At 68.2% G+C, this 90,417-nt stretch carries 61 protein-coding genes, 7 pseudogenes and 1 riboswitch (1 of these 69 cut by a window edge); of the genes and pseudogenes, 45 read left to right on the top strand and 23 right to left on the bottom strand.

The window, feature by feature from the left end; genetic code table 11:
- A pseudogene (locus tag ACWDZ6_RS20455) lies at positions 1-532 on the top strand (rRNA cytosine-C5-methyltransferase); the annotation flags it as partial.
- A 254-nt stretch (positions 533-786) separates the two neighbouring features.
- On the top strand, positions 787-2,901 hold the full coding sequence (locus tag ACWDZ6_RS20450; protein ID WP_451503981.1) for a TnsA-like heteromeric transposase endonuclease subunit: 2,115 nt from the start codon (positions 787-789) through the stop codon (positions 2,899-2,901).
- Here ACWDZ6_RS20450 and ACWDZ6_RS20445 read toward each other — a convergent pair.
- From ACWDZ6_RS20445 to ACWDZ6_RS20435, 3 genes are all read right to left on the bottom strand, one after another.
- Positions 2,878-4,974: a recombinase family protein gene (locus tag ACWDZ6_RS20445; protein WP_451503980.1), complete on the bottom strand. Its 2,097-nt coding sequence runs from the start codon at positions 4,972-4,974 to the stop codon at positions 2,878-2,880. The two genes, ACWDZ6_RS20450 and ACWDZ6_RS20445, sit on opposite strands and share 24 nt — an antisense overlap.
- A gap of 279 nt (positions 4,975-5,253) precedes the next feature.
- Entirely contained in the window at positions 5,254-5,760 is a 507-nt protein-coding gene (locus tag ACWDZ6_RS20440; RefSeq protein WP_451503979.1) for a helix-turn-helix domain-containing protein, read from the bottom strand.
- 186 nt (positions 5,761-5,946) lie between these two features.
- Positions 5,947-6,201 carry a DUF5372 family protein gene (locus ACWDZ6_RS20435; protein WP_451503978.1) on the bottom strand — a complete coding sequence of 85 codons (255 nt, stop codon included), beginning with the start codon at positions 6,199-6,201 and terminating at the stop codon, positions 5,947-5,949.
- Between the two features lie 32 nt (positions 6,202-6,233).
- Here ACWDZ6_RS20435 and ACWDZ6_RS20430 point away from each other — a divergent pair, with 32 nt between their 5' ends.
- The 4 genes and pseudogenes from ACWDZ6_RS20430 (at position 6,234) to ACWDZ6_RS20415 (ending at position 10,659) form a co-directional block, all read left to right on the top strand.
- Positions 6,234-7,202, top strand: coding sequence for a hypothetical protein (locus tag ACWDZ6_RS20430; RefSeq protein WP_451503977.1), 969 nt, complete (start codon positions 6,234-6,236; stop codon positions 7,200-7,202).
- Positions 7,199-8,347: an AAA family ATPase gene (locus ACWDZ6_RS20425; protein ID WP_451503976.1), complete on the top strand. Its 1,149-nt coding sequence runs from the start codon at positions 7,199-7,201 to the stop codon at positions 8,345-8,347. The genes ACWDZ6_RS20430 and ACWDZ6_RS20425 overlap by 4 nt, the downstream gene beginning before the upstream one ends.
- Positions 8,344-8,772: pseudogene (locus ACWDZ6_RS20420) on the top strand (TniQ family protein); the annotation flags it as partial. The gene ACWDZ6_RS20425 and the pseudogene ACWDZ6_RS20420, both read left to right, overlap by 4 nt.
- Before the next feature lie 147 nt (positions 8,773-8,919).
- Positions 8,920-10,659, top strand: coding sequence for a hypothetical protein (locus ACWDZ6_RS20415; protein ID WP_451503988.1), 1,740 nt, complete (start codon positions 8,920-8,922; stop codon positions 10,657-10,659).
- 294 nt (positions 10,660-10,953) lie between these two features.
- Here the strand turns inward: ACWDZ6_RS20415 and ACWDZ6_RS20410 are convergent, their stop codons facing one another.
- The 7 genes and pseudogenes from ACWDZ6_RS20410 to ACWDZ6_RS20380 all read right to left on the bottom strand — a co-directional run bounded on the left by ACWDZ6_RS20410 (position 10,954) and on the right by ACWDZ6_RS20380 (position 15,251).
- Positions 10,954-12,432 (bottom strand): UvrD-helicase domain-containing protein, encoded by a 1,479-nt coding sequence (locus ACWDZ6_RS20410; protein ID WP_451503975.1) that lies wholly within the window; start codon positions 12,430-12,432, stop codon positions 10,954-10,956.
- Between the two features lie 9 nt (positions 12,433-12,441).
- Positions 12,442-12,942 (bottom strand): hypothetical protein, encoded by a 501-nt coding sequence (locus tag ACWDZ6_RS20405; RefSeq protein ID WP_451503974.1) that lies wholly within the window; start codon positions 12,940-12,942, stop codon positions 12,442-12,444.
- Complete coding sequence (locus tag ACWDZ6_RS20400) at positions 12,939-13,346, bottom strand: hypothetical protein (RefSeq protein ID WP_451503987.1); 408 nt, start codon at positions 13,344-13,346, stop codon at positions 12,939-12,941. Before ACWDZ6_RS20400 ends, ACWDZ6_RS20405 begins: the two co-directional genes overlap by 4 nt.
- A 96-nt stretch (positions 13,347-13,442) precedes the next feature.
- A pseudogene (locus tag ACWDZ6_RS20395) lies at positions 13,443-13,823 on the bottom strand (DUF6083 domain-containing protein); the annotation flags it as partial.
- A gap of 158 nt (positions 13,824-13,981) precedes the next feature.
- Positions 13,982-14,245, bottom strand: a complete 264-nt coding sequence (locus ACWDZ6_RS20390; protein WP_451503973.1) for a helix-turn-helix transcriptional regulator — start codon at positions 14,243-14,245, stop codon at positions 13,982-13,984.
- 217 nt (positions 14,246-14,462) lie between these two features.
- Positions 14,463-14,645 carry a hypothetical protein gene (locus tag ACWDZ6_RS20385; protein WP_451503972.1) on the bottom strand — a complete coding sequence of 61 codons (183 nt, stop codon included), beginning with the start codon at positions 14,643-14,645 and terminating at the stop codon, positions 14,463-14,465.
- A gap of 348 nt (positions 14,646-14,993) precedes the next feature.
- Entirely contained in the window at positions 14,994-15,251 is a 258-nt protein-coding gene (locus ACWDZ6_RS20380) for a hypothetical protein (protein WP_451503971.1), read from the bottom strand.
- 808 nt (positions 15,252-16,059) lie between these two features.
- On the opposite strand from ACWDZ6_RS20380, the gene ACWDZ6_RS20375 reads away from it, so the two are divergent.
- From ACWDZ6_RS20375 to ACWDZ6_RS20360, 4 genes are all read left to right on the top strand, one after another.
- Positions 16,060-21,978: a DEAD/DEAH box helicase gene (locus tag ACWDZ6_RS20375; RefSeq protein ID WP_451503970.1), complete on the top strand. Its 5,919-nt coding sequence runs from the start codon at positions 16,060-16,062 to the stop codon at positions 21,976-21,978.
- Positions 21,975-24,347, top strand: a complete 2,373-nt coding sequence (locus tag ACWDZ6_RS20370; RefSeq protein WP_451503969.1) for a hypothetical protein — start codon at positions 21,975-21,977, stop codon at positions 24,345-24,347. The genes ACWDZ6_RS20375 and ACWDZ6_RS20370 overlap by 4 nt, the downstream gene beginning before the upstream one ends.
- A gap of 41 nt (positions 24,348-24,388) precedes the next feature.
- On the top strand, positions 24,389-30,526 hold the full coding sequence (locus ACWDZ6_RS20365; protein ID WP_451503968.1) for a hypothetical protein: 6,138 nt from the start codon (positions 24,389-24,391) through the stop codon (positions 30,524-30,526).
- Between the two features lie 256 nt (positions 30,527-30,782).
- The gene (locus ACWDZ6_RS20360; protein ID WP_451503967.1) at positions 30,783-30,914 is read left to right on the top strand and encodes a hypothetical protein; all 132 of its coding nucleotides are present in this window, start codon (positions 30,783-30,785) and stop codon (positions 30,912-30,914) included.
- Between the two features lie 387 nt (positions 30,915-31,301).
- On the opposite strand, the gene ACWDZ6_RS20355 is transcribed toward ACWDZ6_RS20360, so the two are convergent.
- The gene (locus tag ACWDZ6_RS20355; protein ID WP_451503966.1) at positions 31,302-31,526 is read right to left on the bottom strand and encodes a hypothetical protein; all 225 of its coding nucleotides are present in this window, start codon (positions 31,524-31,526) and stop codon (positions 31,302-31,304) included.
- Between the two features lie 129 nt (positions 31,527-31,655).
- Between ACWDZ6_RS20355 and ACWDZ6_RS20350 the strand changes: the two genes are divergently transcribed.
- The gene (locus ACWDZ6_RS20350) at positions 31,656-32,690 is read left to right on the top strand and encodes a trypsin-like peptidase domain-containing protein (protein ID WP_451503965.1); all 1,035 of its coding nucleotides are present in this window, start codon (positions 31,656-31,658) and stop codon (positions 32,688-32,690) included.
- Between the two features lie 7 nt (positions 32,691-32,697).
- Positions 32,698-36,573, top strand: coding sequence for a P-loop NTPase (locus ACWDZ6_RS20345; RefSeq protein ID WP_451503964.1), 3,876 nt, complete (start codon positions 32,698-32,700; stop codon positions 36,571-36,573).
- Positions 36,574-37,112: 539 nt separating this feature from the next.
- Here the strand turns inward: ACWDZ6_RS20345 and ACWDZ6_RS20340 are convergent.
- Positions 37,113-38,372, bottom strand: a pseudogene (locus ACWDZ6_RS20340) (IS256 family transposase).
- An 898-nt stretch (positions 38,373-39,270) separates the two neighbouring features.
- Here ACWDZ6_RS20340 and ACWDZ6_RS20335 point away from each other — a divergent pair.
- Entirely contained in the window at positions 39,271-39,924 is a 654-nt protein-coding gene (locus tag ACWDZ6_RS20335) for a hypothetical protein (RefSeq protein WP_451503963.1), read from the top strand.
- A gap of 122 nt (positions 39,925-40,046) precedes the next feature.
- On the opposite strand, the pseudogene ACWDZ6_RS20330 reads toward ACWDZ6_RS20335, so the two are convergent.
- Both ACWDZ6_RS20330 and ACWDZ6_RS20325 read right to left on the bottom strand, forming a co-directional pair.
- A pseudogene (locus ACWDZ6_RS20330) lies at positions 40,047-40,151 on the bottom strand (fic family toxin-antitoxin system, toxin component); the annotation flags it as partial.
- 199 nt (positions 40,152-40,350) lie between these two features.
- The gene (locus ACWDZ6_RS20325; protein ID WP_451503962.1) at positions 40,351-43,269 is read right to left on the bottom strand and encodes a CHAT domain-containing protein; all 2,919 of its coding nucleotides are present in this window, start codon (positions 43,267-43,269) and stop codon (positions 40,351-40,353) included.
- Between the two features lie 487 nt (positions 43,270-43,756).
- Between ACWDZ6_RS20325 and ACWDZ6_RS20320 the strand changes: the two genes are divergently transcribed.
- Together ACWDZ6_RS20320 and ACWDZ6_RS20315 are read left to right on the top strand one after the other, a co-directional pair.
- Positions 43,757-44,668, top strand: coding sequence for a hypothetical protein (locus ACWDZ6_RS20320; protein ID WP_451503961.1), 912 nt, complete (start codon positions 43,757-43,759; stop codon positions 44,666-44,668).
- A gap of 562 nt (positions 44,669-45,230) precedes the next feature.
- Positions 45,231-45,412 (top strand): annotated as a pseudogene (locus ACWDZ6_RS20315) (IS481 family transposase); the annotation flags it as partial.
- 22 nt (positions 45,413-45,434) lie between these two features.
- Here the strand turns inward: ACWDZ6_RS20315 and ACWDZ6_RS20310 are convergent.
- Positions 45,435-46,322: a hypothetical protein gene (locus tag ACWDZ6_RS20310; RefSeq protein WP_451503960.1), complete on the bottom strand. Its 888-nt coding sequence runs from the start codon at positions 46,320-46,322 to the stop codon at positions 45,435-45,437.
- Positions 46,323-46,926: 604 nt separating this feature from the next.
- On the opposite strand from ACWDZ6_RS20310, the gene ACWDZ6_RS20305 reads away from it, so the two are divergent.
- From ACWDZ6_RS20305 to ACWDZ6_RS20280, 6 genes are all read left to right on the top strand, one after another.
- Entirely contained in the window at positions 46,927-50,958 is a 4,032-nt protein-coding gene (locus tag ACWDZ6_RS20305) for a CHAT domain-containing protein (protein WP_451503959.1), read from the top strand.
- Between the two features lie 1,149 nt (positions 50,959-52,107).
- Positions 52,108-52,788 (top strand): DUF4230 domain-containing protein, encoded by a 681-nt coding sequence (locus ACWDZ6_RS20300; RefSeq protein WP_389182798.1) that lies wholly within the window; start codon positions 52,108-52,110, stop codon positions 52,786-52,788.
- 443 nt (positions 52,789-53,231) lie between these two features.
- Positions 53,232-53,918, top strand: coding sequence for a ribulose-phosphate 3-epimerase (gene rpe, locus ACWDZ6_RS20295; protein ID WP_326648560.1), 687 nt, complete (start codon positions 53,232-53,234; stop codon positions 53,916-53,918).
- 75 nt (positions 53,919-53,993) lie between these two features.
- Positions 53,994-55,028 carry a sugar-binding transcriptional regulator gene (locus tag ACWDZ6_RS20290; RefSeq protein WP_326648559.1) on the top strand — a complete coding sequence of 345 codons (1,035 nt, stop codon included), beginning with the start codon at positions 53,994-53,996 and terminating at the stop codon, positions 55,026-55,028.
- Between the two features lie 473 nt (positions 55,029-55,501).
- Positions 55,502-56,944, top strand: a complete 1,443-nt coding sequence (locus ACWDZ6_RS20285) for a GuaB1 family IMP dehydrogenase-related protein (RefSeq protein WP_389182794.1) — start codon at positions 55,502-55,504, stop codon at positions 56,942-56,944.
- Positions 56,945-57,086: 142 nt separating this feature from the next.
- Positions 57,087-57,962, top strand: coding sequence for an RNA polymerase sigma factor SigF (locus ACWDZ6_RS20280; RefSeq protein WP_451503958.1), 876 nt, complete (start codon positions 57,087-57,089; stop codon positions 57,960-57,962).
- Between the two features lie 140 nt (positions 57,963-58,102).
- Here the strand turns inward: ACWDZ6_RS20280 and ACWDZ6_RS20275 are convergent, their stop codons facing one another.
- Positions 58,103-58,501, bottom strand: a complete 399-nt coding sequence (locus ACWDZ6_RS20275; protein WP_389182788.1) for an ATP-binding protein — start codon at positions 58,499-58,501, stop codon at positions 58,103-58,105.
- Between the two features lie 47 nt (positions 58,502-58,548).
- The gene (locus ACWDZ6_RS20270) at positions 58,549-59,562 is read right to left on the bottom strand and encodes a GDSL-type esterase/lipase family protein (protein ID WP_451503957.1); all 1,014 of its coding nucleotides are present in this window, start codon (positions 59,560-59,562) and stop codon (positions 58,549-58,551) included.
- 258 nt (positions 59,563-59,820) lie between these two features.
- Between ACWDZ6_RS20270 and ACWDZ6_RS20265 the strand changes: the two genes are divergently transcribed.
- The 7 genes from ACWDZ6_RS20265 to ACWDZ6_RS20235 all read left to right on the top strand — a co-directional run bounded on the left by ACWDZ6_RS20265 (position 59,821) and on the right by ACWDZ6_RS20235 (position 68,018).
- A complete protein-coding gene (locus ACWDZ6_RS20265) occupies positions 59,821-62,175 on the top strand; it encodes a nitrate- and nitrite sensing domain-containing protein (protein ID WP_451503956.1) in 2,355 nt (784 codons plus the stop codon).
- Positions 62,168-62,590, top strand: coding sequence for a roadblock/LC7 domain-containing protein (locus ACWDZ6_RS20260; RefSeq protein ID WP_366732535.1), 423 nt, complete (start codon positions 62,168-62,170; stop codon positions 62,588-62,590). Before ACWDZ6_RS20265 ends, ACWDZ6_RS20260 begins: the two co-directional genes overlap by 8 nt.
- A 3-nt stretch (positions 62,591-62,593) precedes the next feature.
- Positions 62,594-62,962 carry a DUF742 domain-containing protein gene (locus ACWDZ6_RS20255; protein ID WP_389182779.1) on the top strand — a complete coding sequence of 123 codons (369 nt, stop codon included), beginning with the start codon at positions 62,594-62,596 and terminating at the stop codon, positions 62,960-62,962.
- Positions 62,963-63,209: 247 nt separating this feature from the next.
- Positions 63,210-64,688, top strand: a complete 1,479-nt coding sequence (locus ACWDZ6_RS20250; RefSeq protein ID WP_451503955.1) for an amino acid permease — start codon at positions 63,210-63,212, stop codon at positions 64,686-64,688.
- A 10-nt stretch (positions 64,689-64,698) separates the two neighbouring features.
- Positions 64,699-65,154 (top strand): Lrp/AsnC family transcriptional regulator, encoded by a 456-nt coding sequence (locus ACWDZ6_RS20245; RefSeq protein WP_326648552.1) that lies wholly within the window; start codon positions 64,699-64,701, stop codon positions 65,152-65,154.
- Positions 65,155-65,460: 306 nt separating this feature from the next.
- A complete protein-coding gene (locus ACWDZ6_RS20240) occupies positions 65,461-66,252 on the top strand; it encodes a carbon-nitrogen hydrolase family protein (RefSeq protein ID WP_451503954.1) in 792 nt (263 codons plus the stop codon).
- Positions 66,253-66,308: 56 nt separating this feature from the next.
- Positions 66,309-68,018: a flavin monoamine oxidase family protein gene (locus tag ACWDZ6_RS20235; RefSeq protein ID WP_451503953.1), complete on the top strand. Its 1,710-nt coding sequence runs from the start codon at positions 66,309-66,311 to the stop codon at positions 68,016-68,018.
- Positions 68,019-68,167: 149 nt separating this feature from the next.
- Here the strand turns inward: ACWDZ6_RS20235 and ACWDZ6_RS20230 are convergent, their stop codons facing one another.
- Positions 68,168-68,872 carry a DUF5995 family protein gene (locus ACWDZ6_RS20230; protein ID WP_451503952.1) on the bottom strand — a complete coding sequence of 235 codons (705 nt, stop codon included), beginning with the start codon at positions 68,870-68,872 and terminating at the stop codon, positions 68,168-68,170.
- Positions 68,873-69,045: 173 nt separating this feature from the next.
- On the opposite strand from ACWDZ6_RS20230, the gene ACWDZ6_RS20225 reads away from it, so the two are divergent.
- Positions 69,046-70,155, top strand: a complete 1,110-nt coding sequence (locus ACWDZ6_RS20225; protein ID WP_451503986.1) for a glycoside hydrolase family 6 protein — start codon at positions 69,046-69,048, stop codon at positions 70,153-70,155.
- Here the strand turns inward: ACWDZ6_RS20225 and ACWDZ6_RS20220 are convergent.
- Positions 70,134-70,454: a hypothetical protein gene (locus tag ACWDZ6_RS20220; RefSeq protein WP_451503951.1), complete on the bottom strand. Its 321-nt coding sequence runs from the start codon at positions 70,452-70,454 to the stop codon at positions 70,134-70,136. The genes ACWDZ6_RS20225 and ACWDZ6_RS20220 overlap by 22 nt on opposite strands.
- On the opposite strand from ACWDZ6_RS20220, the pseudogene ACWDZ6_RS20215 reads away from it, so the two are divergent.
- A pseudogene (locus tag ACWDZ6_RS20215) lies at positions 70,413-70,661 on the top strand (alginate lyase family protein); the annotation flags it as partial. The gene ACWDZ6_RS20220 and the pseudogene ACWDZ6_RS20215 sit on opposite strands and share 42 nt — an antisense overlap.
- Positions 70,662-70,693: 32 nt before the next feature.
- Here ACWDZ6_RS20215 and ACWDZ6_RS20210 read toward each other — a convergent pair.
- On the bottom strand, positions 70,694-71,917 hold the full coding sequence (locus tag ACWDZ6_RS20210) for an MFS transporter (RefSeq protein ID WP_451503950.1): 1,224 nt from the start codon (positions 71,915-71,917) through the stop codon (positions 70,694-70,696).
- A 90-nt stretch (positions 71,918-72,007) separates the two neighbouring features.
- Between ACWDZ6_RS20210 and ACWDZ6_RS20205 the strand changes: the two genes are divergently transcribed.
- The 11 genes from ACWDZ6_RS20205 to ACWDZ6_RS20155 all read left to right on the top strand — a co-directional run bounded on the left by ACWDZ6_RS20205 (position 72,008) and on the right by ACWDZ6_RS20155 (position 82,300).
- A complete protein-coding gene (locus ACWDZ6_RS20205; RefSeq protein ID WP_451503949.1) occupies positions 72,008-73,177 on the top strand; it encodes an ROK family transcriptional regulator in 1,170 nt (389 codons plus the stop codon).
- Positions 73,178-73,468: 291 nt separating this feature from the next.
- A riboswitch (FMN riboswitch) is annotated at positions 73,469-73,599 on the top strand.
- 152 nt (positions 73,600-73,751) lie between these two features.
- Positions 73,752-74,837 (top strand): bifunctional diaminohydroxyphosphoribosylaminopyrimidine deaminase/5-amino-6-(5-phosphoribosylamino)uracil reductase RibD, encoded by a 1,086-nt coding sequence (ribD, locus tag ACWDZ6_RS20200; protein ID WP_451503948.1) that lies wholly within the window; start codon positions 73,752-73,754, stop codon positions 74,835-74,837.
- On the top strand, positions 74,838-75,446 hold the full coding sequence (locus ACWDZ6_RS20195; RefSeq protein ID WP_451503947.1) for a riboflavin synthase: 609 nt from the start codon (positions 74,838-74,840) through the stop codon (positions 75,444-75,446).
- A gap of 5 nt (positions 75,447-75,451) precedes the next feature.
- Complete coding sequence (locus tag ACWDZ6_RS20190) at positions 75,452-76,096, top strand: nicotinamide mononucleotide transporter family protein (RefSeq protein WP_451503985.1); 645 nt, start codon at positions 75,452-75,454, stop codon at positions 76,094-76,096.
- A complete protein-coding gene (locus ACWDZ6_RS20185; RefSeq protein WP_351456109.1) occupies positions 76,093-77,430 on the top strand; it encodes a bifunctional 3,4-dihydroxy-2-butanone-4-phosphate synthase/GTP cyclohydrolase II in 1,338 nt (445 codons plus the stop codon). The genes ACWDZ6_RS20190 and ACWDZ6_RS20185 overlap by 4 nt, the downstream gene beginning before the upstream one ends.
- A 24-nt stretch (positions 77,431-77,454) precedes the next feature.
- Complete coding sequence (gene ribH, locus ACWDZ6_RS20180; RefSeq protein ID WP_451503946.1) at positions 77,455-77,940, top strand: 6,7-dimethyl-8-ribityllumazine synthase; 486 nt, start codon at positions 77,455-77,457, stop codon at positions 77,938-77,940.
- A gap of 83 nt (positions 77,941-78,023) precedes the next feature.
- Positions 78,024-78,296: a phosphoribosyl-ATP diphosphatase gene (locus ACWDZ6_RS20175; protein WP_142215995.1), complete on the top strand. Its 273-nt coding sequence runs from the start codon at positions 78,024-78,026 to the stop codon at positions 78,294-78,296.
- A gap of 71 nt (positions 78,297-78,367) precedes the next feature.
- Positions 78,368-79,216, top strand: a complete 849-nt coding sequence (gene hisG / locus ACWDZ6_RS20170; RefSeq protein WP_451503945.1) for an ATP phosphoribosyltransferase — start codon at positions 78,368-78,370, stop codon at positions 79,214-79,216.
- A gap of 15 nt (positions 79,217-79,231) precedes the next feature.
- On the top strand, positions 79,232-79,690 hold the full coding sequence (locus ACWDZ6_RS20165; RefSeq protein WP_366732546.1) for a PH domain-containing protein: 459 nt from the start codon (positions 79,232-79,234) through the stop codon (positions 79,688-79,690).
- 190 nt (positions 79,691-79,880) lie between these two features.
- Entirely contained in the window at positions 79,881-81,221 is a 1,341-nt protein-coding gene (locus ACWDZ6_RS20160; protein WP_451503944.1) for a hemolysin family protein, read from the top strand.
- The gene (locus ACWDZ6_RS20155; RefSeq protein ID WP_451503943.1) at positions 81,218-82,300 is read left to right on the top strand and encodes a hemolysin family protein; all 1,083 of its coding nucleotides are present in this window, start codon (positions 81,218-81,220) and stop codon (positions 82,298-82,300) included. Before ACWDZ6_RS20160 ends, ACWDZ6_RS20155 begins: the two co-directional genes overlap by 4 nt.
- Before the next feature lie 15 nt (positions 82,301-82,315).
- On the opposite strand, the gene ACWDZ6_RS20150 is transcribed toward ACWDZ6_RS20155, so the two are convergent.
- Positions 82,316-84,208, bottom strand: coding sequence for an AAA family ATPase (locus ACWDZ6_RS20150; RefSeq protein ID WP_451503984.1), 1,893 nt, complete (start codon positions 84,206-84,208; stop codon positions 82,316-82,318).
- A 409-nt stretch (positions 84,209-84,617) separates the two neighbouring features.
- On the bottom strand, positions 84,618-85,202 hold the full coding sequence (locus ACWDZ6_RS20145; RefSeq protein ID WP_451503942.1) for a uridine kinase family protein: 585 nt from the start codon (positions 85,200-85,202) through the stop codon (positions 84,618-84,620).
- Between the two features lie 185 nt (positions 85,203-85,387).
- Here ACWDZ6_RS20145 and ACWDZ6_RS20140 point away from each other — a divergent pair, with 185 nt between their 5' ends.
- The 3 genes from ACWDZ6_RS20140 (at position 85,388) to ACWDZ6_RS20130 (ending at position 87,821) form a co-directional block, all read left to right on the top strand.
- Positions 85,388-86,740 (top strand): peptidase C39 family protein, encoded by a 1,353-nt coding sequence (locus ACWDZ6_RS20140; RefSeq protein ID WP_451503941.1) that lies wholly within the window; start codon positions 85,388-85,390, stop codon positions 86,738-86,740.
- 118 nt (positions 86,741-86,858) lie between these two features.
- On the top strand, positions 86,859-87,008 hold the full coding sequence (locus ACWDZ6_RS20135) for an SCO1431 family membrane protein (protein WP_366732552.1): 150 nt from the start codon (positions 86,859-86,861) through the stop codon (positions 87,006-87,008).
- Between the two features lie 120 nt (positions 87,009-87,128).
- Positions 87,129-87,821, top strand: coding sequence for a TetR/AcrR family transcriptional regulator (locus ACWDZ6_RS20130; protein ID WP_451503940.1), 693 nt, complete (start codon positions 87,129-87,131; stop codon positions 87,819-87,821).
- 135 nt (positions 87,822-87,956) lie between these two features.
- On the opposite strand, the gene ACWDZ6_RS20125 is transcribed toward ACWDZ6_RS20130, so the two are convergent.
- Positions 87,957-89,219, bottom strand: coding sequence for a glycoside hydrolase family 18 protein (locus ACWDZ6_RS20125; protein ID WP_451503983.1), 1,263 nt, complete (start codon positions 89,217-89,219; stop codon positions 87,957-87,959).
- Positions 89,220-89,561: 342 nt separating this feature from the next.
- Here ACWDZ6_RS20125 and ACWDZ6_RS20120 point away from each other — a divergent pair, with 342 nt between their 5' ends.
- On the top strand, positions 89,562-90,417 hold the 5' portion of the coding sequence (locus ACWDZ6_RS20120) for an acyl-CoA dehydrogenase family protein (protein ID WP_326648534.1). Its footprint extends 317 nt past the window's final position; 856 of the gene's 1,173 nt are visible here — the first part of the coding sequence; the start codon lies at positions 89,562-89,564; the stop codon falls past the right edge of the window.

Genomic DNA, 90,417 nt, shown 5'->3' with positions numbered 1-90,417 from the left:
GCTGGCCGCGGGGCGTGGCGCGTCGCTGCTGGCTTCCGAGAAGCAGCCGCACCGGGCCCGGCTGGTGGAGCGGACGCTGGCCGGCAACCCCGGCCCCTACCAGGTCATCGCCGCCGACGGCACCCGGCCGCCGTGGCTGCCCGGCTCGTTCGACCGCGTGCTGATGGACGTGCCGTGCACCGGGCTCGGGGCACTGCGACGCAGGCCCGAAGCCCGCTGGCGGCGGCGCCCCGAGGACCTGGAGAGCTTCGCTCCGCTCCAACGCGGCCTGTTGCGTGAGGCGTTGAGTGCCGTACGGGTCGGGGGCGTGGTCGGATACGCGACCTGCTCGCCGCATCTTGCCGAGACCCGGGTGGTCGTGGAGGACGTACTCAAGGGGCGCGGCGGGCCGGCCGTCGAGGCCGAGTGGCTGGACGCGAGGCCGCTGATGCCGGGCGTCGCGGGGCTGGGCGACGGGCCGGACGTTCAGCTCTGGCCGCATCTGCACGGCACGGACGCGATGTACCTGGCGCTGCTGCGGCGTACGGCCTGAGGGGCACGCCGCGTGTAGGTTCTCAAAATGAGTGACCAATTCTCATTCCAGTTGGCCACTGTCTGGCCAACCGGACAATAAATTGAGACGGACGCTCGTTCGAGTCTTCGCTCGTAGGTGTGAGATCCGAGGCTGCCTCTGTGCGCCTGCGCGCTCCCATGCAACCGTCGATTGGACAGCCTGACGGAACCGGCCTTCAGGTCAGCGCTCAGTTTGCTGGGGGTCACGTGCGACCTGCCATTGGCTCGGTCTCGGTGACGGTCCGCCAGAGTGACGGCGCGCTTGAAGTGGCGCCCTGGCCGTACAAGGGTATTGAAAGAATGGAATCGCTGATTCCATGGCGCACGTTCCGCTGGTATTACGGCCAAAAGCATTACTCGGGTTTCTACTGGTCCTCGACCATGCGTGCTCACGTGATCTATGAATCGCGGTTGGAGCTCACGCGTCTAATCTATGCAGATTTTGCACCCGAAGTCACGGCGATCTATGCACAGCCATTCTTGATTACGGCGGAGATCAATGGGGCCCAGCGGCGGCATGTTCCTGATTTCCTGCTACTACGTGATGGATCGGTGCCTCTGGTCGTGGATGTCAAGCCGCGTGAACTGCTGACGCGACCGAAAGTGGCTTTTTCGCTGGAGTGGTCTCGAGAGGCAGTCGAGTCCTGTGGTTGGGAGTATCAAGTATGGTGCGAACCGCCGGACGAAGAGCGGGCCAATCTGAGATTCTTGGCCGGGTATAGGCGCGATTGGCTGTTCAATGCCGACCTTCTGCAAGAAATGCGCACCCGGGACCTTGTCGGAGCGACCCTGGGTGACGCATTTCGATCATTCCCAAACTGGCCCAAAGAAGTTGTACGTGCCGCCGTCTTTCACCTCCTTTGGGTGCAGGATCTCTCCACTGACCTCGATGAGATATTGGCCGAGCGGAATGTGCTGAGCAGGAAAGCGGCAACCGTTTTAGGCGCAGGGGTGACTGTGATGCCTGATCCAATCGATGATCCGGAACAGGGTGACCGGGAAGCTGCCGCAACCAACCACATCGATGGCTTGGATGGGAGACGGAGGAGTGGGCAAGGCGCAGCACGTGTCGGAGTAGGGACACGGTTTCACTACGACGGTGAAGTCGTCACGGTCGAGGAGATGTTCGGCTCTGCCAGTGGCAATGAGATCCTGGTCAAGGACGGACGCGGCCGCAGGTTCCGGCTCTCTCTGAGGGAGGTGCTGTCCTCGGGCCGTGCCCGTGTATGCGCGGAAACCCCGGGGCCCTCCTCAGCAGATGCGGGTGAAACCGCCTCAGTGACTCTTTCCCTGCTCGAGGAATTTGAGCTGGAGACGATTCGTGAGCGGGCCGCTCATGTCAACGAGGTGCTCTACGGCTACCGCTCAGGAACGCCGGAGTTGGCGGCTCCGGGGGAACCACGGCCACAGTACGTGCCGGGGACGCCCAAGATGGATCGATACAGAGCCAAGGCGGAGGAACTCGGGGTTGGCCAGCGCACGATCAGACGCTGGGTCAGCGACTTCCAGGCCGAACGAGAAGCCGCATTGGCGCGTGACTTGCCAGAGCGGTCTGCCGACTCGGCAGGAGTGGGGCGGGCTGATCCCCGGTGGGTGGAAATGGCTTTGGAGATCATGGCGGAGCACACCGATGCAGCGACGCCAACCCAGGCGAAGATCATCCGAAGCGTCGGCCCTCGTCTCGAGGCCCGCTACGGGAAGGGCGAGGTGCGGCTTCCTGGCAGGGCGACGGCGTATCGATGGATTTCCGAGCTCGAGAGACGTCGGCCAACTTTTCGCCTAAGCGCACAGAGGAACCGTGACATTGCTTCCCGGCCAGCTGGCGTCTACGGAAAGCTGCGGCCGACGAGGCCGGGTGAGTTCCTGCTGCTCGACACGAACAGGCTGGATGTCTTCGCTCTTGACCCGTTGACCCTGCAGTGGGTACAGCCGGAGCTGACCGCGGCCATGGACTGGTACGACCGCTGTATCACTGGCCTGCGGCTGACTCCGGCGTCCACCAAGTCCGTTGACGTAGCCGCGACGCTCTTTCAGACCTATCGTCCCCGCCCAGCGGGCAAGGACTGGCCGCGCTACGCGGTCTGGCCCGACCATGGCATTCCTCGGACAGTCCTGCTGGATCGGGATGCCATCGAGGGGCCCATGGCGGACGCCGCAGCACACGTCACCGGGCAGGGTTCTGCAGGGCCGGCCCTCGTTCCTGAGACGATCGTGGTGGACCACGGCAAGATCTACGTGTCCGAGCACATCACCAGCGTCTGCCAGCGGTTGGGTATCTCCATCCAGCCGGCCCGTTTGCGCACAGGACGGGACAAACCTCGTGCTTCATACTGCGCCTCCTTGGGCTGATTCGGTGGGTGTTCCAGCTGGTGCTGGTCGTGGTCCCGGTGGCCGTCCGATCCTGGGCCGGGCGAGGTCGGGTGGTGGCGGGAAGTAGAAGTACTCGCCTTTGTCGTTGGCGACGCGGCCGGTCAGCAGGCCGTTGTTCCGCCAGATCTGGACGGTGTTCAGGCCGATGCCGAGCCGTCGGGCGATCTCGCGCAGGCTCAACATGCCCTGGTCCGCGAGTCGTTGAGGGTGGCTGCGCAGTCCGTACCTGTCCCGGATCCGGCGCACGATGGTGGCTTTCAGGGGTTGTCCGGTGCCACTGACGTGACCGCGTTCGGTGAGGATGGCGGCGATCTGGCCGTCGGTATGGTCGTCGAGGAGTTCGTCGATGGCGGCGACGACGTCGGGCGGGGTCTGGCGGATCTGCCAGGACGCGAGGGGAACGGGCATGGTCAGGGTGTGTTCCTGGCCGCCGGTGAGGCGGACGTGAGCGGTGATCTGGTCGGCCCGGACCAGGGTGACATCCGTGACAAGCAGTCTGACCAGGCGTTTTCGTTCCCGCATCGGGGTGTCGGGGTCATTCCAGAGGGTGGGGAAATCGCTGGCCAGGGCAGTGATCCGGGCCCGTTGCGCGTCGTCGAGGACGCCGTGGCCGTCGTTCTTGGCGCTCTCGTATGTGTCGCGGGCGGTGGCGAGTTCGCGCAGGGCTGCGTTCCAGTCGGCTTCCAGGCTGCCCGCGACGAGCCGGTTGTCCGGATCGACGGCGAGGTAGCGGCGGCGGGCCAAGTCGGTCTGGTACTGGGCCCGTTCGACGGCGGCGGCCCGCAGCTGCTCGGCCTCGTCCGCGCGGGCGGTGAGTTCGTCGGCGACCGCGAGGGCGGCGGTGATCGCGTGCGGAGTCAGGGCCTTGATGAGGAGCCGGCCGACGGCGTGATCGACGACGGCGCCGTGCACGCGCTGGCAGATGGGACTGCCGTACTCGATGCCCTTGGCCTGGCAGACGTACTCCGGCTCCAGGCCGTGCTTGCGGTGGTGGTAGCGCACGGTCATGCGGCGCCCGCACAGGCCGCACATGGTCATGCCCTGCAGCAGGGCCGGGCCCTCACGGGCGGGCCCGTGGCGGCGGTCCTTGCCATAGGCGGTGGCATTCGAGGCGAGTCGTGTCTGGTTGGCCTCGTACTTGGCGAAGGAGATATAGCCGACGTGGGCGTCGGGGAACAGGGCGATCCACTGCTCACGGGGCTGCAGTGCCGGCCCGCTCTTCCCGCTCACGCCGATTTTGTGCTGGTGACGGCCGTAGACGAAGGCCCCGGCATAGCGCGGATTGTGCAGGATCTGCAGCACCCGCGAGTGCGCGATCGCCGCCCAGACGACCTTTCCCTTGTCCGGGCCGGACTGGATCCGCCGCGGCAGCAGCAGCGACTGCCGGTTGAACTCCTTGACCACGCCGACGGCCGAGCCGGTGGTGTCGAACAGTGTGAACACGGTCCGGATCGCCTGCTGGATCGCGGCATCCGGGTCGAGGACGACTTTCCCGGCGCCGTCGTAGCCCAGACCGATCGGCAGCGGCTGGATCAGCTCCCCGCGTCGGGCCTTGGACAGCTGCCCGCCCCGAAGGCGGGCCTTGAGCAGGTGCAACTCCGCCTCGGACATGGTCCCTTTGAGACCGAGAAGGAGGCGATCGTTGAAGTCGCAGGGGTCGTAAAGGCCGTCCTCGTCCAGGATCAGTGTCCCTGACATCGCACAGATCTCCAGCAGCCGGTGCCAGTCGGCGCTGTTCCGCGCCAGGCGGCTCACCTCCAGACCCAGCACGATTCCGGCGTGTCCCATGCCGACCTCGGTGACCAGCTTCTGGAAGCCCTCCCGGTCGGCGGCCGTGGCGCCGGACTGGCCCTGGTCGGTGTCGATGACGTGGATCCGGTCAGCCGGCCAGCCCAGCGCGACGGCCCGTTCCTTCAGGCCGTACTGCCGCACCGTCGACTCGGTGTTGTTCAGTACCTGCTTGAGCGAGCTCTGCCGGACATACAAGTACGCGTCCCGGGCGAGGTGGGCGGCCGTCACCTTGGCGGCCGGGCCGAACAGCTGGTCGTTCATGAGGCTCCCGTGCACCTTCATGTCACTGCGGATCAGGGCGAGTTGGCGTGAGCCAGGACCATCCGGGACCACACCCGGATGACCTCCTCATCCAACGTGGCGGCCGCCGAAACGGCGGCCGGCGGGGCCGGGTGCCTCCGCGCTGCCGCGACGGCCAGACAGGCGGCCACCCGGAGGAAGGCGACCATGCCCCGGGCCACGAGCACCCCCATCCCGTTGCGACGGCCGCCGCGGCCCGCGCTCTCGCGCAGCTGCTCGTACTCGGCGACGGCCGTGGCGTTACCGCCTTGGGCGGCAGCGGGATATGGGCTTGTCTTCAGGGACGCTCTCCGGCTCGCGCCGCCGGGCGAGTGCGCGCTCGACGGACCGCGGGTGGACGGTGAAGCCGAACTCCTCGGCGACCTTCTGGCTGATGTCCTTCGAGGTCAGCGCACCATCGACGGCCAGCCAGGCGTCGATGCGGTCCATGACCGGTGCGGTCAGCTTGACGGGCCCCTTCGGTCCCGGTTTGCCGGGAACCAGAGCCGACGGGCCGCCGGCGTCCAGGGCGGCGGCGATCTCATAGAACGCCTGGCGGCAGTAGCCGAAGGCGCGGGCCGCCCGCGCGACGGGCACCTTGTCGACGCGGACGCGCCGCACCATCTCGTACTTGACCTGCACCAGGTCGCGCGGGTCGCAGAACGGCGAGGACAGGAACACCTCGTCAGTCACCTTCTCCGGATACGGATTCAGCGATCTCGACGCCGCGAGCGCGGCCACCTTCGGGTCCTTCGCCGTCACCGTCATCACGTCCGCCTCCCCAGTGACTCGGTCGTGTCACCAGGTTCGCGCCACCACTCGGCGCGGCCAAGACCGCAAAGCAGGCGCGCGGAGGCAAACCAGCAGATCAGAAGTGCTCCCGCTGGCCGCCTCCGCGCGCCGTCGATCAACCCCGCCGACCGGCCGGGCGTGGATCAGACGACGGTTACGGCATCATCCTCCCGACGCCCGTACGCGGAGAGCGTCGATGAGATCGACGGCGGCCAGGAGGTCGGCCACCCGAAAGGGGCAGCGGCCCGCGGCCATCGTGATGGACGGATCGACAGGGTCGATGTCCGTCCAGGCCGCAGGCAGCGAGACCACCTCCCCGTTCTCGTCAGCGAGGGCGACCCGGTCCTCGTCCCAGGCCACACGCCGGTCGACGAAGGCGAACTCCCGCCCGGCCCACGGGTGGAACGGGTGCGTCACCCGCACAACTCCGGGCTGAGCGTCCTGATCGGGTGCAGTCGACGACTCGCGACAAGGGCCCCCTTGAGCGGTTCTTCCGAACGATTCGCGAGGAGCTGCTTGAGAACCTCCCCGGATACAAGGGACCAGACGTTCACGGGCGGGGGGTAAACCCGGCGGGTGAGGCCTACTTCTTCCTCAACGAGCTGGAAGCGATCATCCGGGAGTGGGTGGCCTTGGTCTACCACCACAGTCCCCACGACGGCCTGGTCGATCCCCGGGTTCCGGGACTGGAGTTGTCTCCTGCCGCAATGTTCGATCATGGGATTGCCCGTGCCGGCTACATCGAGGTTCCACGCGATCCGGACTTGGGATTCGAATTTCTCAAGACCGACTGGAGGTCATTCCAGCACTATGGCGTCGAAATCCGCGGCTGCCGCTACAACGGACCGGGCCTGAACGGCCTCCGCAACCGGACGAGTCCCTACACCTCATCGCGTGCCAAAGGGCGTTGGCCGATTCAGGTCGACCCCGATGACATCACCCGCGTCTACTTCCGCCGCCCTGATAGCCGTAAGTGGCACACGCTGGAGTGGGAGCATGCTCCGGCCGAGAAATTCCCGGTGAGTGAGGATGCCTTGGAGCTTGCCCGGAAGATGGCCCGGCACAAGTACCGCTACCCGGATGACGGGAACGCGCTGGCTGAGCTGCTGGAGCGATGGAATCTCGGCTTGGGCATGACTATGTCCGAACGGCGCGTTGCTTTGCGTATGGCGCGCGCCCAGTCGGCTATCGACCTGCCGGCTGCTAACAGCCAGGTCGCTATGTTGCCCTCCGTCGCCAAGGTACTGGCCGCCGATCCGGAAACAGCGGAGGACGAACAGGACCCAGAGCCTGAGCCGTACGAGGGCTCACTGCCGGGGGACGACGACGAGTACGACGAACTGGACGCTTCTCCCTGCCAGTTGGACGACCCTGACGGCGAAGGCGATTACTACTCGGATGCTCTGGAGGACGCATGACCGACGTAACGCCGCATGCAGCACGCCTGCCGCTGGACAACCTGACGCTGTCCCGGAAGGAAGGATTTCGCCAACTGGCGGAGGCGCCGAAACGTATCCAGCCCGACCTGCTGACCGTCGCGCAGCTCGCTCTGCTCGGCGATTCTGCACGCGCCGTTCACAACCGGCTGCGGCGAGATTGGCACGCCAATCTCGGACCGATCAAGACCCCGCAACTCATTGCACTGCAGGACGACTTGTGGGACATCATCGACAGTAATGTGCAGGATGGTGACAAGTCCAAGGGTGCGGTCGCAGTGGATGCCTTCCCGGGTCTCGGAAAGACCACCGCCGTACTGCATTTTGCTCAGAAATTCCATCGTCGGGAAATCGCAGAACTGGGGCGGCTAACCCGGGACGGCAATGAACGGTGGCCGGTGTGTCGGATAGGTCTCACCAGCAACATCGGCATGAAGGACTTCAATCGTTCCATCCTGGATTTCTTTGCGCATCCGGCCCGCTTCCGGGGCACCTCCGCGCAGTTCCTGCAGCGGGCCCTTGACTGCGTTCTGGACTGCGAGACGCGAATCCTGATCATTGACGACCTTCATTTTCTTAAGTGGTCGGATCAAAATGGTCGAGCGGTCAGCAATCACTTCAAGCACATTGCCAATGAGTTTCCCGTCACCTTGATCTTCGTGGGTGTTGAGCTCGAGGCACGAGGTCTGTACTCGGAGACTGACATGTGTGGGGATGTGACGCTCGCTCAGACCGCTCGTCGCACCACGCCCCTGTCGATGGCGCCGTTCTCGGTGAACGACGACAAGTCGCGGAAGGCATGGCGAGGCCTGCTGCTCTGGCTGGAGAAACGCCTTGTGCTCGCGAACAAGTTTCCGGGCATGCTGGCCGATGGGCTGTCGGACTACTTCTATGCCCGCACGACGGGGCACATCGGCTCGCTCATGACGCTGATCAACCGCGGTTGTCAGCGGGCCGTCCGGACCGGCGCGGAGCGGCTGGATGCCGACCTGCTCAACAGCGTCAAGATTGATGCCGCGTCAGAGCAGGCACGAAAGCAGCTCGAGGCTGGTCTGCGCGCCCGCCGCTGGACCTCGAAGATCACGTCGGCCCGGTCTGACACCGCCGCGAAGCAGGTAAGCCGTTGAGCCTGGCACGTACGCTGCCGCTCCGGGTCCAGCCCGTGGGAGGTGAGGCGCTCGACAGTTGGCTCGAGGCCATCGCCCGCCGCAGCAGAGCACCCCTGACGCACATCACCGAGGCCCTCGGGCTGAGTGGTCCGGCGAGACGTCACTCGCCAGTGAGGCCGCCGTGGACCGTCGCACTGGCTGATGAGGAGGCAGAGCATCTCGTTCTGACCGCCGGAATCGACCGGGACCTTCTGTTGGGCATGACGCTGGCTCGATGGCACGGGAGGGCGCTCTTCATCGATTCGGGTCGCCGCCGCATTGACAAGAGGCGGCTCTGGGGCCGTGCATGCGGGTCCCGCTACTGCCCAGAGTGCCTGAAGGAATCTGGTGGACGCTGGCAGTTGTCGTGGCGCCTGGGCTTCGCTTTTGCCTGCACACGCCATCATTTGCTGCTTGCGGATGCCTGCCCCTCGTGCGGCGAGATTCCGCGCAGCAGAAGCATCTACTCTGGGACTCCGCCCGTACCAGGAATCTGCCCGACTAAATCGAAGAATGCCCCATCAGGGCGGTGCGGACAGAGCCTGTGTGAGGTGGCTACTCCGCAACTGCAGGCCAACGGGCCGATGCTTCTGGCGCAACAGCAACTCACCAGACTCATTGATGGGGAAGCGGAAAACACGACGGACTTCGCAGGCGTCTATGGCAGCAAGCCTGTCGCGATCGCACGTGCGTTGGCGGACTTGAGGACTTTCGCCTCACGCGTGCTGGCATTTGCGCAGGACGACGACCTGTCTCGTTGGGGCGCCAGCGACTTGGTGCGCCGCTGCAATGCCTACCGTGAAGCCCCGCTCACCACCTACCGCGGCCGTCGGGAAGCACACACCCGCGGATCGTGGGTAGCGCCCACGGATGCCGCAGCAACCGGTCTTGCACTGACGGCGGCGCTCGACACCCTGAGTGGTGCGGAGTCCGAGACTGTCATCGAACGGATTGCCTGGCTCACTGATCGACTACAGGAGCGGGGAGAGAGCGCTGCGCACTGCGACATTGACAAATGGAGTGCGGAAATCTCCCCAGACCTTGTCACCCTTGTTCTGGGCGCCGTGCACCGCAGTCACGGGCGCAGGGCGGTACGACTGCACTACCGGACGACGACAGGCCGGCCACAGCGGCCAGCCAAGGGACTCGACCTGCCGCGCGCACGGGCACAGAGGGTGCCCGCCAGCCTGTGGGACAACTGGACGCTGCGGATGATGCCCCTCAAAGCCAGCGGAAACCTCCGTTGGGCCACCGTTCAGCAGGCCCTCGCGGTCAGCGTTCTCCAGGTCGGGGCATGGATCAATCTGCCCCAGGCCCAGAAGCTACTCGGTACTAATCTTGGCCCCAAGACTCTGTCCCGCACGCTGGAAACCCTTCACGCCCACGAGGCCGGCGTGGACATCCTGCGGGCCGTGACCATGCTGGCCGACCTCCTCGATCAAACAGGCTCCCCGATCGACTACACACGCCGACGCGAAGTCTTCGGACAGATGGCGCAGTTCATCAATCCTGAAGACTGGGCTGAGATCCGAAGACAGTCGCGACCCACACACCATGCCCAGGCATACATCCAGCACGCGAATCGATGGATCTATCAACGGCTCACCGGAAATCCCATCCGGCAGTTTCCTGCACCGCCGTGCTCAGATCCACATGACTCACCAAAGAAATACCCACACTTCACATTTGAACTAGATACAGCCGAGATCGATGGGTTGAACAGGATTGGCCAACGACTGCTGTCCGCCGAGAGGATTGCAGAGCCCTTGACATGGGAGCCAGCCATTCCGGATGCTTTGGCCCTTGACATCAAACTCCCCGGCGTTGCACGTGAAAGCATCCATCATTCGAAGGTTCACGATCTGATCCTTGACGGAGCCTTGAGCGCATCGGCAGTCGCCAGAACGCTCAACACAACCCCAGCCCACGTGCGTTGCATTCTGGACAGACAACCGCTCAACAGGAGCAGTACAGTCGCACAACGCAACGAGAAATGGCGCCAGTTGTATCTCGACGGGCTCTCCGCCACCCAAATCAGCCAGGTGGCAGGCGGAAGTAGTACAACCATCCTCAAAGAGCTCAGACGTATGGGGGTTGAGATCCGTTCGAGAGCTCCGGAACACGTGTATGGGCACCTGATTCAAGAGGTAATCCATCGGTACCGCCACCTCGGCGAGTCCCTTCAAAGCATCGCCGATAGAACGGGAATGTGTCGTGCCACGGTGCGCAACATCCTGAAGCGTGAAGGTGTACCGCGTCGACCGTGCGGACGGCGACCTCAGCCGAGCTAAGAGCTGCACCCGTATTCCACCCAGCAGGCCGTGCGTGACGCGGACGCGCAGCAGCACGTGACCATCACCCAGGCCTGGGCGCCGATCGGCGACGTGAACATCTACTGGCCCACGGGAACAGGGCACAACGTGCTGACCCGATCCAGTCGTTCTCGACCTGGCTAGAGCCACGGCAAGACCCCGGTACAGTCGTGCTGCGCTGGCTCCTGCAGCACGGCCTGTCCGCCATTACCGTTTCAGGGTGTGAGTCATACCAGCGCAGGTACGGCCAACGCTTCCACGTTGCTACTTGGGTCAGGGACACGGTGAAGCTTCACTCGTCGTGGGATGGCTGTCGATCCATGACAGTCCCCCAAGGTCGAGTTGCTGTCGTGCGCGCGTGACCGCGACGTATGCGAGCCGGGCGTCTGTGTCGCTGACAGATTCCGGGATTGGACGGCCCTCGGCGTCCTGTTGTTCGCTGTCTTTGGGCGGTGGGAAGTCGTCACCGATCCGGACAGTTGGCCATTCGCGTCCTTTGGCTTTGTGAGCGGTGGACACGGTGACGTCGGCATGGCCCTCGTTGGTGAGGTCGTCGACCGCGGCGAGGATGGCGTCGGGACCGTGCGTGTCGACGAGGTCGACGAAAGGCTGGAGGTCGCCGCCGGCGGGGTCGTACGCCGCATAGTCCTGCACTTCACCCCATGAGGAGAAGAGCACGAGTTCCGGGTGGTTGGTTCGGCGGCCGTCCTTGAGATCGCGTGCCGCCAGCGCCAGTGCGGCGAGCGTGTATCCGCCGCGGGTCAGAGCGACGCGGCGGCCCTCGGAGAGGAGACGCATGACCTCGGCCATGGCACCGATGTTGGTACGACACAGCACCGCGTCCGGGGTGGCGACGGCTCCGACCTCGGTGGGAATCGACTCGCTTCCGGTCAGGCGGATAGGTGCCTCGGCGAGCTCGAGCCAGCGGTTGGCTTGCTCGGCGAGGCGAGGGCCGAAGCGGAAGGAGCGGGTCAGAGTGAGCGCCGTGGCGTGGAAGCCGGTCATCACGTCGCGGGCGCCGCGCCAGCCGTAGATGGCCTGCGCCGAGTCGCCCACCATGACGAGCTGGGCGTGGTCGCGCTGGGCGTTGAAGACCTGCTCCAGGACGGGGTTGGTGTCTTGGGCTTCGTCGAGGAAGAGGAAGTCCGCCTCGATCTTGGGTTCGGTCAGGGCCCACATCTTCAGGTAGTGGTCGTGTTCAAAGCGGACCACGCCCTGGTCGCAGTTTTGCAGGTCGGCCCAAGCCTTGGCTGCGAACGGCAGGACGGCGTCGGCGAGTTGGGCTTGCTCCGCGTGTGTCCCAAGGCGGCGTAGGCGCGGTACGTGGTGGTGAGCCATTGCGCGGTCGGCGGAGTAGCAGAAGCGGTTCACGGCGCGTAGCGCTGTGTGGGAGAGCATCTTTTGGCTGATGTCGTGATGGCCGATGCGGATAGATCGGGTGATGCCGAGGGCCTGGCCAGTTTTCCAGGCTGGCTGCCGGGGGCCGTTGAGTCGGTCGGCGTATCGGTGGCCGAGGGCTGCGTACGCAGTTGCGTGGGCGGTCTTGCACGTCACCGTACGGGGGAAGCGCTTGGCGGCGTCGCGAGCGATGTCCTTGTTGAAGGCGAGGTAACGACCGCGTCGTTTGGTAGTGGCAGCGAGCATCGCGAGGGTCGTGGTCTTGCCGGTACCGGCTCCCGCTTGCAGGACGAGGTGGTCTCCTCCTCGGAAGGCGTCAGCGGCTTGGACCTGCTCGTCGGTCGAGGTGGGCACATCGGCTCCTCAAGAGGGAGTGGAGTAGGGCTCGCTGCTTGGCAGTCGGCTGTGCTCGAGGAGAGTGCTCGCCGCGCAGACCAGCAGCTCCTCCGGGCTGTGCTGGGCCAGCAGCCCTTCCAACTGGCTCGTCAGACGGCGGGCACGCTCTTCCTGGTGCTGGGCGACAGCAGCGGTCACGGTCTGTCCGAGGAAGTCGCGGGACCGCTGACCGCGGGCTGCCGCGGCCTGCCGGAGGGCGGTGCGGGCGGCGTGGCTGAGGGCGACGTTCAGCAGAACACAGCCCTTCTGGTCCGGGTAATGGGTGGTCAGGACATCGAGGGGCAGTAGGGCATCGAGTCGATGCCGAAGAACTCGCAACGCCCGCCCAGGTGTCTTGGCGCGCTGCAGGGCTAGCAGCCGGGTGCGGTCGGTGTTGGCGCCCAGGGGCACGGCATGGCGCGCACGTCGCAGTTCACAAGGGGTGGCGGGCCGCGTCAGGATGATCTCAATCGCGTGGTGGGTGGTCACGACTGCGCCGCTTTCCTGCCCCGGCCGGCAGGTCCCTGACGCCTGGTCACCGTTGGAAGCCGGGTGTAGACGACTTGGTGGTGGATGAGCGGGTCGAACGGCTCCCACTCGGTCATCGCCACGTCGGCGGCCGTGGGACTCGCGGGGTGCTCGGGGCAGCGTTGAGCCCTCCACCGAAGTTGCTCGGCGTAAGGCAGGCCGGTGAGCGCGTAGACGGCCATGACCTCGCCAGGCAAGGGAAGCTGGCCGCGTGCCGTGGTGACGGGCACAAGAGTCCAGGTGCCTGCCAGGGCCTCCGCTGTGAGCAGGGGGCTTGTGCAGCGGTGGCGGCGTCGGGTCTGGGCGACGCACTGGATTTCGTCCACCGGGCGGTTGGCGAGGTAGCGGATGTGCAGGAGTTGCACGACTGGCCGAGCCGGCCGACAGGCGGCCCTCGGTGAGGCTTCGGTGTCCGGCGGAGCTGAGGGGGGAACGACAGTGCCAGTGCCGATCAGACGTCGGGTTTTGACCGCCAGAGCGCGGCGTAGTCCTGCCAGCTCAGGCACAGCCGGTTGACCTTCGCGTGCGGGGCACAGCATGGCGTGCGGCAGCCGACACCATCCGTTACCGTCGCCCGCCGGATGGGCGACTCCGGAGCTGACGTGCCAGTGGCAGGAGGCGGGCACCATATGGGCGGGGAGCTCGTGAGGATACAGGCGGATGGGCCGCTTGTTGGTGCAGTGGTACCACTCGATTCGGTTGCCGCAGTCCCGGCAGCGGTCGCTCTGGCCGCATCGCAGCAGGCGGCTGGTGCTGTCACTACTTACGCGTAGGGATTGCCTCGCGCGGACATGGGCGAGGCTGCCGTCCCAATGACGTGGAGAAGAGGGTGTGGAGCGCATGTGGGCGAACCTGCCAGCCGACGCGCCGCTCCATCGGTGTCGCTACCGCAGATGTCCCCCGAACTGCCGCATTGAGTGAGACGGGCTTTCGATCATGCGATTGCGCGTTCGTATCGAGTCACCGATTCGGGCGGTTGGTGATTGCCGTCCCAGGGCGGTCAGTCGTCGGCCTTTTCGGGGGGCTCATGGCCGTTGCACAGGGTGGCGAAGAGCTCGTCGAGCGGGGTGTTCAGCGCGTGTGCGAGGGCGTGCCAAGTCTTCACGGTCCCGATCGTGCGGCCCTGCTCGATCTCGATCAGGGTCCGCCTGGCGAGGCCGCTTCGGGCGGCGAGCTCGTCGTAGGTCCATCCCCTGGCCGCCCTCAGGCGTGCGAGCTCCAGATGGAGCGCCTCGAAGTCTGGATCGGGCGGAAAGATCGTCACGTGACCATCCGACGGGGCAGGCACCTGCCCTGTCAGTGCAGACCTCTGCCCTATTTCCGCAGGTGGCGGGGCAAGGCGACAGGGCAGGGGTCTGCACTACCGTGTGCGCCCGCCGCACTTCTTGGTGGACTGCGGCGCGGGACGGCATCGGGAGGAGCGCGCGCCCATGAGGCTCTGCACAACACGCCCAACAGTGCTGCGTGCCTGGACTGTGGAGCTACGGCCTGGTGCTGACGGGCCGCAGCTCGTGTGCCAGCAGTGCGGTCACCGAGGCGTTCTGCTCGCTGCCGTATCCGCGCGCTCCGCGGTGCTCGAGCATCTGGCCGGTCACGCTCGGAGCGACGTTCTGCCGTCGTACATGCGCACCTGCCAGTGCCACGAACGAGGCTGCCGCTGGCACCCCCGTCACCGCGGCTGCGCCGGCCCCATCCGCCTGCTTCTCGCGCGCGAGCGGGGTGGACGGCTCTGGCGCCTTGCAGACGCATGTACCGCCTGTGCGTCGGCGACGGAGCAGGCAGCCGTGGTTCCGGAAACCTTCTTGCGTGCGGCCGCGACGTCGTCGGATGGGGCCTCGCGCCGGCGCGGACGACGACCCAAGGGTCCGGGCGAACAGGTTCGGGTGCGAGAGATGCTCAGCTATTTGGCTGCGGCCCTGCCAAGTCATGTCGGGGCTGCGGCCCGGCTCCTCGCTGTGCAGTGCGCGCTGCGAATGGACTCCGAAGGGCGCGTGCGGTTGCCGGTCGGGGTCCTACGCAGTCTTCGCCTCGATCGCGATCCGCGGCCGTGGAGGGAGCTGGAGCAGGCGCGGTGGCTCCACCGAACGCCGACTGGCCAGGGCTCTAGGGGCGGGGCGGTGGTTGCCCGGGTCCTTGACGATGTGCTGCTCGCGCCCGCACGTCCAGACCGCAGACGCGCTGCGGACTGGGCGCTGCGCGTGGCGGGAGGCGGCGGTGTGGGTGTCGGTGACCCGTGTCTGCGGCTGGTCGCCCTCTGCCTTGCGGCGCACGGGGATTCCTTGACTGGTCGCGGCTGTGTCGAGATGGACCGCATCGCACATGAGTGTGGGCTTGTCCCTGCTGCTCTGTCTCCCGCGCTCGATCGGTTGGCAGCATCCCTCGTCTCCTGGAGGGTGGCTCTTGCCTCTGGGGATCTTTGCTGGGAGCTGCTGTCGAAGGGTGATCAACGTCAGCGGGCAGTCGGCCGACCTGGCGGCGTCGCTGACCCCGAGAGCTGACAGTGGCCGGACAGAGGAGTCTTCCGATATGGAAAGTGACCTTCGTTCTGCAAGTCGCTGCTAGTCCGCCTGCCTTGAGTCGCTGAATCCACGCGTCGTGGAGGCGTCTTCTTCCAACTACTCCGCCCTGTTGGGGAGCTGACGGGGTGTTTTGGAGCTTCTAGCTAGCCCGACGTCCTTCTGGGTTGTTCAACGACCTCAGGAACGGCCTCAGTTACTTCGATCACGGTGATCCTTCTCCGCCAGGCTCTCGCCCGGCCGGTCGGGATCACGCCGTCCTACGCAAACTTCCTGACAGACCCGAGACAGCCCATGGGGCGGGCGAGTGGCCACCCAGTCCCGGGACGTTGATAGCTCCGATGGTGGAGTGCCTGGCGTCTGCGAGGGAGCACCGCCGAGCTCATTGCCGGGGGCAATGCGCCAGCTGTTGCGCATGAGAGATGTGGGGCCTTCGTTGCCACTGTGTTGGCGGCTTGCAGAAAGAATATGTTCAAAGCATGTCCGTCTGTGAGGCGGCGAGCGTAACCTGCGGAGATCACCGTCTGTGAGCGGGCATACCCGCATGGCGGAGGAGGTGATCATGGGTGGGGAAGCGCGGGTTCCGGCCGCGGTCCGGAAGATCGTAGAGCTGGTTGGTGAGTTCTCAGAGGGTGTTGGTCATGCGAAGCTGGCCGCTGCGGCGCGCGACCGGTACGCCGGGCTGCCCGACGCCCGACTGGCGAAGCTGGTCGGGCAGGCTGTCGCCGCCGGACTGATCGAGGAGAGGGGTGGGCGGTACGCCTTACCCGTCAGGTCGGTCTCGGCGGAAGCCGGGCCGAGGGACGAGGGCTCCCAGCGGCGTGGACTGCGGGCTGTCGCGATCGACCTGGAGAGTGTCGTACGCACCGTGCCGACGGAGCCCTACCTGGAGCGGCATGTGTACGAAGCCGCAGCCGTGCGGTTTGGGATGGACCAGGCATGGACCGCGGAGGCGCCGCGTTGGCAGCGGTATCTGCGCCTTGGGTGTGGTGAAGAGGAGATCCGTGACGCGGCCATACGCCAGCGGGTTCGTGACGCGGGAATGAAGCCAGAGGAAGTCTGGGGGGAGTTCGCCGCCTACGTCTCGGGGGCGGATGTGGTGGTGGCGTACAACGGAACCGGACTGGACTTCCCACTGGTGCTCGAGGCTGCCACGCTGGCCGGACGTGACGATCCGCTGGCTGGGTGCAAGCTGGTCGATGCGCTGTATCTCGCCCATGCGGTGTGGCCAGCCGGTGGCTCCCACCGGCTTCACACGCTCGCCGAGTTAGGTGGGGTGCCTCGGTTCGATCTGAGGGCGCACACCGCTGCAGACGACGCTGAGCTGCTGGTCCGGCTGTTGGGTGCGGCATCCGACGTAGTAGCGGGCTGGGAACCAGAATTGACCCGGCTGGTGGCAGACGTATGCGCGGACTCTTCCGGCTGGCGGCTGTTGCTGGAGCTCGCACGGGGGACGGAGGGATCTGCTCATGGGGCGGAGGTGTGGGACCAGCAGTGTGTGGCACGGGTCCTGGGCAGTGAACTGCGGCAGCACCAGCCCCGGCGTGGGTCAGGAGGAACGGTGCCTGGCCGGGCAGTTGTAGGGATACCCGGCGAACTGCGTTGTGTCGACGGCAGAGTGGACCCCGTTGCGCTCGCCGACGCCGTGCACGGGCCCAAAGCCGAGCCCCGTCCCGCTCAGCAGCGGATGGCAACCGCCCTGCACGCTTGGATCGATCAAGGCAGCGGCGGGCTGCTGGAGGCACCGACCGGTACGGGCAAGAGCTACGCGGTACTCGCGGCCGCCCTCGACTGGCTTGCGGTCGCTCCAGGCCGCACCGCCATCGTCGCCACTTTCACCAAACAGCTTCAGAGCCAGATGGCCCGGGATCTGAAAGACCTGGAACGTGCCCTTCCCGGTATCCTTGACGTCGCGGACCTGGTCAAGGGCCGGACCAACCGGCTCTCACTCGCCGCCCTGACAGCCCTCCTCGCCGAGGCGACCCGGGCCCGAACGGCCGCCCGTGGTCGGGCGCGAATCGTGGAACAGCCGCGCTTCCGCGAGCTTGCCATTTACCTGTTGCTACGTCTGAGAGCCTGCACCGAAGCACCTGAGTCGTGGGCCGCCAGGTCCGTCGACTCCGTGGACCTTCCCGCCTTTTTCGCCGACTACGTGGGTCGGGCACTGCCGCTCTGGCTGGAGGCCCTGTCCCAGCGCGACGGCGACTACCAGCAGGGAGACGACACCCCACTGACCCCGCACACCGACACCGTGCGCGAGGCGATCGCGGGACACCGACTCGTCCTTGCTAATCACGCGCTCGCACTCTCCCATCTCGATGACCTGCGCGCGCTCGGCGCCGAAACCCTGCTCATCGTCGACGAGGCGCATGAACTGGAGAACGCCGCTACCTCCGCACTCACAGTCACCGCCGACTATCGGGACATGGAGGACCTGCTGGCAGAGTGCCAGGTCTGGCTCGCCGACGCGCGAGAGGGAGCTGCTCGGGACCGGGCGGCGGCCGCGGTCGGTGAACTGGAGCACCTATTTGACGACGAGCGGCTGCCTCGACTCGCCGCTCGTTCATTCGACGCCTGTTCCAAGGGCGTTGGAGCACGAGTGGGTAGTCGCACCGCTGTGCTGGCCAGTCCATACGCGGGAACCTCCGGCAGCCAGGACACGCGCCACATTCAGCGACTCCTGGTCCAGGTATCCCGAGCTGTCGGCGCTGTCGCCGCCGCACTCGATCGGTACACCGCCGAACACGCGGCACTCGACGTGCACGTACGGGAGCGGATCCTTCGCCTTGCCCGCCGCGCTGAGGACACAGCGGCCGCCCTCGACCGCATCACCGCTGACATCGACGCCTTGCTCAACCCGGCCACCCCTCTCGACGGGACAAACTCCGATACGGCACTTTCCCGCGTGCTTTACCTGCAGGAACTAGCTGAGCCCGAACCGGGGCTGCGCGCCTACCGGTTCCGGGTCGCCTCGAGCCCCATCGATCTACCGGCCGACCCCGCGTGGCGGAACTACCTGGAGTCCTTCACCTCCGTCCACTACGTCTCCGCGACACTGCGGGTCGCTGGCGAGTGGACCTTCGTAAGAGACCGTCTTGGACTTCCGCAGGACCTCCCCGCACTCGCCCTGCCCTCGCCGTTCGACCTGGCGCGCCAAGCCGAACTGATCTGTTTCACGGACTTCCCGTCCTGGGCGGAGCAGGAGGAGGGCGCCGTGCGGACCATTGCCCACCAACTCGCCGGATATGCGCGGGAGATCACCTCTGCGCGGTTGGACGGGAACGGATACGACGGCGGTGCCATGGTGCTCACCACCGCCAGAGCCACCGCTGCGGGCATCGGTGATCTGCTGGAGCGTGAGCTTCGTGCGCGCGAGCTGACCACTCCCGTTGTGGGAGCGATCGCTCTCGGAAACGGCCGTGCTGTCGCAGAGTTCACCGACCGGCAGCAGGGCGGGGGGTTCCTGGTAGGTACGAAAGGGCTGTGGCAGGGTGTCGACGTATCCGACGAACACCGGCTACGGCTGGTATGGATCAACAAACTGCCCTTCGCGCCGTTCGCCGACCCCATCATCGAGGCCCGCCGGGCCGCCGTACGGGAACGTGCCGAGGAGGCCGGACACCCAGACCCCGACGGGGCAGCCACCGAGGAGTACTACCTGCCGCTGGCCGCACTCCAGCTGCGCCAGGCAGTGGGCCGACTAATCCGCTCCGACCGGCACCGCGGCGTCGTCGTCCTCAGCGACCGCAAGCTCGGTGGGCACACCACCTTGCGGCGCGTCTACCGCCGCGCCTTCCTCGGCAGCCTCGACGAGGGGCTGCTGCAGCCCGATCCAGCGACCGGAGAGATCGGCGGTGGCAATGTGGCGACCATGACCGACGGCTGGCGGCGCATCTGGAAGTTCTTGGCGCGAGAGGGGCTTCTGCACGGTGACCGGGCCGCCGAACTTTGCGCCGACGAGGCGCTCGAAGGCCATACCCTGCTGCCCCACACCCGCCGCATTCGCGACCTCGCTCTAACCCCCAACGAGACCAAGCGACTGCGGGACGAAGGGCGCCTCACGCACACGGTCTTGGAGCGTGCCTCCATTATTGGCGGGCTGCTCGGCCTTTCCGACGAGCCCGTGGTTCTTAAGCCGGCCCAGCGAATAGTGATCAGCGCTGTCGCTGAGGGTCGAAACACGCTTGGTCTTCTCCCTACCGGCTTCGGCAAGAGCTACACCTTCCAGCTGCCCGCGCTCGTCCTGCCCGGGACGACCATCGTCGTCAGCCCGCTTGTCGCGCTCATGCACGATCAGGCACTCGAGCTCAACCGCTCCATCGGAGGCGCTGTACGCGCGCTGATCTCTCCGCTGCGCGAGTCCAGCAGCCGTGCAGGGAAGACCGAAGTCGCCGACCAGCTCCAGGGCCGTCAGGACCATGGCATCCGGTTGGTGTACGTCAGCCCGGAGCGGCTGTGTCAGCGCCGCTTCAGGGAACTTGTACGGCAGGCGGTCGCGGCCGGACGGGTGCCCCGGATCGCCGTCGATGAGGCGCACACCATGGCTCAGTGGGAGGATTTCAGGCCCAGTATGCGACGGGTCGGGCGGTTCCTCGCCGAACTGCGCGAGGAGTACGGGCTGCCCGTCACCGCGGTCACCGCCACGGCCAACCGCTCCGTGCACGCTGCCCTGCGCGAGAGCCTCTTCGGTATGACACCCGAGCCTCCGGCAGCCGCATCGGATCAAGAGCGCTCTGAGGCCGCGTGGCCCGACGCCCGGGGAGGTCTCGTCACCGTGCGGGAGAATCCGATCCGCCCCGAACTAGCCGTATTCAGGCGCTCGCTGAACCAACCCGGACCGGCTGGTGCCGCCGGTCTAGCCGAGCGTGTCGTTGACGCACTCGACGGACACGCGATCTTGTACTGCCTCACCGTCAAGGAGGTCAACGCGCTCCACGCTCACCTGCGCGAGTACGTGGGTGACAACGGAGTACGGGTGCTGCGCTTCCATGGACGGCTCACCGAGGCCGAGAAGGCCGCCGTTATGACAGAGTTCCGGGAAGCACCCCGGCAGGGCGAAGACGGGTTCGCGCCGGTCGTTACGGTGGCCACATCCGCATTCGGGCTCGGCGTCAATCGACCCGACATCCGTACGGTGTTCTGTGTATCTCCCCCCACCGACCTCGCCGCGCTCTACCAGCAGATCGGTCGCGCGGGCCGCGACGGGGCCGGGCGGGGCACAGAAGGTGAAGGCCCCGTCAACGCTGCCCTTGCCCTTGCGACGAGCCGCGGCCTGCGCACCGTACGGTTCATGACCGGACAGGACCTCCCCGTGCCACTGCTGCGTCGAATGGGACAGACGGTGCTCGGGCGGCGCGGCGGCAGCCTGAACGCCGCAGTGCTGGCCGAGTCGCTCATGGCGGAGGACGCCGCCGTAGGAACCCTCGACGAGAATGAAATGCGCAGCGCACACACGGCGGACCGCTACCGGACCGGAATCATGCGCGCCTTCAGCGCTCTCGCCGACCTCGGTGCCATTACGGACCTCGGCGACTACCCGCCCCTTTGCGCGGTGAAGGCTGGGGACACGCATCTGCCACTCCAGCCACAAGTGTCCCCAGAACCAGGTCCGCTAGCCAAGAGCGACGCTCTAGAGCGGCGTATTGTCGCGGCCATCCTCGCCTTGCCGGAACGCACCCGCCTGCGAGTCGATGTGCTCGACACCCACCTTGCCGAACACATCGATGGCTACCGAGACGTCGCGGACGGCCCCGCCAGCACCTGGGAGATCCTCGCCGACCTTCACGACCGGGGGTCCCTCGACGTGTCGGCGGCTCCCAGTCGCCAACTCGTCACCGGTCTCGCCGTCCATCGGCGGGTCCTCCCCGAAGGCTTCCTGCCGCTGCTCGTCCGCAGAAGCGCCCGCGCTGCGGGCGAACTCGCCCTCCTCAAGGACTTCTTCGAGGACACTGCGACGTGCGCGCAGCGCAAGTTCGCGGACTACTTCGGTGTCCTGGAGCTCCCTGACGGCTGCTGCACCAGCGCACGATGCCGCTGCTCAGCCTGCTGGACCAGCCCCAACTGGCCAGCTCACGAACGCAGGTCCGGCGTCGCCCAGGCCTTCGAGAGCGCTGCCCCGCGCATGGGCGGTGGTGCCGACAGCACTCTGCGCGCCCAACGCCTCGACAGTCAGACCTACCGCCTCACCCGACTCATGCCGCGTGGCGTTCACCCGAGGACCCTGTGGCACGCGCTTCGCGGCGACGAAACGGCCTACCACCCCATACGCAAAAAGCAGATACCTCTGCCGCGAACGCTTAGGGACAGTCGCCACTTCGGAGGCCGCGCCGACCTGCCGTACACCGATGTCGAGAAGAGCCTGCTCCGATTGGCTGAAGCGGGCGCGGTCGCCGCCACCAGCGATGGCAAATGGCAGGCCAGACGCCACATCGCAGCCGTCACAGCGGCATCACAGGAACAGAAGGAGGGGGACAGCGTATGACCATGGCCACCGAGGCACGCGACAGGGTCTGGCTGCCGTATGTGGACGAGCCCCTGCTCACTCCTGCCATGGTCGACGGGTACGACACCACACCCGCCACGGAACTGGACCGGCTGAGCCAATATCTGGACGCTCTCGTTGCAGCCCGTCGCGCACCTGTCCACGTTGCGGTCGCCTTCAACGCCGCCTACTTCGGGTACGACCTCGAGGGGCAGGGATATGGCACCAGTCCGCTAGACCCCGACGCCTTTCCGGTCGTCACCTTCGGAGAGCGGACTCCCGCACTCCCCGTCGGGGCCATGGCGCACATCGCCACAGGCTCACAGCCGCTGTTTGCGGAGATCGTCTATAAGGAGGGCCGTCACCCTAGGATCAGCGCACTCGGGGACGTACCAGGCTGGGTATCAGGGGCGCCGGCCGGCGCTGAAGGCCCGGGGCGGCCGTGCCCGCACGACGCTCCCGTACGCCGCGAACTCCTTGTACCTGACCCACATGCCTTCGGCGCCGCATTGAGCTTGAGCCCTGCTCAGCTCAACCGGCTCCGCGATCACTCACGGTGGATCGACAAGCAAGGGCATGTACTAGTCGATGCCGTTTACCCGTCGTGTGAGGCGGCGGAGCGGGACGATATCGCCGCGTATGCCGCCTTTCTGCTGACCACCGCGCGGGCGCAGCTCCTCAGCCCCTTCGTGCCCGTGTCGCTCGTCGAGCTCGCAGGCAGGCAGCAGGAAGAGGTGCTGAGGGGTGCGCTGACGCGTCTGCTTGATGTGATCCGGCGCGTGCTCGCCTCTAGTGACGCACTGCGAATGTGGGGCCCTTACGCCATGACACGCAACGCGCTCGCTGCACGCTGGGCGGACCCGGGCCCCTTGGGAGGAAACGACATGAACGTCCTTGCCTCCGCCCTGCGAATCAACGCCGAGCCTGCGGCCCGACGCCGTTACGGCTTGCCCTCCGCCACCACCGTGTATACCGCCGTCGGACCACGGCTGAGTGACTTTCCGGGTGCGGAGTCGCGGCTCTCCGGCGTTGAATATGCGGCCGCCGTATGCAGCGCGAACTTGGCGATCGCGGGCGTCATCCAGGGGGAAAGCGAGAACGGCCTTTTCCAGGACGGCACCCGGGTGAGCCTGGACGACGCTTTCGAGGGCGGTGGTGTATGGCGGACTCGTAACCCGGGCGTGGATGAAGCGGACGGCGATCCTCTTGTGGCGGCCGCAGCTGGCTGGGGTGCGACCGTGCAGCCGCCCTCACCACGCCTCCCGTCGGCTGAAGCGCCGGGCCAGTTGGAGGGGGAAGCGTGCGCTGAGCGATTCGACGGAGCAGTAGCTAGTCAAGCCGAGGAGCCAAACATTGAAGCGCCCAGCGAGCCCGTGGACGCTCCGCTCGTCGACGAAGCCGGCCTTGGGGCTGGGCAGCTATTGCGAATCGGCGACAGTGAGATCGCCTGGCGGATGCCCCTAAGGCTCGCCCATCTGATGGACGGATACCTCCCCCTCCGTCCGCTCATCGCCGATGAGCTGGCGGGCCTTGGCCAGAAGCAGACCGTCGTGCGCCTTGAGCTAGCGCACCCCGGAGGGGAGTTGGAGGACTCTGAGGCTGTTCAGGACACCGTGGCAGAGATCTGCGACGGCAACAGCCGTCTGCTGGAGGTCGAATGGCCGCTGGATTTCTTCCCGGGTCTGGAACTTCACCTGCAATGGCCGCGCGGGGGGCGCGTCATCCGCGCCACCACCACCCTGCTGGAAACGCCGGTCGCGGTCGGCGAACGAACTATCGAGCACCAGTATGACGTGGGCATCCTTACCCGCGAGGACGCACCCGGCAGTACGCGTACCAGTGACTCGGCAGCCGGCCTCAATCCCAGTCAGCTGGTCATGCGAACTGTCCGTCGATGCGGACTGCTCACCCCAGACGGACATGCACTGCTCGACCGGTCAGCCTTGCCCACCGCCACCTATGGGGAGGCCCCCGCCGTCGAACAGGTTGCCGCACTGGAAGAAGCGGTCGAGGCACTCGTGGCCGTCGGACGGCTCTACATGGCTACCGGCAGCCGATGCGTCGACGGCCGCCCCCACTACCCCGCGCGCCCCGATGAGCCTGAGATCTCCCTCATCGGTTACACCCCCGACCCCGAGCCCGTGCCGCGCTCACCGTCCGGGTACAGCGTTTTCGAGCAGGCCGGGCAGGCGACGCCCGTCCTGCTGCATTCCGTGCCCGGACATCTGCGGCGACTGCTGCCGGACCACTCACCCAGCGAAGCGCAGCGCGCCGCCTTCCGCGAGCACTGCCGCCGACTGGGCAAAGCCGACGGTTGGAACCTGCCCGACGGCTACACCTTCGTCACTCAGCACACCCGGGGCCGATGACTGCCTCGCGCACGGTCGTTCCACCAGAAGTGGAGTAATGCATGCACGATCGGTACCTCGTCAGGGCTGAGCCGCCGCTGTCCCCGCCCGGAACAAGCACACAGCATCTCGAGTCGCTGGCCGCTGCTCTCAATGCTGCGGGCACACCGGTCGCGGACGCGCTGGACGAACTCACCTCCGACATGGTGGAACTCGCCTTCAACTCCATCACCTCGAAGGACCGGCAGCGTCTCCTGCGCAAGCTCGGCATCAAGCTGGCGGCACCCCGTCGGGCAAGTAAATCCCTGTGCCGTGACGTACTCGCTCGTATGCGACGCGAGTCGCGGCAGCAAGCGTGCAGGTGCGCAGCCCAGTGGCTTACGCCGCGAGTGATGGACGACGTCGGCGAAGCCGCTCGGACGTATGGCGACGAGGACGCTGCAGCTGACCCAGTCGCCCGGTGGGGCGAGGTCCTCGTCCGGCTTGCGGTCTTCGCGTGGTGTGAGGCAGGCGCTGCCGAGGCCAGGGTGTTCTTGTGGTCGGCCGATCACGCCTGGCTCGGCCTGGGCGCCGGGGTGGAAGAGCTCGAAGCGGTGCGTGAGGCAGCGTCCCGTGTCGTTGAGGACACCCCAGAGCTCTTCCGGAGCGAAGCGGAAGCAGGCTCAAGTTTCGGTGATGCGCCAGCCAACGCGACGGATGGTGAGTCCTCCAACGTCATTGCGGCACCGGATGCTCCCATCGACGAGGTCGCGGAGGCGCCTTCGACGGCTGTCGCAACTCGGTCGGGGGAAGACCCTGTTGTCGCCTACGCCTATGGGGCGCTGGAATTGGCCGTACAGGCCGCCCGGCACGCGGTACGGCGCATCGGCGAGGCCCTCGACGACGGCCGTCCACCTGTCGAGGAGGATTTGCAGAAACTGTCCTCGCTCGTTCCGGCGTTCACTCGAACCAGGGAGGCTCTGGCCGAGGCCGGAATGGCATCGGTCCCGGTCCGGCTGGACGACTTGGCGCGGGCCGTCGAAGCACATCGCGCAAGGCTCGGCCGGGAGTCTGCACTGCGGGCGAAACTCCGCGCCCTGCGCACCTTGACTTGCGAGGCGGGAGGTTCGGCAGCCGCGGCGCTCGGAGCAGCACAGGACCGGGCCCGACGGTTGTTGGGCATGCCTGGATGGGACGAGCCTGCCCACGATCAGGCTGAGTCGCTTGCAGGGCTTGTCGAAATCGTCGAGCTCGCTGTACAGCCTGACGCACTGCCGAAGATCATGGCCCGGCAGCAGCGGGTGGGGCAGCTTCTGCCCGACTGTGTCATGGCCGCTCTCATGTACACGGAACTTTCTCTCCCTGTGCGTACTGAGTTGGCGAGCGGCAACAACGTGCGGCAGAAGCCCGCAGTCGAAGCGGCTTCCGTCGCTCCCGCTTCACTGGGCGCCGAGGGGACCCACTCGACTGCGGCATCCGCGCCCGCGCTCGCCTCTCCAGAGAAGAGCGCATCCCCCCAGGCGGGGAAGACCGTGCTGGCGAGTGCCGCGGGTTTAGTGAGCGCCCCAGAGCAGGTTGGCAAGTCCGAGACGAGCCCGGTAGCCACAGCCACCGTGGCGAAAAGAGCTGGTGAGGCCGACACGGTTCCTAGCCCGGCCGATACGACAGTTAAGGCCACACCCTCGGGCGAGGCCCCGGTAGTCATACCCAAGCCAGCCGCCCCCTCCAGTGGCCGGTCGAGCCCCAAGCCCAGCAAGGTGGATGCCGTCGAAGCGCTTGGTCGCAACGCCGGTATTACGGAGGCATGCCCACCGTCGACCGCCGTTGAGACCGCACTCGCCCAGCTTGTCACTGAGAGGCGGTTCGGACTTGCTGCCCATCTCTCGCAAGCTGCGGACCGCTCCGAGGCTGAGACGGCCGCGCTGCGCCTGGCGGCGGCCGCAGCAATCCTGCGCTCCGGATCCGGCAGTGGTGCACGGGCGGTCAGCGAGGCGCTCCAGCGGTGGGACTCCCTTGGTGCGCGGGACACCGAGGGGACCGAACTACTGTTGCTGCCCGCCCTGGTCCGCGCCGCGCTAGTGACTGGCGAGCACGTGACCGGTGCCCAATTGAAGACGCTGGCACCGCGGTTGCCGGCTGGGCTCGCCACCATTGCAATCGCTGTGGCGGACCGGGCCTTGGGGGGCGCGCTGCTCATCGCGCCCCCGATGGCCGTCATCGCAGATGTGTCCGAGGCCGAAACCAGGCTGCGCCAGATCACCGAGAACTGCCAGGCACTGCTCAAGCCCCAGCGCCTGCGGTACAACCGCGCCACCCACATAGCCAAGCGGTGGCTGGCCCCGGGCGGCATGCTTGGCGAGATGCTTCTCAGCATCGTGAATGGCGAGCTGGACGCGGACACGACTGCCCGCGCGGCCATCGAGCGACTGACCCGCCTCTCCGAGATCCACACTGAGATCGATCGGCAGGACCGTGATCTACGCGGCCCCGGCGGACGGCCCCTCCAGGGCTCTGGCCGCCAAGACCTAGTACATGTCGTCGAACGCGCCGCGGATTGCGCGAAGGCATGGCTCGACGTCACTGAAGCCTTGCGGCGCGGCACCGCCGCCGACAACGACTGGGCTGTGCAGGAGATCTCGTCAATGCGACAGGCTGTCCTCGGGCGCCAAGAGCGCGCCCTGGCGGACCTCGAGCCGACGATGAGCCGGCCCGAAATGCTGCCCGCCGCTACAGCCTGTGCCGCGCGTGAATCCCTGAGTCTGCTCTTCCACGAGCTTGAGCATGGCGCTCCCGCCCAGTCGGCCGAGCCGGAGCCCGACGCTCGTCAGATCATCGATGCGGAGCTGCTCAAGATCCCTCGCGCACCCGGCGAGCTGCCTTCAGTTTCGGACCTGCTCAAAGCCGTGGAAAGGTCGTGGGACGAGGCACTGGAACTGCAGGCCTCACAGGACGGGTTCAACGCCGCCTACCGCATCCTTGACCTCGCAGAACGAGGCGCGCTGCCTGGCGCCGCCGAGCTGCGGTTCGATATTGCCCGGCGCGCACGGTTGGAAGAGGCGGCAACGCTCCGCCACACCGAACTGAGCGAACGACATGTCGAACTCGTCGCCGAACTCCGGCGAGCCCAGGCCGACGGAGCGCTCTCCGACGACCAAGACGTCAAGCTCCAGGAACTGTTGGCAGATGTCCACCCGGCAGCCGAGGACGGAGCCCTGCGCGAGTTGAGCGCGGTACGACGCACCCTTGACCGAGTGGCAGAGCTCCTGCCCAAGTACCGGCAAGAGGCCGCCGGTCGCCTTCGGGCTCGACTGGACGCACTCCCTGACGTCACCGCAGACGAGCGGGCACAGGTACTACGTCACCTCGACACCGATGGACTCGCCACCGCGGCGGACCTTGTCTACTTCCTTGAACTCGGCGAGCCAGTACCGGAAATCCTGGCGGGTGAGTCGCACCTCATGGACTTCTTCCCAGCGATCCCAAATAAGCTGCCCGATGGCATCACTGCCCGGCTGGTCGAAGCCGTTCGCGGGCGTGAGCGGCACCCGGTCCTTCCCGCCCTCGACTACTCGCATCTGTCGGCGGACGAGGCCGCGAGGGCTGCGAGCGCACTGGACCGATGGCGGGAACTCTCGGCCACCGATTCCAAGGAACGGCAGAACGTGAACGTGCGGGACATGCTGCTGCCCGCCCTGTCACTGCTCGGGTACGAGGCCCGGCGAGCACGACCCCTGCACGACCTGCCGCGCAGCAACGAGTACCGCTTCGCGGACGTCTCTGACATCGGGATCAACGGCAGAGCCTGGGCGCCAGCGTTCGGCTCGAAGATCCTGGAACAGGGCGGAAGGGTGCGTGTCCTGATGGTCTGGGGCCGCCCCTCGGCTCAGCTGCTGCTGAGCAGAGCCGCCAAGGAGCCCAGCGGCGAGAGTCTGCTCGTCGCCCACTTCGGCACACTCGGAAGTGAGATGCGGGCGGAACTCGCCGCTGCCTCCGCCAGCCGGGTACCACTGATAGTCGTGGACGACGCGGCCCTTGCCTACCTGGCGGCCTGCGGAAACCGCCAGGTGAGCGTGGCCACCGAGACACTGCTGCCGTTTTCGGGGGTGAATCCCTACATCAAGGAGAAGCGCGGCCGGATTGGCAGAGAGATGTTCTACGGTCGCGATGCCGAGCGCAAGAGCATCCTCGACCCCGATGGCACACAGATCATCTTCGGCGGCCGGGGCCTCGGAAAGTCGGCTCTTCTCAATGACGCTGGCGACCGCTTCGCTGAGCAGCAGCCGGGCTACCACCACCCGGTCTATCTCAACCTGGACCACCACAACATCGGCAAGGGCACGGCGCTGGGGGCCGAGACGATTTGGAGTGTGCTGGATCAGGAACTGACCAGCCTTGGAGTGCTCTCTCCGCCACAGCGACGTAAGGCGCAGGCAGCCGACCCGTACGACCGAGTGCGCTCGGGTATCAAGGAATGGTTGAACGTCGATCCCCGTCGCCGGCTGCTGATCCTCATGGACGAGTGCGACCGCTTCTTCGAGGCGGACGCCCCGCATTGCACCCAGACCCGGCGCCTCAAGGGCCTCTGTGTGGAAACCCGAAACCGGATGAAGGTCGTCTTCGCGGGACTGCACTCTGTGCAGCGCTACACCCGACTCGCCCGAAATGGTCCGTTTAGTCATCTCGCGCAAACTCCGACCGTGGTTGGACCGCTGGCCCCGCAGTTCGCTGCCGATCTACTAGTCCTCCCTATGAGAGCACTGGGCTTCGAGTTCGCCGACGTTGATCTCGTGAACCGGGTGCTGGGCTACTGCTCGTACCAGCCCTTCTTGCTCCAAATGTTCGGTAGCCGGCTGGTAGAGGTGATGCAGCGCAGGCGTATCCGTGCGGACGCGGGTCAGCCTCCCTACACGATCGAGACAGCCGACGTTGAGGCCGTGGAGTCCGACCCCTCACTGAGGGCAGACATCACCGCGGCGTTCAAGGACACCCTCACGCTCGACGACCGTTACAACGTCATCGCCAATGTGCTCGCCCGGCACGCACGCGACAACGGACTGGAGACAAGGCTGAGCGACGTAGAATTGCGTGATGAATGCGCCAGTTGGTGGCGTGACGGCTTCGAGCAGCTCGACAGCGAGGGCTTCCGCGCCTATCTCCAGGAAATGGTCGGGCTCGGCGTGCTGGCTCCCAACCATGATGGCCGGGGCTGGCATCTGCGCGGGCCTAATGCCCTGCGCATGATCGGCACTGCCCAGGAAGTAGAGGCTCAGCTGCTGAGCGCCGAGACCGAATGCCGTCTGGAGGAGACCGTTGTACTGGAGGGTCGGCCTGAACTCCCGGACGGCCGGTCTGCCCCGCTTACCGTGACCCAGGTGGATGACCTGCTGGGCGATCACACCAATCAGACCCGAATCATTCTCGGCACGACTGCCACTGGCGTCAGCGATGTCGCCGACACTCTGCGGACGGTCACAGGACGGGTGGCCGGTTGGAGCATGCCTCCCATCGGGCGGATCAACGTCTTCCGCCAAGAGCTGACCTCTGGGCGGCCCGGCGAACGGCGAGTCATCGTCAGTGACCTCTCGGCTCGAGAGGTCAACGAAGAGACTTGCCAGGAGTCGCTTGAACTCGCCCAGACCCTCCTCCCCGTCCGGTCCGGAGTCACCAGGGCGGTCGTTCTTGTGGCGGGCACCGGTCAGCTTGCCCTCTGGCGCGAGCTGCTGTCGGACCCTGACACTGTCGCCTCCACAGCAGTTGTCCTCCGCCGCTACGACCGGCGCGGCCTCAAGTCGTGGGCGCAGCGTGGCGATCTCTTCGACACCGAGGAGCGGTTGACGCGGCTGCTCGATGTCACCGGAGGTTGGCCCATGCTGCTGGACCGGGCCGTCGAGCTGCGTGACGAGTGCCAGAACCAGGATCAGGCGCTGCGAAGGCTCAGCGAGGAGCTTCAGCAGAAGCGGTTTGCAGCCGGACTGGTAGAAGCCGTCGGTCTCACTGCTGATCCTCTCGTCGCAGCTGGATACCGAGCTATCGTCAGGGAGTTCGGCACCGAATGGGCCGACGAAGGGGATGTTCTGGCCGCCATCGAGCTCGCGGGGTTGTCTGAGGCAGACGCCCGGTGGGCATACGCGTGCTTGGAAGCCTTCCAGGCCCTCGCGCGGGAGGGCGCACGGCTGCGGGTGGAGTCGGTGCTGCACAGTTGCTGGATGTTGAGCGACTGACCTCTGTCTCCGTCCGGTACGGTGCCTCCTCCGTGTGACCTTGAGAGACCGCTGCCGCCCCTGTTGGCTCCGGGCGCTCACGTTGCTGGGCGACAGAGTGTGACCTTGAGCCCGTCTCAGTGAGTCTGCGTCGCAGTGGTGGCGAGATCACAACGGGCAGTTGGTCACGTGCGAGGGTTTACGGGCCCGGATGCTGGGACGTGACAGCTCGCGGCCGGGTACCGGTGTTGCGGGACCCGGGACTCGTTTAGCTCAGGTGTTTAGTCGGCGGTCGACGGCGGCCCGGGAGTGGGGGATCGCCGTCTCCGGTTACGTGATGCGCATCCTGGAAAACCCTGCCGAAAACCCCGAGGACGACCTGGGCAAGGACACCGCGCTCGCTGAGTGAGGGATACCCTGCCGGCGCGCAGTACTGGAAGGTGCGCGAGGTGGGCCTATACCGGCTGGGGAGGGCTCGGCACTCCAAGGGAGGCTGTCCACTGGGGATTCACGTGAGCACTGCTGGACATCGGCAAGTGGTGCTGAATCCAGAATGGGATGATTTCGGATGTGGTTCCCTGGGAGGCAACGCCGATGTGAAGGGGGACGGCTCGCCGAACGCCGGAACCTTTGTGGTTCTCTTCGGCCTCCGACGGCGGCAACCGGATCTGCGTCTCTGAGTAGGGCCTACGGAACCGGACCCGGCCTCCCGTGGGGAGACGGGGCCCGACCTCGTTGGTGCTCAGCGCGCCTCAGACGCGCTTGACATCACCGCTTTCGCCGTCCGCGGAGCCGCCTAGAGGTTGAAATCCCGGACACGCTTGGCGGCGCTCGACAGCACTACGATGCTCTCCTCCTTCGCGATGACGTGCCCTGCGGGAAGTTCATCGAGCGCGCTGCCAGCCGGGTGGATGGTCATGGTCGGTAGGGCGCCGCGGTCGGTGCCCCCCGAGGCCGCACGCGAGTACAGCATCAGAAGGTCGTCTTCGAGGTGATCGCCGGGCTGTTCCGCGATGCGCATGGGATGTGCCGATTTCGCGCGCAGCGTCCAGGAGCCGCAAGATGGAGTTGTGCACCGAGGGACGGCTCACGGTCATGCTCGGACCGTCGGTGCCCTGCTCCAGCGCCTCGGGGTGAGTGGAGGGTCGGTATGCCGCACTTTATTGACAGCCTGCCGTTCGACTGGAGCGAGCCGGCGGCGCGGGAACTGAGGGACTGCCTCGCCGACACATACTTCCGCGAAGAGCCGGTGATCGCGCTGGCGCAGCAGGCGGGCATCGGACCCGGCAGTGTGGCGTGGGACCGGCCCATGTCCCTGGTTTGGCACGACCTGCTAGAGAAGGCCCGCAACCAGGACAAACTACGGCTGCTCCTATCTCAGGTCACCGAAAGCGCCGACGCCGCCGTCGCCGTCAGGATCCGGGAACTCCTCCAGACGTCGCCAGTGGTGGAGGCGCCTGCGCCACCTGCGCCTGCGGGGGTCTGGAAGGACTTCGCAGAGCCGGACCAGGCTGAGAGGCAGATCTTTACGGTCCCGTCGTTGCTAGACATCGCGTTTCTGCGGCGGGCTGTGGACCTCGCGCCGGCCGTGGCCCGCTTGCTGGTCAGCATGGCATCCGGCAGCTACTACGGCACAGCCTTCAGGATCGCCGACGACCTGCTGTTGACGAACCATCATGTCCTGTTCGACCATACGGTCGGTGACCCGCCCGCCTCAGAAGCCCAGGCCTGGTTCGGGTACGAGACGGACTTCTCGGGGCGGCACGTTGCCCACGAGGTGGTGCAATGCCAGCCGGAGACTGTCATCGGGGACAAGGCCGACGACTGGGCGGTGATCCGGGTAGCCTCTCCGATGCCCCCGGGCACTCCGATGATCCCTTTGACCGACCCGGGCCAGGTCGCGATCGGCGACCGGGTGTACATCATTCAGCACCCCCGCGGTGGAGCGAAGAAGATTGGGATGCATCACAACATCGTTCGCCACGCAGACGACAATGTCGTCCAGTATTGGACTGACACTGAAGCGGGTTCGTCGGGGTCGCCGGTGTTCGATGAGCAGTGGCGGCTCGTCGCGCTTCACCACCGCTGGGTAGAGACCGGGACTGGCGCCTCGGTGGAGTACCGCAACCAGGGCATCCGTATCCAGCGTGTGGTGAATGGCCTGAGGGCCGCCGGGGTGCTGTGAGGCCGACATGGGCATCCTTAGCCAGCGGGTCTTTCTTCCCGATCAGCACCCAGACGCGGAGGAACTGCTCCGAACGATCATCATGCTGTATCCGCGTTCCCAGCCGGTCGAGGGACTCGTTCAGGCCATCGGCCTGCTGCCGGCAGAATTCCGATGGGACGTCGCCATGGCCACCCTGTGGCCGGAGGTGCTGGCTCGGGCTGCCTCCGCCGGGAGACTGCGCCAATTGGTGGAGCTCCTGCGGGACTGCAACGACGGCTACCCGCTGTTCGCCAGGCTTCTGGCGGAGCCGGATGACTCGGTCGATGATCTGATCTCCCCCGAGGAAGCGGAAATCGCCGCTCAGGCGGCGGAGCAACTGCCGGGGGTGACCGTCATGACGCCTGAGGATCGCGAACCGGACACGGTCACCCACGAGGCCGAGGGGTTTCTGGTGGGGGACCAGCCCAAGATGTACCACCTGCGCAGCGGCTACTTCGCGCCGAACCGAAGAGTGGTCGACGCCATCGAGGCCGACCTGACGAAGTGGTTGAAGGGACTCGCCAATCCTTCCGCCCGGCGTAAGGCTGGCATCCCTGTCTTCTGGATCACTGGTGCCTCGGGGGCAGGAAAGAGCATTCTGTTGCTGCAGTTGCTCGCCCGACTCAACGAGGATCCGCAGTCTAGCGTTCTCTGGCTGGGTGGGAACCTTCAACCGCTCCCGGACGCCACCGCATTCGCCGCCGAGAAGACGGCCGGCAGACGGATCGTGATCGGCATCGACGATCCGTACCTTCCCTCCCACGGAGATGCCTCGGAGTCATGGGGCAAGGCATTTGCGGCCCTTGAGAGATTCCGCCAGCAGGGGCAGTTGGAACGGCTCCCGGTCTTCGTGTGCTGCGCGCCGTCCGAGCACATGGACAAGTTCATCAACGACTACGGCTCGCAGGTGGAGGCACGTTCCCACCGGATGAATCTGCCCGGCGCCGATGAAATCTCCCGCCTCGCACAGTGGTTCGCCCAGCGGACCGGTCGACAGGCGGAGACCTCAACCGAGCTAAACGTCCTGCCGGTTCAAATCTTCTTCGAGTGGTGGCACGGGGAGGGACTCAAGGACTTCGCCCGCAAGTTCCAGAAGCGGCTCGAACTCGGTTCTTCCATAGACGACGCCGTGTCTCTGAAGGAAGTCGTGTACCGGATCATCGCCCTTAACCGCCTCTACCTCGGGTATCCGACCGCCGGGCTGGCGGGGCTGACCGACGTTGCTCGGGACACGTTCAGGAGATTTGAGGACGACCTGCACTTCGGTCCAGGCCCCGGTCGGCGTGACTATTGGCTTACACACCCTCACCTGGCCAATCTTCTTTTCGAGACCTGGTTTTCATCGGAGGAAACAAAGCAGCGTGCAGGACATTTGCGCGCTGCTTTTCTCGACGCAGTCGTCGCCGACCGGAACGGAAACATTCATGCTCCCCTGTTGAGAGCTCTGGTCTCCCTGTACCTTCACGGGGACAAATACCTGGAGGAGCCGGAGATGGCCAGCTCGCCAGACAGGAACGCCGCTTTGTGGCGCCTCGACACAGAGGAATTCCCCGACGTCATCGCCCGGGTGTCCAAAGTCCTGACCGAGCGCTATAAAGAGCTCGGCATGCAGTCGCTGGCGGCATGGGTGGAGGCCGAGAGTGCCAGCGCGGAGTGCGTGCGGGGGTGGAGCCCGCTCCGTGAGGCGTTGAGTCGTGTCGAGTCGGCGGACCGGACGACAGTCGATGTCGAGTCTCTGGTCCGGTCCCTGATGCGCGTCGAAAAAGCGAGGGCCGCCGTTCTCGGCTTTCTCGGCCGGGAGCTTCATTGGCGTCGTTGGGCTGCTCTGTGCAGCGAGCTGATTGCGGCGCGCCCGGTGCCGCAGGTGTGTCCCGTGATCCGAGCGGGGGTGGGCGCCGCCCCCACAGATGAGGGCCGACTCACCGTCCTGTGGCGCGCTATGGAGATGTATCCCGAGGACGAGGATCTCGCAGCGACAGCCCGAGACGTCCTGGCGTCCGGCCACGTCACTCAAGCTGTCGGCCGGGTCGCGGCAGCGTATCTCAAAGTCCGGCCTGCCGACGGCGGCGCCGTCCGCGACTGGGTGGTGCGTTTCAAGGTGCGGCGGCACGTCGGACCGGCCCTCGGTGCGCTCGCGATCAAGCGTGGAGAATGGTCCGCGCTGGTGCACGACGCCGCTCGTTCCTGGGTGTCAGAGTGGGCCATGGAGCCCGACGCAGGCGCTGTCCTGGCCAAGATCCTGCCGTCCTCCCAGATGAACCCCAAGATTGGGGACGCGCTGCACATGTATCTTGCCTCGACTCCTGCTGACGAATCGACGGACGCTCAGGCGGCAGCCCTCGCATGGCTCACGGCAAATCCGGCCAATAGTGCGTGGGCATTCATCTGGTGTGCGATGCCGCATCAGGTGCAGGCGCTGGATACGACGCAGGAGAGCACGCTCTCGTGGCTGCGCCAGCAGACGCGGAACAAGGGTTGGACGAGGGTCTGGCAGACGATGGCTGTACATCACGACACCCCCGCAGCCCAGCTCGTGGAGGTGGCGGATCGTTGGTTCGGCTCGCACAGGGAGGGAGAACCCTGGGCAGGCATCATGGTCCATTACGTTCGGATCTGCGATGCGTCCCGGCTGTCCGAAGCACTTGACAAGGCACGCGCTTGGCTGCTGTCCCAACCCGACTCTGAGCGGGCCTGGCCAGACCTGTTCACCGCTTGCCTCTACCGGGCCGAGGGGGAACGACGGGCGGAGTTCCTACAGGATGCCGTTGAGTGGCTGGCCGGTAACTGCGAGAATCCGCGCTGGTCGTACGTATGGAGGGCGGCGACCCGCCAGGCCGTTGGCACGGCCAGGACGGAACTCCTGAGGCAGGCTCACGCGTGGCTTTCCGACCCTGCCACGCAGCCCCCCGGTTGGCGCCAGGTTTATTTTGACTACCTTCCGGCCTGCGACGATGAAGCTGAAGACGCCCGCTCCATGGGCGAGCGCTGGATCTCCCAGAATTTTGATTCTGACGACTGGCCGGCCGTCTTCACACTGCTCGCCCTGTCCCTCCCCGACGACACGGTTGTCCAGCGCCTTTCCCAGTGGCTGCGGGCCACCGAATGCGACCGCCCAGTGGGACACATCTGGAAGGTTCTCTTCGAGGACGGGATGCGTGCTTCGCTGCTGGCTGATGAGCAGATGAAGTCGAGCATCCTGGACTGGCTGAGAAGGAATGGAAAGTGCCGAAGCTGGTGGTATATGTGGCTGCGGTCCCACACCGAGGACCCGGAGAACGAAGATTTGATCCAGGCTGCGCTGTGCGCCAATGTGTCATTGGGGCGATCTTTCGGAATCGCGAACCGTCTTGGCAAGAGCATGCAGGCAAGGCCGCGAGTTGCTGATGTTGTCGTGCAGATGCTCTCGCAGTCGCCCGACACGGCCACGTGGATCCTGGTCTGGGGTGAGCTGCTGACAAGGCATCCCGCCAATCTGGACGACAGAATTTGGTCCCTCGGGCTGCGATGGCTGGAGGCGCACACGGGGGACTGGCTGTGGCCTACCGCTTGGTCACGTCTATGGGAGGCGCCGCTCGCGGCCTGGCAGCGTGATTTGCTCATGGCGCTGGGTCTGGAATGGTGCCGGGAGGCGGACGACCACCCCTCGTGGCCGGTTTTGTGGTCCTATCTCGTCGGTCACGGGGGTGACGACCACACCGCGCTCCTCGACATGGGCCAGCGATGGCTGCGCGATCCCGTGGTGAGCGGCAAGTCGAAATTCGTGAGCCAGGTCGCGGAGATAGTGAACGCTACGCCTAGCGTCGACCACGACCAGGCGACGCTCGAACAGCAAAGCGGACAGGCCGGAGAGTCTGATGCATAGCTCGCCGCACCACCCCCCGTCGATTCGATGGATCAACCGGTCGAACTACCTCTACGTCCGCACAACCGGGCACATCGGCTCACTGATGACTCTGGTTAACCGAAGCTGCCAACGGCTCGACGTAGGACTTCTGGACAGCGTCACGATCGATGCTGACTCCGAGAAGGCACGCCGGCAACTTGGGGCATCACTTACCGCCCGTCGCTGACCGGTGCCCGCAGACGGGACAGGTACCGCGACGCACCCCCACCCCAACGCTGCGGAGCAGATCGCCGTCGTGATCTGACGCTCGCTCCGCACTCCGAGGAACTGGCCAAGATCGTGAGACGGGTCAAGGCTGGCCTCCAAGTGAGTCGACTAAGAACTCGCAGGTCAGGCTGTCGATCGTGGCCAGGGGAGAATAGAACCTACAGGCGGTTTGTAGCGTCTCAGAATGAGTGAGCAATTCTCATTCCGAATGAGCAATATCTTAGCAATTGCTCAGAATAGTGGGACGAGTGTGTGTCCGTATCCCTGATCGCGGAATGGGGTGTGTCAATTTAACGGCTGATCTTGGTTATTGAGGTTAAGTTGTTGGCCGGGGTGAGCCGACCCTCGAAGGCGATCTGGAATGCGTTGAGGGGCGCCTTCCAGCGCATGGTCCATCGCTTGCGACCCTTGCCGGTTGGGTCGAGGCTCATCAGTGCCATATAGACGCACTTGAGGGCGGCGGCCTCGTTGGGGAAGTGCCCGCGGGGCCCGGACGGCCTTGCGTATGCGGGCGTTCACGGACTCAATCGCGTTCGTCGAGCAGATGACCTTCCGGATCTCGACGTCCAAGGAGAGGAAGGGCACGAACTCGGCCCAGGCGTTCTCCCACAGTTTGGTGATCGCCGGATACTTCCGGCCCCAGGCTTCCTGGAACTCCCCGAACCGCTCCGTCGCCGCGTCTTCGCTGGGTGCGGTGTAGACGGGCTTGAGGGCTTTGGTGACCTTGTCCCAGTCCTGGCGGGCCGCGTAACGGAAGCTGTTGCGCAGGAGGTGAACCACGCCAGGTCTGGACAATCAGGCCAGACGGTCTCCACCGCCTCGGGCAGGCCCTTGAGGCCATCGCAGACGAGCATGCGCACATCGTCCAGGCCGCGGTTCTTCAGCTCGGTGAACACGTGCAGCCAGTACTTCGCGCCCTCACCGCCGTCGCCGGCCCAGATCCCCAAGATGTCCCGGGTGCCTTCGGTGGTCACGGCCATCACGACGTAGACCGGCCGGTTCGCGACCTGCCCGTCCCTGATCTTGACGTTGATGGCGGCCACGAACAGAACCGGATAGACACGGTCGAGCGGCCGGTTCTGCCATTCGGCCATTCCCTCCATCACCGTGTCGTTGATCGTGGAGATGGTCTGCTTGGACACCTCCGCCCCGTAGACCTCGGCCAGGTGCGCGGAGATCTCCCCGTGGGTGAGGCCTTTCGCGGACAGGGAGAGCACCATCTCGTCCACGCCGGACAGGCGCTGCCGCTTCTTGACGATCTGCGGCTCGAAGCTGCCGGCGGTGTCCCGGGGCACCCTGACCTCGACCCGGCCGACGTCGGTCAGGGTCTTCGCACGAGTGCCGTTGCGGCTGTTGCCGTTGTTCTTCCCGGCCGGATCGTGCTTCTCGTAGCCGATATGGTCGGTGATCTCGCCCTCCAGCGCGGACTCCAGCGCTCGCTTGGTCAGCTGCTGCCATTCGACCCGCTCCGTCATCACCAGCACATCCACGACCGCCTCCCTGCCAGAGTGCGGCGCCACGGCAGGAGAACAGGCCGCCCCAGCCCGCAGCCACCCGCAGCCTCACGCGACGACGCGGAGGCGTGACGTGCCCTTCCACGCCATCGAGATCACCCTGATCCGGCCAGCCAGCCCCGCCGAACTCCACCGCGCTGCCAAAGCGCTCCCGCTCGCTCCCGACGCCGAACACCGACACCCCATGGCGGTGGTCCCCGGCCGCAGCCACCGAACTCGCGGCAGAGCAGAGCAGGTTGGTGGCACTGCTCCGATCAGCCCACAGCGTGGGCGGCGGCTCGGACACCACCATCCTTCCGGAGCCTTCCCTCTCGCCTCACCCACAGCAGAAGCCGCATTGCCGCCAATTCCGGAGTTGTACTAGGCAATTAGTGGTTTAGGGGCATCTGGGTTGGAGCACACCTCCAGTAATAGGGGCCAGGTGTGAGCACAGCCGGGCTCAAACTATCTGCAGCCATTGCGCGTTGGGGCTCAGATACTCGTTCACGAAGGGGCGAACATGGGAAACGCGGCACCGCCTCCGCCAGCGCCGTCGGTATCCCCGCCGCCGAACCCGTCCAACCCCGCAGCACCGCCGCCGCCAGCCCCGTCGATCGACCCGCCGTCCAACCCATACATACCGTCGGCACCCCCTACGCCAGCGCCGTCGATCGACCCGCCGGAGCCTGGACTCTTCGGAACGAAGGCGATCAAGGAGCAGGGATACAACCTCGCCACCTGCGCCATCGCCATCGCACGAGGCCTTTTTCGCTGACGTACCTGGCCACTGCTCGCGGGGTGATCGGGCTCCTCATGCCCTCACCTCTCTGGAGGCGCAACTCAGTAGGGTCGGGGACTGGCGCGGTGGCTGACGCTCCGACCCGCGAAGATCAAGGCGGCAGCTGTCCAGGCCCGCGCCGTAGCCGAGTTCCTGGCCGGCGCGTATCAGGACGGAATGTCGTTGGTGCTGGGGGTGAAGACGCTGCTCGAGGCGATTGTGTGGGACGACGCGCGCACCGATGACGCCGAAGCCCCTGCTGGAAGCGGCTCGGGCAGCACCTGGGCCTCACCAGCAGCCGCCCCGAGAAAGCTGTACGGCACCGGACGCGACAATCTGTGGGCACTGTCCGCCGACCGGCACGCCGTCACTGAACTGAAGACCGGTTACACCACCGACACCATCGTCAAAATGGACCTCGACCAGCTCGGTGGCGACGTCCGCTGGGACACCGAGCAACATCCAGGTGTGACCCCGGTGCCGGTCATGGTTCACCCCAGCCGCGACCTCGACGAGCGTGCGATCGCCGTATCCGGGATGCGGGTGATCACCCCCGAGAAGCTGCAAGCACTCAAGCAGGCCGTCGTCGCATACGCCGTTGCCCTGGCCGACGGCCAAGGCCGCGGGGGCGACGAGCAGGCCGTCGTCGCACCGTGGCAGCGCCTGCACGCCCGGCTAGCGGAGGTGGTGCGGGAGGTGAGGTCTGGGCCGCTCGCGCGGCGGGTTCACCACCAAGTTCCACCTGAGAGCCGACGGCCGCTGCCGACCGCTTTCCCTGATCGTCACACCAGGTCAGCGGGCCGACTGCACCCAGTTCAAACCGGTGCTTGAGAAGGTCCGCGTCCAGAAGTCCGGGCAGGGCGCCCCGCAAGAATCCCGACAGCCTCGCGGCCGACACGGCCTACAGCAACGGCCCCTGCCGCGACCGCCCGGCGCGCCGATCTGGTGCTTGCTCACGTGGCCGTGGGCCAGGAGCGCAGCAGTGTGGCGATCTTGACGGCGATGCAGGCGGGGTCGAGGAGCAGATCACGCAGGGCAATAGAGTCCTCGTGGCTGGGCACGGGCGACCGCTCTGATCCCGCCGTGGCCGAGGGACTGGGCCTCCGCCCCTATCAACAGACGACGCTGCCGTTCGTCGAGGTGCGGCAGAATCGCCCCGAACTTGGCTGCCAGCACGGCCCGTTGCCCTTCCAACCCGCTCGTGCCAGGCCAACGAACCACTGAACAGGAAGGCACGAGTTAAATATCTGCACCCCCTTAGGGACCGCTGTGAACTAGCGACGCCCACAGGTCAGGCCGGTCGGGGTTGGCCTCGCGGAGCTCCTGGGTGGCGTGATGGAGAGCGATGGCGGCGCGGTCGGCGGCGGGTGTGTCGGGCAAGTGGCCGTAGAAGGCGTGGGCGGCGCCGGCCGCTAGGGAGTCGTCGAGGGGCCAGAGGCTGGCGATGACGTGGCGGAATCCGGCCAGGTGGAAGGCCGAGGCCAGATGGATCACCTCGTCGGCATGGTGTACGCCGCGGTCGGCGGTGGAGCAAGCGGACAGATAGGCCAGTTCGGCGGCGGTGAGGTGCAGGCGGCTGACGTCCGGTATGGAGAGGGTGCCGTCGGACAGCCGGAGCCCTCCGCGGGAGGGTGCGGCGAGGTCGGTGCTTGCGTGGCAGGCGAAGTGTGCCCAGGTGGCGTCGCGCAAGGCGGTCAGCACGTCGTCGTGGGTGGCGTCGACACCGATGAGGGGCAGCGTCGTCGGGTGGTGTGTGTGCAGGGAAGCTGCCTCGGTCACGGTGTGGGGCAGATCGGGCCAGCCGGGGGTGTGTTCGATCGCGACGGTGAGTTGCCGACGTGTTGTCGCGGTGGGCCGGGAGCGGCTATGGGCGAGCGTGCGCAGCGTCGGGGCGTAGGAGGACACGAGGTGGTCGAGCGCGCCTGATCGTCCCGGGCGGCCGGCGGCGTGGAGGGGGAACATTCCCAGCAGTCCGGTGGGCAGCCACCACACGCGTGGTTTCGATTCGACGGTGCCGATTGAGGACGGCAGGGCGTCCAGTACGGGTTCGACGGTCGATGTCCAGAGCCAGTCGAGGATTTCGGGGATCACGTGCTGCTTGCGGAGTGCTGCGGCAAGGCCGCTGGTGTGGGTGGCCTCGAGGAGCTTCTCGGTGTGAGCTGTGCAGTCGGCGAGTTTGAGGCGGTGCAGGGGCACTGGCACGGGCGCCGCGTCGGGGGTGATGATGATCGCGTCGCTCCTGTGGTAGCCGGCGTTCACGAGCACCACCGCGCCGTCTGCCGCCGCCGGCCGGAGATCGGCCAGCTTTGGTGTTAGGTGGAAGCGGTTAAATCCCCGGTGCTGTCGGATTTCGGTGAGCAAGGCGTCGTGTTCGGCCCACAACTGCTTGCGGTCCGCGACCCACTCGGCGTTCTCGACCGGCATGCGTTCTTGTGTGGCTGTGGTGGCGTTGAGCCGATTCCGGTTCTGCCGGAACCTCTGGGCAAGGCCGGGCTGTGTTTCTTCGAGCTCGGTGAGGTCGGTACGGGAGTCGAGGTGGGCAGCGAGGAGGATGCCCCTGCCCAATTCGGCGATCTCCACCGCGCCCGGGAGATCCCCATTGGCGCAATGGGCTGCGATCGCCTCACTGACCAGGCCGAAGTGCTGCTTGAGGCGGTGCTCCTGATCGGCCCAGCCAGCCTCGCGGGGCACGACCGAGGGCAACAACGTCACGGCGTCGTCCAGCAGGTCTTGCGACAAGGGGTGATCGTTCATCGCCTGAGCGAGCGAACCGGCCGCGTGCCCAGCATGGACCCGGTGGGCCGGGGGCGCGGCTGCCGCTCGGGAAACCTGCCCGGCCAGGTCACGTAGCGCCGTGTCCCCGGTTCCCTGCACGTCGGCATTGAGACGAAGGAAGTGGAAAGTTGCGAGGTTGGACAGATACATCGCTCGGTTGACGTGATCGTCGGGCGTTGCGTCCACGGCTTGCTGACCGAGTTTGATCGCCTGCTCCAGGTGCCACGATCCCTCATTGCGCTCGAACCCCGACCGATGCAGGACCGCGAGGTTGGACAGGTGCAACGCTCGGTTGACGTGATCGTCGGGCGTTGCGTCCACGGCTTGCTGACCGAGTTCGATCGCCCGCTCCAGATACCGCGACCCCTCACCCCGCTCGAAACCCGACCGGTAGGTGATCGCTAGGTTGGAGAGGTACTTGACCCGGCTGGGCCGGCGGCCAGGGATGGCCGCAATAGCTCGCTCGCCGAGCTCGATCGCCCGCTCCAGGTCGCTCGACACACCATCACGCTCAAACCTCAATCGGTAGGCTTCCCCGAGGTTGGACAACTCCCCGGCCCCGTCGGCGTCGTGACCCAGCCCAGCCGCAAGAGCCTGTTCGCCGAGCTCGATCGCCCGCTCCAGGTCGCTCGACACACCATCACGCTCAAACCTCGACCGGTAAGCGATCTGCAGGTTTCCCAATGACAGGGACCGCGCGGGGTGATCATCGGGGGTGCCCGCAACAGCCTGCTCGCCGAGCTCGATAGCGCGCTCCAAGTCGCCGGGTTCCCCGTCACGATCGAATCGGCGCGAGTAGGAGGTGGAAAGGTTCGAGAGTTCCAGCGCCTGGTCCCTGACGTTGTACGTGACCGCTCGCTCGCCTAGCTCGATCGCCCGCTTCAGATCGGTCGCACTTCCGCCGTGCTCAAACCTCGACTTGTAGCTGACGGCGAGATTGGACAGCGCGAACACCCGGTCGACATGGTCCTCCGGAACCGCCGCTACACCCTTCTCGCCTAACTCGACCGCACTGTTGAGATCGCTCGGTGCCCCAGCCCGCTGGAACCTGAGCTCGTACGCGCTTCCCAAGCAGGCCAGGTACACGCCCCGGTTGGGGTGGTCGTCAGGGGCAGCCGCCTGGGCCTCGGTCAGGAGGCTGATGCACACCTCGAGAAGGACCGGATCGGTACCGACCTGGGCGCGTTTGAACAACATGTCGCCAACCGCGGCCTGGTCCTCGTACTTCGCCTCCGGCCCGATGAGATAGCGCCACCGTTTGGGAATCCGCTTGGGGGCGTGGGCCTGTGGCTGCAGACGCCATAACGCCAGGGCCGCTTCGTCGAGTCCACTGTCCCTGAGGGAGCCCAGCTTTCCCAGGGCGTACCGGGCCGCCCTGCCCAGCAGTTCATCGAACGTCATGCCGCTCGCCCCCTGCAACTCCGCGCACCAGCTCGGGCCCCGTCGGCGGACATGAACCGCTGACACTATCTGTTGATAGGCGAATACCCACCGCTAGCATGCCTCCATTGCTGTGCCGAAAACAGGGGGAATTAGGTGGATCTTGAGGAACGGCGCGCGTTGACCGCTTTGTGTGCCGAGTTGACGGAGCTGCGGACCGAATGTGCCCAACTGCCTGAGCACCAACAGCGCTTGCTGTCCCGGATCGAAGCCGAGGCCAGAGCCCGGCGGCCGGTGCTGGCACTACTGCTTGAGTTGCTGGGCACCAGCCGTGCCGACCCGCTACGGACACTGGGCGGCGGACTGCCGGGGGTCGGCCCGGGACGGGCTGATGAGGAACGGTTTGGCTGCCCCGACGGGGCATGCGACCGGGTGGGCACCACGTATCCGGCAGGGCCGGTGCCCCGTTGCCAGCTCACCGGTGAATCGATGAAGCGGGCGTAGATCCATGGGCAGGTTCTTCGAACAACTGGCCAAGAAGCTGGCGGAGAAGTGGGTCAGCCTCCTTCTGCTGCCCGGAGCACTGTTCGCGGCCGCCACGTGGCTGGGCACACGGCTCGGACACCGGCGCGCGCTAGATCGCTCACAGCTGGACACCACCGTGTCGGACACCGCAGCCACCATCGGCCGCCAATCCACCGGAGCCCAGGTGCTCCTGCTTGCCGGAGCACTCCTGGCGACCACCGGCATCGGCCTGACGGTGCAGGCCTTGGCCGGGCCCACCCGGCTGATGTGGCTCGGCCAATGGCCCCGGCCGTTGACACGGGTACGCGCAACGCGGGTACGGAGTCGGCGCACCCGCTGGGACGCGCGCGTGGCGCGGCGACGGGAGCTGGAGAACGCCACCTCCGCCGAGTCCCGAACCCTTGATCAGCAGGACCAGATCGACCTCGCGGCTGCCCGCATCAACGGCTTCGCCCTGGCCAAGCCCGGCCGGCCCACATGGATGGGTGATCGCATCCACTCCGTCGAACAGATCGCACAGGACCGATACGGACTGGATCTGACCTTCGCCTGGCCCCGGCTGTGGCTGGTGCTGCCCGAGACCACGCGCGCGGACATCACGGCCGCTCACGCGGGGTTCGCCGCCGCTGTCGCCACCGGCACCTGGGCGTGGCCCTACCTGGTGCTGGGGGCACTGTGGTGGCCCGCAGCAGTGGCCGGTATCGGTATCGGCGTGACGGGGTGGGCACGTGCGCGTGCTGCCATCGCGGAGGTGAGCACGATGTCCGAAGCCGCACTGGACCTGCACGGCCGCGCCCTGGCCGTTGCCCTCGGCGTCAGCGGTCCGGAAACCGTGGGACCACTGACCCCCGCCGAGGGACAGACGCTCACCGGTCTGCTACGCAAAGGACGCTGACCTCGCGCACCAGCGGGGTGGCGTCGTGGATGAACGCAAGCGGACGGAGGACTCCGTGGTGCCCGACGCCGCGTCGGCGTCAGTTGCGTAGTCACGAAATCCCGTGGCGCCCCCTCGCCGGCCATGACAAGCTCGCTGCACCAAAGGCGAGTAGCTCAGCCCGGCCAGAGCAGCGGCCCGCACGTCGCAGGTTCGGAATCCTGCCGCCTCTGCCACAGCCTCCCTCTGGCGTCCTGTGCCCGGCGGGGGCGCAGTACATAGAGATCGACCGGTGGCCGCCTCTACGCCGGGTATAGCAGTCATCCCAAGCCGGAAGTCCCCTGCTGTGTCAAGGCCGTTCGGGCCTCAGCGCGGCCCAGGCTGCCGAGGCGACTGCCACCACGAGGCGGGGCACGCCGTCGCGGCGTTCGCCATCGGCCTGCCGCCCAGTGGCCTCGAAATCTCCGAGAGCGTCTGCGGCCGTTGCGGCGCCGTCGAGTTCTCCGGCCGGAACCCGGGCTATGGACCTGACCGCCGCCCCGGCTCGCGCCCCACCGAGGGCGTCAACACCAAGACCAAGATGATCAAACGGGTGATCACAGACAGCGGCTCCTGCTACGGTCCCGCCTCTGGCACGAAACGCTCACGGCGGCCGGGATCACCCACAAGCGAAGCTGGCTCTACCGGCCCCAGGCCGACGTCAAGGGCGAACGCCTCAACCGCACCCTGCTCGACGATTGGACCTACGCAAACCCCTATCGCTCAGAGGGGCGCTTCGGAGAGTTGTTCAGGGGCGTACCAGAGGTGGTGGGGGCTGGGTGAAGAGGAGGCGGGTGAGGGCGTCGCCGATGTGGGGTGTCAGCGGGCCTAGGTGATCGATACCCAGATGGCGGGCCAGGTCGCCGGCGTATTGGCGGGCGGTGGCTTCCACGAGCAGGGCATGGGTGTCGGTGGCGGTGCGGGTGCGCTGCCAGGCGGTGACGGCAATGACCGCAGTAAGGGGAGCAGCGGGCCACCACCAAGCGGTCAGCGGCGCGTACAAGAGTGCCCAGCCGCCCAAGGTGGTGGCGCGGGAGAGCCCTTGGCGGGCGGTAGTGATCTCGGCGCGCACGGACTCGGGCAGGTGAAGCCACAAATGTGGCCAGACAGTGGCGATATCCAGGTTGTAGTCCCGGTCCAGGCGGACCACGGCGGCGTGGACGCGGTCGCCGGTCCAGGTGGGCCGGTCGGGCAGTTCGGCAGCTATGCGGGCCCTGGCTCGGTAAGCGGCGTGCCGTTCCCTGGGGTCCAGGCGGATGCCGTTGACGAGGGCCGCGCGGGCCAGTTCGAGCTGCTGGTGATAGGCGTCGTGTTGGGCACCCCAGCGGTCCTTTCGTCTGGTGACCCGGCGGTCGGCGATCTGGCGGAAAGGGGACGGCCAGGCGCGCCACCCGGCAGCCAGGGTGACCCGTTCGACCAATGAGCCGAGGCCTTGAGCGGCCAGGCCGACGGCGGCCGCACCGGCCAGGACAGCAGCCAGCAGCACGACCTGCCCACCTGCGGTGGTCGCGGTGGGTGCCTTGGCCCAAGCGGTGACCTGCCCAGTGAGGTGGGCAGGATCGAGAGAGTGCGCGTGGCCCAAGATGCGAGCGGTGGTGGCCACCGCGAGGTAGAGGGCGCCAGGTAGCACGAGCAATGACAGCCACCGTTCGGCAATTTTCTTACTGAGTTCGCCCAGCAGGACGCTCAAGGTCAGAGCCGTTTCCGGAGCAGATCAAGCCCCCCGCTGATGTGACACCGCAGTGGGACGGTGGCTGGCTGGGCCCAGCAACGGCCGGAACACCGGCCTGTCGGGCACAGATAGATGAGTTCCAATGGGCTTTCATCGATCCCTGGGGGTCTCAGGCCCCTCGCTTCGTGCCCGTACACGCCCAGCGCGTCACCGCTGGCCAGTACGGCGGCATGCAGGGCGTCGAGCGGGCCGACGAGGTCCTGGCCGGCGGTGACCGCCTCCAGTAAAGCTTCCAGTGGTGAAGGGCTGTCGTTCCCGTACCTCTGTAGATCGGCCCGGAGTTGGTCCAGATGTCCGCACACATATGCCAGCCCGTCAGCGACTTGCTTCTCGGCATCGTTCACGTCGTCAACCCCCGAATTCTCCCGCTCCCGCAGTGGACGCGTCCGCCGCTCGGGTCGGTCCCGAACGCGGGCCTCCGCTACCTGCCCTGGCAAGAGCAGGCATAGCGACTGTATCGGCCCAACACGCCACCTCTCTAACGAATCCGGGGCTAGCCTTACCGTAAGTGAACAGCCAATGGGAGGTTCCCATGGGGGAACGGGAAAATCGCCTAGCTGCGGTCCAAGCTCGGCTGGAACGGGTCAGTGCCGTGCAAGAACTCTCACCGGTACTCGAGCCAGGAGCAGTCGCAGAACTGCACCGGCTCACTGAGATCCTTCGTGAGAACGACGGTGATCTTCAAGCCCGCTATGTGCTCGGCTGGCTGCACTGGTATCGCTTCCAGGCACTTCCTGAAGGCCAAGATAGTCACGACCTGGTCGCCGCGGTCGACATGTTCACCCCATGCTTCCTCGCCAGGGTCGAAGACATGCCTGAACCGCTGCGGCCCATCCTCGCCGAACAGTCGTTCCCCGCCGCCGTCAACCTGCTCCAGCAAGCTCTCGATTCCGCGGATCAAGAGTTGATATCGGCCAATGTCGACCTGTGGCGACACCTTCTGGCCGCCGTCCCGACCGACCATTCCGACAGAGCCGCGTGCTTGTGCAACCTCGGGATCGCGCTGAGGGGCCGGTTCGAACGTATGGGTGAGCAGGAGGACTTGGATGCCGCGATCGAGGTCGAACAAGCCGCGCTGGACGCCATCCCCGCCAACCATCCTGACAGAGCCGCGTGCTTATGCAACCTCGGGAGCGCGCTACAGACCCGGTTCGGTCGTACCGGTGGGCAGGAGGACTTGGATGCCGCGGTCGAGGTCGGTCAAGCCGCGTTGGAAGCCATCCCCACTAACCACCCCAGCCGGGCGATGTATCTGTCCAACCTGGGGAACGCGTTGAGGGTCCGGTTTGGATGTAAGGGTCGGCAGGAGGACTTGGATGCCGCGGTCGAGGTCGGCCAAGCCGCGGTGGACGCCACCGCCCCCAACCATCCCGAGCGGGCGATGTATTTGTCCAACCTGGGGAACGCGTTACAGATCCGGTCCGAATGTACCGGTGGGCAGGCCGACCTGGACGCCGCGATCGCCATCTTCGAGGCCGCTCGGGACGCCACGCCCCCCAACCACCCGAACCGGGCCGGGTATCTGTCCAACCTGGGGAACGCGTTGAGGGTCCGGTTTGGTCTTAGTGGTCGGCAGGCGGACTTGGATGCCGCGATCGAGGTCGGCCAAGCCGCGCGAGACGCCACCGCCCCCCATCATCCCGAGCGGGCGATGTATCTGTCCAACCTGGGGAACGCGTTACAGATCCGGTCCGAATGTACCGGTGGGCAGGCCGACCTGGACGCCGCGATCGCCATCTTCGAGACCGCGGTGGACGCCACCGCCCCCAACCACCCCCACCGTGCCGCGTGCTTGTCCAACCTGGGGAACGCGCTGAGGGTCCAATTCGAACATACCGGTCGGCAGGAGCACCTGGATGCTGCGATCGAGGTTGGCCAAGCCGCGGTGGATGCCACCGCCCCCAACCATCCCGAGCGGGCGATGTATCTGTCCAACCTCGGGATCGCCCGACAGACCCGGTTTGGTCGTACTGGTGGGCAGGAGGACTTGGATGCTGCGATCGAGGTTGGCCAAGCCGCGGTGGATGCCACCGCCCCCAACCACCCAGCCAAAGCCGTGTGTCTGTCCAACCTGGGGAACACGCTAAGGCTCCGGTTTGGCCGCACGGGTCGGCAGGAGGACTTGGATGCTGCGATCGAGGTTGGCCAAGCCGCGGTGGATGCCACCGCTCCTAACAATCCCAACCGAGCAAAGTATCTGTCCAACCTGGGGAACGCGCTGCAGGCTCGATCCGAACGTACCGGTGGGCAGGAGGACCTGGGTGCTGCGATCGAGGTTGGTCAAGCCGCGGTGGATGCCACCGCCCCCAACCATCCCGAGCGGGCGATGTATCTGTCCAACCTGGGGAACGCGCTGCAGGCTCGGTTTGAACGTACCGGTGGGCAGGCCGACCTGGACGCGGCGATTCCCATTTTCGAGACCGCGGTGGATGCCACCGACCCCAACCACCCCAACCGTGCCATATACCTTTCCAACTTGGGGAACGCGCTGTTGTTCCGGTTCGAATGTACCGGTGAGCAGGCCGACCTGGGTGCTGCGATCGAGGTTGGCCAAGCCGCGGTGGATGCCACCGACCCCAACAATCCCAACCGGGCCGGGTATCTATCCAACTTGGGGAACGCGCTGTTGTTGCGGTTCGAATGTACCGGTGAGCAGGCCGACCTGGGTGCTGCGATCGAGGTTGGCCAAGCCGCGGTGGATGCCACCGCTCCCAACAATCCCAACCGAGCATCGCATCTAGTCAACGTCGGGAACGCGTTGCGGGCCCGGTCTGAATACACCGGCCAGGATGCGGACCTGGATACGGCAGTGTCCGTGTATGTGCAAGCGACGCAGGTCGGTTCGGCCGCACCGTCCACCCGTATCAGGGCGGCCTACGTGGCAGCATCGTTGGTCGCACCATCTCAGCCAGGCCGGGCCGCCAGTCTGTTGGAAGGCGCGGTTCGGCTGCTGCCCGAAGTAACCCCACGCCAACTCGAACGCAGCGACCGGCAGCATGCGCTCGGCGGGTTCGCCGGCCTGGCCGGCGAGGCCGCTGCCTTCAGCCTCGCAGACGCCGAGGCACCCCCCAACGAGAGGGCGACTCGGGCCCTGCAGCTGCTGGAAGCCGGTCGAGCCGTGCTGCTCAGCCAAGCACTGGAGATTCGCAGCGACCTCACCGACCTCACAGAGCACCACCCGGGTCTGGCCGTACGGTTCGCCGAGCTGCGCGACTTGCTCGACCGGCCAATGGACACCGCCGATCCCTTGCTGACCAGCGATGACAAGGACTGGTCCGACCGCACCGCCCGGGATCGTCGCCGAGTGGCCGAGGAACTCGCCCGGACGTTGATCAAGATCCGCGCCCTTGAAGGCTTCAGATCCTTCGCCCTTCCCCCGACTGTCGACGAACTGCTCGCCCAGGCCGCATACGGCCCAGTGGCGGTGTTCAACGTCAGCCCCTATCGCAGTGACGTCCTGCTGCTCACCCAGAACGGCATCGCATCCCTGGAACTGCCCGCGCTCACCTACGACACCGTGGTCGATCAGATCAACGCCTTCCAGCAGGCCCTGCCAATCACGACCGACCGGGACGTGACTTCAGCGGATCGGCGCGGCGCCCAGGCCAAGTTGCGCGGGGTCCTGGAATGGCTGTGGGACTCTGCAGCCGAACCCGTCCTATCCGCCCTTGGTCATCACTCCCAGCGTGTGCCGAGCACGGAGTGGCCCCGGGTGTGGTGGGTCCCTGGGGGACTGCTCGGGCAACTGCCCTTCCACGCCGCCGGCTATCACACCGACGCGCCCGGCAAACCGGGTCGACGCACCGTGATGGACCGGGTTATCTCCTCCTACACCCCAACCATCCGAGCCCTGCGCCATGCTCGTCAACACACCCAGGAGTCGACCGCCGCAGCGGACCGGGCGCTGATCGTCGCGATGCCCACCACCCCCGAAGTCAACGGACGGTTGCGTTACGTTCCAGCAGAGGTCGCCATGCTCCGCACGCGCCTCCCCCAGTCCATGGTGCTCACCGAACCTGACCCCCTTGAGGGCGATGATGTCACCGCAGCAGAACACACCCCGACCCGGGCCAACGTCCTCGCCCTGCTGCCCGACTACCCGGTCGCCCACTTCGCCTGCCACGGCGACACTCACCCAACCGACCCCTCCAAGAGCCTTCTGCTGCTCCACGACCACAGGAGTGATCCACTCACTGTCGCCAGTCTCGCTGGCGTAAATCTCGGCCAGGCGCGACTGGCCTACCTTTCGGCCTGCCGCACCGCCTTCATCGGCACCAGCCAGTTGATCGATGAGGCGATCCACCTCTCCTCAGCGTTCCAGCTCGCCGGGTACCCCCACGTCATCGCCACCCTCTGGGAGATCGACAGCGCTATCGCCGTCACCATCGCCGACACCTTCTACACCGCCCTGAACACCGCCGAAGACTCGCTTGCTACCGACCGCGCCGTCCACGCCCTCCACCACGCCGTACGCGCCATCCGCGACCAACACCCAGGGTTGCCGTCTCTATGGGCCGCACACCTCCACGCTGGCCGCTGATCATGCCCAGGGATGGACGGCGAACACATGGACGCATGAGCACCTGCAACATCTGCACGAGGGCGTCGTAGGGTTCGAGCACGACCCCTGCCTGCCGAAGGTCACCTGCGATTTCTTTCTCGATGAGGCACAAGACGCCAACCCAATTGAGTCGCTCTTGCGTAGAGGTGCCTCCAAACGTTTCAGACACGCGTTAGGGGAACGGCGATGAGCTCGTCGATCGAGGCGGAGTGGCGGGTGGTGCCCCCATACGGTTCGTCAAGGAAGGGCGGAGCATGGCGGGGCGTGTGAGCTGCTGTGGGATGACGTCACGTACTTCTTGTCCGTGAGCGGCTGGCAGGGCAAGGCGGTGCCGTGCTGCCTGTGCCCCGGGCGGAGGAAGTACGGCACCGCCCGGCTCAGTGCCCGGAGCTGCGGGGTCTTGCCAGCAGCTTGTTGTGTTGGCGATCTTCCGCGTCCATGCGGCGGAGGAGATCGACTTCGACTCGCTTCGGCCAGCTGGTAAAACGGTGGGTGGCGGTCGCGGCTTCTCCGCGACCGTTTCCCGGCCGGCCGGCCGGCCGGCCTGCCCTGGCCGCAGCAGCTCGCGATGCACCTCACACCGGAGAGCCTGGTTGCCGGAAGCCCCTGCACTTCTCGAGGCGACCGCGGCCAGGCACGGCCAACCACAAGTGCGGCAAGACCCCTCGCTCCGTACGCCAACGAGATTGGCCAAGATCGCGAGACGAATCAAGGCTGGCCACTTAGTGAGACAACTAAGGACTTGGAGGCCAGGCAGTCGCCAGTGGCCATGGGAAATGAGAACCTACACCGCGCCGACGGGGTCGGCTGCGGCGTCTCGGAATGAGTGCGCGTCACCGCTCAGCATCGCTCGTGAGCAGGGCCGGCGAACCATCTTTCGCGTCGCCTGCAACGTCGACATCGGTCGGCGACCCGACGGGGGAAAGCGCGTCAGCGTTGTTGTGCGGCTTTTCTCCTGCGAGCCGTCGGCGGCCTCGGCGTCCGGTCCGGCGCCCGGTCGGGCGAGCCGATGCGCAAGGCGTTGCCCGCGCCGCTTCCCGGCAGGACGGCACGGGCAACATCCCCGGGCGAAGCCGTATTTGCCGTCACGCCGGAGTGGTTGCCGGCGACGGGGGCACCCGAAGTCAGGTGAAGACTTCCACACCGCACACGGAGGAACAGCACCGGCAACCGGCCCCGGCGCCGAGGCGTTGGGTGAAGCCGGTCGTCGTGGTCGCCCTGCTGCTGGCGCTTCTCGCGCTCATCGGCCGGCTCAGCCCGTTCCCGGGCTTCGGTGATCTCTTCGGCGACGAGACCCGTGACAGGACGGGTCCCGCGCTGCTCAAGTCCATTAAGGACATGAGCCGTTACGAGGGCGCCGCCGGCGACTTCCAGGTGGTCGTCGACTTCGAGAAGGACGCGAAGTTCCTGCCCGACGCCATCCGGGGTACGCGGACCCTCTACGTGGCCGCGGGTTCGGTCGGCGCCTACGTCGAGCTGGGAAAGCTGGACGACGAGGACATCCGGGTGAACTCCGACCGCACCGAGGCCGTGCTGCGTCTGCCGCACGCCCGCCTCGGCAGCCCCGCTCTGGACCCCGAGCGCTCGTACGCGGTGTCCAAGGAGCGTGGACTGCTGGACCGTCTCGGCGACCTCTTCTCGGACAATCCGGCCGACGAGCGGGCCGTGCACCGGCTGGCCGCCCAGCACATCGGTGAGGCGGCGAAGCACAGCGAGCTCACTGCGCGGGCGGAGAAGAACACCACGAGCATGCTCGAGGGACTGCTGCGCTCGCTCGGCTTCGAGCGCGTCACCGTCGAATTCGGCTGATGCGTTGAGGGCGTCGCGGTGAGTCCCTCGGCTGCCGCGGTAGCCGCCACGCAGGTTTGCTCAGGAACGGCGGGAGGACTGCGGTGGCACCGGGTGGGCCTACGGCAGACCGACCGCACCGAGACGTACGTAGCCCTGGAAGACCCACGGGGCGTGTGGGCCCAGGACACCGCCAGTGTCGACATCCGCCCCGTCGCCCCTCCTGCTCCACCGGCCGAGCCCGCCGGCCGGCACCCGCCTGCCCGGGCCGCGACTGCCGCCCGAAAGGCGGCGGCGTCCAGGCGAGCAGGGCTGGGAGGACGCCGGCAGCGCCCCCCAATTGCCCCGGGGTACCGGACGAATCGCCGGGATTGCGCGGACTGTGCTGATCCCGGAAGTCTCTGGTCCGTACCGGGAGGCCTACCGAGGAGGGGAAGAGCCCCGGAACATGGCAGGCTTGGCACATGGCCGTTCAGATCAGCCCCAGTATCCTCTCCGCCGACTTCTCCCGCCTGGCGGAGGAGGCCAAAGCCGTCGAGGGCGCCGACTGGCTCCATGTCGATGTCATGGACAACCACTTCGTGCCCAACCTCACCCTGGGCGTCCCGATCGTGGAATCCCTCAGCCGCGCGACGGACACCCCGCTGGACTGCCATCTGATGATCGAGGACCCCGATCGGTGGGCCCCGCAGTACGTCGAAGCGGGGGCCGGGTCCGTCACCTTCCATGTCGAGGCCGCCGCCGCTCCGGTACGGCTGGCGCGCGAGATCCGGGCCAAGGGCGCCCGCGCGTCGATGGCGCTCAAGCCCGCCACCCCCATCGAGCCGTACGAGGACCTGCTCCCCGAGCTCGACATGCTGCTGATCATGACCGTGGAGCCCGGCTTCGGCGGCCAGGCCTTCCTGGACATCATGCTGCCCAAGATCCGCCGCACCAGGGAGCTGATCTCCAAGCACGGCCTCGAGCTGTGGCTGCAGGTCGACGGCGGGGTCTCGGACGCGACGATCGAGCGCTGCGCCGAGGCCGGCGCGGACGTGTTCGTCGCCGGTTCGGCGGTGTACGGGGCGCAGGATCCGGCGCAGGCGGTGCGGGCGCTGCGCGGCAAGGCGCAGCAGACCCTCTCGTCGGCGCCCTGGGCTTGCAACCACTGAGCCACAAGCAAGTGAACTCGGCCCATCAGGGCCGATCAAGGTCCGGCGGATCTGACAGGATGACGGATCCGGAGTGTGTACAGCAGTGAGGAGATCGCGGTGTCGACGGGCCGATCAGCCATGCGGATGGGACCCGCTGAGCTGGTGCAGGCGGCGGCCATGGCCCGCCGCTTCTACCTCGAGGGCAAATCCAAGATCCAGATCGCGGAGGAGTTCGGCGTAAGCCGCTTCAAGGTCGCGCGGGTCCTGGAGACGGCGCTCGAGCGTGATCTCGTACGGATCGAGATCCGCGTACCCGCCGAGCTGGACGCGGAGCGCTCCGACGCGCTCCGCGCCCGCTATGGCCTGCGGCACGCGGTCGTCGTCGAGTCCCCGGCGGAGGGCGAGGAAGAGTCGCCCGACCCGGAGAACCTGGGCGAGGTGGCCGCCGACCTGCTCGGCGAGCTGGTGAACGAGGGCGATGTGCTGGGTCTGGCCTGGGGCCGGTCCACCATCCATATGGCGGCCGCGCTCGACCGGCTGCCGCCGTGCACGGTCGTGCAGCTCACGGGCGTGTACGACGCGGGGACCGCCGAACGCGGCTCCGTCGAGGCGGTGCGGCGTGCCGCGCAGGTCTCCGGTGGCGAGGCCCACCCCATCTACGCCCCGATGCTGCTGCCCGACCCGGCGACCGCCGCCGCGCTGCGCAATCAGACCGGGATCGCCCGCGCTTTCGAGTACTTCGACAAGGTCACCGTCGCCGCGGTCTCCATCGGCTCCTGGGAGCCGGGTATCTCGACCGTGCACGACATGCTCACCGACGAGGAGCGCGCGCACTACGCCTCGCTCGGCGTCGCCGCCGAGATGTCCGCGCACCTCTTCGACGCGGAGGGCCGTCGGGTCGGCCGCGACCTGGGCGAGCGGTGCATCACGGTCGAGGCAGACCGGCTGCGCCGTATCCCCGAGGTGGTGGCGATCGCGGGCGGCCAGCGCAAGGCGGAGGCGATCGCTGCCGTGCTGCGCTCCGGTCTGGTCACCAGCCTGGTGACGGACACGGCGGCAGCCGACCATCTGCTCACCGCCCCGCCGGGACCGCGGCCCGCACTCGACCGGGCCGACCCCGACGACTGACGGGGGACGGTTCGCAGGAGGACTGCCGGACAGCGGTCGGGGGCCGGCAGCCCGAGCGGCACCGCGCCTCGTGCGCCGGGCTGAACGCTGCCGCATGCCGGATCGGTGCGGTGCGGCCGGACCGCACCGGCCGGTGGGTAGCGGGAGGAGCGCCGGGAACGAACAGTGGACGCGGGCGACCCGGTCGCCCAAGCCCGTGCGGAGTACCGTCCTTGGCTCGTCGTCCGGCCGCCTGTGCCCGCTGACGTCTTCCACGGCCCTGATGCCGTCCGGGCCGCGGCGCGGGCGTTGAGCCGCACGCCGCCCCGGACACCCGGCGGGACGCGTTTGGAGGATCCGCTCGACCGCACGGCTGTGAGCTGGACCTTTCTCCCAGCCCGCACATGCGTATGGGCATGGGAGAATGAAGTACGTGCGATTTCCCCGGCTGAGATGACCGGGGGCCAACTCCGATCGACTGGGATGATCAGCACGTGCGTTTCCTCAATGACCTGAAGCCGCCGTACGACCTCACGTACGACGACGTGTTCATGGTGCCGAGCCGCTCGGCCGTCGGCTCCCGCCAGGCCGTCGACCTCTCCGCTCCCGACGGCACCGGCACGACCATCCCGCTGGTCGTCGCGAACATGACCGCCATCGCGGGCCGCCGTATGGCCGAGACGCTCGCCCGCCGCGGTGGTCTTGTCGTCATCCCCCAGGACATCCCGATCGACGTCGTCACCGACGTCATCTCCTGGGTCAAGACGCGCCACCTCGTGCTCGACACCCCGATCGTGCTCGCCGCCGGTCAGACCGTCGCCGACGCGCTGTCCCTGCTGCCGAAGCGGGCGCACGAAGCGGGCGTCGTCGTCGATGCGGACCACCGGCCGATCGGTGTCGTCACCGACGCCGACCTGTCCGGCGTGGACCGCTTCACGCAGCTGTCCGAGGTCATGTCCCGGGACCTGCTGCTGCTCGAGGCGGACATCGACCCGCGCGACGCCTTCAACAAGCTCGACCACGCCAACCGCCGCTACGCCCCCGCCGTGGACAAGGACGGCCGCCTCGCCGGCATCCTCACCCGCAAGGGCGCGCTGCGCGCGACCCTCTACAGCCCCGCCGTCGACAAGAACGGCAAGCTGCGCATCGCCGCCGCCGTCGGCATCAACGGCGATGTGGCGGGCAAGGCCAAGCAGCTCCTCGACGCGGGCGTGGACACGCTCGTCATCGACACCGCGCACGGCCATCAGGAGTCGATGATCAGCGCGATCAGGACGGTCCGCGCGCTCGACCCGCGGGTGCCGATCGTCGCGGGCAACATCGTCGCCGCCGAGGGCGTACGCGATCTCATCGAGGCCGGCGCGGACATCATCAAGGTCGGTGTCGGCCCCGGCGCCATGTGCACCACCCGCATGATGACCGGCGTGGGGCGGCCGCAGTTCTCGGCCGTGCTGGAGTGCGCCGCCGAGGCCAAAAAGTTCGGCAAGCACGTCTGGGCCGACGGCGGAGTGCGCCACCCGCGCGACGTCGCCATGGCGCTCGCCGCCGGCGCGTCCAACGTCATGGTCGGCTCCTGGTTCGCCGGTACGTACGAGTCGCCGGGCGACCTCCAGCAGGCCCCCGACGGGCGTCTGTACAAGGAGTCCTTCGGCATGGCGTCCGCGCGCGCCGTCCGTAACCGTACGAGCGAGGAGTCGGCGTACGACCGGGCCCGCAAGGGGCTGTTCGAGGAGGGCATCTCCACCTCGCGGATGTTCCTCGACCCGGCCCGCCCCGGTGTCGAGGACCTGATCGACTCGATCATCGCCGGTGTCCGCTCCTCCTGCACCTACGCCGGCGCCGGCTCCCTCGAGGAGTTCGCCGAGAAGGCGATCGTCGGCATTCAGAGCGCCGCGGGCTACGCCGAGGGCCAGCCGCTGCACGCCAGCTGGATCTAGTCGCAGCCCATTCAACGTCCGGCCCGCGCGCTCGCCGCCCGGGCCGGACGTGTTGTTCGGCGTCAACTCGACTGCCCAGGCATGTGTGGAGCAGGACGGGGTATACGCGCTCTGCACTGACCACGGAGCAGGGGAGGACGAAGTGTCCACGGCGAGCACGGTCCCGGCCGAACTCACGCAGCCTGGTACACAGCGCCTGAACATGGCGGAGCTGGATCTTCCGGATGTTCGGAAACCGGGGGAGGTCGCACCCAAGGACGCACGCGCGATCTCGAGGCTCTTCTTCGTTCGGCTCGCCGAGCTGGACGAGGGGACGCACGAGCACCAATACGTACGGAACACCCTCATCGAACTCAATCTGGCGCTTGTCAGATACGCGGCCGGCCGCTTCCGTAACCGCGCGGAGCAGATGGAGGACATCGTCCAGGTCGGCACCATCGGCCTGATCAAGGCGATCGACCGGTTCGAGCTGAGCCGCGAGGTGGAGTTCGCGACCTTCGCCGTCCCGTACATCGTCGGCGAGATCAAGCGGTTCTTCCGCGATACGAGCTGGGCCGTGCATGTGCCGCGCCGGCTCCAGGAGTTGCGGATCGATCTGGCCAAGGCCACCGACGAACTCTCCCAGAGGCTCGACCGCGCGCCGAGGACCGCCGAACTGGCCGAGTACCTCGGACTCGACGAGGAAGAGATCATCGAGGGCGTGGTCGCCAGCAACGGCTACACGGCCGGCTCGATCGACATGCCCGTGGACGACGCGTCCGACCACACGCCGACGCCGCTGTCCGACCGGCTCGGCGCGCCCGACGCCGACCTGGAGACCGCGGAGAACGTCCAGGCGCTCAAGCCGCTCATCGAGGAACTCGACGACCGCGAAAAGAGGATCCTCCAGATGCGCTTCGGAGCGGAGATGACCCAGTCGGAGATAGGCGTGGAACTCGGCGTTTCCCAGATGCATGTGTCCCGGCTGCTGACGCGCATCACCTCACGGCTGCGTGACGGCCTGCTCGTGGTGGAGTGAGACTCCGCCCCGCGCATCACCAGTTCCCCCCACGGGAAAAGCGGCGTTCCGACTGACCGGGACGCCGCTTCCGCGTGCCCGCTTCCCCGTGCTCCGGGTCCGGGAATCAGCGGCGTGTTCCGGGACCGGCGGTGCTGGGATCAGCAGGCGGTCCGAACCGAGACCGGTCGCATCCAGGTGGCCTGCACCCTCTTGCCGTACGGCAGCGGGCAGACCTCCACGCGGCTCGCGAGCCGGAGCACCATGTGCCAGCCGAAACCGCCGCCGCCGGCGAAATCGGGCTCGCGCGGTACGGGGGGCAGCGGGCTGGAGTCGTCTATCTCCACCACCAGCGTGTCCTGCCCCGCCGTCAGGTGCAGCCGCCACCATCCGGCCGTGTGCCGCATCGCGTTGGCGACCAGCTCGGCGACGACAAGCAGCACCGCGTCCCCGTCGACCCAGGGGCAGTACTGCGACAGGAAGTCCGCGGTGGCATGGCGGGCCCCCGCGCTGTCTTTGTGTGGCGATTCCTCGATCACCACATGCGGCTCTGCGTTCATCACCGCTCGCATACCCCGGTTGTCGCACTTTTATCAGCCAGTGAACATTACGTGTCGGACGGCCGGGCTGACGAGATCGCCGGGCGGAGTGCGCCGGCGACCGCGGCGGCCAGCACGGCATGCCCCTCGTCATTGGGGTGCACGCCGTCGGCCAGCTGCCCGGGACCGAGCAGATCGCGTCCTGGCAGCAGCGTGAGCCGCTGGTCGCCGGACCCGTCGGCGATACGGTCGCGGACGGCCTCCTCCATTGCCGTACGCAACTCGGCGAGGGTGGCGCCGAGCGGATTCGCGGTCTCCTCGGCGTCGGGGCGCAGTACTGGGGAGACCAGCAGGAGCGGGATGTCCGGGTGCCCCTGGCGTACGAGCTCGATGAACGCGCGCGTCGTCTCGTACAGGAGCGGGACGGAACAGGGAATGCCGGTCCAGCAGTTGGTGCCGAAAGCCAGAGTGATCACATCGGCGGGCAATGCCGACAGTTGCTGCGCCGTGGCCAGCTCGCCCCGGGCGCCGCCCGCGTACCCGAGGTTGACGGTGTCCACGCCGAGGGTGCGGCCGACGATCGCCGGCCAGGAGTGGGCGGGGCGGGTGGACCACCAGCCCTCGGTGATGGAGTCGCCGTGGACGAGCCAGCGCGGGCGCGGCGCGGCGGGCGTGACCGTGCCACCGATCGCTCGTACGCCCAGGATCACGGGGGACTGGGCCTCGGGCGGATGGACGGTGAACGGGCCCCTGGTGCCGCCGGGCAGGCTGATCGTGACGACCGCCTCCTCGGCCGGGTCGGTGAAGGTCTCGGACACACAGCCGTCGCCCTGCCAGAGCGCGAAGCAGTGCGCGAGATCCCGTAGCGCGTCGGTCGGACCCGGCACGGCGGCGCGGAAGCGGATCTCGACCGCGTCCGCGCCGTCCGCCGTGAATTCCAGCCGTACGCCGGTGGGCAGTGCGGCCCGCTCGCCGGCGTCCCACGGCAGCCGGCCCAGGTCGGCCGGGTCCGCGCGCACCGCGCGCCCATGGTCCAGCCAGGCCACGCCTCGCAGAAAGGGTCCGGGGTCGAGCCAGGTCACGCGGGCCTCCCAAGGTCGGGTGCGGGAACCGCACGACCACTGTCCGGTCCCAACACTGTCCAGTCCGGCGCGGCACCATGCGCCGGACATGGCGGGTGTCCGCGGAGTCCGTTGCCGGACCCCTCCGGAGCCCCCCGCCGTTACCTGCAGGAACATTGCGTTGCGCATGCCAAATCGCGTAGCTTGACTGCGCTTACCGGGGGGTAACCATCGTTGATCTGTTGCCCCCGATCCGTTGTCCTATGTTCTGGGGAGACCATGCGCCGGCGATGGGGCCGCCCCACGATCCGCGGCCGGATCGTGACTCTGACGGTCATACCCGTCATCGCTCTGATGGCGCTGTGGACCTTCGCCATGGTCTCGGTAACCGGCGACCTAAGGGCTCTGATCCGGGTCCAGAGCGTGTACGAGGACTTCGGCACCCCGGTCGACACCGCCGTGGGGCAGATCCAGATCGAACGCAGGCTCACCGCCGAGTATCTGGGAGCGGGGCGGAACGACGGCCCGGCCACCGTCGCCGCGCTGACCGGGCAGCAGCGTTCGACCGACGAGGCCGTCGGCGCCATGCGGGACGCGATCGGCGACCGGGAGCGGCGTGCGGACCTCACCGAGCGCCAGCGGCAGTCGCTCGACGAGATGGCCGCCGCCGTCGACGGCCTGGAGGACCTGCGTGGGCGGGTGCTGGACCGGGCGATCTCCTGGGCGGACGCCGTCGACGCGTACACCACCCTCGTCCAGCCGACCTTCGACGTGCAGTCCACGCTCACCGCCCTGCAGGCCGGCCAGCTCGCCCGAGAGGGGCAGGTCGTCGTCGAGCTGGTGCGTGTGCGGGAGTTCGTCTCCCGTGAGGACGCCCTGGTCGCCGGGGCGCGTGCCGCCGGAAGTCTCACCGACCGCCAGTACGACGCGCTCACCGCCACCATCGAGGACCGGCGGGTCTTTCACCGCACGTACGTCCCCGACCTCCCGGACGACTCCAGGAAGCTGTTCACGGACTTCGAGGCGAGCGCGGAGTACCGCGCGCTGACAGCCGGTGAGGACGCTCTGCTGCGGGCCGGCGCGTCCGGTGCCGGCAGGGCCATGGCCGCCGACTCCTGGCGGACCACGACGGACCGTGCGGTCAAGCGGTACATGCTGCTGTGCACCGATTCGGCGCTGAACACCGCCGACCGCGGCCGGGCCTTCGCCTACCGGGAGATGGTCAAGGCCGCGGTCGTGGGTCTGCTCGGACTGATCGCGGTGGGCCTGTCGATCTGGTTCTCGGTCACCAGCGGCCGGCGCATCTCGCGCCGCCTGGAGGAGCTGCGCGACGCCGCCGAGGTGCTCGCCACTCGGCAGCTGCCCGATGTGATGGAACGGCTCGGCGCGGGCGAGGAGGTGGATGCGGCCGCTGCCGCGCCGCCGCTGGACTTCGGCGACGACGACAGGGGTCTTGACGAGATCGGCCAGGTCGGCCAGGCACTCAACACCGCCCGGCTGGCAGCCGTCGAAGCCGCCGTGAAACAGGCGACCCTGCGCCGTGGCGTCTTCGCCGTACTGCTCAACATCGCCCGCCGCAACCAGGCCCTGGTGCACCGGCAGTCGAAGCTCGTCGACACTCTGGAACGCCGCACCACCGACCCGGACACACTCGAGGACCTGTTCCGGATCGACCATCTGACGACCCGGATGCGACGCCACGCGGAGGGGCTCATCATCCTCTCCGGGGCCACGCCGGGACGACGCTGGCGCAAGCCGGTACCCGTGGTGGACATCGTGGCCGCCGCGGTGGGCGAGATCGAGGACTACACCCGGGTCGTGGTGCCACCGATGCCGGCCGTGGGCATCAGCGCCGAGGCGGTCGCCGACGTGGTGCACCTCGTCGCCGAACTTGTCGAGAACGCCACGGTGTTCTCCCCGCCGCACACCCAGGTCACCATGCGCACCGGCCGGGCCGGCAACGGATTCGTGCTGGAGATCGACGACCGCGGGCTCGGTATGGACGCGGACGAACTGGACCAGGCGCACCGGACGCTCGCGCGGCCCCGCGACTTCGACCCGGCACAGGACGAGCGCCTCGGCCTCTATGTCGTGGGCCGGCTCGCCGAGCGGCACGGCATCGGGGTCACCCTCACCCGCTCGCCGTACGGCGGCACCACGGCCGTGGTGCTGCTGCCCCACCCGATCCTCGCTCCCGTCGAGCCGGCCCCGTCGGGCCCCTCGGCCCCGTCGGCCCAGGAAAGGGAGTCGGCGGACAGGCCACAGCCCGCCCCGGTCCGTGCCCTGCCGACAGCAGTACCCCGGGCGCTGGAGGTCGTACAGCCGGTTCACGCCCGGGCCCCGGAGGAGCCGCGGGCACAGCCCGCCCCGCAGCCGCCCGAGCCCGCCCCGCAGGCACTCGGACTGCCGACCCGGGTGCGCCAGGCATCGCTCGCCGCCCCGCTGCGCGACGCACCGTCCGCAGCGGCCGAGGACAGCGACCGTGAGGTGTCCCCTGAAGAGATGCGCTCGATCTTCGGGTCCTTCCAGCGCGGTCTCGATCGCGGCCGCAAGGGAGATCCCGCAGGACCCGCGTCGCCGGGGGCAGCGCCGCGCCCCCGTACGACCGATGAAGGGACACACGACGATGGCTGACGAACCCACGGAGGACCGGTCCGGCCTCGGCTGGCTGCTCGACGATCTGCTGGCCAGGACCGACCATGTGCTCCAGGCGGTGCTGCTGACCGCGGACGGTCTGGTCAGCAGCGCCTCCAAAGGGATGGCCAGGAAGGACATCGAGCATCTCTCCGCCGTCTGCGCGGGCTTCCACAGCCTCGCCAAGGAGGCCGGCAACCGCTTCGGGGCCGGGTCCGTGCGGCAGACGATGGTGATGCTCGACCACGCCTTCCTCTTCATCACTCCGGCCGGCGACGGCAGCCGGCTTGCGGTGCTCTCGGACCCCGAGACCGATGTCGGACAGCTGGCCCACGAAATGTCGCTGCTGGTCAGGCGGGTGGGCCGGCATATGGCTGTCCCCACGCGCTCGGCCTCCGAGGCCACCGACACCTAAACCGTGAGCGACCACTGGTACGAGGACGAGACCGGGCCTCTGGTACGGCCGTACACCGTGGCCGGCGGCCGGACACGTCCCGCCGCCGAGCACACCATCGATCTGATGTCGCAGGTCACCGCCGTGGACCCGACTGGTTCCGAGCCGCGGCTCGACCATGCCCGCAGCTCGCTGCTCGAGCTGGTGCGCCGCGAGCCGCGTCCGGTCGCCGAGATCGCCGCCGACGCGGATCTGCCCCTCACCGTCGTACGCGTCCTGTTGGCCGACCTGGTCGATGCCGGCCTGATCCGGGTCTCCGCGCCGGTCACCCACGCAGGTCTGAACGATCCGGAGCTGCTGCGCGAAATCGCCGACCGGCTGCGGGAGCTGTGAAGCCACCGTTCACCCGGACGCAATGTTTCCCCGTGGTGCCCGGCATCGCGCAATGATCGTCCGCAGATGCGCAACAACGATGCATTACGGGTTCCGAGCCACGGCTCATAGGCTCAGGCCCCGTACCTGGAGTGGCGGTGATCGCCTGCTCGGCGGTCCCTCCCCTCATGCGCGGGCACATCCGCCATGCCCGCGGGCCGCCGACGGTCATCCGTCGCCGACCCGCAGCCATGAAGGAGCCCCCGCAGTGCTGGACCACGGCGAAGCGCCACTCGCAACCGAGCCACCGTCCGCCCCGAGCCGGGGACCGAGCACGAGCTTCGGCTCCCGGCTGATGCGGCGCAAGCCCGTCGAGGCTCTGGTGGCCGAGGGCGGCCAGGGCGAGGGCGGCACGCTCCGCCGCTCGCTCACCATGTGGCAGCTGACCATGATCAGCATCGGCGCCACCCTGGGCACCGGAATCTTTGTGGTGCTCGGCGAGGCCACGCCGCTGGCCGGCCCGGCCGTCGCGATCTCATTCGTCCTCGCCGGCCTGACCGCGCTGTTCTCGGCGCTCTCGTACGCCGAGCTGGCCGGCTCCATCCCTGTTTCCGGCTCCTCGTACTCGTACTCGTACGCCACCATGGGCGAGATCGTCGCCTGGATCTGCGGCTGGTGCCTGATCCTGGAGTACGGCGTCTCGGTCGCGGCGGTCGCCGTCGGCTGGGGCGAATACCTCAACGAACTGCTCGACGGCACCTTCGGCTTCACCATCCCCGATTCGGTGTCCGCCCCCCTCGGTGAGGGTGGGTACATCAATCTCCCGGCCCTCGTCGTCATCCTGCTGGCCATGGTGTTCCTGATGCGCGGGGCCAAGGAGAGCGCCCGGGTCAACACGATCATGGTGGTCGTGAAGATCGTCACCCTGGTTCTGTTCTGCACGATCGGCTTCATGGGCATCAAGGCCGGCAACTACACGCCGCTCGCCCCGCTCGGCGTGACCGGCATCAGCGCGGCCGCGGCCACCCTCTTCTTCTCCTACATCGGCTTCGACGCCGCCTCCACGGCCGGCGAGGAGGCCAAGAACCCCAAGCGGGATCTGCCGCGCGCGATCATGCTGTCGCTGCTCGTCGTCACGGTGCTGTACTGCCTGGTCGCACTGGTCGCCGTCGGCGCCATGCCGTGGCAGGACTTCGAGGGCACCGATGCGGCCCTGGCGCAGATCATGAAGGACGTCACCGGTCACAGCTTCTGGAGCGTCGTCCTCGCCGCGGGTGCGGTGGTGGCCATCGCCAGCGTCGTCTTCGCCGTTCTGTACGGCCAGACCCGCATCCTGTTCGCCATGGCCCGCGACGGTCTTGTCCCCAAGGTCTTCGCCAAGGTCGACGCCCGCACCGGGAGCCCGCGCGCCAACACGCTGATCGTCTCGCTTTTCTGCGGGGTGCTCGCCGCCACCATCCCGCTCGGCGAGCTGGCCAATGCCACCAGCATCGGCACGCTCTTCGCGTTCGCGCTGGTCAACGTGGCCGTTGTCATTCTGCGGTACACCCGGCCCGACATGCCGCGCACCTTCCGCGTGGCGCTGTTCCCGGTGACGCCGATCCTGGGTCTCCTGTTCTGCCTCTACATGATGGTCAGCCTTCCGGGCGTCACCTGGGTGGTCTTCGGAGGCTGGATGATCGTCGGGCTCGTGCTCTACTTCGGTTACGGCATGCGCCGTTCCCGACTGGCCGCAGCAGAGAAGTGATTCAGCAACAGTGCGACTGAACGATCTCGACGAACGCATCGTCCACGCCCTCGCCGAGGATGCCCGCCGCTCCTACGCGGACATCGGCTCCGAGGTCGGCCTCTCCGCGCCCGCCGTCAAGCGGCGGGTCGACCGGCTGCGTGCCGAAGGCGCCATCACCGGGTTCACCGTACGGGTGGACCCGGCGGCTCTCGGCTGGGAGACCGAGGGCTTCATCGAGATCTACTGCAGCCGCAACACCTCGCCCGCGGCCATCGAACGGGCTCTGAAGCGCTACCCGGAGGTCGCGTCCGCCTCCACCGTCACCGGTGAGGCGGACGCGATCGTCCAGGTATTCGCCTCCGACATGCGCCATTTCGAGCGCGTGCTGGAGCGGATCGCGGGCGAGCCCTTCGTGGAGCGCACCAAATCGGTGCTGGTGCTCTCCCCGCTGCTGCGCCGCTTCACGTCGGGCGCGCCCACGTAGAACCGTCCCCGGCCCGTGGACACCGGAAGCGGTGGAGCTTCGCGCTGCCGGGGGAGGGGGCCGGGCCGTCTGCGGCCGCAGCACCATGCGCGTGCGCTGGGAGGGCTCCGCGGACCCCGCCACGGGCTCCGCGGACCTTCTGGTGTCACGGGATCACGGCTACGCGCAATGAATCGCCGCCACCACCGCTCATTGCGCAACGGATCGGCCATCGGCGCGCAACGGTCGCGCCTTGTCCGGGCCGAAGTCCGGAACGTACCGTCTTAGTGTCTTCTTCACCCCGCATCAACCGCCCCGAGGTCGCCGATGTCCCCGCTGCGCACCGCACTGCTCCAGAGCTCCGGACGACCGGGATCGGTCGCCGGGAACCTCAAGGTGCTCGACGAGGCCGCGGGCCGTGCGGCGAAGGCCGGTGCCGGACTGCTGATCTCCCCCGAGATGTTCCTGACCGGGTACGCGATCGGTGACCAGGTGCCCCTGCTGGCCGAGCCCGCCGACGGTCCGGCGGCGCGGTCCGTCGCGGAGATCGCCGAACGCCACGGCATCGCGGTGATGTACGGCTACCCCGAGCGCCAGGGGGAGCTGATCTTCAACTCCGCTCAGCTGATCGGCCGGGACGGCAGGAGCCTTGCGAACTACCGCAAGACCCACCTCTTCGGCTGCTTCGAGCAGCAGTGGTTCACCCCGGGCGAGCAGCAGGTCGTACAGGCCGAGCTCGACGGAGTCCGGGTCGGCATGCTGATCTGCTACGACGTGGAGTTCCCGGAGAACGTCAGGGCGCACGCGCTCGCAGGCACCGACCTGCTGCTTGTGCCGACGGCCCAGATGCACCCCTTCCAGTTCGTCGCCGAGTCCCTGGTCCCGGTGCGGGCCTTCGAGAGCCAGATGTACATCGCGTACGTCAACAGGACCGGCCCTGAAGGGGAGTTCGAGTTCGTCGGCCTCAGCTGCCTGGCGAGCCCCGACGGCACGACCCGCGTCCGCGCCGGCCGCGGTGAGGAACTGGTCGTCGGCGACGTGGACCTCGCCCTGCTGTACGCCTCGCGCGAGGCCAATCCGTATCTGCGCGACCGCCGCCCCGGCCTCTACACGTCCTGACCCGCTCCGCCTCCCCGCTCGCCGCACCACGCTTTCCCGCAAGGAGTCCGTACCCCATGACGTCCACGCTGCCCACCACCGCTGTCCAGCACTCCGACGAGCAGCCGCCGATCACCATGTTCGGGCCGGACTTTCCTTACGCCTACGACGACTTCCTGGCCCACCCCGCGGGCCTCGGCCAGATACCGGCGACCGAGCACGGCACCGAGGTCGCGGTCATCGGCGGCGGCCTCTCCGGCATCGTCGCGGCCTACGAGCTGATGAAGATGGGCCTCAAGCCGGTCCTCTACGAGGCCGACCAAATCGGCGGCCGGCTGCGCACCGTCGGCTTCGACGGCTGCGACCCCGAGCTGAGCGCCGAAATGGGCGCGATGCGCTTCCCGCCCTCCTCCACCGCGCTGCAGCACTACATCGACCTCGTCGGCCTGACCACCCAGCCCTTCCCCAACCCTCTCGCCCCCACGACCCCGTCGACCGTGGTCGACCTCAAGGGCGAGTCGCACTACGCCGAGACCATCGACGACCTGCCGCAGGTCTACCGCGATGTGATGGACGCCTGGAACGCCTGTCTGGAGGAGGGTGCCGACTTCTCCGACATGAACCGCGCCATGCGGGAGCGCGATGTGCCGCGCATCCGCGAGATCTGGGCCAAGCTGGTCGAGAAGCTCGACAACCAGACCTTCTACGGCTTCCTGTGCGAGTCCGAGGCCTTCAAGTCCTTCCGGCACCGCGAGATCTTCGGCCAGGTCGGCTTCGGTACGGGAGGCTGGGACACCGACTTCCCCAACTCCATCCTGGAGATCCTGCGCGTCGTCTACTCCGAGGCCGACGACCACCACCGCGGCATCGTGGAGGGCAGCCAGCAACTGCCGCTGCGACTCTGGGACCGCGAGCCGGCCAAGATCGTGCACTGGGCGCAGGGCACCTCGCTGTCCTCCCTGCACGGCGGCGAGCCGAGGCCGGCCGTGACCCGACTGCACCGCACCGCGGGCAACCGGATCACCGTCACCGACGCCTCGGGCGACATCCGCACGTACAAGGCGGCCATCTTCACCGCGCAGTCCTGGATGCTGCTGTCCAAGATCGCCTGCGACGACTCGCTCTTCCCGATCGACCACTGGACGGCGATGGAGCGCACCCACTACATGGAGTCGTCCAAGCTCTTCGTCCCGGTCGACCGGCCGTTCTGGCTGGACAAGGCCGTCGACGACCAGGGCAACGCGACCGGCCGTGACCTCATGTCGATGACGCTCACCGACCGGATGACCCGCGGTACCTACCTGCTGGACAACGGGCCCGACAAGCCGGCCGTCATCTGCCTCTCGTACACCTGGTGCGACGACAGCCTCAAGTGGCTGCCGCTGTCCGCGAACGAGCGGATGGAGGTCATGCTGAAGTCGCTGGGCGAGATCTACCCCAACGTCGACATCCGCAGCCACATCATCGGCAACCCGGTCACCGTGTCCTGGGAGAACGAGCCCTACTTCATGGGCGCGTTCAAGGCGAACCTGCCCGGCCACTACCGCTACCAGCGCCGTCTGTTCACGCACTTCATGCAGGACCGGCTGCCCGAGGACAAGCGCGGCATATTCCTCGCGGGTGACGACATCTCCTGGACGGCGGGCTGGGCGGAGGGCGCCGTCACGACCGCGCTGAACGCGGTATGGGGTGTGATGGCACACCTCGGCGGCACGACCGACCCGGGCAACCCGGGCCCCGGCGACCTCTACGACGAGATCGCCCCGGTCGAGCTGCCGGAGGACTGACCCGCCGGCGGTCACCCGGCGACGGGTACCCGCCCACGACTTCCGCCGGCTCCGGTCGGCGGACCGACCTGCCGTCCGGGGCCGGCCGCGATCCGGCCGTCCCCGGACGGCACTCAATCCATGAACCGCCTTGTGGCCGGGGCCCCCGATCAGCGCCAGGGCGTGAGCAGACAGCGGCCGACCAGGCCGACGCCGGCATCCAGCCGCTCGGTGAACTCCCCGGCCAGCTCCGGAAGATCCCTCAGCCGCCACAGCAGCCGCGCCGCCGACCAGGCGCCCTCGCGGGCCCGCTCCAGGCTCCATGACCCCACCAGGTGGGTCAGCGGGTCGGCGATCTGCAACAGATCGGGGCCGGGCATCAGATCCTCGCGGATGCGCTCCTCGAGCAGTTCGAGGATGTCGCCGACCCCCTCGAACTCACCCTCCACATCCGCCGGTTCGCAGCCGAGCGCATGGCAGGTGTCCACCACGGCAAGTGCCAGGTCGTGCCCGATGTGCGCGTTGATCCCGGCCAGCGCGAACTGCAGGGGGCGTACGCCGGGATGACGGCGGTACTGGAACAGCGGCCGCCAGCAGGCCGGTGGACGTACACCGTCGGCGGTCGCGCCCACGGCGAAGAGATAGCGCTCGGCGAAGAGCACGCTCAGGGTGGTGGCGGCCCGCGGGTCGGGGAAACCTCCGCCGTCGATGCGCCGGCCGATCTCCTCGGTGACCGTCAGATAGACCCGGTTGAACACCGCGAGCCCGTCCGCGGCCGGCCAGGCGGAGCCGTACGCGGACATCCGCGCCGCCACCGAGTCGACCGCGGCCGGGCCGCAGCCGGGCCGCACAGCGAAATGTTCCATCTGCGCCATGGACGAAGGGTCCCAGCCATAGGCTCGTGGCCGTGGTGCCCGGCCGGGGCTTCCCCAGAACGGGGGAACGACGGCGCTGCCGGTGTCACCTGGAGGGGGAGATCGTGGCAGGCGTCCGTACTCAACTCCGTGCCGAGCGTGCTGCCGGACGGCGCGCCGCGCGCCGTCGGGCGATGGTGGTGGCCGCATCGGCCGTGGTCGCGGTCGCGGCCGCGGCGGGGGCGGCCGGTGTGCTGGCGCAGACGTCGGCGGACGACGAGAAGAAGCGGGCGGCCCCTTCGGTCACCAGGGCCACGGTCCCCGCACCGTTGCCTGCCGTACCGTCCGCGACGCCCACCCGCCCACGGCCCAGTGCCTCACCGGGCCGGGCGCCCGCACCGTCCCCGTCCGCCGCACCCGGACGCGCGCGCAACGACACCGCCCCCGCCGTCCTGTACAGGCATCCGGAGTCACAGGTGCTGGACTGGGTCCGCGCGCACCGCGGCGATCCGAGGCGGACCGTGATCGAATCGCGGATCGCGGCACGGCCCAGCGCCGTCTGGTTCACGGAGTACGACCCCGGCGCGGTCACGGGCAGGGTGCGGTCGGTGACGTCGGCTGCCGCGGCGGTGAACCGCACGGCCGTCCTGGTGGCCTACGCGATACCGGACCGGGACTGCGGGGGAGCGTCCGAGGGTGGGGCACCGGACCTCGGCGCGTACGACGGATGGGTCCGGGAGTTCGCCGCGGGTCTCGGCGACAAACCGGTCCTGGTGATCCTCGAACCCGACTCGATCGCGCAGGCCGACTGCCTCTCCGCCGGACAGCGGTCCGCACGCTTCGCGGCCCTCGGGCGCGCGGCGCGGACGATGAAGGCGGCCAACCCCCGCGCCAAGGTCTACTTCGACGCGGGGCACTCGGGCTGGCGTCCGGCGGCCGAGCAGGCCGCCGCGCTGCGCTCGGCCCAGGCGGGAACCAGCGGCGACGGCATCTTCACCAACGTCTCCAACTTCCACAGCACGGCCGAGGAGGTGGCCTACGCACGCCGGGTGCTGGCGGCGCTCGGCGGCCGGCCGGGCCTCGGGGCGGTGATCGACACCAGCCGCAACGGCAACGGCGCGCCACCGGCCGGGCAGTGGTGCGACCCCGCCGGGCGGGCGATCGGCCGCGCGCCGACCACCGACACCGGCGAGGCGCGGATCGACGCCTATCTGTGGGTCAAGCTGCCGGGGGAGTCGGACGGCTGCAAGGGCGACGCCGGGTCCTTCACCCCCGATTACGCCTACGAGTTGGCGACGGGCTGACGGTACGCGCCGCGTTCGGCGTCCTGCCGGCTGTCCTCGTCGCCGCTGTCGTACGTCGCGGTGCCCGAATCCGGCAGTGTCTCCCGCGTCTTGAGATGCGCCGGGGCGAAGGCCCGACGCGCCGAACATGGCCACGACGTGCTGGGCGCCGAGCCCCGCTGTCCGGGGCCGGGAGAGCCGCTCGTCGGGGCGTACGACGGCGCCTGGAGCAGGGGTCCGCCGGTCGGTGAGGGGCTCAGCGCACGCCGAGGTTCACCCGGGGGCCGCAGGGGCAGAGCCTGTTCCAGGCGGTCGGCCATCTGCTGCCCGCCGCCACCGTAGCGGCCGCATGGCCGCACCCCGAGCTGGTGTTCTACCTGTACGCGGCGAGTGATGTGGTGCACGCGGCGGCCGACGCCGGCGACCGGCAGGTCAAGGCGGCGGTCCCGCGGCTCGAGGCACCACCGGCCGGTGACCTCTGGGCGCTGCGGCCCGCCGCCGAACAGCTCGACTCCATCGCGGGCTGAGCGGCGCGCTCGTCCCGGCGGCGCGCTCGCCCTCAATCGCCGGCGGGGCTGGGATCCGCCCGCCTCACCGCGTCAGCCGTGCCAGACGTGGCGGTTTCCCGGCCGGCCGAGCGCAGCACTCCCGCGCCCACGATCAGGCCGCACGCGAGCGCCGTCACCAGAGAGAAGGAGACGACCAGGCTGGTGGCGTCGGCGACCGCGCCGATCGCCGAGGGAGCGATGAGTCCCGAGGTGTAGGTGATGGTGGCGACGCCCGCGATGGCCTGGCTGGGATGGGGGCCGCTGCGCCCGGCCGCCGCGAAGGCGAGCGGCACCACGACGGCCACACCGAGTCCGATGAACCCGAAGCCGGTCATGGCCACGGCCGGATGGGGCGCCACGACCACCAGCAGTCCGCCCGCGGTTGCCAGTACACCGCCCGCCCGTACCGTGCGCACCGGTCCGAAGCGGTCCACGATGCGGTCGCCCGCGAGCCGCGCCACCGCCATGGTCAGCGCGAACGCGGTGGTGGATGCGGCCGCGAGGCCGGCCGATGTGCCCAGTACGTCCCGCAGAAAGACCGCCGACCAGTCCAGGCTCGCGCCCTCCGCGAACACCGCGCAGAACCCGACCGCGCCGATGACGATCGCCGACCTGGGCGGCAGCGCGAAACGCGGCGGCTCCTCGTGGGGCGCGCTGCGCAGGTCCAGTAGGCCCTGACAGGCGATCAGACCGAGCGTGGTCAGTACCGCGGCGGCGACGGCGTGGTGCAGCCGGGCGTCGCTGCCGAGATGCGCGGCGAGAGTCCCGCCCGCGGAGCCGATCAGCGCACCGGCGCTCCACATGCCGTGCAGCCCGCTCATGATCGAGCGGTCGAGGCGGTTCTCGGTCTCGACACCCAGGGCGTTCATCGCCACGTCCGCCATGCCCGCCGTGGCGCCGAACACGAACAGCGCCGTACAGAGGGCGAGCAGATTCGGGGCGAAGGACGGCAGGATCAGCGAGAGCGTCCACAGCGTGATCAGGCCGCGCAGCGCGTTGCGGGCGCCGAAGCGGTGGCTGATCGCGCCGGCCAGCGGCATCGCCACGGATGCGCCCAGCGCCGGGAAGGCGAGCGCGAGACCGAGCTGCCCCGCGCCGACCGTCGCATGCTCCTGGATCCAGGGGATACGGGTGGCGAAGCTGCCGGTGACCGCGCCGTGCACACAGAAGACGGCGGCCACGGCGATCCGCGCGCGCTTCAACCGGCTCTGTCCGAAGACCACTTCGCCGACCATGCCTGTGCCCCTCCCCACAGAAGTCCCGCGTAAACTATCAGGAACCCTGCCTGATAAATAGCGGTGGCAGTGATCTGGAAGGATTCCGGCATGCCCGCATCCCCGAGCACCGCCCGGGTCATCAACGACCGGCTCGCCCTCCGACTGCTGCAGCAGGAAGGCCCGTTGACGGCAGGGCAGCTGAAGACCATGACCGGACTCTCGCGTCCCAGCGTCGCCGATCTGGTGGAGCGGCTGCAGATGTCCGGTCTGATCCGGATCGTCGGCGAGGCGGGCGCCGAGCGCCGCGGCCCCAACGCCCGGCTGTACGGGATCGTCGCCGACCGCGCGCACCTGGCCGCCCTCGATGTACGGACCCGGAGCGTGACCGTCGTCGTCGCCGATCTGCTCGGCGTGACCCTCGCCGAGGCCTCGCTGCCCATCGGCGGCGATACCGGTACCGGGCCCGCCGTCGAGAGCGCGGTCGCACTCCTGGAACGGACGGCCCACGAAGCGGGCGCGGCCCGGCTGCACAGCGTCGGCATCGGCGCGCCCGGCCTGATCGACCCGGCCACCGGCGAACTGCGCCACACCTCCGGCCTGCCCGCCTGGCACCGCCGCCTCGTCGCCGCGCTCCAGGAGCGGCTGCCTGCCAGGGTCCTCGTCGAGAACGAGACCAATCTGGCCGCCGTGGCCGAACAGCGCCTGGGTGCGGCCCGCGACCGCGACACCTTCGCGCTGCTGTGGCTCGGCCACGGGATCGGTGCGGCGCTCTTCCTCGACGGCAGACTCCGCCGAGGTGCGTCGGGCGGGGCGGGTGAGATCGGCTTCCTGCCGGTACCCGGCACGACGGGACTGCCGAGCGGGGTCGACTGCGAAGGCGGCTTCCACTCGCTGGCCGCGTCCGCCGCGGTCTGCGCGCTCGCCGACCGGTACGGCATCGAGGTGCCGCGATCCGGGGAACCGAGGGCCGCGGCAGTTGTACGGGCAGCCGTAACAGCCCGCCGGGACGGCTTTCTCGACGCCCTCGCCGACCGTCTCGCCCTCGGCGCGGCCGCGGTCGCCTCCGTCCTCGACCCGGGGTGTGTGGTTCTCGGCGGGGAGGTCGGCCATGCGGGTGGCGCGGAACTGGCCGCCCGGGTCGAGGCCCGGCTGGCCGAGCTCTCTCCGCTGCGTACCGAGGTACGGGCGGGAATGCTCGGGGGCACCGCGGTCCTGAGCGGCGCGCTGCTGGCGGCGCGCGAGGCGGCCCAGGATGAACTCTTCGCACCCGGCGCGTGAGCGCATGACGCCACCGCGCGTGTGAGCCGCGACGGGTCGCGATCGTTCCGACCGGGCCGTCCGGGGCGGCTGCTCGGAGCGGCGCGAAGCCCGGCGGCGGCAAGGGCCGGACTCCGCCGCCGGGCGGTCGACACCCCAGAATCCGAGGAGGTGCCGCAGAGACTAATTGGACTAGACCAGGGCGGTCAATAGGTCTGAATCAGCCATCCGATACGAGCTTGTGAGTCAGCCCACAGCTGTTCACTCGCATGGCCCTTGACCGGGCGTGGCACACTGGCCCTGTATCAGCAGCAGCGCACTCCGGGGTCGGTGTAATTCCGAACCGGCGGTTACAGTCCGCGACCCGTCCGCATCCAGCGGCCGGTTGACCAGGTGAAATTCCTGGACCGACGGTGAAAGTCCGGATGGGAGGCAGTGCGCGGCGGGCGACCTTTCCGGTACGCCGGCCGTAGTGGCTGATCGCCGTACTCGGCGATCGGTGCGCTCGGCCTCGGCGTCGCTGTGAATCGTTGTCCCGCTCTCTGTCGTCATCGACAGGCCCCGGAGTCCGTGCCCGAAGAGGCAGGAGGACCCGGTGGCCACCGCAGCCGACACAGACGCCATGCGCCGAGCGATTCTGCTCGCCGCCCGCGGACTCGGCTCCACCAGCCCCAACCCGGTTGTCGGGTGCGTCATCCTCGACGCCTCCGGACAGCCTGCCGGTGCCGGATTCCACCGGCGCGCAGGCGGCCCGCACGCCGAGGTCCACGCACTGCGCGAGGCCCAAGAGCGCGCCCGCGGCGGCACCGCGTACGTCACCCTCGAGCCCTGCAACCACACCGGCCGCACCGGGCCCTGCGCCCAGGCCCTGGTCGAGGCCGGGATCGAACGGGTCGTGTACGCCGTCGGCGACCCGACCGCGCAGGCCACCGGTGGCGCGGACACCCTGCGGGCCGCCGGAGTCCAGGTCGAGCAGGGCCTCCTCGCCGAGCAGGCTGAAGCGGGCAACATCGCCTGGCTCACCTCTGTACGCCTCGGCCGTCCCTACGTTCTGTGGAAGTACGCCGCGACCCTCGACGGCCGTATCGCCGCCCAGGACGGCACCAGCCGCTGGATCACCTCGCCCGAGTCCCGCGCCGACGTCCACCGGCTGCGCGCCGAGGCCGACGCGGTGATCGTCGGCTCCGGCACGGCCCGCGCCGACGACCCGCACCTCGCGACCCGCGGCATCGAAGGCGCCGTCCAGCCGCTGCGCGTGGTCGTCGACACCGAAGGCACCGCCGTCAAGCCCGGCGCCCGCGTCCTCGACGACGCCGCGCCCACGCTGATCGCGGTCGCCGAGGACGCCGAGACCGGACTGCGCGATGTCGTACGGCTGCCTCGCGCGGCGAACGGCCTGTCCGTACCGGCCCTGTTGGAAGCCCTGCACCGGCGCGGCGTCCGCTCCGTACTCCTCGAAGGCGGCCCGACGCTTGCCGGAGCGTTCGTCGCCGCGGGAGCCGTCGACAAGGTCGTCGGCTATCTCGCCCCCGTACTCCTCGGCGCGGGCCGCACCGCCCTCGCCGGCGCCGGAATCTCCACGATCGCCGAAGCGTTGCGGCTCGACATGACCGAGACCGTACGCATCGGCCCCGATCTGCGTGTTACCGCCACCCCCGCCACCGCCCCGAAGGAGCGCTGAGTGTTCACCGGAATCGTCGAAGAGCTGGGTGAGGTGACCGCCGTCGAGAAGCTCGGCGACTCCTCCCGCTTCCGACTGCGCGGCCCCGTCGTCACCGAAGGCGCGAAGCACGGGGACTCGATCGCCGTCAACGGCGTCTGTCTCACAGTCGTCGACTTCGGCGACGGCGAGTTCACCGCCGATGTGATGGCCGAGACCCTCAACCGCTCCAGCCTCGGCGCGCTCGCGGAAGGCTCCCGCGTCAACCTGGAGCGGCCGATGGCCGTCGGCGACCGGCTCGGTGGCCACATCGTGCAGGGCCATGTGGACGGTACCGGCACGATCGTCGAGCGGAAGCCGTCGGAGAACTGGGAGATCGTGAAGATCTCCCTCCCCGCCGGCCTCTCCCGCTATGTCGTCGAGAAGGGTTCGATCACCGTCGACGGCGTCAGCCTGACCGTCGTCGACGCGGGCGCCGACTACTTCACCCTCAGCCTCATCCCCACCACCCTCGCGCTGACCACGCTCGGCATCAAGCAGCCCGGTGACCCGGTCAACCTCGAGGTCGACGTCATCGCCAAGTACGTCGAGCGGCTGCTCGGCGCCGGCTCCGAGGAGTCCGCGAAGTGAGCGCAGTGTCCTGGCTGAACTCCGAGGCGTTCACCGCCTTCGAGCAGCACATCAAGTGGTCCGACATGATCGGTAACACGATCGGTCTGATCGCGCTCGCGCTCGGCTGGCGACGCTCCATATGGACCTGGCCGGTGCAGTTCGTCTCCGGCGTCATTCTCTTCGCCGCGTTCGCCTCGTCACATCTGACCGGCAGCGCGGGCAAGCAGGTCGTCGTCATGGTCGTCGCCGCGTGGGGCTGGTGGCAGTGGACCCGTGGCCGGCAGCAGGCCCAGGACGGATCGATCGCCATCCGCTTCGCGAGCCGGCGCGAGCGCACACTCCTCGTCGCCGCCGCGGCAGTCGGCACCGTCGCCGTCGCCGGTCTCTTCACCCTGGAGCCGTCGCTCTCCTGGGACCCGTGGCCCGACGCGTACATCTTCGTCGGCACTCTGATCGCCATGTACGCCCAGGCGCGCGGCCTCGTCGAGTTCTGGTTCGCCTGGCTGCTCGTCGATCTCGTCGGCGTCCCGCTCAACTTCGCCAACGGCTTCGCCTTCTCCGGTTTCGTCTACATCATTTACGGCGCGCTCGTCCTGTGGGGCATGCGCGACTGGTGGCTGCGCTCCCGTACGAGCGCCAAGCCCTCCCTGGAAGGAGCGGCAGCATGACTTCCCGCCCGTCACCCACCACCCTGCCCGAGGCGCCTCGCGCCACCCCCTCGACGCCCACCTGGTACTCCACCGACAACGTCGAGGACTTCGCCCTCGACCCGGTGGAGCAGGCCATCCGCGACATCGCGGCGGGAAGGCCCGTCGTGGTCGTCGACGACGAGGACCGCGAGAACGAGGGCGACCTCGTCATCGCCGCCGAGAAGGCCACACCCGAGATCGTCGCCTTCATGATGAGCGAGTGCCGCGGCCTGATCTGCGCTCCCATGGAGGGTGAGGAGCTGGAGCGGCTCGATCTGCCGCAGATGGTCGAGCACAACACCGAGTCGATGCGGACGGCGTTCACCGTCTCCGTCGACGCGGGCCCGGCCTTCGGCGTCACCACCGGTATCTCCGCGGCCGACCGCGCCACCACCCTCCAGCTGCTGGCCGGCGGCAGGGCCGAGGCTTCCGATTTCGTACGCCCCGGCCATGTCTTCCCGCTCCGTGCCAAGCCCGGCGGGGTGCTGGTCCGCAACGGCCACACCGAGGCCGCCGTCGACCTGGCCCGCCTCGCCGGACTGCGCCCCGCCGGCGCGATCGTCGAGATCGCGGGCGAGGACGGAGTGATGCTGCGGCTGCCCGAGCTGATCCCGTTCGCCCGCAAGCACGGACTGACGATCATCTCCATCGAGGACCTGATCGCGTACCGCCGTACCTCCGAGCCGACCGTCAAGCGCGAGGCCGAGGTCGATCTGCCCACCTCCTTCGGCCAGTTCACCGCCTTCGGCTACCGCTCCACCGTCGACGGCGTCGAGCATGTCGCGCTCGTCCACGGCGAGATCGGCGACGGCGAGGACGTCCTCGTACGCGTCCACTCCGAGTGCCTGACCGGCGACATCTTCCACTCGCTGCGCTGCGACTGCGGCCCCCAGCTGCAAGCCTCCATGGAGCACATCACGAAGGCCGGCCGCGGTGTCGTCGTCTATCTGCGCGGCCACGAGGGCCGTGGCATCGGCCTGCTGTCCAAGCTGCGTGCGTACGAACTGCAGGAGCGCGGCCGCGACACCCTCGACGCCAACCTCGAACTCGGCCTCCCCGCCGACGCCCGCGACTACGGCGCGGGCGCGCAGATCCTCGAGGACCTCGGCGTACGCAGCCTCCGGCTGATGACCAACAACCCCGACAAGATCGCCGCGCTCGTCCGCCACGGCCTCACGGTCGACGGCCGCGAGCCGATGCCCGTTCAGGCGGGCGAGCACAACCTCCGGTATCTGCGCACCAAGCGGGACCGGATGGGACACGATCTGCCCTGGCTCGACGCCTCCAGCGCGTCCGCCTGCGGCAACCAGTAAGTCAGTAAGCGTCAAGGGAGAAACATGAGCGGCAAGGGTGCACCCGAACTGTCCGTACGCAACTGCGGCGACCTGCGGGTGGCGGTGATCGCGGCCCAGTGGCACGAGAAGGTCATGGACGGCCTCGTCGACGGCGCTCTGCGCGCACTGCACGAGCTGGGCATCGACGAGCCGACACTGCTGCGTGTCCCCGGCAGCTTCGAGCTGCCGGTGGTCGCCAAGGTGCTGGCGGGCCGCGGCTACGACGCGGTCGTCGCGCTCGGCGTCGTCATCCGCGGCGGCACCCCGCACTTCGAGTATGTGTGCCAGGGCGTCACCCAGGGCCTCGCCCAGGTCTCCATCGACACAGGCGTCCCGATCGGCTTCGGCGTCCTGACCTGCGACACCGAGGAGCAGGCGCTGGACCGCGCCGGACTCGAAGGGTCGAACGAGGACAAGGGCCACGAGGCGGTCACCGCCGCAGTCGCCACCGCCACCACGCTGCGTACCGTCAGCGAACCCTGGCGCTGAACGTCCCACCCGCCGACCGGCGCCACCCTTCGGCGGAGGTGCTGCGCGCCGGCCTTTCCGCACCCCTTAGGCTTGGGACCATCATGGCGAACAAAACCTTCGAAGAGCTCTTCGCCGAGCTGCAGCTCAAGGCGAAGAACGGCGACCCGGCCACCTCCCGCACCGCCGAGCTGGTGGACAAGGGAGTGCATGCCATCGGCAAGAAGGTCGTCGAGGAGGCCGCCGAGGTATGGATGGCCGCCGAGTACGAGGGCAAGGAAGCCGCCGCCGAGGAGATCTCGCAGCTGCTGTACCACGTCCAGGTGATGATGGTCGCGCGCGGGATCTCCCTCGACGACGTCTACGCCCACCTCTGAGCACCGCCCCGACGCACGGAACAACGCGAACAACTCCGTACGGAACAACGCGAACAAAGGAAGCCCGTCTCATGCTGCGCATCGCCGTCCCCAACAAGGGTTCACTGTCCGGACCTGCGTCGGCGATGCTCCATGAGGCCGGCTACCAGCAGCGCAAGGAGTCCAAGGAGCTCGTACTCGTCGACCCCGAGAACGACGTCGAGTTCTTCTACCTGCGCCCGCGCGACATCGCGATCTACGTCAGCTCCGGCAAGCTCGACATCGGCATCACCGGCCGCGATCTGCTGCTGGACTCCGGCGCCAACGCCGAGGAGATCCTCCAGCTCGGCTTCGCCCGCTCCACCTTCCGCTACGCGACCAGGCCCGGCACCGCCGGCGGAGTCGGCGACTTCGGCGGAATGACGATCGCCACCTCCTACGAGGGCATCGTCGCCAAGCACCTCGCCGACGAGGGCATCGACGCCTCCGTCGTCCACCTCGACGGTGCGGTCGAGACGGCGATCCAGCTGGGCGTCGCGCAGATCATCGCGGACGTCGTGGAGACCGGTACCAGCCTGCGCAACGCCGGTCTGGAGGTCATCGGCGAGCCGATCATGAAGTCCGAGGCGGTCGTCATCCGCCGCACCGGCGCGCCCGCCGACGACCCCAAGGTGCAGCAGTTCCTGCGCCGCCTCCAGGGCGTCCTGGTCGCCCGCAGCTACGTGATGATGGACTACGACTGCCGGGTCGAGCACCTCGAGCGGGCCGTCGCCCTCACCCCGGGCCTCGAGTCGCCGACCATCTCGCCGCTGCACCACGAGGGCTGGGTCGCCGTCCGTTCCATGGTCGCGGCCAAGGAGGCGCAGCGGATCATGGACGATCTGTACGACCTCGGCGCACGGGCGATCCTCACCACGGCCATCCACGCCTGCCGCCTCTGAAGGATGCCGGAGACCATGCCCGCCGCCGCGCCTCAAGTCCCCGCCCTCCCGGTCACCTTCAGGCCGACCCGTACCCGGATCGTTCTACTGACCGTGGGCGCGGTGATGTTCGCCGTGATCACCGCCATCGCCCTGCTGCTGGAGAAGCTGAGCGCGGCGGAGCGGAGCAGCTTCATCTTCACCGCCCTGGTCTTCCTCGGCGTACTGACCCTGCTCAGCAGGCCGAAGGTCGTCGCCGACGAGAACGGCGTCACTGTCATCAATCTCACCCGTACGCGCCAACTGGAGTGGGCCGAGATCCTGCGGGTGAATCTCCGCCCCGGGGACCCGTGGGTCTTCCTCGACCTCAGCGATGGCACCAGCCTGCCTGTACTGGGCATTCAGCCCGGTATCGCCAAGGCGCACGCCATCAGTGACGCGCGCGCTCTGCGGGCTCTCGCGGAATGCCGGGGCACCCGCCCGGACGAGGACTGAGCGGCGATGCCCCTGCCGCGTCCGCCGCGCGCTTGACTACTCTGGTGACGGTGGCGACAAGCGCGCCCCGCTCCGCACCACCCGGCCCCCAGCGGCCCGCGGGGCACCTGCGACCCGAGGAGTGACTCCCTCCAGCAATGGACGGATCGTCCGGTAGTACCTGCGCCGCCCCCTCCCAGGAGGCGGCGGCATGATCGTCTCTCTTCTGCTGCTCGCCGCAGCGTTCCTCCTGATCCTCGCCAATGGCTTCTTCGTGGCGGCCGAGTTCGGCCTGGTCACGGTGGAGCGGCCCGATGCCGAGCGCGCCGCCGCCGAGGGCGACCGCCGCGCCGGCCGTGTCGTCAAGGCACTGCGGGAGCTGTCCTTCCAGCTCTCCGGCACCCAGCTCGGCATCACCATCACCTCGCTCGTGGTCGGCATGCTCGCCGAGCCCGCGCTCGCCGGACTGCTCGCCGGGCCGCTGACCGCCACCGGGCTGCCCGCGGGGGCCGTCTCCGGGATCGCGGTGGTGATCGCGATGCTGCTCGCCTCCGCCGTACAGATGGTGATCGGTGAGCTCGTCCCCAAGAACTGGGCGATTTCCCGGCCGTTGCAGGTCGCGCGATTCGTCGCCGGCCCGCAGCATCTCTTCTCGACGGTCTTCCGCCCCGTCATCACCCTGCTCAACACCGTCGCCAACCGTCTCGTACGGATGCTCGGCGTCGAACCCGCCGACGAGCTGGCGTCCGCACGCACGCCCGGTGAGCTGGTCTCGCTGGCCCGCCACTCGGCCCGCGCCGGAGCGCTGGAGCAGGACACCGCGGACCTGTTCGTACGGACGCTCTCGCTCGGCCATCTCACCGCGCAGCATGTGATGACGCCGCGGGTGAAGATGAGCGCGCTGCAGAGCGACGCCGCCGCGGCCGATGTCCTCAACCTCACCCGCGCGACCGGACTTTCGCGCTTTCCCGTCTACCGGGAGCGCATCGACGAGATCGTCGGCATGGTGCACCTCAAGGACGCTCTCGCGGTGCCGGTGGACGAACGGCAGCGCACCCGGGTGGACCGGGTCGCCGTCCCGCCGCTCCTCGTGCCCGAGACGCTGCCCGTGCAGCAGCTGCTGGAGCGGCTGCGCAGCGAGCAGCCCATCGCCGTCGTGGTCGACGAGTACGGCGGCACCGCCGGAGTCGTCACGCTCGAGGACATCATCGAGGAACTCGTCGGCGAGGTCCGCGACGAGCACGACGCCGAGGCGGACGCCCAGCCAGAACTGGCCTCCGTGGCCGCGGAGGAGGGCAACCCCGCCTGGGAGGCAGACGGCAGCTGCCGCGTCCTCACGCTTCGCCGGATAGGCCTCGACGTGCCCGAGGGCCCGTACGAGACGGTGGCGGGCCTCGTCGCCGATCTGCTCGGACGTATTCCCGCCCCCGGTGACCGGGCGGAACTCCCCGGCTGGCGGCTCCTGGTCCGCCAGGTGGGCCGCTACCGGGCCGAGCGGGTGCGCCTGGTGCGTACCGCCGACGTCCCGGCCGTGCCGGAGGCCGTGCGATGAGCGTCCTCCAACTTCTTTTCGCCGTCCTGCTGGTGCTGGCCAACGGCTTCTTCGTCGGCGCGGAGTTCGCGCTCGTCTCGGTACGCCGCAGCCAGGTCGAACCGCTGGCCGCGGAGGGTTCCTCGCGGGCCAGGCAGGTGCTGTACGGACTGGAGAACCTGCCGCAGATGATGGCCGCCGCGCAGTTCGGCATCACCATTTGCTCACTGACCCTCGGCGCGGTCGCCGAACCGACCGTGGCCAGTCTGCTGGAACCGGTCTTCCACGCCGCGCATCTGCCCGAGGGGCTGATCCATCCACTGGGCTATGTCGTCGCACTGGCCGTGGTCGTCTCCCTGCACCTCGTCATCGGCGAGATGGTCCCGAAGAACCTGGCGATGGCCGCCCCGGAGAAGACCGCGCTCTGGCTCAGCCCGGGCCTGGTCACCTTCGCCCGGCTGTGCCGCCCGGTCACCGCGGCGCTCGGCGCCTGCGCCCGGCTGGTGCTGCGGGCCTTCCGGGTCGAGCCGAAGGACGAGGTGGAGGCGGTCTTCACCAGCGAACAGCTGAACCGTCTGGTGGAGGACTCGGGCCAGGCGGGGCTGCTGGAGCCCGCGGAGCAGGAGCGGCTGGAGGATGCGCTGGAGCTGGGCAGCCGCCCGGTGACGGATGTGCTGATCACCCGCTCCGCGCTGGTGACGGTCGCCCCTTCGGTCACCCCGCGCCAGGTCGAGGAGCTGACGGTCCGCACCGGCTACTCCCGCTTCCCGGTCTGCGGGGAGGGCGAAGGCCCGTTCATGGGCTACCTCCATGTCAAGGACGTCCTCGACCTGGAGGAGCGGGAACGGGCCGTGCCCCAGCAGATCTGGCGCCCCATGGCGACCCTGCGGGGCGAGCTCCCGCTGGACGACGCCCTCACCGTGATGCGCCGTGCGGCCACCCACCTCGCCCAGGTCGCGGACGCGTCGGGACGGGTGCTGGGTCTGGTCGCGCTGGAGGACGTCCTGGAAATGCTGGTCGGCGAGGTCCGCGACCCGGCCCACCGGGTAACGGTCCCCCGCACGTCCGAGGCTGCCCTGGACACCGCCCTGGTCGGCTGAGGGCCGAGCGGCGGCTCAGAGCGGCGGATCCTGCGGGCCGCGGTCCAGCGGACCGCGGCCCGACAGGACCTCGCCGTACGCCTGCATCAGATCGGGCAGCCTCAGTGTGGCGAGATCCTCACGGGTCGGCGTGCCGGGATATCCGGACAGCCGCAGATCCCGGTAGGCGCAGCTCTTCTCGTAGAGCGTGCGCAGGAACCGGCCGTTGCCGAGCTCGTCGATCCAGCCCTGGTCGACCACATGTCCGCTGATGGAGCGCAGTTCCTCACGCACCTCGTCGTCCCACACATCACCGTTCTCGGCCGCGAGCACTTCCCCGATGGCGGTCAGTTCGAGGGGGCGGTACGAGGGGAAGTCGACCCGTGTGGTGAAGCGCGAGGACAGCCCGGGGTTGGTGGCGAGCAGCCGGTCCATGCCCTCGGGGTACCCGGCCAGGATGACCACCAGATGGTCGCGATTGTCCTCGGCTCGCTTGAGGAGAACCTGGAGGGCCTCGTCGCCGTACGCGTCACCCTTGGAGTAACCGGAATTGGAGAGGCTGTACGCCTCGTCCACGAACAGCACTCCGCCGATCGCCGAGTCGATCAGCTCATTGGCCTTCACGGCCGTCTGGCCCAGGAACTCACCGACAAGATCCGACCGTTGGGCCTCGACCAGATGGTCGCCGCCGAGCAGGCCCAGCGCGTAGAAGACCCGGCCGAGGATGCGCGCGACGGTCGTCTTGCCGGTGCCGGAGGGACCGGAGAAGACGAAATGCCGTTTCGGCGGCTGCACCGGCAGCCCCTGGTCGGCACGCAGCCGAGCCATCTTCAGCTGCGCGGACAGCGCCTTGACCTGCCGCTTCACCGGCTCCAGGCCCACCATCCGCTCCAGCTCCGTGAGTGCTTCGGCGAGCAGCACCGGATCGGTGGGGCCCGCCGGGAACTGCGGCGGAGCGGGCTGCGCGGGCGTAACCGCCTTCGGCCTCAGGCCGGCGGGCGGGACGAGCGGCACGGCGCCCGGCAGCTGGGTCTGCGGATCGGGGCCGAGCCGCGCCTCGGCCGTGAGCGCGCTGTCCCCCTCCGCCTGTGCGTCCGCGGTGTCCTGCCCGAAGCCGGCCAGCGACACCGCGGCCAGTCCGGACGACTCGTCGTACCCGTCGATCCCGTCGTACTCCGCGATCGCGGCCAGACGCGCCGATGTGTCCATGAAGGCCGGATCGATCCGGTGCACAGCCCGGTACAGCGGCAGGGCGGCGGCGCTGCGGCCGGTACCCTCGTGGGCCCGCGCCAGCCAGTACCGCAGCTCCTTGCGCTGCGGCTGCTCGCTGCGGCAGCGCATCAGAGCGGCGGAGAGCAGCGGCTCGGCCTGCCCGTACATCTCCAGTCGCACCCGGGCCATCCCGCCGAAGAGTCCGGCCTCGATGCCCAGCAGCGGATCGTTGACCAGCGGCTCGGTATGACGTACGAGCTGCTCCCAGTCCTTGGCCAGATACGCGCGGCAGGCGTGCAGAAAGCGCACCTGGGGATCGGCGTCGACCGGCGGCAGACCCGCGAGCGCCCGGTCCAGCTCCGGCACATGACGGCCGTCGAGCCAGTGGGAGGCATGGGCGAGCAGCAGATCACGCGGGCTCTCGAGCACCGGCTGAACCCACCAGCCCAGCCAGTACCAGGAGTTGAGGGTGCGGCGGTGGCGGGCGCGCTGCTCGCCGAAGCGCTCGCGGCTGCGGTACATGCGCAGCAGCGCGGTGGTGGTGTCGACGCGCAGGGCGTGCAGGCCGAGCCAGCCGTCGGCCATCCCGGGATCGATCCGCACCGCGGCCCGGAACTCCTCCTCCGCCTGCGGATAGGCCCCCATGGTGTAGGCGTCCACGCCGCGCACCCAGGCGAGGTCGGCCGGGGCCGGTGCGCCCTGCGTGCCGATGTCCATCAGGTCCCCCACAAAACGTGCACCTGTGATGTCCCGCCGGGCGGGCGCCCGTCGGCAGCGTACTGAACCACCTTGCCGTGGACGGGAATTGACCCCACCGAGGTGCATCGTACCTGCGTAAGGGGTGTGCGACTAAGGGCACGACAAGCGCCCCGGGGACGGTGACCCAGGGTGAGCGAGGAGTGGGATGTGGCGCCGGGGAGGAGGGGGAGAGGGCAGAACGAAGCCCCCGATCACGGGGGAACAACCGGGGGCTTCGCGTCTGCGGCGGCTCCGGAAAGCCGCACATTGAGAACGTAAGACCTGTACGCCCCCTCGGTCAAGCAGAGTTGAGGCACTCTTGAGGCGGATTTCCGACTGCTCAGTATGCCGGGGAAAGGCAGTAACTGTACGTGATGATCCGGTTCGGTCACGCTGTCGCAGAAGGCCCCTGGAGCCACTTGTACCCCTCCTGACACTCACGTACCAGGGCATCCGCGAACGGACGAGAAGGGTCCGACAAGAAATGGCGTGTCTCCGCCATGGTCCAGTCGTCCCAGAAAGCGGAGAGCTCGCTTCCATCGCGGTCCCGGCCCCGCTGCCAGGACTCTTCCGCGCTGCGCTCCATCCACAGCAGCCTCGCGAGAAACGGGCGCAACGCCCGTCGCCCAGCCCCCACGCCCTCGATCAGCACCACAGGAGCCGCCTCGAGAGAGCGCGGCGGTCCGAAGCGGCGCAGATTCCAGTCGTACGGGTCGTAGCGCGCGGTCCTGCCGTGCGAGAGCGGGCCGACCACTTGGACCAGCATCCGGTCCGTCCAGGCGAAGAGCTCCTCATGGGTGGCCAGGTCGTCGAGATGCAGCACCGGCACGCCGTCGCCGAGTGCCGTCGCCAGCCGGGCCGCGAACGTGCTCTTCCCCGAGCCCGCGTGGCCGTCGACCGCGACCAGTCGCACCGGTCCGCACGAAGGCGGGAGTGCGCGCAGCGCCATGGCCTGCCGATCGAGGTCGTCCATCCCGCCAGCCTAGGAGGCCCGTCGCCGATGGGGCCCGCCCCCTGAGAGTGCGGCGCACCCCTCCGCAGGTCCGGCCAGTGGACCAGACCAATATTGGTGGAGCGACGCGGTCCCAAGTGCTGGCAGAAGTCCGCCGGGACCCGCGATAGTTGCCCCACTGTCGCGCACCTGACTCGGGGGTCCCCATGCCCAGACCTACTTCGCGCAGATCCGTGCTGAGTGCCGCGATCGCGGCAGCGGCGGGTGCGGGCGCGCTGTCCTCCGCGGCCCCGGCGGCCGCCGCGCCGGCCGGTAGCACCGGCTCCGTCCCGCTGGTCGACAACCGGTTCTGGACCTCGTACACCGACTGGCGCTCCGGCGCCGCGTCCGGCACCCGGGCCGTCGCCGGCCGGCGCCCCGGAGTGGTCATCGCCGCCCCGGCCGGCCGCACCGACTACACCGATCCGCACACCGGTACCACCGCGACCTGGGAGTACGCCACCTGGACCTCGCCCGTCCACTGCTCGCAGGTGCCGGCGACCGAGGTCATCGCCTCCTGGAACGCGCACACTCCGGCCGGTACCTGGCTCCAGGTCGAGCTGCGCGGCGTCTACTCCGACACCACCCCGACCCCCTGGTTCGTGATGGGCCGCTGGGCGGCGGGCGACGGCGACATCCGCCGTACGTCCCTCGACGACCAGGGCGACGGCAAGGCCGGCATCTGGACGGACACCTTCTCCATCGACGACGCGGCCGGCGGACTGCGGCTGGTCTCGTACCAACTGCGGCTGACCCTCTACCGCAAGCCCGGCACCCGGCTCACGCCCACCGTGTGGCGGCTCGGCGCGATGGCCTCCGACATCCCGGACCGGTTCACCGTCCCCGCCTCCGCGCCGGGACTCGCCCGCGAGCTTTCGGTACCGCGCTACTCGCAGAACACCCACGTCGGCCAGTACCCGGAGTACGACAACGGCGGCGAGGCCTGGTGCAGCCCCACCTCCTCCCAGATGATCATCGAGTACTGGGGCCGGAAGCCGTCGGCCGCCGACCTGTCCTGGGTGAATCCCGCCTTCGCCGACCCCCAGGTCTGCCACGCGGCCCGCTTCACCTTCGACTACCAGTACAACGGCTGCGGGAACTGGCCCTTCAACGCCGCCTATGCGGCCACCTTCAAGGACATGAGCGCGGTCGTCACCCGGCTCTCCTCGCTCACCGACCTCGAGACGCTGATCCGGGCCGGTATCCCGGTCATAACGTCCCAGTCCTTCCTCAAGGAGGAGCTGACCGGCGCGGGCTACGGCACCTCGGGGCATCTGATGACCGTGATCGGTTTCACGGAAGACGGCGATGTGATCGCCAACGACCCAGCGTCGCCCAGCAACGCCGCCGTACGCCGTGTCTACCGTCGCGCCGAGTGGGAGAAGATCTGGCTCCGCACCAAGCGCTACAACGCGAGCGGCAAAGTGGTCTCCGGCACAGGGGGCGTCTGCTACCTGTACTGGCCCGCCCAGCCGACCCCCGCCCAGCGCCGGGCTCTGGAGGCCGTCGGCATCCGATGAGGCACCTGCCGGCCCCGGGCGCAGTGACGCACGTCTCTACCCCGGGACCGGCATCGCTGGCACTGTGGTCGGGTCACGGGGGGATGTCCGCCTACCAGACGACTGAACGAGACACATCATGACTTCGACCGCCATCACCGCCGACCACGCCGAGCCCCGCACCCGGACCGGCGGCCCCGAGGACAGCTCCAAGATCCTCGAGCACATCCTCGGCTGGACCCTCGTCGTCGTCCTCGCCATGCTCGTCACCCGGCTCGGACTGGTCTAGCGCCTCCGGCTCTCGCCTGGGCACGGCGACAATACGTCGTCCACCTGCGCAGCGAGGGCGCGCCCGCGCCGGTCTGCCATACTGCGGAGATCCTGTGGCAGTTGGAGACTAGGGCTCAATTTGAATAATAGTCAACAGCGCGGCGCGACCGAACGATCCCAGGTGCGCCGCGTTGAACTCATCGCAACCGGGCGGAAGTTGTTCGCCGACACTTCCTACGACGCACTCTCCATGGACGACATCGCCAAGCATGCGGGAGTCGCCAAGGGCCTCATCTACTACTACTTCAAGAGCAAACGCGGCTACTACCTCGCGATCATCGAGGACTCGGTGGCCGACCTCGTCTCTCGCGCCGCCGGCGACACCGAACTGCCGCGCGCTGAGCGCGTGCACCGCACGATCGAGGCCTATCTCTGCTACGCCCAGCACCACCAGGCGGCCTTCCGCACCATCGTCACGGGCGGTGTCGGCTTCGACACCCAGGTGCAGTCCATACGTGACGCGGTGCGCGATGAACTGATAGCGACTATCGCCGAAGGCGCGTACGGCAGGCGGGAGATCCCCATGCTCGCCCGGCTCGCGCTGCTCGGCTGGCTCAGCAGCGTCGAAGGGATCACCCTCGACTGGCTGGGGCATCAGGAGCCGGCGCGGGAGACCGTGTGCGCGCTGCTGATGCGGATGCTGCGGGCCACGCTCGGCACGATCGAGGAGTTCGCGCCGGAGTGCCCGGAGCCGCCGCGTGAACCGGCGTCGGTGCCGGCTCCCGCACCTGCTCAGGCTCCCGCACCTGCTCAGGCTCCCGCTCCTGCTTAGGCTCCCGCTCCCGTCGAGGCGTGACGCGGGGGGGGGGGGGGCCCCCCCCGCCCCCCCCCCCCCCCCCCCCCCGCCGGGGGGGGGGGGGGGGGGGCCCCCCCGCCCCCCCCCCCCCCGCCCCGGTACTGCCGGGGACTACTTGATGGCCTTGATCAGCTCTCCGCCCGTGGTGTCACCGCTGAGCTCCCAGAAGAAGGTGCCGCCCAGGCCCTGCTGGTTCTTGTAGGTCATCTTCCCCGCGATGGTGGCGGGGGTGTCGTAGCTCCACCACTGGCTGCCGCAGTGCGCGTACGCCGTCCCGGCGACGGTCCCGTTGGCCGGGCACCTGGACTTGAGCTCCTTGTAGTCGTCGATGCCCTGCTCGTACTTGCCGGGTGCCGGTCCGGTAGCCGTGCCACCGGGCGCCTTCTGCGTCACGCCCGTCCAGCCGCGTCCGTAGAAGCCGATCCCGAGCAGCAGCTTCGACGAGGGGATGCCGAGTCCCTTGAGCTTGGTGATCGCGGCGTTCGTGTTGAAGCCCTGCTGCGGAATGCCGGTGTAGGAGGTGAGCGGCGAGTGCGGGGCGGTGGGGCCCTGCGCCGCCCAGGCGCCGAAGAAGTCGTAGGTCATCGGGTTGTACCAGTCGACGTACTGGGCGGCGCCCGCGTAGTTCGCCTTCTCGATCTTGCCGCCGGACGAGGCGTCCGCGGTGATCGCCGCGGTCACCAGGTTGGAGCTGCCGAACTTCGAACGCAGCGCGGACATCACGTTCTTGAAGGCGTCGCGACCGCTGGTGTCACAGCTCAGTCCGCAGGCGTTGGGGTACTCCCAGTCGATGTCGATACCGTCGAAGACATCCTTCCAGCGGGGATCCTCGACCAGGTTGTAGCAGGACTGGGCGAAGGCGGCCGGGTTGGCCGCGGCCTGGCCGAATCCGCCGGACCAGGTCCAGCCGCCGAACGACCACAGCACCTTGAGGTTCGGGTGCAGCTTCTTCAGCTTGCGCAACTGGTTGAAGCTGCCGCGCAGCGGTTGGTCCCAGGTGTCGGCGACGCCGTCCACGCTCTGACCTGCGGTGTAGGTCTTCTCGTAGTCGGCGAAGGAGTCACCGATGGCGCACTTGCCGCCGGTGACGTTTCCAAAGGCGTAGTTGATGTGGGTGAGCTTGTTCGCGGACCCGGAGGTCTGGATGTTCCTGACGTGGTAGTTGCGGTCGTAAACGCCCCATTCGGTGAAGTAGCCGACCACCTTGCTTCCGGCGGCGGCCACCGCGGGCGCCGCCACGGGCTTCGCGGCAGGGGCGGACTCGCCCGCGGAGGCGATATGGGCGCCGGTGATCAGGGTCGCGCCGAGCGCGGCGGTACACGCGGCGGCGATGAGCGCCCGCAGGCGGGCGCGGGGACGGTGTGGTCCGAGCATCATGTCTCCTCGTGGGGGAGGGAGAGTGAGTGGGGACGTGCTGTCGACCGTCGGGCCTATGTGGCATGAACACGGTCATGCGCTGGAGGGAACGGTAGAAGGACTAGACCAGTGGGGTCAATGGTTCGGACCAATCTCACCGGTCGGTGGGGCGGTACAGGAACGAGTCCCTGCAGCCCGTGACGGACGCCCGCTGATCGGGCATACTCAACGCGCCACAGCCGCCGTCGAGCCACTTTCGTGATCCGGAAGGGCAGCATCGGCCTGGCAGTAAGACCGGCGGCGCGCCCACACCCTTCGCGCGCGACCGCCGCAGCGCCCGACAGGGAGGAGAGCGCCGTAATGCCCGATCGCGCCCCGCAGCCGGTGGATCGTCAACTGCCCACCGAGGAGTCCAGGGATCTGATCGCCCTGGTACGCGACATCATCCAGCGGGAGATCGCTCCCCGGGCGGCCGAGGAGGAGGATTCCGGGCACTTCCCGCGCGAGGTCTTCTCCCTTCTGTCCGAGTCCGGACTGCTCGGCCTTCCGTACGACTCCGAGTACGGCGGGGGAGACCAGCCGTACGAGGTCTACCTCCAGGTCCTGGAAGAACTCGCCGCCGCCCGCCTCACCGTCGGCCTCGGCGTCAGCGTCCACTCCCTCGCCTGCCATGCACTGGCCGGCTACGGCACCAAGGAGCAGCAGGCCGAGCATCTGTCCGCCATGCTCGGCGGCGGCCTCCTGGGTGCGTACTGCCTCTCCGAACCGGCCTCCGGATCGGATGCGGCGTCGCTCCGTACCAAGGCCGTGCGCGACGGCGACAGCTGGGTGATCACCGGCACCAAGTCCTGGATCACGCACGGCGGAGTCGCCGACTTCTACACCGTTCTGGCCCGCACCGGCGGTGAGGGCGCCCGTGGCATCACGGCCTTCCTCGTCCCCGGCGACGCGCAGGGCCTGAACCCCGCCGCACCCGAGAAGAAGATGGGCATGAAGGGCTCGCCCACCGCCCAGCTGAACTTCGACGGCGTACGGGTCCCCGACTCCCGCCGGATCGGTGAGGAGGGCCAGGGCTTCGCGATCGCGCTCTCCGCGCTCGACTCGGGCCGGCTCGGCATCGCTGCCTGCGCCGTGGGACTTGCCCAGGCCGCCCTGGACGAGGCTGTCGCGTACGCCACCGGACGGCAGCAGTTCGGCCGGCCCATCGCCGACTTCC

Source organism: Streptomyces sp. NPDC002926 (assembly GCF_053591755.1).
This window is presented reverse-complemented; position numbering and strand designations above follow the sequence as displayed.

Bases quoted from the DNA above. Each gene is read 5' to 3' on its own strand.
- rpe (WP_326648560.1), top strand. From the start codon at position 53,232: ATGGCCGTTCAGATCAGCCCCAGTATCCTCTCCGCCGACTTCTCCCGC.
- ACWDZ6_RS20185 (WP_351456109.1), top strand. From the start codon at position 76,093: ATGACTTCCCGCCCGTCACCCACCACCCTGCCCGAGGCGCCTCGCGCC.
- ACWDZ6_RS20155 (WP_451503943.1), top strand. From the start codon at position 81,218: ATGAGCGTCCTCCAACTTCTTTTCGCCGTCCTGCTGGTGCTGGCCAAC.
- ACWDZ6_RS20135 (WP_366732552.1), top strand. From the start codon at position 86,859: ATGACTTCGACCGCCATCACCGCCGACCACGCCGAGCCCCGCACCCGG.
- ACWDZ6_RS20160 (WP_451503944.1), top strand. From the start codon at position 79,881: ATGATCGTCTCTCTTCTGCTGCTCGCCGCAGCGTTCCTCCTGATCCTC.
- ACWDZ6_RS20275 (WP_389182788.1), bottom strand. From the start codon at position 58,501: ATGAACGCAGAGCCGCATGTGGTGATCGAGGAATCGCCACACAAAGAC.
- ACWDZ6_RS20205 (WP_451503949.1), top strand. From the start codon at position 72,008: ATGCCCGCATCCCCGAGCACCGCCCGGGTCATCAACGACCGGCTCGCC.
- ACWDZ6_RS20350 (WP_451503965.1), top strand. From the start codon at position 31,656: ATGCCGCACTTTATTGACAGCCTGCCGTTCGACTGGAGCGAGCCGGCG.
- ACWDZ6_RS20240 (WP_451503954.1), top strand. From the start codon at position 65,461: ATGTCCCCGCTGCGCACCGCACTGCTCCAGAGCTCCGGACGACCGGGA.
- ACWDZ6_RS20145 (WP_451503942.1), bottom strand. From the start codon at position 85,202: ATGGACGACCTCGATCGGCAGGCCATGGCGCTGCGCGCACTCCCGCCT.
- ACWDZ6_RS20445 (WP_451503980.1), bottom strand. From the start codon at position 4,974: ATGAACGACCAGCTGTTCGGCCCGGCCGCCAAGGTGACGGCCGCCCAC.
- ACWDZ6_RS20335 (WP_451503963.1), top strand. From the start codon at position 39,271: ATGTCGTTGGTGCTGGGGGTGAAGACGCTGCTCGAGGCGATTGTGTGG.
- ACWDZ6_RS20220 (WP_451503951.1), bottom strand. From the start codon at position 70,454: ATGGCCGACCGCCTGGAACAGGCTCTGCCCCTGCGGCCCCCGGGTGAA.
- ribH (WP_451503946.1), top strand. From the start codon at position 77,455: ATGAGCGGCAAGGGTGCACCCGAACTGTCCGTACGCAACTGCGGCGAC.
- ACWDZ6_RS20440 (WP_451503979.1), bottom strand. From the start codon at position 5,760: ATGACGGTGACGGCGAAGGACCCGAAGGTGGCCGCGCTCGCGGCGTCG.
- ACWDZ6_RS20175 (WP_142215995.1), top strand. From the start codon at position 78,024: ATGGCGAACAAAACCTTCGAAGAGCTCTTCGCCGAGCTGCAGCTCAAG.
- ACWDZ6_RS20230 (WP_451503952.1), bottom strand. From the start codon at position 68,872: ATGGCGCAGATGGAACATTTCGCTGTGCGGCCCGGCTGCGGCCCGGCC.
- hisG (WP_451503945.1), top strand. From the start codon at position 78,368: ATGCTGCGCATCGCCGTCCCCAACAAGGGTTCACTGTCCGGACCTGCG.
- ACWDZ6_RS20210 (WP_451503950.1), bottom strand. From the start codon at position 71,917: ATGGTCGGCGAAGTGGTCTTCGGACAGAGCCGGTTGAAGCGCGCGCGG.
- ACWDZ6_RS20375 (WP_451503970.1), top strand. From the start codon at position 16,060: ATGGGTGGGGAAGCGCGGGTTCCGGCCGCGGTCCGGAAGATCGTAGAG.
- ACWDZ6_RS20165 (WP_366732546.1), top strand. From the start codon at position 79,232: ATGCCCGCCGCCGCGCCTCAAGTCCCCGCCCTCCCGGTCACCTTCAGG.
- ACWDZ6_RS20260 (WP_366732535.1), top strand. From the start codon at position 62,168: ATGGCTGACGAACCCACGGAGGACCGGTCCGGCCTCGGCTGGCTGCTC.
- ACWDZ6_RS20235 (WP_451503953.1), top strand. From the start codon at position 66,309: ATGACGTCCACGCTGCCCACCACCGCTGTCCAGCACTCCGACGAGCAG.
- ACWDZ6_RS20355 (WP_451503966.1), bottom strand. From the start codon at position 31,526: ATGCGCATCGCGGAACAGCCCGGCGATCACCTCGAAGACGACCTTCTG.
- ACWDZ6_RS20345 (WP_451503964.1), top strand. From the start codon at position 32,698: ATGGGCATCCTTAGCCAGCGGGTCTTTCTTCCCGATCAGCACCCAGAC.
- ACWDZ6_RS20320 (WP_451503961.1), top strand. From the start codon at position 43,757: ATGGGCAGGTTCTTCGAACAACTGGCCAAGAAGCTGGCGGAGAAGTGG.
- ACWDZ6_RS20370 (WP_451503969.1), top strand. From the start codon at position 21,975: ATGACCATGGCCACCGAGGCACGCGACAGGGTCTGGCTGCCGTATGTG.
- ACWDZ6_RS20140 (WP_451503941.1), top strand. From the start codon at position 85,388: ATGCCCAGACCTACTTCGCGCAGATCCGTGCTGAGTGCCGCGATCGCG.
- ACWDZ6_RS20325 (WP_451503962.1), bottom strand. From the start codon at position 43,269: ATGACGTTCGATGAACTGCTGGGCAGGGCGGCCCGGTACGCCCTGGGA.
- ACWDZ6_RS20225 (WP_451503986.1), top strand. From the start codon at position 69,046: ATGGTGGTGGCCGCATCGGCCGTGGTCGCGGTCGCGGCCGCGGCGGGG.
- ACWDZ6_RS20365 (WP_451503968.1), top strand. From the start codon at position 24,389: ATGCACGATCGGTACCTCGTCAGGGCTGAGCCGCCGCTGTCCCCGCCC.
- ACWDZ6_RS20125 (WP_451503983.1), bottom strand. From the start codon at position 89,219: ATGCTCGGACCACACCGTCCCCGCGCCCGCCTGCGGGCGCTCATCGCC.
- ACWDZ6_RS20425 (WP_451503976.1), top strand. From the start codon at position 7,199: ATGACCGACGTAACGCCGCATGCAGCACGCCTGCCGCTGGACAACCTG.
- ACWDZ6_RS20265 (WP_451503956.1), top strand. From the start codon at position 59,821: ATGCGCCGGCGATGGGGCCGCCCCACGATCCGCGGCCGGATCGTGACT.
- ACWDZ6_RS20150 (WP_451503984.1), bottom strand. From the start codon at position 84,208: ATGGACATCGGCACGCAGGGCGCACCGGCCCCGGCCGACCTCGCCTGG.